Genomic DNA, 113,165 nt, shown 5'->3' on the forward strand with positions numbered 1-113,165 from the left:
ACCTCCAATCGCCCGGCCATGCGCCGCCTGGGCAAGCGCTGGAAGGAGCTGCACCGGCTGGCCTACCTGGTGCTGGGCCTGGGGCTCTTGCACTATCTCTGGATCGTGCGCTCGGATCTCGAAGAGTGGTCGATCTACGCAGCCATCGGCGCCGCCTTGCTGGCCTTCCGCCTGGTGGACGGCTGGCGGCGCAAGAAACGCAGTCATTCGGTAGCCAACCCGGCTCGTTGATTACCACCGCTGAAGCAGAGAGGTGAGTCCCCTCTGCTTCAGCGCTATAGGGGTGGTATTAAAAAAAGGCTACCAGGGAATACCTTGGGGCCGGCAAGATCCGGCACAGGGGTGGTATAAAAAAGGTCCGGCGCCACGGGAGCCAGGCCTTTTGCCTAGAGACGCCGGATCAGCGCTGCGCGGCCTGGCGCAGACCCTTCAGGGTGTTGAGCGGGGCATCCACTACGAAACTGTTGGCCAGCCAGGACGGCACGCTGCCACCGGGCTCGCTCTGGGCCTCGTAGGTCACTTCCGAGCCACCGTTCTTCGGCACCACGCGCCACTGGCCCTGGAAGCTCGCCACCCGCACATAGCCATCGGCGGCAGGACGATAGTCGGGCTGGCCTTCGAGGGTGCGGGTGAAGCCGCCGTCGGGGGTCTTCTGCTCGGTGATATGCAAGACCACGTCGCGCGCGGTCACCGGCCAGGGCATCTCGATGCGCATGTAGGTCCAGGCCTGGTTGTCCTGCCGCTTGAGCACCTGCAGCGACTGGCAACGGAAGATCCATTTGCAGGAGCCCACCGGATCGTCCTGCAGCTTGGCGATGGTGGCTGGATCGGCCTTGATCTGGACCACGCCGCGATAGGCCTTGTACTTGGAGCCAGCGACGGCGCGGGTATAGACCTGGATACCGTCTTCCTGCTTGGCGAGTTGCCAGTCTTCGGCCTGGACCAGACCAGTGGCGACGAGCAGGGTCAGGGCGAGGATGGAGCGAAGCGGCTTGTGCATGGGACGTCCCTTGTTGTTGTGATTGTCGGAGAGCGCAGTTCAGAACCGGATCAGGCGGCGGTTTCACCCTCCAGGCGCAAGAGGATGGCCATGGCCTCGGCGCTGTTGCTGCCGCAGAAGGCCAGCTCGGCCCGGAAGCCGCCGCACACCGCCGGGCGCAGCGGAGAGCCGAACAGATCGCAGCGATTGGTACTGTCCAGGTGGGCGCAGCGCACGCCGGAAGGCTTGCCCTGGGGCATGCGTGGCAGCGGTGAGGAGATCGACGGCGCGATGCAACAGGCGCCACAGCCCGGACGGCATTCCATGGTGAAACTCGCTAGAGAAGAGGCTTGAAGCTTAAAAGCAAGGCTAGAGCCTCACAAGCAAATCGTGACCAGATGTCGCTATCGAGTCATGAATGTAACATTCATTCGCACGATGCTACGCAACCCAGAGATTTTTCGGCCGTCATATCTGCGATGAGCGGGGCGGCTGGCCCGAGGGCGTGACGATGAAGCATTGGCTGGTGCTGGACCTGGAGGCGACCACCGACGAAGGCGGCTGGCCGCTGGAGTTGATGGAAATCATCGAGATCGGCGCGGTGATGGTGAACGCCGAGGGGCAGGAACTGGATCGCTACCAGAGCTTCGTCCAGCCCGAGCGCCTGCCGCTGCTGACGCCCTTCTGCCGCGACCTCACCCACATCAGCCAGGCGGATGTCGATGGCGCCGAGCCGCTGGCGGGCACCTGGCTGGGCTTCGAGCGCTGGCTGGGCGCCTATGAAACCACCCTGGCCGGCTGGTGCAGCTGGGGCGATTTCGACCGCCGCCTGCTGGAGCGCGCCTGGCGCGAGCATGATCTGCACACCCATCTGGCGCGGGTGCCGCACCGCAATCTCAAACAGGCCTTCGCCAAGGCCCGCGGTCTGGCGCGCCCGCTGGGTCTCACCGCCGCGCTGGAGTCGGCGGGGCTGGCCTTTACCGGGGTGCTGCACCGTGCCGAGACCGATGCGCGCAATACCGCCAAGCTGCTGCCGGCCAGCCTGCCCGCCTTCGCCCGCTAGTCGCGGTGTGGACCGGTGACAGCCGGGGACGGCCTTGGGCATACTCGCGGACGCTTCTAACCGCTCTCGCACAAGGAAATCCGATGTTCAAGGTCAACGAATACTTCGACGGCACCGTCAAATCCATCGCCTTCAGCCTCAAGTCCAAGCCGGCCACCCTCGGCGTCATGGCCCCTGGCGAATACGAATTCGGCACCAGCCAGCTGGAGATCATGCATGTGGTGGCCGGCGCCCTGACCGTCAAGCTGCCGGGCAGCGAGAGCTGGGAAACCTTCGCCGCGGGCAGCCAGTTCACCGTGCCGGCCAACGCCAAGTTCCAGCTCAAGGTCGCGGAAGACACCGCCTACCTCTGCGAATACCACTGATTTCGCGCGTCCCGTCTCTCGGCCATCCAGGCCGACTGGCGGGGGCCGCTGTCCTGCGTGAACGCTTCCGCTCCGCCTCGGTCCTAAGCGACACCGCCGCTTTCGGAGTCGTCGCCATGTCGCCAGTCGCAGCCCAGGGCACTCGCCAGCCGAGCCACACCCGCCCCTTCGAGCAGCAGCCCCGGAATCTCCCGACGCATGGGATAGCCCTTGCGCAGGGCGTCGAACGCCTGGGCGCGCGCCAGGGCCGGCAGGCCGAGGGTCGCACGTAGCGCCGCATCGTCGTCGCGCGGATCGTAGACCGCGCGACAGACACGCCTGAAGGCCGTCGCCTCGGGCGCATCTCCGCTGAACACCAGGCGCTTTAGCTGCTGCGGTGGCAACAGCTCGTCCAGACTCAACCGTGGCGTCTCTCCCGCCCAGGCGCAGAACGCCGCATAGATCTGCGCGGTGCCGCGCCACTTGCCTTCCAAGCTGTGCCCGGCGATATGGGGCGTCACCAGCTGACAGAGACGGGCCAGTTCAGGATCGATACCTGGCTCGCCTTCCCAGACATCCAAGGCCACTTTCAGCTCGGCGCCACCGGCCAGATGCGTACGCAGCGCGACGTTGTCGACTACCTCGCCCCGGCAGGCATTGAGCAGCCAGCTGCCCGGACGCAATCTTGCCAGGCGCGTCGCATCGAACAGGTGCAGGGTGCGCTGTTCGCCATCACGGACCAGTGGGGTGTGCAGACAGAGTACGTCGCAGCGCTCGATCAACTCGTCCAGGCTGTGGAAGTCGCCCGGCTCGGTCGCCTGCCGTGGCGGATCGCAGACCAGCACCGTCCAGCCCAGGCCCCGCAACACCTCGGCCAGGCGGCCTCCGACCTGGCCGGCGCCGACGATGCCGTAGGTACGCTTGGCCAGGTCGGCGCCAGCGCCGTCGGCCAGTGCCAACAAGGCGCCCAGCACCCAGTCCACCACGCCGCGGGCGTTGCAGCCGGGCGCATTGCGCCAACGGATACCCGCCTGCTGCAGATAGCTGAGGTCCAGATGATCAGTGCCTATGGTGCAGGTGCCAACGAAGCCGACCCGAGATCCGGCCAGCAGCGTCTCGTCGATGCGGGTGATGGAGCGCACCAGCAGGGCATCGGCGCGGCTCACGGCAGCGCGATCGAAGGCGCGTCCGGGGAGGCGTTCGAGGGTGGCGTGGGGGCCGAAGAAGGCGTCCAGCAGCGGAATGTTTTCGTCGGCGAGAATGTGCATGCCTGGGCACTTGCAAGGGAGGGAACCGGCACTTTAGCAGGCATCCCGCACCAGGCAATGGTCGCCGCGAGGCTTGTCACGCCAGCCATGAAGACTAGACTATCGGCCCCGAAGCTGACCGAACGATCAAGTGACCTCCACCCTGCCCCGTATCAGACGTGAATTCGGCGCCCTGCTCTCCCTGGCCGCGCCCATCGTCATCGCCCAGCTCTCCCATTCGGCCATGGGCTTCGTCGACGCCGTCATGGCCGGTCGCGTCGGCCCGCTGGACCTCGCCGCCGTCGCCCTGGGCAACTCCGTGTGGATTCCGGTGTTCCTGCTGATGACCGGCATCCTGCTGGCGACCACGCCCAAGGTGGCCGAGCGCCACGGCGGCGGCCGCAGCCAGGAGATCGGTCCGCTGGTGCGCCAGGCGCTGTGGCTGGCCCTGGGCTGTGGCCTCATCGCCAGCCTGCTGCTGCTCAACGCCCGCCCCCTGCTGGTGGCCATGCATGTCGACGCCCAGCTGATCGGCCCGACCCTGCTCTATCTCAAGGGCATCGCTATGGGCCTGCCGGCCACCGCCTTCTACTATGTGCTGCGCTGCTTCAGCGACGGCCTCGGGCGCACCCGGCCGGCGATGCTGGTGGGCATCGCCGGTCTGGCGCTGAATGTGCCGCTGAACTGGATCTTCATCCATGGGCACCTGGGGCTGCCGGCCCTGGGCGGTGCTGGGTGCGGCTTCGCCTCGGGCACGGTGATGTGGGCGATGCTGCTGGCCATGCTGGCGATCATCCGCACCGAACGCTATCGCTCCTGCGCCATCTTTGCCCGCTTCGAGCGGCCGCACGGCCCGACGCTGCGCGCCCTGCTGGCCATCGGTGTACCCATCGGCATCGCGGTGTTCGCCGAATCCAGCATCTTTTCCGTGGTGGCCCTGCTGATCGGCGAGCTGGGGCCGACCGTGGTCGCCGGGCACCAGGTGGCGCTGAATTTCTCCGGCCTGGTATTCATGGTGCCCCTGGCGCTGGGGATGGCGGTGACCGTCCGCGTCGGCCAGGCACTGGGCCGCGGCGAGCCGCGCGAGGCCCGCTTCGCCGCCGGCGTCGGCATGGCCGCGGGGCTGCTCTGCGCCTGCGTTTCCTGCACCCTGATGCTGACCGCGCGCACCTTCATCGCCGGCCTCTACTCCCAGGACCTGGCGGTGATCCAGCTGGCGGCCTCGCTGCTGGTATTCGCCGGTATCTTCCAATTCTCCGATGCCATCCAGGTCACCGCCGCTGGCGCCCTGCGCGGCTATCAGGACACCCGGGCGACCATGGTCATCACCCTGCTGGCCTACTGGGGCGTGGGCTTGCCGGTGGGCTGGGCGCTGGGCCTGAGCGACTGGTTCGGGGCACCGCGCGGCCCAGCCGGGCTGTGGCAGGGGCTGGTGCTGGGCCTGACCTGCGCGGCCATCCTGCTGTCGGTACGCCTGGCCCGCAGCGCCCGTCGACGCATCCACAGCGCCTAGCGCGCTGCCCTTGCTACACTGGCCACCTCGTCGCGGACGGCTGCCCTGCCGACCGGGACGAGGGTTTCCCTCTTTCGTGAGCGTGCGGCTTCGATGATCTTTCGCCTGCTTCAACTCCTCTGCCTCTGCTTTCTGCTCATCGGCCCGGTCCAGGCCGCCCTGCCGGGGCTGCCGGGCACCCAGAAGGACCAGGTCGATCCGCAATTCGGTCAGTCCCTGGACCAGGTCATCAAGACCCTGGAAAGCGAGCAGCAGCGCAATCGCCTGCTGGCGGATCTCAAGAAGCTGCAGGCGGCCCAGGCCAAGGCCGAACCCAGCGCCTCCCAGGGCGTGATCGGCCTGATCACCGACACCATGACGGTGGTCGAGCAACAGCTGCAGCGCGACAACCTGCGCCAACGCTGGCAGTACCAGCTGGAGCAGGCCGGTGCCGAACTGGCCGCACTGGTACCGGCGCCCGAGCAGCGCCTCAACCTGCTCTCCGGCTTCGTCATCACCCTGGCCTTCTGGGCCGGCTGCGCCCTGGGCTTGAAAAGCATCAGTCACCGCCTGCGGGTGAGATTCGGACTGGCGGAGGAGTTGCCGCTCCAGCCGCGGACCCTGGATCTGGTGCGTTTCGCCCTGCGCAAGCTGGCGCCCTGGCTGCTGGCCTTCATCCTGACCCTGGTGGTGTCCCTGTGGCTGCCGGATTCACTGGGCAAGACGGTGGCCGTCGCCCTGGCCTATGCCGCCGTCACCGGTCCCCTGTTCGCCGCCACGGTGGTGGTGATCTGCTCCCTCCCCAGCGGCGCCCATCGCAACCGCGCCCTGTTGATCCTGCGCCGACGCGCCTTCCGTCCACTGTGGATCATCGGCAGCCTGGCCGCCCTCGGCGGCGCCGCCAGCGATCCGCACCTGGCCGAGACCCTAGGGCCACACCTGGCCGCCGTCATCGCCATCGGGGCCAATATCTGCGCGGCGCTGCTCACCGCGCAGTTCGCCTTGAGATTCCGCCGCCCCATCGCCCACCTGATCCGCAACCAGCCGCTGGCCAAACGGCAGGCCCTGCGTGGCCTGCAGGGCGTGCGCCACCTGATCGCCCGGCTCTGGCACCTGCCGCTGCTGATCCTGGTGGCGGTATCGGTGGTGGCCACCTTCGTCTCCGCCGGCGACACCAGCGACGCCCTGCGTCGCGCGCTGCTGTTCGCCGTGACCATGGGCGCCGCCCTGGGCCTGAATGCGTTGGTACGGGCGCGGCTGCTGCGCCGCCGGCCCAGTGGACGCATCCAGGAAGCCTATGCCGAACGGCTGCGCGCCTTCTTCGTGCTGGTGCTGGGCATCGTCATCTGGCTGGTAGGCATCGAGCTGGCCCTGCGCGCCTGGAATCTCTCGCTGCTGAGATTCAGCCAGGGCGACGGTCATGCGGTCGCCAGCAAATTCTTTGGCCTGGGCGGCACCCTGCTGCTGGCCTGGCTGGTGTGGATCCTGGCCGACACCGCCATCCACCGCGGCCTCAATCTGCACCGCGTCAGCCCCAACAACGCCCGCGCCCAGACCATGTTGCCGCTGATCCGCAACGTGCTGTTCCTGACCATCTTCGTCATCGCCCTGATCGTCGCCCTGGCCAACATGGGCGTGAACGTCACCCCGCTGCTGGCCGGTGCCGGCGTCATCGGCCTGGCGGTGGGCTTCGGCGCTCAAAGCCTGGTAGCCGACCTCATTACCGGGCTGTTCATCATCATCGAGGACTCCCTGGCCATCGGCGACTATGTCGACGTCGGCAACCACCTGGGCACCGTGGAGGGCCTGACCATCCGCACCGTGCGACTCAGGGATATCGACGGCATCGTCCACACCATCCCCTTCAGCGAGATCAAGAGCATCCAGAACTACTCGCGGCAATTCGGCTACGCCATCTTCCGCCTGCCGATCCCCCAGGCGCTATCGGTGGACAAGGCCATCGAGATGGTCCAGGAAGTGGGTCGTACCCTCCGCCAGGATCCCTTCATCGGCCGGGACATCTGGTCACCGCTGGAGCTGCAGGGGGTGGAGAGCTTCGATTCCGGCATGGCCATCCTGAGATTCCGCTTCAAGACCGCGCCGATCAAGCAGTGGGAGGTCTCGCGGGCCTTCAACCTCAAACTCAAGCGCTACCTGGACGACGCCGGCATCGAGCTGGCCTCGCCGCGCATGAACGTGCGCTACGAGGTGGGCGGCTCGCCGCTGGATCAGGCGACCCGCGGCGGCCAGGCGCCGAGCGAGGGCTGACCCGGCTGCGCTGGCACGACCGCCGGCCCTCGCGACCGGCGGGAATAGCCACTAGGGTGAGGATGACCTGTCCCGACGAGGCTTTCCCATGCCCTTGCGTACCCTGCTCTGCTATGGCGACTCCAACACCCACGGCACCCGCCCCCTGACCCAGCCCGGCCTACTTAAACGCTTCGGCTGGGACGAACGCTGGACCGGCGTCCTGGCCCGCGGCCTGGGCAGCGACTGGCGGGTGATCGAAGAAGGCCTGCCGGCGCGGACCACGGTGCATGACGACCCCATCGACGGCCACCACAAGAACGGCCTCAGCTATCTCCGGCCCTGCCTGGAAAGCCAGCTGCCCGTGGATGTCCTGCTGCTGATGCTGGGTACCAACGACCTCAAGGCGCGGCTGTCGGTGACGCCCGCGGACATCGCCAGTGCCTTGCAGGTGCTGCTGGAAGAGATCAAGCGCTGCAATGCCGGCCCGGACGGCGCTACGCCCAGGCTCATCGTCATGGCCCCGGCGCCCATCGAGGAAGTGGGCTTTCTCGGCGAGATCTTCGCCGGCGGCGCGGCCAAGTCTCGCCAACTGGCCGCACGCTATCGCCAGGTAGCCGAAGCCCAGGGCGCGACCTTCGTCGATGCCGGGGAAATCATCCAGGTAAGCCCAGTGGACGGCGTGCATTTCGAGGCGGACCAGCATCGCCGGCTCGGGGAGCATCTGCTGGGCGTGGTCAAAGGCTTGGATGCTGCCTGAGCGTAGGCTGGACAACGGCATGCCCTTGTCCACGGGTTCGGGGCTCGACGGTGGAAAACGCTGCGCGGTTTTACACGTTACGGGGTGACGGGCATCGTCCTGTTGGGCTTCGACGATGGAGCCGTCTCAACCCAACCTACGAAAGCCAACCCCGTGCGGTGGGGCCTTGGCTACGCGTCGTAGGTAGGCTGAGCGTAAGCGAAGCCCAACGTTACGGGCTCGACATTGAAGTCAGCGATCCAGACCATAGCGCTGCCGAAGCGCACGGTACTGATTGCTGTAGTCCTGATAGCTGAGGTTTTTTGCCTGAAGCGCAGCCAATTCGTCTTCAAAGGTCAGCCCGGCAGGTGCGGAGGTAGGGACAGCACTCGTGGTCGGTCTGGTGACAGGTGCGGGACGCATCTGACCCAAGAGCTCATCTACCACCGGATTGATCTTTGTTGCGGTCCCCTGCCACTTCATAAAGGAGAAACCACCCTTACCCCGCAGGTGATAGTCAGCCTGACCCACCAGGCGCCCACTGGCGTCACGCAGGGTCAGCTCGGCAGCTGATAAGTAAGGCACGCCGTCCCAGGTTTGCCGCGCGGTGTACTCAAGAATGTATGGGCACTCGCGTGGCACCTGCGTATAGCTCTCGGTAGGCACGCTGTGCCGAGCAAAGCCGGCCCGGACCACGGGGAGAAAGTCCTTCACCCAAACCGCAGGATTCTCCTGGATACATACCAAATCCGGGCGTACGGCGACGGGCTGGACCTGTACCGACGTGCACCCCGCGAGAATGAGCGAGACAACACCCAGCATCCTGGCTTTCATAAAAAGGCTTCCTTGCTTGCTAGATCACTTATTGTGAGCCAATTCACAATATCAAAGCGAGCTTTCGCGCAACCCTCACTCCACCTTCTTGCGAATCCAATACAGATAACGCCCGTCCCCTTCGCTCTTTTCCACCAGTTCATGACCGAGGAAGACGCAGAACTTGGGGATGTCGCGCTGGGTGGAGGGGTCGGTGGCGATGACCTTGAGCAGGGCGCCGGGGGCGATGTCGCGCACCTTGTTGTGCAGCATCATCACCGGCTCCGGACAATTCAGCCCGCTGGCGTCGAGGGTGGCATCGGCTTCGAGGGTCATGGGGTCTCCAGGGATAAAACGGTTACAGCGATCTGCATTCAGAGCCTGATGGCGGTCTAGGGTTTCCGATCCAGCCGGCGCAGATGACAGGTCACTTCCTCGCGGTCGTGGTAGAGCTGCTTGCAGCCGATGACCACGCGCTGGCCGCGATCTTCGAAATGGTCGCGCAGGCGTTCGAGGATGCTGGCTACTTCGCGATAGCGCTGCTTCATCGGCAGCTTGAGATTGACCACCGCCTCGCGGCAATGACCTTCGCCGATCCAGCGCTCGATCAGCGCCGCGGTACGCGCGGGCTTCTCGACGATGTCGCAGACCATCCAGTCCACCGGGCGCTTGGGAACATAGGCATAGCCGTCGACCTGCAGGTGCTCCACCAGGCCGCTGTCCATCAGCGTCTCGTTCATCGGACCATTGTCCACCGCCGTCACCAGCATCTCGCGGGCCACCAGCTGCCAGGTCCAGCCACCAGGCGCTGCGCCCAGGTCCACGGCACGCATCTCCGGCGCCAGACGGGTCTCCCATTCGGCGCGGGGAATGAACTGGTGCCAGGCCTCTTCCAGTTTGAGCGTCGAGCGACTGGGGGCCTCGCGAGGAAACTTCAGCCGTGGGATGCCCATGGGCCAGAGCGCGGCGTTGTCCGGCTCGACCACGCCGACGAAAACCTCGCGGCCACTGAGAAAGGTCAGCTGCAGGCGTGGCGCCCGGGCATCGTCCACCAGACGACCTGCCTTGCGCAGCGCCAGAGTCAGGGGGCGCTCGAATTTCTTGCAGAAGGTGGAGAGCGCCTTGCCATCGTTGGTGTCGGGCATTTCCAGCGCCAGGCTGCCGCAGACGGGATAGCCCGCCAGCAGCTCCAGCAGCGGCCCGATGCGGTCCTGCTCGGGCAGGCTGAGAAAGGCGCCACGGGACCACTGACGAGGGAAGATCAGCTCGCCGAAGGTGATGTTCTGCATCAACCGGGCGGCACCCTCGGCGTCGCCACAGACGAATTCCGCATAGGCCGCACCCGGCTTGCCCTTGGCGTAGCCGCCCACGCCGAGCAGCGCCGCCCGCTCGCCGAGCTCGGCGCAGACCTCGCCTTCGAATCCGGTACGGCACAGCAGCAACAGGGTATTCACGACAGGGCTTCCTCAAGGGGTCACGCAGGGCGCGCACTATACCCCAGCGCGCCCGCTGGGGAACGCCAGCGGCGCCTATCGGTCCAGTACTACACCTAGAAAAATCAGTCCGCCCAGCGCTGGTACGGGTCTCCTTCACGTTTCGAGGCTCGTACGGCCAGCGGGCAACCGTCGAAGCGTCGATAAGGAGACCCCTGATGCCAGCCCTGGACAGCCTCAAAAGCCTCAAGACCCTGCAGGTCGGTGAGCGCACCTACCACTATTACAGCCTACCCGACGCGGCCCAGACCCTGGGCAATCTCGACAAGCTGCCCAAGTCCCTCAAGGTGCTGCTGGAGAACCTGCTGCGCTGGGAAGACAACCAGACCGTTACCGGCGAGGACCTTCAGGCCCTGGCCGACTGGACCAAGACCCGCTCCGCCAATCGCGAGATCCAGTACCGGCCGGCGCGGGTGCTGATGCAGGACTTCACCGGCGTACCGGCAGTGGTCGACCTGGCCGCCATGCGCGAAGCCGTGGCCAAGGCCGGTGGCGATCCGCAGCGGATCAATCCGCTTTCCCCCGTCGATCTGGTGATCGACCACTCCGTGATGGTGGATCGCTACGCCAGCGAAAACGCCTACCACGAGAACGTTGAGATCGAGATGGAGCGTAACGGCGAGCGCTATGCCTTCCTGCGCTGGGGCCAGAACGCCTTCGACAACTTCCGCGTGGTCCCGCCGGGCACCGGTATCTGCCACCAAGTTAACCTGGAGTACCTGGGCCGCACCGTCTGGACCAAGGACGAGGACGGTCGCACCTATGCTTTCCCCGACACCCTGGTGGGTACTGACTCCCACACCACCATGATCAATGGCCTGGGCGTGCTGGGCTGGGGCGTCGGCGGTATCGAGGCCGAGGCGGCCATGCTCGGCCAGCCGGTGTCCATGCTGATCCCCGAGGTGGTGGGCTTCAAGCTCACCGGCAAGCTGCGCGAGGGCATCACCGCCACCGACCTGGTGCTGACCGTGACCCAGATGCTGCGCAAGAAGGGCGTGGTGGGCAAGTTCGTCGAATTCTTCGGCGATGGCCTGGCCACCCTGCCCCTGGCCGACCGCGCCACCATCGGCAACATGGCACCGGAGTACGGCGCCACCTGCGGTTTCTTCCCGGTGGACCAGATCACCCTGGATTACCTGCGCCTGTCCGGTCGTCCCGAGGAGACCGTGCAACTGGTAGAAGCCTACACCCAGGCCCAGGGCCTGTGGCGCAATCCCGGCGACGAGCCGGTGTTCACCGACGTGCTGGAGCTGGACATGGGCGAAGTCCAGTCCAGCCTGGCCGGACCCAAGCGACCGCAGGATCGTGTGCTGCTCGGCGAGGTCTCCAAGACCTTTGGCGATTTCACTGCCCTGGCGCCGAAAAAAGCCGAGGCCCCCAAGGCGGGCAGTGGCGTGGAAGTCCAGCTCGACGGCCAGACCTTCCAGCTGGAGGACGGTGCCGTGGTGATCGCCGCCATCACCTCCTGTACCAATACCTCTAACCCCAGCGTGATGATGGCCGCCGGTCTGCTGGCGAAGAAGGCCGCCGAAAAAGGCCTGATGCGCAAGCCCTGGGTCAAGTCGTCTCTCGCCCCCGGCTCCAAGGTGGTGACCGACTACTACAACGCCGCCGGTCTCACCCCCTATCTCAACGACCTCGGTTTCGATCTGGTCGGCTATGGCTGCACCACCTGCATCGGCAACTCCGGCCCGCTGCTCGATCCCATCGAAAAGGCGATCCAGGACGCCGACCTCACCGTGGCCTCGGTGCTCTCCGGCAACCGCAACTTCGAAGGCCGGGTGCATCCGCTGGTCAAGACCAACTGGCTGGCCTCGCCACCGCTGGTGGTGGCCTATGCCCTCGCCGGCAGCGTCAAGGTCGATCTGACCCAGGAGCCACTGGGCACGGGCAACGATGGTCAGCCGGTCTATCTGAAAGATGTCTGGCCCAGCCAGCAGGAAGTGGCCGACGCCGTGCAGAAGCTCGACACCGCCATGTTCCACAAACAATACGGCGCCGTCTTCGACGGTGACGAGAAGTGGCAGGCGATCCAGGTGCCGGACGCCGAGACCTATGTCTGGGATGCCGACTCCACCTACATCCAGAATCCGCCCTTCTTCGAGACCATTGCCGGCGATCCGCCGCGCATCGCCGACATCCACGATGCCCGCATCCTGGCGTTGCTGGGTGATTCGGTCACTACCGACCACATCTCTCCTGCCGGCAACATCAAGAAGGACAGCCCCGCCGGTCGCTACCTCGCCGAGCACGGCGTGGACTATGCCGACTTCAACTCCTACGGCTCCCGTCGTGGCAACCACGAAGTCATGATGCGCGGCACCTTCGCCAACATCCGCATCAAGAACGAGATGCTGGGCGGCGAGGAAGGCGGCAACACCTTCCACGTCCCCAGTGGCGAAAAGCTGTCGATCTACGACGCGGCCATGAAGTACGAGCTGGAAAACACCCCGCTGGTGATCATCGCCGGCAAGGAATACGGCACGGGTTCCTCCCGTGACTGGGCCGCCAAGGGCACCAACCTGCTGGGCGTGAAGGCCGTGGTCGCCGAGAGCTTCGAGCGCATCCACAGATCCAACCTGGTGGGCATGGGCGTGCTGCCGCTGCAGTTCAAGGACGGCGTCGATCGCAAGTCCCTGGGGCTGACCGGCAAGGAAAAGATCGCCGTGCTGGGCATCGACGGTGTCGAGTTGCGCCCGCGCATGCCGCTGACCCTGGAAGTCACCCGTGAGGATGGCAGCCTGGAAAGCGTCGAGGTGCTCTGCCGCATCGACACGCTCAATGAAGTGAGCTACTTCAAGGCCGGCGGCATCCTGCACTACGTGCTGCGGGAGTTCCTGGCCAAGCCCGCGGCCTAAGCAGGCGTTAGCGGACGCCCGGCAGCCTGGCTGCCGGGCGTTCTGCCGTCAGGAGGCTGCCAACAGCTGACTCGCCGCCCGCCCGAACCCTTCGACCACCTCCTGCAACGGCCCGAGAAAGCGTGGGTGGATCAGCCACAGCTGGATCTCCGGCTTGAAGTCCTTCAAGGGAATCACCGCCAGCCGTTCGCGATGGGCGCTCAAGGCCAGCAGCGGTGCCGGGACCAGGCCGAGGCCCTGGCCATCCGCCACCAGACCGAGCTGGAGTTCGGTGCCATAGGTTTCCAGGTTGATGCGCAGCGCCTGGCCCTGCTCGGCCAGGGTGCGCTGCAGACTGGCGCGAAAGCCGCAGCCATCGGGATTGAGCACCCAGCCCTGCGTTTGGAGGTCGGCCAGGCGCTTGGGTTTGGCCGGCGCCTGCGCGCGGGCGCAGACCACCTGCAAGGGCATGGCGCCCAGGGCCTGGGCCTCGATACCGTCGGGAAAGACCTTGTTGGCCGGAAACAGCACCAGGGCGCCGTCCAGTTCGCCGTGCTCGATCCGGCTCACCAGTACGCTGCCCCAGCCGGTCGCCACCTGGGTGCGCAGCTCCGGGTAGCGGGTGCGGATGTCTTTCACGGCCTCCAGCAACAGCGCATCGCCCAGGGTCTGGGGTACGCCCAGGCGCAGCAGTCCAGACGGCGGGGTATCACCCGCCACCCGCTCGCGCAGGGCATCCATCTCGCGCAGAATGGCACGGCAATGACCGTAGACCTCCTGACCCAGGCGCGTTGGCTTGAGCGGCTTGGTGTGGCGGTCGAGCAACTCGACCCCGAGATCCTGCTCCAGGCTCTGCAGGCGCCGGGTGATGGCCGGCTGGGTCAGGCCCAGCGTTTGCGCGGCGGCGTTGAGGGAGCCGCTGCGGAGCACCGCGACGAAGGCTTCGATATCGTCCGTCTTCATGAGGAGGCGTCTGACTTCCTGCTGGTGGATATGCGCCTCAAGCATAACGCAACACCTCCCCCGCTACCCGGTGCTCAGCGTTGCGCCGTCTGCGCGAGCGGGGCCAGGCTCGTGCCGAAGCCATCGTAGAACAGACGGCTGGCGTCATAGCCCTTGACCAGCCCTTCGCCCGCGAAGAAGTCGACGGTGCGCTGCGCCTGGGCAATGGCTGCGGGAGTGACTGGCCCGATGCTGGTGCGGGCACGGGCGAACCAGGCCTGGGCGATGGCCGCGTCAGCGCGGGTGCGCTCGGCCCAGGCGCGGGCATAACGCGCCGTATGCGCCGGATCGGCATTGGCCCAGGTCCGTGCCCGTTGCAGCCGCTGCAGGAAGTCGCCGATGGCACGGTGCTTGGCGGCATCGTCCAGGGCGCGCTGGCTGGCCACCACGAAACTCTGTGCCGGGATCAGATCTTCGGCGGTGGTGAGCACCCGGGCGCCATGGCGCTGGGCCTGGGTGACATAGGGCTCCCAGGTGGCGATGGCGTCCACCGAGCCGCCCTCCAGCGCATGGGAGGCATCCAGGGCGTTGAGGTAGCGGAAGCTCACCCGGTCGCGCGGTACGCCCGCGCGATCCAGGGCGGACAAGGCCAATTGCTGGCTCCAGGAGCCCTTCCAGATGGCCACCGTCTTGCCCTGCAGATCCGCCAGGCTACGGATGCTGGAATCGCCGCGCACCAGCACTGCCACCCCGTCGAGGCTCTGACGACTGATGCCGACCACCTTGATCGGCGCGCCGAGGGCGCCAAGGAACAGCGGCGGCGCATCGCCCAGCAGGCCCAGGTCGAGGCTGCCGACGTTGAGCGCCTCGGCCACCGGCGAACCGGCGGTGAATTGCTTCCAGTCCAGCTGGTACGGCAGGTCGTCGAGGACACCGGCGGCTTCCATCACGGTACGGGTGTTATAGCTCTGATCGCCCACCACCAGCGTGGTAGCCAACGTCTGGGTAGCGGCGAGCAGGCCGAGGGTGAGGCCAACAAGGGTCTTGCGTAGCATGGGAAGCCTCTCGTCAGGTATAGGCACGGATATCGGGGTACTGGCCATTGACCGCATAACGGCCGACCTCCAGCACCTTGTAGGCCAGGGGGTCGTGCAGGCTGTGGGTGCGTACATCGCGCCAGAAGCGATCCAGGCCCAGGCGGTTGTGGGTGGCGCGGGCACCCAGGGCGTCGAACACCCGGGTGGTCACGTCGAGGGCGGTACGGGCGGCCAGCACCTTGGCACCGGCCACGGCAATGGCTGTCTCGCCGCGTAGCTCAGCGGTAAAGGTGTCATCCGCCGCGAGCAGGTCATCCACCCGCCCCGCCGCCACCTCGGCCAGGGCCACGGCGCCCTGCAGGGCGATCCAGAGTTCGCCCATCTGGCTCAGCACCAGTTGATCCTCGCTGGCGCTGGCGGCGAGGGAATGCACCCAAGGCCGCGCCTCTGCATGCAGATAGCGCCGCGCCTCGCGCAGCGCGCCCTGGGCGGCGCCCAGGTAGTACTGGGTGAAGGCCGACTGGTTGACCGGGGTGCGGATCACCGCGGCAAAGTCACCGGCATCTTCCAGGTCGCAGACTTGGGCCTCCTCGGCACTGGCCCAGACGTCGGTCAGGGTAAAGCTGCCACTGTCGCTGCGCGCCACGCCGAAGTGGTCCCAGTCCTCGGCATAGGCCAGCCCCGCGCGATCCCCTGGCAGGGTGACCATCAGCCGCGCCCCGCTCTGCCGGTCGCGGGCACTGATGGTGAGGCGATCGGCGAAGGCGGCGCCGCTGCAGAAGCCCTTGCGCCCGGTCAGGCGATAGCCACCGCCGGCAACGGGCGTGGCGAGGATGTCGTCATCCCGTGGATTGACCACTCCGGCCAGCCACAGCCGGCCCTCGGCGATTTCCGCCAGCAGGCGGTCGCGCCGTGGCTGGGGCTCGCGGCGCAGGTTCACCGTATTGAGCAGGTGATAGCCAAAGAGCAGGCCGACCGAGCCGTCGCCGGCAGCGATCTCGCGCAGCACACGCATGGCCAGCGACCAGGGCTGGCCGGCGCCACCAAGGCGCACGGGTATGACCAGGTTGGTCAGGCCGCTGTCCTTGAGTCTTTGCAGCTGGGCATCGGGACGAATGCGGTCGCGTTCGTCGGCCACCACCCGGGCAGCGAATTCCGCGCCGATCTCGCGGGCCAGCGTCAGCCAAGCCTCGGTATCCTTAATGGTGCTCATCTAGTCCTCCAGGGGGCCGAGGCCCAGGTGGTCTCTCAGGGTCGTGCCCTGGTACTGGCGTCGGAACAGGCCGCGGCGCTGCAGGTGCGGCACCACGCTTTCGCTGAACTCGACGAAGGACCCCGGCAGGTAGCCGGGGGAAATCACGAAGCCGTCGCAGCCGCCGGCTTCGAACAGCTCGGCCAGCTGTTCGGCGATCTGGGCGCCGGTGCCCACCAGTTGCGGCACCCGCACGCTGGCGGCATAGCTGCGACCCAATTCGGCCAGGGTGGTCCGCGACCCCAGCGCCAGGAGTTTTTCGGCAGCGGCCGGTGGCAGGCCACCGACCTCGGCCACCTCACCCAGGGCGGTATCAAGGGTGAAGCGCGACAGGTCGATATTGAGCTGGGAGCAGAGGGTGATCAGCCCCACCTCGGGTTGCGCCAGGGCGTTGTGCCTTTCCTGCTTGGCCCGTGCTTCGGCTTCGCTGCCGCCGATGAAGGGCATGACCGAGGTGAGGATCTTGCAGCCGTCGGGGGAGCGCCCCTGCTCCAGCACCTGGCGGCGGACGTCGTCGCGAAAGGCGCGCATGGCGGCGAGGTCTGGCTGGATGGTGAAGATGGCCTCTGCCCAACGTGCGCCGAAGCGCCGGCCACGACCACTAGAGCCGGCCTGGATCAGTACCGGCCGCCCTTGCGGACTGCGCGGGATGTTGAGCGGGCCCTCCACCCGGAACCAGTCGCCCTGGTGATCGAGGGCACGCACCTGCGCGGGATCGGCCAGCACGCCGGCGTCTCGATCCAGGCGCAGCGCGCCAGGTCCCCAACTACGCCAGAGCTTGACGGCCACCTCGACGAATTCGTCGGCACGGTCGTAGCGCAGGTCGTGCTCCAGGTGGCGCTCCCTGCCGAACAGCCGGCCCTCGCTGTCGTTCATGGAGGTGACGATGTTCCAGGCGGCGCGCCCGCGGGACAGGTGATCGAGGGTGGCGAAGGCCCGGGCGACGTGGGCCGGTTCGTAGTAGGTGGTGGAGCGGGTGCAACCCAGCCCAAGGTGGCGGGTGTGAGCCACCAGATAGGACAACAGCGGCAGCGGATCGAGTCGGGTGGCGTCCTGGGCCCCTAGGCGCAGGGCGGTCTCCCGTGAGCCGCCGAGCTGGTCGCCCACGGCCAGGCGGTCGGCGAAGAACAGGAAGTCGAACAGCCCCTCCTCCAGCGCCTTGGCCGCGCGGACGTAATAGTCCGGGTCGAGGAAGTCGCCCTGGGTTTCAGGGTGGCGCCAGACGGCGTGGCTATGGACGACGGGACCGGCCAGCAGGAAGCCGGCGAGGTGCAATTGGCGACTCATCGGCTGGCCTCCCGGAGCGCTTGCAGGTAGCGGTTGAAGCTCTGGTCATAGAGCGGCTTGACGTCGTACGGCTGTTGCAGCACCCCGGCCTTGACCAGGAAATCGGCGGTCTTCTGGCCGTCGCTCAAGGTCTGGGCGCTGATCGGTTCGACCCAGGTGGCGTCGCGCCGGAACCAGCGTTCGGCGATGGCCGGATCGGAGTTGTTGCGCCTGGCCCAGGCCTGGGCATAGACGTCGACGTGGTCGCGCGCCCAGCTGCGAGCACGTTGCAAGCGGGCGATGAAATCGCCGATGGCGGCGCGGTTCTCGTCCAGGCGCTGGGTGTTGGCCACCACATAGACCGGCGCCGGCATCAGGTCCTTGGCGGTGATCAGCACCCGTCCGCCCTGGCGCTCCACCATGCTCACGTAGGGCTCCCAGGTGGCGGTGGCATCGAGGGTGCCCTGGCTCAAGGCGGCGACCGCCTCGGTGGGCATCAGGTAGCTGTAGCGCGGGGCATCGCTGGGCAGCCCGGCCTGTTCCAGCGCCGAGTAGACCAGTTGCTGGCTCCAGGAGCCCTTCCAGATGGCAACCCGCTTGCCGGCCAAGTCCGCCACCGTCTTGATGGGTGAATCCTTGCCGACCACGATGGCAGTGCCGTCCGGTCTATTGCGGGTCACTGCCACCACCTTGATCGGCCCACCCCGGGCGGCCAGGGCGATCACCGGGGTGTCGCCGACGATGCCCAGGTCGATGGAGCCGACATTGAGCGCCTCCACCACCGGGCCACCGGCGTTGAACCTCTTCCACTGGATCTCGTACGGCAGGTCCTTGAGTTCACCTGCCTGCTCCAGCAGGGTGCTGCTGTAGTAGAACTGGTCACCGATGGTGAGGGTGACCGCCTGGGCCAGGTTGGCGGAGGTGCCAGCCAGCAGGCCGGCGGTGAATAACAATCCCTTGATCACGAAGGCGTCTCCTCGAAGGTATCGGGGGCGCTCCGTGGGTACGGTCGCGCAGGTGTCAGATGTCGGGGTTCAGCCGGTGCGGCGGGCACCGGCCAGGCGCGCGGCGACCTTCTGCCGGGTCAGGGGAATCAGTTCGCGGCCGTACTCGACGGCGTCGTTGAGCGGATCAAAGCCGCGGATCAGGAAACTGTCGACGCCCAGGTCGTAGTAGTCCAGCAGGGCATCGGCCACCTGCTCAGCGGTGCCCACCAGGGCGGTGGAGTTGTGCCCGCCGCCGACCAGGGCGGCGATACCGGTCCAGAGCCGGCGATCCACACGGTCGCCCAGGGCCACGGTATCGCGCAGACGCTGTGCCCCGACCGCTTCGGGTTTGGCGGGATGCACGGCGCCGTCGGCGGCGAGGCGCGCCTTGGCCTGCTGGCGAATGGCCTCGGCCTTGGCCCAGGCATCATCCTCGGTGTCGCCAAGGATCACCCGGAAGGACACGTTGAATTTTGGGGTACGGCCATGGCGCGCCGCCTCGGCGCGGACCGCAGCGATGGTCTCGCGGGTCTGGGCCAGGGATTCGCCCCACAGCGCGAAGACGTCGGCGTGCTTGCCGGCCACCCGCAATGCGGCTGGCGAGGAGCCGCCGAAATAGACCGGCAGGCTCGGCTGCTGCAGCGGCTTGATGGCGGAGAAGCCCTTCGCCACCCGGTAGTGCTCGCCCTCGTGATCGAAGGGCTGGGTGCTGGTCCACTCCTGGCGGACCACGTCGAGGAATTCCTCGGTGCGGGCATAGCGCTGGTCGTGGTCGAGCCAGTCGCCGTCCTTGCGCTGCTCCCCATCGCTGCCACCACTGATGATGTGCACCGCCAGGCGACCGTCGAGCAGATGATCGAGGGTCGCCAGCTTGCGCGCCGCCAGGGTCGGGGCGACGAAACCGGGACGGTGGGCCAGCAGGAACTTGAGCGTCCGGGTGGCCTGCCCTGCCAGGGCAGTGACCAGGAAGCCGTCGGGCTGGTCGGACCAGTAGCCGACCAGGATGCGATCGAAGCCGGCCTGCTCATGGGCCTGGGCGAAGCGGGTGATATAGCCCTTATCGAAGATGGGACCGGAGGGGGCGATGATCTCCGAGGTGAGGCGGTGGCCGATCATGCCGAGGAATTGGACGCTCATGGTGGTGAATCCCGTGCCGAGGTAAGGGGACGCCTTCAGGAAGGCGTTGGCTGGGTTCCACCTTAGGCAACCAGGGCATAAGAAGGAAATTCCTTATGCGCATATCCTAATTATTGTTTTATTTGAAACATGCATTTAAAGATGGTGGCTTGCCTCATGAAGCGACGCTCCTCAAGGGTAGAAGCAGCAATACTTCCTCGTTCCGTAGGAGCGGCCCATGGCCGCGATCGCCCAAACGATCCCAGGGCGCCTCGGCGTGGAAAAAGGCGTTAGCCTTTTCCACCAGGGCCTTCGGTGCGAGGGGCGCCCTCACCCCAGCCCTCTCCCCAAGGGAGAGGGGGTTATCCGAGGGAGGGTTGAAAGTCGTTGTTCCTGGACCAAATCCGTGGCCTGTTGGGCTTCGACGATAAAGCCGTCTCAACCCAACCTACGGGGCTATGTCGTAGGTTGGGTTGAGCGTAGCGAAGCCCAACGACCAAGCGCCGTAGCGTGGAAACGGCGTAGCTTTTTTCCACCAGGTAATTCAGCCACAAGGGCGCCCTCGCCTCCACATTCTCCTGAAGGGTTAAATCGAGCGAATACCGGTCTCAGTCGATCCGAGAAGACCTCGTCGACCGCAGCCACCTGCCCGTAGGAGCGGCCCATGGCCGCGATTGGCCAATCACTCATACTACGCTGACGGTCTTCAAAGCCAGGCCGTAGCCGCCAACCCCAGGGCGCCGAGGATGGAACCCACCAGAGCGCCCCGACCCGGTAACTCCTGGAATAGCAGCCAGATCAGCAACGGCTCGCAGACCAATAACACCAGTACGGAAACGACCGCGACCACCCAGATATCACCGGTAGCCCGATAGCCCAGGCCGTACGCCAGCAACAGGCAGAGACCGGAAAAGCAAGCGAGCCCTGCCAATAGCAGCGCATCATGCCAATCGAGACCGACCGCAGCCGCCAACCGCGCCGCTGCCAATTCGGCGTAGATGATGCAGCCTTCGCCGATGATCATCAGGGCGATGGCGAAGATTCCAAGCACTTCTTTGGACATGAAAGACCTTCCTTTTGGACCGAGCGGACTGACGCTGTGTCGTGATGCACACCGCGCTCAGATGGGGTACTGAGGTCGATGCAGTCAGTGGCGTCAGGGGCTCGATACGGAAGGCGTACATGAGCGAAACCTCTGTGAGGGAGTGCCTCTATTAAGGCTAGATCAGGGTACAGCGGTAGAACAGCGGCGGGTTATCGGTGTTAGAGGATGTTGGTCTTTGAACAGAAATTCTTCATAGGAGCGATAGCCCTGCGGACCGCCAAGACTGCAAGCCGCCATGTACTACTGGCGAACAGCAACCCGCGATCTGTTGGACTTCGACGATAAAGCCGTCTCGACCCAACCTACGGGGCTATGCCGTAGGTTGGGTTGAGCGCAGCGAAGCCCAACAAGAAGATACCCAGCCCTACCGCTGCATCCCCCACTTCTTCACCGTCAGCCGCTCCAAGGTGGCGAACACCAGGCCTTCCACCAGCAGGCCTATGATGATCACCGCGGCGAGGCCAGCGAAGACGCGGTCGGTGTAGAGCTCGTTGCGATTCTGGAAGATGTACCAGCCCAGGCCGCCCTTGCCGCTGGAGGCGCCGAACACCAGCTCGGCGGCGATCAGGGTGCGCCAGGCGAAGGCCCAGCCGATCTTGAGGCCCGAAACGATGGCCGGCAGCGCCGCCGGAATGAGGATCAGCCCGACGTACCTCAGCCCCTTGAGGCCATAGTTGCGCCCGGCCATGCGCAGGGTGTCGGAGACGCCGAGAAAGCCCGAGTAGGTGTTCAGCGCCATGGGCCAGAGCACCGAATGTACCAGCACGAACACCAGGCTGTTTTCGCCCAGGCCGAACCAAAGCAGCGCCAGCGGCAACAAGGCGATGGCCGGCAGCGGATTGAACATCGAGGTCAGGGTGCCGAGCAGGTCGCGACCGAACTGGGTGGAGACGGCCAGGGCGCTCAGCGCCAGGGCCAGCACCACGCCCAGCAGATAGCCCTTGAGCAAGGTACCCAGAGAGATGGCGACCTTGGCTGGTAACTCACCAGTGACCAGCCCATCCCAGAAGGCCGCGGCGGTCTGCAGGAAGCTGGGCAGCAGCAGGTCGTTGCCCTGCCAGCGGGCGGCCACTTCCCAGGCCAGCATGAGGATCGCCAGGATCACCAGCTTGCGCAGCCAGGCTTGGCTCCACAGGCGCGTGGCCAGAGGGAGCTCCACCGCCAGCGGCAAGTCGTTGAGGGGCGCGAGGTCCCGTTGGTATTCGGCCCGCACCGGGGGCTGTCGAGTCATGGGTCCACCTCGAAACTAGTAGGAAATGCGGCCCTGGACGATGGCCTGCTGCAGGCGCAGGCGCTCGTCGGCGACCTCCGGCGGCAGGGTCTGAACGTCGTCGGGGAACAGCAGGTTGTGGATGCGCAGCGCGGTACTCTGGAATTCGGCGCCGCCAAAGTCCTCGAGGCCGAACTGGTGGCAGTTGAGTTCCGCGCGGACCCGGCCCGGATGGGGCGACAGCAGCAGGATGCGATTGCCCACCACCAGCGCCTCCTCGATGGAGTGGGTGACGAACAGCAGGGTGAAGCGCACCTCGTCCCAGAGCGCCAGGAGCTCTTCCTGCATCTTGCGGCGAGTCAGGGCGTCCAGGGCGGCGAAGGGTTCGTCCATCAGCAGGATCTTGGGCTGCATGGCCAGGGCGCGAGCGATGGCCACCCGCTGCTTCATGCCGCCGGAAAGATGATGCGGATAGGCGTCGACGAAGCGCGCCAGACCGACCTTGTCCAGGTAGTGCAGCGCCCGCTCGCGCGCCTCGCCACGACTGGCCTGGCGACTGGCGAGCAGCGGGAACATGGTGTTCTCCAGCACCGTCTTCCACGGCGGCAGCTGGTCGAATTCCTGGAACACCACGATGCGATCCGGCCCCGGTCCCTTGACCGGCTGGCCGTCCAGACGGATCTCACCGTGCAGCGGCGGCAGAAAGCCCGCCACCGACTTGAGCAGACTGGACTTGCCGCAGCCGGACGGCCCGAGCAGCACGAAACGGTCGGCGCCATGCACCTCGAAAGATACCTGGTGGGTAGCCCGCACCCGGCGTTCGCGGGTGCGGTATTCGAGGTCGAGATCCTGCACCTGCAGCAGCGGCTGGGTCTGCGCCAGGGTCAGGTGCGGACGGGAAGCTAGAGGGGCATTCATGGTCGTCTCCTACCTTAAAACGGCGCATCGCCCTGGATGGTGGTGCGATACAGCTTGCGCCGCAGATGATTGGGGCAGCCGGCCGCCAGGTGCAGCAGCGAGCGGTTGTCCCAGAACACCAGGTCGTGGGGCTGCCACTGGTGGCGATAGAGGTGCTCGGGCTTGACGCTGTGGGCATAGAGCTCGGCCAGCAGCTCGCGACTCTCGTCTTCCGGCAGGCCGACGATGTGGGTGGTGAACCCCTCGCTGACGAACAGCGCCTTGCGGCCATTTTCCGGATGAGTACGTACCACCGGATGCACCACCGCCTTGACCTCGGCCAGCTGCGCGGCGGTCAGGGTCGGCCGCCAGTTGCCCTCGAACTTGGGCTTGGCGTAGGTGGCGGTATAGGAATGCTCGGCCTGGAGACCCTCTACCTGGCGCTTGAGCGCCGCTGGCAGGGTGTCGTAGGCCAGGTGCATGTTGGCGAAGAGGGTATCGCCGCCCTCCTCCGGCAATTCCTGGGCATGCAGCATGGAACCCAGGCTCGGCAGCTCCTTGTAGGAGAGATCCGAGTGCCAGAACTTGCCGGCATCGCCCAGGCCGATCGGCCGACCGCCTTCGACGATGTTGGAGACGATGAGGATCTCCGGGTGGCCGGCCAGGTGGAATTGCTTGAGCACATGGATCTGCAACTCGCCGAAGCGGCGACTGAAGGCGATCTGCTCTTCGGGGGTGATGCGCTGGTCGCGGAACACCACCACATGGTGGTCCAGGTGGGCGCGATGAACGCGGGCGAAGTCTTCGGCATTGAGCGGCTGGGCCAGATCGATGCCGAGGATCTCGGCGCCCAGGTTGCCGAAGGGCCGGATCTCGAAAGTCTGGCCGGCGGCCGGACGGGGGGAAGCGAGAGTCATTGGAGTGTTCTCCTTGGTGGTCCAGCTCAGCTGCCGGGACGCTCGTGGGCTTCGGGGAAGAAGTAGTCCTGCCAGGAGGCAGCCTGGTGTTTCAGCACGCCCAGCTCATGCAGCTTCTGGGCGTAGACGAAGGTCCGCTGGGGCTCGACGGTGAACTCGATCTCCGGGTCCTCGACGATGCGCTGCACCAGGGCCAGCGGCAGCTTGGAATGCTCGACGCGGATATAGGCCTCGGCGGCCGCGGCCTTGTTGGCGCGGATGAAGGCGGCGGCTTCCACCAGGGCGTCATAGAAGGCGCGGTAGGTCTTGGGATTCTCGTCGTGGAATTTCTCGGTGGTGTAAAGCACGTTGAAGGTGCCTGGTCCGCCGAGGACGTTGTAGCTGCTGAGGATGCGATGGACCCGGGGATTCTCCAGCGCCTGGTACTGGAACGGTGGGCTGGAGAAATGGGTAGTGATCTCGGAGCCGCCCGCCATCAGGGCAGCGCTGGCATCCGGGTGCGGCAGACTCACGCTGATGGCATCGAATTTCTTGAACTGGGCGTCGCCGAAGACCTTGGCAGTCTCGATCTGCAGGGTGCGCGACTGGAAGCCCACGCCCGCCGCCGGCACGGCGATGCGATCCTGGTCGGTCAAATCCTTTATCGACCTGACCTCGGCGCGATTGCTCAGCAGGTAGTTGGGCATGGCGCCCAGGGCGGCGATGGCCTTGACGTTCTGTCGTCCGCGGGTGCGATCCCAGACCGTCAGCATCGGCGGTACCCCGGCGGAGACCACGTCGAGCGAGCCGGCCAGCAGCGCCTCGTTCATGGCAGTGGCGCCGGAGATGCTGTTCCAGTCCACCTGGATATCCAGGCCGGCGGCCTTGCCGTGCTTCTCGATCAACTGCTGATCGCGCACCACGTCGAGGATCAGATAGCCGATGCCGAATTGCTGGGCGATGCTGATCCTGCCCTCGGCGGCGGCACTGCCCGCGAAGCCCAGGGCACCTACCACGGCGGCGATCACCGCCAAGCCCTTCCCTACCCTGCTCATCCTTACGCTCCGTGCCGACTGGCCATCCGAAAGCGTTATAGGCTAATGAGCTGTTATAACTTTTGGTAAAGACAGAATTTATATAACCATATGCACGCAGATGCGGAACTGGGTGAGTGTTCGACCATTAGACCGGTCCTACCCTTCGAGCAGCTGCCGCAGCCGCCGCACGGCGCTGGTCGGCGTGGTAAGCACCGAGCCGCCCCAGGCGGCTTCGCTGGCCGATTGCGCGGCGGTCATGGAAAACTGCGCGAAGCAGAGCACGTCGTAGTCGCCGCGTAGCCGCTCTGCAGCCGCGGCGATAAGGGCGTCGTGGCGGGCCTGGTCACCCGCATGCAGGACTTCCAGCGCGCCTTCGCAGAGGATCGGTGTGATGTCCGCTGTCTGGCCACGGCGGCTTGCCTCGAGCTCGAAGTCGTTGACGATGGCCGCGCCCGCCGGACCGAAGGTGGTCAGGGCAGCGATGCGCCCGCCTTTGGCCAGGGCCTCCTGCACCATGGCCTCGTTGGGCTTGAGGACCGGCTTTTGATAACGGCGCTGGCAGGCTTCGATGGCATTGGAAAAGGCCGAGCAGGTAAAGAGCACGGCATCGGCCTGGGCGCGAAAGGCATGCTCGGCCAGGTCCTGGATGCGCTGGTCCAGCGCTGTCGTACTGCCGCCAGCGGTGCTGGCGTCTTTCGACAGCGAGTCGTCCCAGAGATCGAAGCGCAGCGCCTCGGGCCACCCCTGGGCGAAGGCTGCGTTGATGGGCTCGATGGCGATGCGGGTGGCGTGAATCAGAAAGATCCGTTTGGCGGCAGTCATGGCGAAAGCACTCGTGTAGGGCCGCCTGAACGGCGGCCGATAGGCGCACCTAGCGGGCGTCGAGAATGATCACGCCGTCGGCATCGGCATAGAGTTGATCACCACTGCGGATCGTCTGCCCAGCGAAGGTCACCGCCTCGCCGATCTGGCCTTCGTTGCGCTTGACCGATTTGCGCGGCGAGACGCCCAGGGCCTTGACCGCCAGCGGCAGCCCCGCCAGCACCGCCTTGTCGCGGACCTGGCCATAGATGAGCGCACCGGCCCAGCCGTTCTTCACCAGGTCCTCGGCGATGATGTCGCCGAGCAGCGCGCAACGGTCGCTGCCACCACCATCAACCACCAGCACGCGTCCCTCGCCCGGCTGCTGGCTCAATTCCTTGATCCGCGAGTTGTCCTCGAAGCACCTGACCGTCAGCGCCGGTCCGGCGAAATCGGTGCGACCGCCCAGGTCCTGGAAGATCGGCTGCAGGACTCGCGCCTGATCGCCATGCTCGTCGCACAGGTCAGTGGTCTTGAAGGTCATGGTGTTGCTCCTTGGTGGTCGAAAGATCGGTCAGGCCGTAACCGTTCGCCGTGCCAGTAGCTGGCCAGTCACGAGCACGATGAGGACGCCGGCGACGCCGGCCGCATAGGGAACCCAGTGCAGGTCTCCGGTACCGAGCCAAGCCTGCAGGAGTTCGTCGCTGGCGATCAGCTTGCCAGCGATCCAGCCGAGCAGGGCCGCCCCGGCCATGACCAGCCAGCGGAAGCGTTCCATCAGGCGCAGGATGAGCTGGCTGCCGAAGATGATGATGGGGATGCTGATGAGCACTCCGGTGACGGCCAGGCCCAAATGGCCCTGGGCTGCGCCGGCCACGGCGATGACGTTGTCCAGACTCATCACCACATCGGCCACCATGATGATCCAGATGGCCTGGCCCAGGGTGGTACCGGCCTTGACGTCGGCCTCGTCGTTCTCGGGCACCAGCAACTTGATGCCGATCCACAGCAGCAGCACGCCGCCCACCACCTTGAGCAGTGGCCAGCCCAGCACGTAGCTGGCGACGAACAGCAGCAGGATGCGCAGGATCACGGCACCCGCCACCCCGCCCAGGATGGCCTTGCGGCGTTGCGCTTCCGGCAGACGCCGACAGGCCAGGGCGATCACCACGGCGTTGTCGCCGCCGAGCAGGATATCGATGATGACGATCTGGAGCAGACTGGTCAGGAAGACCGGATCGGACAGGGCGGTAAGCAAGGTGGACCTCGTCTATTTAGGAGCTGACGTCCCTTGGGCAGCAACAGCCCGTAATGATTTCAGGTCACTATTATTGTCTTTTATATCAATACAGAACAATATTGGCCATGCCTGAATTCCAGCGTTCGCCGACCGAGAACGCTGCGTTAGCCAGATACCAATTTCGAGTGACTGCCAGCTTTCCTAGCATGGCGCTCACCCCCACGATCACGACAACTAGACCGGACAGCCCATGAAGTTTGCCCTGGATTCCACCTACACCGGCCAGCTCACCCTCGGCGACCGGCATTACGCCTATGTCGACCTCAAGCGTCTGTTCGACGCCGACACCCTGGCGCGCCTGCCCTACTCCCTGCGTCTGCTGGTGGAAAACGTCGCCCGCTGCTTTCCCGAGGCGCTACCGCCGGTGCTGGCCCGTGCCCGTGGCGAAGGCCCGCCATGCGAGGCGCCCTTCCTGCCCAACCGCCTGATGTTCCACGACACCACCTGCCTGCCCGCCCTGGCCGACTTCGCCGGCATGCGCGACATGGTGGCCGAACTGGGCGGCGATCCGAGCCGGATGAATCCGCGCATCCCGGCGGTGCTGACCATCGACCACTCGGTGATCGTCGAACGCTTCGCCGAGCCGGACGCGGTGGAAGCCAATCTGGACATCGACTACCGCCGCAACACCGAGCGCTACCAGTTCATCAAGTGGGCGCAGAAGAGCCTGGACAACTTCAAGGTGGTTCCACCGGGCACCGGCATCATCCACCAGGTCAACATGGAGTCCCTGGGCACCGTGGTCTGGGAAAGCGAGACCAGCGACGGCCAGCCGCTGCTGCACCCGGACGACATGGTCGCCACCGACAGCCATACGCCAATGATCAACGCCATCGGCATCCTCGGTTGGGGCGTGGGCGGTCTGGAAGGCCAGGCGGCCATGCTGGGCGAGCCGGTACCGATCAGTTTTCCCGAGGTCATCGGTATCCGTGTGACCAATGCGCTACGTCCGGGAGTGACCGCCACTGACCTTTCCTTGAAAGTCACCCAGTTGCTGCGCCAGCGCGGCGTGGTGGGCAAGTTCGTCGAGTTCTGCGGACCGGGCCTGTCGGGCCTGAGCTGGGCCGCCCGCGGCACCCTTTCCAACATGGCACCGGAATACGGCGCGACCGTGGTGTTCTTCCCCTTCGATACGGTGACCATGGAGTACCTCGAGCTCACTGGCCGCACCCCGGAGCTGCGCGAGCGGGTCGCGGCCTACCTGGAAGCCCAGACCCTGTGGCGCCACGACAGCGATCCCGAGCCGGTCTTCACCGAGGTCATTCCGCTGGACCTCGCCAGCATCGAGCCCAGCGTGGCCGGTCCGCACCAGCCGCACCAATGGCAACCGCTGGCCAAAGCCCGCGACTCCTTTCGAGCCGAGGTGCCGACCAACCCGGACGCCGGTCTGATCGCGCGCTCCACCGAGGCTACGGCGGACTACTTCGAGCCGAGCTTCGGCCAGCCGCTGACCCATGGCGCTATTTCCATCGCCGCCATCACCAGCTGCACCAACACCGCCAACCCCAGCCAGATGATCCAGGCCGGTCTCCTGGCGCGAAGGGCGCGCGAACGTGGCCTCACCCGCAAGCCCTGGGTAAAGACCTCGCTCTCCCCTGGCTCTCGGGTGGTGGCGGACTACCTGCGCGAGGCCGATCTGCTGAGCGACTTCGCCGCCCTCGGTTTCGACCTGGCCGGCTTCGGCTGCATGACCTGCATCGGCAACTCGGGCACCTTCGAAGCCCACATGGAAGCCTTCGCCGACCAGGGCCTGAAGACAGTGGTGGTGCTCTCGGGCAATCGCAATTTCGAAGGCCGGGTCAATCCCAAGGCGCAGTTCGGTTACCTCGCCTCGCCGGCCCTGGTGGTCGCCTATGCCCTGGCGGGCAGCATCGACGTCGATCTCGAACAGGCCGTGCTGGGGCTGGATCAAGCCGGTCAGCCCGTCTACCTACGCGATCTGCTGCCGGGCGATGACGAGGTCCAGGCGCTGGTCCGCGAGACAGTGCGCCCGGAGTTGTTCCGCCAGCGCAACGCCACTCTCTGGGATGGGACCCACCACTGGCAGGCGTTGTCGGCCGAGGGCAGCGTGCGCTTTCCCTGGTCGCCCAGCTCGACCTATCTGCGCCGGCCGATCTATCTGCAGGGGATCACCCCAGAGCCGCCCACGTCGTTGGCCGTGCGCGACGCCCGCACGTTGATGGTGCTGGGCGACAACATCACTACCGACCACATCTCGCCCGCCAGTGCCATCCCCCTGGATAGCCCGGCGGGCCGTTGGTTGGTCGCCCACGGCGAGGCGCCGGAAGACCTCAACCAGTATTCGACCCGGCGCAGCAATCACGAGGTGATGATGCGCGGTGCCTTCGTCAACCGCGCGGTGAAGAATCGCCTGCTGCCGGCGCATCCGGGCCAGGGCGGCTGGGCGCGGGCGGCCGACGGCGAGGTGCTGCCGGTGTACGACGCCGCCCTCAGCTGGGTTCGCCAGGGCAGGCCACTGGTTGTGTTCGCCGGCCTCAACTACGGCGCCGGCTCCAGTCGCGACTGGGCGGCCAAGGCGCAGGCTACCCTGGGGGTTCGGCTGGTGGTGGCGCAGAGCTTCGAGCGCATCCACCGCAGCAACCTGATCGGCATGGGCATCTTCCCGGTGCGCTTCCCCGCCGGGCAGGGCGCCGAAAGCCTGCGCCTGAGCGGTGACGAGCGCTTGGACTTCGCCGGGCTGGATGAACTGCGGGTAGGCATCAACCTCATCAGGCTGCAGATCACCCGCCCGGATGGCCAGAGTGACAGCGTCACCCTGGAACTGCCGCTGGATTCCAACCAGGAGATCCTCTACCTGCGCCAGGGCGGCATCCTGCCCTACGTGATCCGCAAGACCCTGAGCGAAGGACGGATGTGAATCCAGGGCCTCGCTAGCTCGAGGCCGAAACGCCCAAACCCACCGAAAGCTACCGCCCATCCTCATAATTGTATCTTGTGTATTTACAAGACAATTCGATTCATCTTACCGTGCCTTACACGGCTCACGCCCGACAAGAACGACAACAGGAGAGCTACACATGAGCAAGCGCATCGCTTTCGTCACCGCCGGTATGGGCGGATTGGGAACCGCCGTCTGCCAACGCCTGGCTCGGGACGGCTTCACCGTCATCGCCGGCTGCGGTCCGGACTCACCGCTCAAGGCCGACTGGCTGGAACAGCAACGCAAGCTAGGCTTCGACTTCATCGCGGCCGAAGGGAACGTCGCTGACTGGGAATCCACCCGCGCTGCCTTTGCCAAGATTCGCGACGAGGTCGGCCCCGTCGATGTCCTGGTCAACAACGCCGGTACCGCCTGCAACGTGGTGTTCCGCGACATGCAACCGGGTGACTGGCAGACGGTGATCGATACCAACCTCAACTCCCTGTTCAACGTCACCCGCCAGGTGATCGATGGCATGACCTCCCGCGGCTGGGGACGGATCATCAACATCTCCTCGGTCAACGCCCAGCTCGGTCAGGTCGGCCAGGTCAACTATTCCACCGCCAAGTCGGCGATCCGCGGCTTCACCCGCGCCCTGGCCCGCGAGCTGGCGGCCCGCGGGGTCACGGTCAACACCGTCTCGCCCGGCTACATCGCCACGCCACGGCTCAAGGCCCTGACCCGCACCGAACTCATGGATCGCATCGTCCACGAGATCCCCATGCGCCGCCTGGGCACGCCGGAAGAGATCGCCTCCATGTGCTCCTGGCTGGCGTCGGACGAATCGGCCTTCGCCACCGGCGCGGACTTCTCCCTCAATGGCGGTCTCCACATGAGCTGATCGCCACTCCGCCACCGAACACAACGACAACCACAACAAAAGTTGTATTTTGGAACCAGGAGATACAGATGCTCTCTCTGCTCGGCTATGGAATGATCGTGACCTTCATGGTGCTGATCATGACCAAGCGGCTGCCGCCCTTGGTGGCCTTGACCATCATCCCCATCATCTTCGCCATCATCGGCGGCTTTGCACCGGAGATGGGGCCGATGATGATCGATGGCCTGCGCAAGGTCGCACCCACCGCCATCATGGTGATGTTCGCCATCCTCTATTTCGGTCTGATGTTCGATACCGGGCTGTTCGATCCCATGATCCGCACCTTCATCAAGCTGATCAAAGGCGATCCCGCGAAGGCGGTGCTCTTCGCTACCCTGCTGGCCGGCATGGTGTCCCTGGACGGCGACGGTTCCACCACCTACATGATCACCCTGACCGCCATGCTGCCGCTGTTCCGCCGCCTGCGGCTGAATCCACTGATCCTGCCTTGCGTGGTCATCCTCGCTGCGAGCGTCACCAACCTGCTGCCCTGGAGCGGACCCATGGCCCGGGTCGCCGCGGCACTGCAGGTGGAAACCAGCCAACTGTTCATCCCGCTGATCCCGCCGATGATCGTCAGCTTCATCGGGGTCCTGGCGCTGGCCTTCTGGTTGGGGTTGCAGGAGCGGCGCCGTCTGGGCCTGCTGGTGGCACCGGGTGGCAATCCGCTGCGCGCGACGGGCATGGACGAAGACATGGGCGATCTGCTCACGCTGAGCGACGAGAACGCCGAACTGCGCCGGCCCAAGCTGTTCTGGTTCAATGCCCTGCTCACCTTGGCGCTGATGACCTGCCTGGTGATCGAACTGCTGCCACTGCCGATCCTATTCATGGTCGCCTTCTGCATTGCCCTGACCATCAACTACCGGCAGATGGACGACCAGCGTCGGCGCATCTCGGCCCATGCCCCCGCGGCCCTGACGCAGATCTCGATCTTCATCGCCGCTGGCATCTTCGCCGGCATCCTCTCCGGGACCGGCATGGTCAAGGCCATGTCCGGCTCGCTGCTCTGGGCCCTGCCGGAGAGCTGGGGCAACTACCTGGCGCCCATCACCGCGCTGCTGAGCATTCCCGGCACCTTCTTCATGTCCAACGACGCCTTCTACTATGGCGTACTGCCGGTGCTGGCCCATGCGGCCGAAGCCCATGGCATAGGCGCGGCAGAGATCGGCCGGGCTTCGCTGATCGGGCAGCCGGTGCACCTGCTCAGTCCGCTGGTGGCGTCCACCTATCTGCTGGTGGGCCTGGCCGGAGTCGAGTTCAGCGATCACCAGAGATACACCATGAAATGGGCGTTCGCCCTGAGCTTTCTGCTCATGGCGGTCTCCATGGCGCTGGGGCTGTTCCCGCTCTACTCGGCCCGCTGACGGTCTCGGCGACGGTGCATCCGGCGCCGTCGCCCGCTCCGGAGGGCCGTGGTTATGGTAACGTCAGGGCGCTCCGCCAGACCCGGCTGGCCAACCTCTTCCGTACCTGCGCTCCGGTACCCGTCGTCCAGAAGATTCCCGATGAAAAAAGACCTCGCCGAACAACTCGCCCCGCGCATCATCGACCTTGCCCGTGCCCGCTCGATGAAGGCCGGTGATCCGTTGCGCGAGGAGGCCTTCGCCAAGGAACTGGGCGTTTCCCGCTCGCCGGTACGACGGGGCTTCGCCTTGCTGGAACAATTGGGCCTGGCGCGCAAGGAGCCCAATCGCGGCTTCTTCCTCACGCGCAACGCCACCACCATCGAGCAGGCCGCCCTGCCCAGCGAGGACGATCCCTATGAGGAGCTCTACCTGCGGGTGGTGGACGACATGCTGCGTGGCGACATCCGCAGCAGCTTCTTCGAGGCCGAGTTGCTGCGGCGCTACCAGATCCCTCGCGGCCAGTTGCTCAAGGTGCTCAACCGCCTGGCCAGCGAGGCCATGATCGAACGCCGCCCCGGCCAGGGGTGGGAGATCAATACTTTCCTGCATGACAGCGAAGCCCATATCCAGAGCTATCGCTTCCGCATGGCCATCGAGCCCTTCGCCCTGCGCGAGCCGGGCTATCGCATCGACAAGCGCGCCTTCGCCCAGGCCCGCCAGCGGCAGCAACGATTGCTGGACGGGGAGCTGTTCACCCTGTCCCGCGCCCAGCTGTTCGAGATCGGCTCCAGCTTCCACGAATTGCTGGTGCGCTGCTCGGGCAACGTCTTTCTACTCGAAGCCATCCGCCGGCAGAATCAGCTGCGTCGCTTCATGGCCTACCGCTCCAACGTCGAACGCTCGCGGCAGATCGGCCAGAGTCAGGAACACCTGCATATCCTCGACCTGCTCGAAGGCGGCAGTCGCGAAGAAGCGGCGCTCTTCCTGCACCAGCATCTCGACGTGGTCAGCCGGCTCAAGGCCGCCCAGGACCGCCAGCTGGAAGCCGCCGAAGAAGACGCGGCAAAGCAGCCGGCCTGATTCGCCCGCGCGCCTGACCCTCAATGCCCCTGCACGCCCGTCACCCATACGGGCGCTGAGCCCACACGTTCGCCAGGCACGAATCGATGTCGCTTTTTTTGTTCTGCGCCGTTGCGTGAATTGTTTTTAGATGACATAAAGTACAAATCGTCCTGTCCAAGTTGTGACCTCCTCAGGCTCAGCCATCAGGCCGACGTCCCCACAGAATCTACAAGGAGAAAACAATGCGTATTCTGGTCCTGCCCTGCGACGGTATCGGTCCCGAAATCATCCAGGCATCCATGTCCGTGCTGGATGTCGCCAACGAAAAGTTCGGCCTGGGATTGACCTTCGATTACGACGACGTCGGCTTCACCAGCCTGGAGAAGCACGGCATTACCCTGCGTGACGAGACCCTGGAAAAGGCCAAGACCTACGATGGCGTGATCCTTGGCACCCAATCCCACGCCGACTACCCGGCGCCCGAAAAAGGCGGTCGCAATGTCTCTGCCGGCTTTCGCATCGGCCTCGATCTCTATGCCAACGTGCGCCCGGCGCGCACCCGGCCGTTCCTCGCCTCCAACATGAGGGAAGGCAAGAGCATGGACCTGGTGATCATGCGCGAGGCCACCGAAGGCTTCTATCCGGATCGCAACATGAGCCGCGGCTGGGGCGAGGTGATGCCCTCCCCGGACATGGCGCTGTCCACCCGTAAGATCACCCGTCACTGCAGCGAGCGTATCGCGCGCCAGGCCTTCGAGCTGGCGATGAAGCGCCGGCGCAAGGTCACCGCCATTCACAAGGCCAACAGCTTCCACATGACCGACGGCCTGTTCCTGGAATGCGTGCGCAACGTGGCCAAGGAATTCCCCGAGGTGCAGCTCGACGATCTGCTGGTGGACGCCTCCACCGCGCACCTGGTGCGCAACCCCGAGCGCTTCGACGTGCTGGTGGCCACCAACTTCTATGGCGACATCATCAGCGACCTGGCCAGCGAACTCTCCGGCAGCCTGGGCCTCGCCGGCTCCATCATGGCAAGCAACATCCACTGCTGCGCCCAGGCCCAGCATGGCTCGGCGCCGGATATCGCCGGTCAGGACAAGGCCAACCCGGTGTCGATGATCCTGTCCATCGGCATGATGCTGCACTGGATGGGCGAGCACCGTGGCAATGCCAAGCTGCAGGAAGCGGCCGCGGCGATCGACCAGGCGGTGGACAAGGTGCTGGAGGATCCGGCCAAGCGCACCGCCGACCTGGGTGGCAGCCTGGGCTGCGCCGCCTTCGGCCAGGCAGTGGCCCAGGTCCTGCGCGGCTGAGGTCATACCCGCCTCTCCGGAGCGTGCGCGCCCCGGAGACCCCTGACAAGAACAAGGAGAATCTCCATGGCCACGCCGCTCCTGGGCTGCATCGCCGACGACTTCACCGGCGGTACCGACCTCGCCAGCACCCTGGTGGCCCAGGGCATGCGCACCGTTCAGGTACTGGGCGTGCCGGACGGTCCCCTGCCCAGCGACGTCGACGCCGTGGTGGTCGCCCTCAAGACCCGTACCCTTCCTGCCGCCGAAGCGGTCGCCGAGTCCCTGGCGGCCCTGGCCTATCTGCGCGCGCTTGGGTGCCGGCAATTCTTCTTCAAGTATTGCTCTACCTTCGATTCCACCGCGGCCGGCAACATCGGACCGGTCGCCGATGCCCTGGCCGGTGCCCTGGGCGTCACGTTGAGTATCGCCTGCCCCGCTTTTCCCGAAAACGGCCGGACGCTCTACCTCGGCCAGCTGTTCGTCGGCGACCAGCCCCTGGCCGAGTCGGGCATGCGCCACCACCCGCTGACCCCCATGACCGACAGCAACCTGGTGCGGGTACTACAGGCACAAACACCCCATCCCGTCGGCCTGGTACGCCTGCCCCAGGTGCGTCAAGGCAGCGCAGCCCTGGCCACGGCCCTGGCCGACCTCCAGGCGCAGGGCGTTCGCCATGCCATCGTCGACGCCATCGACAACGCCGACCTGCACGCCATAGGTGCAGCCGTGGCGGATCATCCACTGGTCACCGGGGGTTCCGGCGTGGCCCTGGGGCTGCCGGCCAACTTCCGCCGCCGCGGCCTGCTGGCCGCCCATGCCGAAGCATCAGCCCTGCCCGCTGCACCCGGTCTGGCCGCCGTGCTGTCGGGCAGCTGTTCCACCGCGACCCGCGGCCAGGTGGCCGTCTGGCTAGAGCACCGGCCTGGCTTCCGCCTCGATCCGCTGGCCCTGGCCACGGGCGACGATCAGGTCGGTGCCGCGCTCGCCTGGGCCGAAGCGCGCCTGGCTACCGGGCCGGTGCTCATCTATGGCAGTGCCGACCCCGAAGAGGTGCGCAAGGCCCAGGCACAGCTGGGCGTGGAGCGCGCCGGCCAGTTGGTGGAAGACGCCCTGGCCCGCATCGCCCAGGGCCTGCACACGCGTGGCGTGACGCGGCTGGTGGTGGCCGGCGGCGAAACCTCGGGGGCGGTGGTCAAGGCCCTGGCGATCGCCAGCCTGCGCATCGGTGCGCCCATCGCCCCGGGCGTACCCTGGACCCTGGGCAGCGGCGCCCGGGGGGACATCGCCCTGGCGCTCAAATCCGGCAACTTCGGCACGCCGGACTTCTTCGAACGGGCCTTGGCCGTCGCCCCCTGACCCCTAGCGAGGATCGCCCATGAGCGGCTCTGCGCCACGCTACGATCTGGTCAGCCTGAACGTCTTCCGGGTGGTGGCCCAGGAGCGCAACGTCACCCGCGCCGCGCGGCTCTGCCATCTGGCCGTCTCCGCCGTGAGCAAGAGAATCAGCGAACTGGAAGACCAGGTCGGGGTGCCACTGTTCATCCGCCACGCCCGTGGCATGGGACTCACCCCGGCCGGCGAGACCATGCTGCACTATGTGGAGCGGGTGCATGGCGATCTGCGCCTCATGCAATTGGAACTCAACGAGCACGGCAGCGGCGCCACCGGCCATATCCGCCTGCAAGCCATCACCTCGGCGCTGACCAATCACCTGACCCCCGATCTCGCCAGCTTCATGAGCCTCTATCCGCGGGTGGATTTCGACATCGAGGAGCGCGTGGGCAGCAGCATCGTCCAGGCGGTGGCCGAAGGCAGGGCGGATGTGGGCATCGTCGCGGCCGATACCGCCGCCCTGGACCTGGAGACCTTCGCCTATCGCCGCGAGCGCCTGGTGGTGATCGCCGCCGCGGATCACCCCCTGGCCGGGTGTGACCGGGTAAGCTTCGCCGATACCCTGGATCACGAATTCATCGGCCCCCATGTGGAGAGCTCGATGAACGCCCTGCTCTCGCGCCAGGCGGCGCTGCTCCAGCGCAGCATCCGTCAGCGCGTGCGCATCAGCAGCTTCGAAGCCATGTGCCGACTGGCGGCGATTCGCCTGGGCCTGTGCGTACTGCCCGAGTCCATCGTGCGGCCCTATCTCAAGCCGATGAAACTGGTGGCCCTGGAACTGGACGAAGCCTGGGCCAGTCGCGCCATCGTCGTAGTGGTGCGGCGCTATAGCGCGCTGTCACCGGTAGCCAAGGCCTTCGTCGGTCATCTGCGCCCCTGAACCCTGCAACCGGATCCTGTACCACGCCATGTCGACCTCCCGCTTCGCCCCTCGCCCCTGGTGGCCCACCCCCTTCGTCGGCCTGCTCGGCGGCTGGCTCGCCAGCCTGGTGCACTGGCCGTTGCCCTGGATCACCGGCGCCCTGATCGCCGTGACTCTCTGTCGCTGCCTCGGCTGGCGCATCACCGCCATTCCCCACGGTCGCCCCGCCGGGCAATGGCTGATCGCCACGGCCATCGGCCTGCACTTCACCCCGGCGATATTGACCGAGGTCGTCAGGCACCTGCCGCTGATGGCCTTGGCGGCCATCGCCACCCTGGTACTCGCACTTGTCGGCATCACCGTCGTGCAACGCCTGGGCACGGAACCCAAGACCGCCTTCTTCGCCTTCATGCCAGCCAACTTCGCCGAGATGATCAATCTGGCCGAACGCCACGGCGCCGATGCACCCAAGGTCGCCGCCGCCCATACCCTGCGGCTGGTGATCATCGTGCTGGTGGTGCCGCCGGCCATGCTCTGGGGCGTCCCCGGTATCGCCCAGGCCGCCCATGTCCCACCGCCGCCGGACTGGCGCTGGCTGGCCCCGCTGCTGGCGGCCGGCCTGGTGGCGGCCCTGGCCTGGAAGCGTCGCGGCTGGCCCAACCCCTGGATGTTCGGCCCCCTGGCGCTGTGCTGCCTGGTCACCGCCTCCAGCGGCCTGGTCACCAGCCTGCCGCCGACGCTGAGCCACCTGGCCCAGGTGCTTATCGGCGTCACCCTGGGGTGTCACTTCGACCGCGCCTTCTTTCGCCGCTCGCCGCGCTTTCTGCTGCTGGCAACCCTCTACACCCTGCTCTGTCTGGTCGCCACCTTCCTGATCGCCTGGTTGCTGGCCCAGGTGTTCGCCATGCCCTTCACCACCCTGGGCCTGGGCATGACGCCGGGCAGCACCACCGAGATGTACCTGACGGCCGAGGCCCTGGGGCTGGGCGTGGGCACCGTCACCGCCATGCAGATCCTGCGGCTGGTAGTGGTGATGGCGGTGGCCGAGCCGCTGTATCGGCGCTGGTGCGCACGCTCGGTCGAGCCGGTGACCAGGGAATCGCCCTAGCGCCGGCTGCGACGGCGCGGCGACCGCTGGACAAGGGGGCTACGGGTACGTGCCCGCAGCCAGGTCCAGCCGATGTCAGGCGTTCAATGCGGGCCCGACCCGTGCCTCGGACTGACCGCTGGCGGCCAGCTCGCGGGCGACGAAGCCGTTGCGGATCTGCTCATCGAGAAAATCCCGGACGAAGGCCGCGCCGGCGCTGCGCCCCTTGGGCACGGCCATGGCCTGACGGATTTCGGTGAAGCTGTCGGCCAGCACCCGGTAGCCGGCGTGAGCCCGGGCATAGGCCTCCAGCGGTTGGCGCACGCCGGCGGCGGCGTCCAGGCCCTGGTCGACGAACCAGTCCACCGCCGCCGCCGAGGTCGGCGCCCGCACCAGCTCGGCCTGGGTCAGGGTACGGCTCAGGTAGAGATCGTAGGCGGCGCCCTGCCCCACGGCGATACGGCGGCCGGCCCGGTCCAGCTCGGCGACGCCCTGGGCGGGATCGGCGTCCCGCAGCAGATAGGTGCCCTCGATGATGACGTAGGGATGGCTGAAGTCGATCTGCGCCGCCCGCACCGGTTCGATGGCCAGAAAGGCCAGGTCCCAGGCGTCGTCTTCGAGGGCCGCGAAAACCTTGCCGGCGGCGTCGTAGGTGCTGAACTGCACGGGCACGCCCAGGCGCTCGGCCAGGGCGTGGGCCAGGGCCGCGGAGACCCCGGCCGGCTGGCCATCGGCGCCGCGCTGCGCCAGCACCGGATTGCCGTAGTTGATCGCTGTCCGCAATGCGCCCTGGGGGGCGAGGTCCGCGAGTACCGCTGAGCTGGGGGTCATGGGAGAACTCCTTGGAGGTCAGGTGGTGACCGCGGCGGCGCGAGTGTCGTCGCCACGATCGAGACGGATCAGCAGGGTCATGATGAAGGCGATCGCCAGCAACGCACTGAGAAACAGCAGGCCCGCCGAGGCGCTCTGGGTATTGCCCTTCACCATGCCGATCATGAAGGGTCCGACAAAGCCGCCCAGGTTGCCAATGGAATTGATCACGGCGATGGATACCGCGGCCGTGGAACGACTGAGAAACAGTGTCGGCAGCGCCCAGAACGGCGACTTGAAGCTGTACAGGCCAGCCAACGCCAGGCTGATCAAGCCGATCGCCAGGTAAGGATCGCGCACCAGGCCGGCACCCACCAGCGCCACCGCCGCGACCGCCAGCGGAATGGCCGAATGCAGACGCCGTTCGCCGTGGCGATCCGAACGCCGCGACCAGGCGATCATCACCAGGGTGGCGACGATGTAGGGGATGGTGGCGATCAAGCCGATCTGGGTGTGGCTCAGCGCGGAGGAGAAGCCCTTGATGATCTGCGGCATCCAATAACCCACGCCCAGGCTGCCGCACTGGTAGACGAAGTAGATGAAGGCCAGATAGAGCACCTTGGGATTGCTCATGGCCTTGAGCGCGCCGAAATGCTTGACGTCCTTGCGCGCCTGGCGATCACGCTCCAGCTCGGCCAGCAGCCAGGCCTTTTCCTCGGTCGTCAGCCAACGCGCCTGTTCGGGCCGATCAGTGAGATAGAAATAGCACAGCACACCGAGGAACACCGCCGGGATGCCTTCGAGGAACAGCATCCAGCGCCAGCCACTCCAGCCCAACCAGTGGACGTGGTCCATGATCCAGGTCGAGAGCGGCGCGCCGATGATGTAGGACACCGGGATCGCCGCGGTAAAGAGCGCCACGGTGGTGGCCAGTTCGCGGGAGCGGAACCAGTAGGTCAGGTAGACGATGATCCCGGGAAAGAAACCCGCTTCGGCCACCCCCAGCAGAAAGCGCAAGACATAGAGGTGCATGGCGGTCTGGGCGAAGGCCGTGGCCGCGGCGATCACGCCCCAGGTGACCAGGATGCGCGCGATCCATACCCGCGCGCCAAAGCGTTCGAGCAAGAGGTTGCTCGGCACCTCGAACAGGAAGTAGCCGATGAAGAAGATACCCGAGACGAAGCCGAAGACTTCGCTGGACAGCGCCAGCTCGGCGTTCATCTGCAACGCCGCGTAGCCGATGTTGGCCCGATCCAGGTAGGAGACGATGTAGAGCAGGAAGACGAAGGGGATGATGCGCCAGGTCACCTTGCGGATGATGGCCTGCTCCCGGCTCACGGGGGTGGTGTTCATGATAGCCTCACAGGGCCGCGACGAGGCGGCCGATCTTGTTGTTGTAGGATGCGGCGGCGATCTTCAGCGGCTGAAGACCAGGCACACCGGGCTGCCGCAGCGCACCGCCGTGCCGGTGGGTTCGAGGATTCCCCGGGTCTCGTCGACCAGAAAGGTGACGATGCTGTCGCTGTCTTCGTTGAGGGCGAACAACTGGCGGCCATCCGGCGCCAGAGCGAAGGCGCGGGGCGTGCGGCCACCGCTCGCCAGGCTGCCGAGCGGCGTCGGCAGCCCGCTCTGGGGATCCAGCGTGAAGACCATCAGGCTGTCGTGGCCGCGATTGGAGGTGTAGAGCAGACGCCCGCTGCGATCCAGTTCGATGGCCGCCGCCCGGCTGTTGCCGGTGAAGCTGGCTGGCAGCGTCGAGTGGATGGCCAGGGGCTCGAGAACACCGGAGCGGGCATCGAAGGCATAGCTGGTGAGGGTCGAATCCAGCTCGTTGACCACATAGGCCCGCGGCAGGTGCGGATGGCAGACCAGGTGCCGTGGCCCCGCGCCCTCGCGGGTCGCCACCTCGGCCACCGGCACCAGGCGTCCGTCGTGAAAGGCGAAGCTGAAGATCCGGTCCAGTCCCTTGTCCGGCACCAGCACGAAGCGGCCACTGGGGTCGAAGGGATTGCAGTGGGGCTTGGCATGGGGTTGTTCCTGGCGATGCGGCCCGGGTTTGCCTTGCAGCTCCAGCAGCTGGACCAGTGGCTCCAGCCGCCCATCCGCCGACACCGGCAGGACAGCGAGACTGCGACCGAGATGATTGCTCACCACCAGGTGGCGATCGTCCGGCGCCAGCGCCAGGTGCACGGGATTGCGACCGCCACTGGCTTGCTGGTTGAGCAGGGTCAGGCAACCGCTCTGCCGGTCGACCGCGAAGGCGCTGACGGCCTGCTCGTCGCCATGCACCGTATAGAGACGGTCACCCGCCCGATTGAGGGTCAGGTAGGACGGATTGATCAGGTCGCCGACCACCTGGACGAGGTCCAGCGCGCCCTGGGGCGTGACCCGGTAAACGCTGATCCCCTCCCCGCGGGCCTGGCGGGCGCGGGTGGTTCGGCTGCCGACATAGGCGTACATAGGGCTCTCCTGGCACCGACTGGAAGGGTCCGACGTCCGCGCCAAGGCAACCGTCCGACCCGCTTGCGCCACCTTAGGCAACCCGCTGCCCAGCGAAAATTGACCTTTGGCCAACGCAGCGTTCGTGCCTGGCGAACGCTTGCCAGCGCCCGTTTCAGCGTTCGCTGTAGGGCACGCCGCCGCGCGCCTTGTCTTCCGGCTCGGCCTCGACGATCTGCACGATGACACGGTCGGCGGCCACCCCGAAGCTATCCACCACCGCCTCGGTGATGCGCTTCATCAGCAACTTCTTTTGTTCGGCGCTACGACCCTTGACGGCGTGAACGATGATTTCCGGCATGACTATCTCCTAGGACTGGGTACGGTGTTCGGCGGCGATTGGGCGCGTCTCGCCCGTTTCCACCAGGGTGCGGGTGGCGTCAGCCGAGCCGTAGATCCAGAGGATCTTCATGGGCTCGGTGGCCGAGGCATTGCGAAAGCGATGAGGCACGCCAGCCGGAATGTAGGTCACGTCCTGAGGCGCGACGGTGAACTCCTGGCCGTCGATATCGAAGATCGCCCGGCCCTCCACCAGCATCACGCTCTCTTCGCAATTGTGGTAATGGAAGGGAATCTGCGCTCCACCCTGGAATTCGGTGTAGCCGTTGATGAAATTGCGCGCCCCCAGGCCCGCGGTCACCAGCGGCATGGTGGCGGCGCCACCGCCGCGGTCGTGCTTGGCGATGGCCTCGGGTTTGAGCAGCCAGGCAGCGGAATCGGTCTTGATCATTAAAGTCTCCTTGGGTCAGGACTGGGCGCCTTGCCAGACGGTCTTGACGTTGGTGAATTCGCGTATGCCCCACTCGCCCAGCTCCCGGCCATAGCCGGACTGCTTGATGCCGCCGAAGGGCACCCGTGGATCCGAGGCCACCAGGGCGTTGATGAACACCGCGCCGGCCTCGAGGCGCCGGGCGAGACGCTGGGCTTTCGCCAAGTCACGGGTCCAGAGGGCGGCGCCCAGGCCGAATTCGCTGGCGTTGGCGACGCGGATCGCCTCGTCTTCGTCGGCGACCCGGATGATCGCGGCCACCGGCCCGAAGGTCTCCTCGCGGGCCACGGTCATCTCCGGGGTCACCTGGTCGAGCACGGTGGGCGGATAGAAGAAGCCCGGCCCTGGAAGGGGCGTACCGCCCAGTACCAGGCGCGCGCCTTCGGCGAGACTGAGCGTCACCTGGCGCTGCAGATCCTCGCGCAGACCGGCGCGGGCCAGCGGACCGATCTGGGTGGCACGCTCCAGCGGATCGCCCAGCCGCAGGCTGGCGGCAGCGGTGGCGAAGGCCTCTGTGAAGGCATCGGCCACTGCCTCGGCGACGATGAAGCGCTTGGCGGAAATGCAGCTCTGACCAGCGTTGCCGAAGCGCGCCTTGACCGCCGTCTGCGCCGCCAGGGCCACGTCGGCATCGGCCAGTACGATGAAGGGGTCCGAGCCGCCCAGTTCCAGCACCTGCTTCTTCATTAGCGCGCCGGCCTGGCTGGCCACCTGCTGGCCGACCGCGGTGGAGCCGGTCAGGGTGACAGCGGCGATACGCGGATCGGCCAGCACGCCGGCCACGTCACGCGCGCCGATCAGCAGGGTCGCCACCAGGCCGGTGGGCAGGCCAGCCTCGGCGAACGCCTGCTCGAGCGCCAGGGCGCAGCCCGGCACGTTGCTGGCGTGCTTGAGAATGGCGCCATTGCCGGCGGCCAGCGCCGGTGCGGCGAAGCGGACGAACTGCCAGAACGGATAGTTCCAGGGCATCACCGCGAGCACCACACCCAGCGGATCGTAGACCACCCGGCTGTCGGCGGCGGCGCTGACCACCGGGGTATCGGCGAGAAAGCCAGGCGCCCGCTCGGCGTAGAACTCGCAGGTCAGCGCGGATTTCTCGATCTCCGCCTCGGCTTCCACCAGCGGCTTGCCCATCTCGTTGACGATGAGCCGCGCATAGGTATCGCGACCGGCGCGCAAGATGGCGGCCAGGCGTACCAGAGCCGCGCAGCGCTCGGTGAGAGGACGCTCCGCCCATGACCGCTGCGCCGCGGCGGCCTGGGCCAGGCGCGCTTCGACCTGGGCCGGCGTGTGGGTGTAGTAGGTCGCGATGGCGGCCCCGGTGGCGGGGTTGATGACTTCGATCATGAACGAACTCCATGTGTTTTTTATTATAACGAAAGACAATAGTGGCGACGACTTTGAACAGCGCAGCCATGGCCCTCATGAAACCCAACCAGAGAACACACGGCTGTCAAACCATCATTGGTACTTTGTAATTACGTTATACCAACAGGATAAAGCGAGCAAGAGGTACTCGACCTCGTAGGCCCTGACCAAATAGGTACGGCGTCGATGAAGCCCTGCCAGACGCGCGAGCGCTCGCGTCCGGCACCCGGTGGTGGGCGCCAGGAGGCGTGGTTCAAATAGGCGTTTCCGACCGGAGCAGCTTGGCTTAGCGGGGCAAGGCACAAGGCCCGGCGTTGCTGGGCCTTGTCCTGAGTGAAAGCCTGATCAGCTCGGAGGGTTCACGGTGACGTCGGGGTCCAGAGCGCCACGGCGCTGGCGTCCACCGCGGTGGGCAGCAACCTGGCGGCGTGGAAGGCATCGGCGATGCGCTGCTGCTCGCCGAGGGCGGCGTGACTGACCGGCTGGACGTCATAGGTGCGGCGGCTGTTGGCCAGCTGCACGGTGGCCTCGTCCAGGCGGCCCCACTGCGGACCGAGGAGGCGTGCCGCCTCGGCGGGGTGTTGCTTCACCCACTGGCCGGTGCGCTGCAATTGGCCGAACACCAGGGCCAGCACCTCGGGATGGGCCTGGGCATAGGGGCTGGCGGCCAGGTAGTAGCGCTGGTAGCTGGCCAGGCCCTCGCCCGAAGCGAGGATGCGTACCTGCTGCTGACGCTGGGCGCTGGCGACGAAGGGCTCCCAGGCCACCCAGGCATCCACCTTGCCGTTCTCCAGGGCGGCGCGACCGTCGGCGGGGGTGAGATAGGCGGGCTGGATGTCGGCAAAGGTCAGACCGGCCTTCTGCAAGGCGGCGATCAGCAGATAGTGGCTACCGGCGGCCTTGGTCACGGCGACGCGCTTGCCCTTGAGATCAGCCAGCGTCTCCAGCGGCGAATCCTGCGGAACCACGATGGCCTGGGCCTGGGGCGAGGGCGTCTCCCGAGCGAAATAGGTGAGCTTGGCACCCGCCGCCTGGGCGAACACCGGCACGGTGTCGGCGACGTCGGCGGAGAGATCCACATTGCCGACGTTGAGGGCCTCCAGCAGCGGCAGACCGCTGGAGAACTCATGCCAGCTGACGGTGATGCCCCTGGCCGCCAGATCCCGTTCCAGGGTGCCCTGCTCCTTGAGCAGTACCAGCAAGGTGGAGGATTTCTGGTAGCCGATGCGCAGACTGGTATCGGCCTGGGCGGCGTAGGCGAGGCTTAGCAGACCCAGGGCGAGCAGCCCCCGGCGGAAGCCTGAGCGGAACGAAAGGCGGATAGCGGCCATGAATTCCTCAGTGGACGGCGAATGGATGCCGGCCACGATAAGGAATAGGCAAAGGTCAGATTGATACCGATTTGGAATTTGGTTAGAGGGGAGCGACATACCCATGAACGCCTTAACTATATTCCAAAAGGCTATTTAAAGCGTCGGTTAGCTAGCGGCTAACGTATAACCACCGGACCACCGGATCTCTCCTTTCGCCTTTACCCCGAGGATCCCATGGCTGTGCTCCGGACCTTTCTCCCCGCAGGGGCGCCCGCCCCATGACCGCCCCCGCCAAGCAGGTGCTGCTCAACGCCTTCAACATGAACACCGTGGGCCACATCAATCATGGCCTCTGGACCCATCCACGGGACACCTCCAGTCGCTACCACACCCTGGGCTACTGGACCGAGCTAGCTCAGCTGCTGGAGCGCGGGTTGTTCGACGGCCTGTTCATCGCCGACATCCTCGGTGTCTACGACGTCTATGGCGGCAACGTCGACCTGACCCTGCGCGAGTCCATCCAGTTGCCGGTCAATGACCCCTTCCTGCTGGTCTCGGCCATGGCCGCCAGCACTCGGCACCTGGGCTTTGGCCTGACCGCCAACCTCACCTATGAGCCGCCCTACCCCTTCGCCCGCCGTCTTTCGACCCTGGATCACCTGAGCGAAGGCCGCGTCGGCTGGAACATCGTCACCGGCTACCTGGACAGCGCCGCCCGCGCCATGGGCCTGGACCGGCAGATCGCCCACGACCGCCGCTACGACCAGGCCGATGAATACCTGGAAGTGCTCTACAAGCTGCTCGAAGGCAGCTGGGCCGACGATGCGGTGGTCCGTGACCGTGCCCAGCGGATCTATGCGCGCCCGGAGCGGGTGCGCAAGGTCGAACACCATGGCGAATTCTTCGACGTCGAGGGCTATCACCTCTGCGAGCCCTCGCGGCAGCGCACCCCGGTGCTGTTCCAGGCCGGCTCCTCGGATCGCGGCCTGGCCTTTGCCGGGCGCCACGCCGAGTGCGTGTTCATCTCCGGGCAGGACCAGGCCGCCACCCGCGCCCAGGTCGAGCGCGTCCGTGGCGCGGCAGTGGCCGCCGGCCGGCGCGCGGATGACGTCAAGCTGTTCATGGGCCTCACGGTGATCGTCGCCCCCACCGCCGCCGAGGCCCGCGACAAGCACGCCGAATACCTGAGCTATGCCAGCGCCGAGGCCGGCGTGGCCCACCACTCAGCCTCGGTGGGCATCGACCTGGCCACCTATGGCCTCGACGAACCCATCCGCCCGCAACGGACCGAGGCCATCGAATCGGCGCTCCAGCGCCTGGTGGCCAAGGACGCCGGCTGGACCCGCCGCAAGCTCCTGGAGCAGCACGCCCTGGGTGGCCGCTACACCACCCTGGTCGGCGATCCCGGGCAGGTGGCCGATGCCCTGCTCGGCTGGATCGACGAAACCGGGCTGGACGGCTTCAACCTCGCCCGCACCGTTACCCCGGAGTGCTACGGCGACTTCATCGATCTGGTGATCCCGGAGTTGCAGAGCCGGGGACGCTACAAGACCGCCTACGCCGAGGGCAGCTTCAGACACAAGCTGTTCGGCCGCGGTGACCACCTCGACAGCCGCCACTTCGGCAGTCGTTTCCGCCAGGACTGACCCTTCAAGGACGCCCCATGACCCGCCTCAAACCTCTGCTGTTCGCCCTCGGCCTCTTCAGCACCGCAGCCCTGGCTGCCCCCCTCAAGATCGGTACCACCGCCGCCTTCGCCCCGCCCCTGGAAGTGGCGGTGCAGGAGGCCAAGGCTGCCGGCGTGGACGTGGAGATCGTCGAATTCAGCGACTGGATCGCCCCCAACACCAGTCTCGCCAACCACGACATCGACGCCAACTACTACCAGCACATCCCCTTTCTGGAGAACGCCAAGCGCACCGCCGGCTATGACCTGGTGGCGGTGGCGCCGGGGATCATCAACAACGTCGGGCTCTATTCGAAGAAGTACCGGACCCTGGCCGAGGTGCCCAAAGGGGCGCGGGTGGCCATCGCCAACGATGCCATCAATGGCGGCCGTGGCCTGTTGCTGCTGGAGAAGGCCGGCTTCATCACCTTGAAGCCCGGCGTCGGCTACCACGCCACCCTGGCGGACATCACCGGCAATCCCCGCGATATCCAGATCGTCGAGCTGGAAGCCGTGCAGCTGGCCCGCTCCCTGGACGACGTCGACGTGGCCCAGGGCTATCCCCACTATCTGCGCCTGGCCAAGACCATCGATCCCAACCAGGCCCTGCTGTTCGATGGCCTTGACCACCCCGAGTACGTCATCCAGTTCGTCGCTCGCCCGGACAACAAGGACGATCCACGCCTGGCCAAGCTGATCGATGTCTACCAGCACTCGCCCAAGGTCCGCGCTGCCCTGGACCAGGCCCATGGCACCCTCTACCAGCCGGGCTGGAAGGACTGATCGAAGCCTCGTTCTCTTGGAGCGTCAGAGCTTTTCCACGACGAAGGCGCAGCACCCCCGGTTCCGCCCCCCGTCGGGCAGGTCCATGAGTTCGTCGATGAGGATGCGCACGCCCTGCGCCACGAGCAGGGCACGCAGCTCCTCCGGTGGGTGGGAGTCATAGAAGAACGGCTGGTCGAACATGGTATCGACGAAGGCATCCGCCGCCGAGCCGCCCGCCGTCAGCATCAGCCGTCCCCCTTGCGGAAGCCCGGCGATCACCCGCGCCAGGAGGGTCGCGTGCCAGCGGCGCTCCAGATGAAACAGCGAATCCCACAGCAGTGCGCCCTGGTAGGGTTCGGCGCAGGCGTAGGTTTCCAACCGCGCCTCGATCCAGCGTTGCTTGGGAAATTCCCGCCGCGCATGGGCCAGCATGGCGGCCGCCTGATCGACCCCGAGCACGCGATGCCCCTGGGCGAGGATGGCGGCGGCGACCGGGGTGCCGGTGCCACAGCCCAGGTCGAGCAGGGTGGCGCCGGGCTCGAGCTTTTCCAGGAGCACCTCCAGGTAGCGACGCTCGTCGTCCCTGAGGCTGACGCGGGCCTGGCGAAAGGTATCGGCGATGGCGTTGTAGGAGGTCTTGTTCATGGCGCGGGCTCCCTGGTCGTTGCGGAAGCTTAGCCCACCCCCAGGTAGGCCGCCTGCACCGCCTCGCGCGTCAGGCCCGTACCGGGCACGCCGGACTGCACCACCCGCCCGCTTTCCAGCACGAAGGCCTGATGGGCATAGTCCAGGGCGATGGCACTGTTCTGCTCGGCCATCAGCACACTCAGGCCCTCCTCCCGATTGAGCCGGGCGACGCTGGCGAAGATCTCCTCCACCAGTAGCGGCGCCAGGCCCATGGAGGGTTCGTCCAGCAGCAGCAGGCGAGGCCGCGCCATGAGGGCGCGACCCAGGGCGATCATCTGCTGCTCGCCACCGGAGGTCAGGCCCGCCAGCTGTCGGCGCTTGCCAGCCAGGCGCGGAAACCAGGCATAGATACGCTCCAGCTCCTCCCGCTGCGCGGCGCGCCCAAGGCGGCGAACGAAGCCACCGCTGAGCAGATTCTCTTCCACGCTGAGCCGCCCGAAGCAGTGGCGGCCCTCCAGCACCTGGACCAGGCCGGCGCGGACCCGGGCATCGGCCGACTGGCCCGCGAGGTCCTGCCCCGCATAGCGGATGGCACCGCGGACCAGGCTACCGCGGGCGGCGCCGAGCAGCCCCGAGATGGCCTTGAGCGTGGTGCTCTTGCCGGCGCCATTCGCGCCGAGCAAGGCCACGACCTGGCCCTGGCCGACCTGCAGACTGACGCCATCGACGGCCAGGATGGCGCCGTCGTAACGGACTTCGATGGCCTCGACCGCCAGCAAGGGGGTGGTCGTCATGTCTCAGCCCTCCTTGCTGCAGTCACGCGGCGTGATGCCCTTTTCCTTGGCGTACTGCCTGGCCGAGGCCTCGATGATCGGTCGCAGGAAGGCGCGATCGGCCTGCACCCAGTCGCTCACCAGCTGCCATTTCTCGCCATCCCACTGCTGGATGCGGATGGCGCCGCCGCCTTCGTGGTCGGCGCAGGAGAGCTTGAGCGGCTGCACCAAGCCCTTGGCGCCCAGGGCCTGCAGGCGGGCATCGTCCAGGTTCAAGTGCTCGAAACCCCAGCGCACCTGCTCGCCGCTGAGGGGTTTGTCACCGTACTTGGCCTGGGCCAGGCGCAGCGCCTCGACGTTGAGGATGCCGTTGACCACGCCGAGGTTGTAGTAGACGGTGCCGAAGCGCTTGGGATCGGCGAGGTCACTCTGCCCCTTGGCCACCACGTCGCGCGCGATGCCCTGCAGCACCGGGAAGTCGGTGCCCGAGGGGTGGGTGGTGATGGCCAGGAAGCCCTTGGCCGCCGCCCCGGCTGGCCGCACGTCTTCCTCGGAATTGCTCCAGATGTTGCCGATGATGTGGTCGACCGGATAACCAACTTTCTGCGCGGTCTTGATCGCCACCGGATTCATCACCCCCCAGCCGCGCAGGATCACCCAATCGGGCTTGATGCGGCGGATGTTGAGCCACTGGGATTGCTGCTCGTTGCCCGGATGCGGTACCTCCAGCAGGGTCAGCGCGAAGCCGTAGCGATCCGCCAGCTGCTGCAGCACCTCGTTGGTTTCCTTGCCGTAGGGCGAGCCATGGTAGAGGGTGACGATCTTCTTGCCCTTGAGGCTATCGACCCCGCCGCCCTGCAGGGCGATCCAGTTGAGGATGGCCGAGACCTCCGAATAGGGATTGAGCTGCAGCGGGAAGACATAGGGAAAGACGCTGCCGTCCGTGGAATCGGTACGGCCATGGTTGATGGTGATCAGCGGCAGCCGGTCGGCGGTGGACCTTTCCAGGGTGGCGTAGGCGATGCCCACCGACAGCGGATTGGTGGCGGCCGCGGGCGCGCCGTTCCGCCCATTCTTCAGGCGCTCATAGCACTCCACGCCCTTCTCGACGATGTATTCGGTCTCGCATTCGCTCCACACCAGCTTGACGCCATTCACCCCGCCGTTGGCGTTGACGTATTTCATATAGTCGATGAAGCCACCGAAGAAGCCGGTGCCACCGGCGGCATAGGGGCCGACGCGATAGCTCTGCAGCGGGAAGTATTGCTCGCCGGCGGCCTGGACCGGACCGAGGGTGGTGAGGCCCAGGGCCAGGACGAGGCTGCCGAGCAGATGACGTTTGCACATGGGGACTTTCCTTGTTGGGGGTGTGGGCCTTGTGAAGGTGTGAGACCGGCGAGCCTTCTCGCCGGCAAACGGGATGTCAGCGGCGGCACAGGCGTTGCCAGCCGCGGGTGGCCAGGCGGGTCAGGCCCTCGGGTTCCTTGATCAGCACCAGGATGATCAGGGCGCCGAAGGCCATCTTCTGCAGGTTCTCCAGCTGGCCGGCGGCGATGAGGTCAGCGGGTAGCCAGCCGGCCAGGTTGGAGAGCAGCAGCGGAAACAGCACCATGAAGGCGGCCCCATAGAGGCTGCCGGCCAGGCTGCCGAGTCCACCGAGGATGACGATGAAGAGGATCTGGAAAGAGCGACTCAGGTCGAAGCCATGGGGCTCGACGGTGCCCAGGTAGGTGAAGGCCCAGAGCGCACCGGCGATGCCCAGGTAGAAGCCACTCAGGGCGAAGGCCAGCAGCTTGGCCCGGACCACTGACAGGCCCATCACCGCGGCGGCCGTCTCGCGGTCACGGACCGCCATCCAGGTCCGGCCGAGTTCGCCGTGCACCAGTCGCGCCGCGAAGGCGAACAGCGCCAGCACCACCACCAGGGTGGCCAGATAGCGCCCCAGCGGCCCGCTGAAGTCCTGGCCCAGCAACACCAGCGGCGGCGCGCTGATCACCCCCGAGGCACTGCCATGGGAAAACCAGTCGAAGCGGGTCAGGGCCCAGAGGATAGAAAACTGCGCGGCCAGGCTGGAGACGATCAGGTAGAAGCCGCGAATCCTCAGGCTGGGCAGGCCGAACAGCAGCGACACCAGGGCTGCCAGCAAGCCACCGGCGAACAGGCACAGCGGCAGGGGCCAGCCCAGGCGCACCTGCAGGTTGTAGGTGGCGAAGGCGCCCACCGCCATGAAGGCGGCCGAGCCCAGCGACAGCTGGCCGGCATAGCCGGTGAGCAGATTGAGCCCCAGCCCGGCCAAGGCCAGCACCAGAAAGGGAATCAGCAGGGCATTGAACAGGTAGTCGGTGCCGACCCAGGGCACCACACCGCAGGCCAAGGCCAGGAGCGCGACCAGCGCCAGGCGAGCGGGTCGCAGCGCAGGGGCACGGGGGGACAGCGGACGCGCCGTCAGGGCGTCGAGGGAGGTGGTCATGGGAAGTCCTCTAGACGCGCTCGACCGTGGGTTCGCCGAACAGGCCGACCGGTCGAATCAGCAGGAATACCAGGGCGAAGGCATAGGGAAACCAGTTCTCCAGGCCGCCGCCGATGAGGGGGCCGAGATAAACCTCGGCGAGTTTTTCGCTGGCACCGATCAGCAGGCCGCCGACGATGGCCCCGGTGACCGAGGAGAAGCCGCCGATGATCAGCACCGGCAGCGCCTTGAGCACGATCAGCGACAGCGAGAACTGCACTCCCAGCCGCGCGCCCCAGAGCAGGCCCGCCACCAGGCCGACGCAACCGGCCACCGCCCACACCAGCACCCAGATGCGCGGCAGACGAATGCCCACTGCCTGGGCCGCCAAGGGATCGTCGGCCACGGCGCGCAGGGAGATGCCCAAGCGGGTGCGCTCGAACAGCAGCGACAGTCCGATCACCAGCACCGCCGCCACCGCCGCGGCGAACAGGTCGAAGGTCGACAGCAAGAGATCGCCCACCTCCAGCGGGGTATCCTCGATACCCAGGTCCAGACCATGCACCTGGGCGCCCCACAACGCCTGGGCGGCGCCCTCGAGGAAATAGGCCAGGCCCAGGGTGGCCATGAACAGCACCAGCGGCGAGCGATTCACCAGCGGCCGCAGCACCGTGCGCTCCACCGCCACCGCCAGCAGCACCATGACGCCCAGGGTGCTGAGCAGCGCCAGCCAGCCGGGCAGCCCGCGCTCCACCAAGCTGACGTAGGTCAGGGCGGCGAACAGCAGCATGGCGCCCTGGGCGAAGTTGAACACGCCCGAGGCCCGGTAGATGAGCACGAAGCCCAGGGCCACCAGGGCATACATCACCCCGGCGAGCAGGCCGCCGAGCAAGACTTCCAAGAAAAACGCCATGGTTTTCTCCCTGAGGCGTCCAGTGTCCTTAGAAGCTGTTTACGATCTCGCGAGCTAGAGCCAAACAAGGCGGAAAGGCCTGAGGAAGCGGAGTTTACGAGTGGTAAATGAGCATTCCGAAGGTCTTTCCAACGCCGGTTGGCCGACGCGCAGCAGATCGTCAACAACTTCTAGTGAGGGGTCCCGAGATAGGCGGCGATCACCGCCGGATCCCGGCGCACCACGGCGGGTGCGCCGTCGGCGATAAGACGACCGTAGTCCAGCACCACCACGTGATCCGCCAGCTGCATCACCACCTGGATGTCGTGCTCGATCAGCACCACGGTGACCCCGTGCTCGCGGTTGATGGCCTGGATGTAGCCGCTCAGCTCGCGCTTCTCCTTGGCGTTCATCCCGGCCATGGGTTCGTCCAGCAGCAACAGCCGCGGCTCGGCCGCCAGCGCCCGGGCCAGCTCCACGCGCTTCTGCAGGCCATAGGGCAGGCTGCCCACGGCAGCGTCGCGCCAGGCCCCCAGTTGCAGGAAATCCAGTGCCCGCTCGGCCACTGCCCGTTGCGCCCGCTCTTCGGCCGGGGCGCGGCCCAGGCTTAGGGCCTGCTCCAGCCAGGAGGCCCGCCGATGGCGGCCGCGCCCGGTGAGCACGTTGTCAAGCACGCTCATGCTCTTGAACAGCGCCAGATTCTGGAAGGTGCGCGCCACTCCGGCGTGGGCCGCGGCCTGCGGGCGGCGCAGCGCCGCACTGCTACCGGCCAGCCGTACCCTGCCCCGCTGCGGTCGGTAGAGGCCGTTGATCACGTTGAGCAACGAACTCTTGCCGGCGCCATTGGGCCCGATGAGGGCGCAGATCTTGCCTTCGCGAACCTGGAAGCCGACCTCGGCGAAGGCCGTGACCCCGCCGAAGGCCAGCGCCAAGTCGCTGACCTCCAGAAGGACCGGACGCGTGGCCAGGCTCGCGCCCATGGTCTAGGCCGCCGCCTGGGCCGCGGCCCGGGCTTCGAGTTCGCGCACCAGCGGCAGCACCCGCCGGCCGAAGTACTCCACCTCTTCCTGGAAGTGCAGGAAACCCGCCAGCACCAGGTCCACGCCCACCGCCTTGAGGGCGACGATGCGCTCGGCGATCTGCTCGGGGGTGCCGATCAGGTTGGTCTTGAAGCCGTCGTTGTACTGCACCAGGTCTTCGAAGCTGGACTTGGCCCAGTTGCCCTCGCCTTCCGGACTGGCCGCGCCGGCATTGCGCGCCTCATGACCGAAAGCCTGGACCGCCTCCGGGTTGGCCTTGGCGATGATCTCGTCGAGCACCGCGCGGGCCTCGGCCTCGGTGTCCCGGGCGATGACGAAGGCATTGACGCCGACCTTGATCGAATGACCGTTCGCCGCGGCCTTGGCGCGCAGGTCCTCGACCTGGGCGCGGATACCCTCGGGGGTGTTGCCGTTGGTGAAGTACCAGTCGGAGACCCGCGCCGCCATGTCCCGTGCGGCGCGGGAGCTGCCACCCTGGAAGATCTCCGGGTGCGGCTGCTGCAGCGGCTTGGGTTTGAGGGTGTAGTTACGGAAGCGATAGAAGTCGCCGGCGAAGCTGAAGCTGTCCTGGGTCCAGATGCCCTTGAGGGCGCGGATGAATTCCTCGGAGCGCCGGTAGCGCTCGTCGTGGTCGAGCCAGGGCTCGCCGATGCCGTGGAATTCGCCCTTGAACCAGCCGGACACCAGGTTGATGGCGACCCGGCCATTGGTGAGCTGGTCGATGGTCGCCAGCTGCTTGGCCGCCAGCGCCGGATTCCAGGGGCCGGGCAGGATGGCGGCGATCACCTTGAGCCGCTCGGTGGCGGCCAGCAACGCATGGCTGAAGGCCACCGATTCATGCTGGTACTCGGCGCCGTAGCCGGCGGTGAAACGGATCTGCGTCAGGGCATAGTCGAAACCGGCCTGCTCGGCGAGCTGGGCCAGCTTGCGGTTGTAGTCGATGCCCCAGTGGGTGCGCTGCTCGATGGTGCTGACCACCAGGCCGCCGCTGACGTTGGGGACCCAATAGGCGAATTTGACGGGGACGTGGGACACGGTTGTTTCCTCCAGGTGACGCCGCCGTCGAGGGCGGTCGAGATGATGGCTACCCTGGACTAATCAAGAACCGGACCAACAAAAATAATCCTTACAAATCAATAATTTAAAAGAAAATCTTGGCATCGACAGGCTGTTTCGACCCAGGCAGCTGTTGGGTCCCTGTCTCCTCCGCAACAGCAGGCAGAGGCTCTGGCCTGGGCTTTTGCCCGATGACTGTCCAATATCGAAAACGACGACGCCCGGAGGACCAAAGGCCGCTCCGGGCGTCGCAGGGGAAAGAACGAGGAGTTAACGCGCCCGCAGGTGCCGCACGTAGCGATCGCCGATGAACTGGATGCCGCACACCAGCACCACCAGGATGGCGATCACCACGGCCATCACCTGGGTGTCGTAGCGCTGGTAACCGTAGCGGATCGCCAGGTCGCCGAGACCGCCCGCGCCTATGGCGCCGGCCATGGCCGAGGCGCCGATCATGGCCACTAGGGTCACGGTGAAGCCGCCGATGATGCCGGGCAGTGCCTCCGGCAGCAGCACGTTGAAGACGATGTGGCGTCGCTCGCAACCCAGCGCCTGGGCCGCCTCGATCACCCCGCCGCCGACCTCGCGCAGGCTGACCTCGGCGATGCGGGCGAAGAACGGCGTGGCGCTGAGGGTGATGGGCACCACCGCCGCCCAGACGCCGATGGTGGTACCGGTGATCAGCCGCGTCAGCGGGATCAGGGCCACCAGCAGGATGATGAAGGGCGTGGCGCGAAAGGCGTTGATCACCGTGCCCAGTACCCGGTTGAGGGTCGGCGCGGCGAAGATGGCGCCACGTCCGGTGGTGACCAGCACCACCGCCAGGGCGATACCGGCGAACCAGACGATGGCCGCGGACACGCTGACCATGGTCAGGGTATCGAGAAAGGCCTTCCACAGCGCCTTGAGCATGAAGTCAGACATAGCCCAGCACCTCCGCCCGGGCAAACAACCCGGTCTGGGTCAGGAAGCTGGCCGGCCGTCGCTCCGGTGCTGCGGTCGCCACCAGCAGGCGGCCCAGGGCATGCCCCTGGATGCGGTCGATACCGCCATGCAGCAGTTCGACCGGTGCGCCGAGGGCCTGGCCCAGCGCCTGGAAGTCAGGCTCCGCGCCCTGGCCGTCGTAGTGGAGCTCCAACACGGCCCGGGCACCAGACTGCCGGGTGGCAGCGAGCCGCCTGGCCAGATCCGCCGGCAGCTGGGCCGCCAGGGGGGCCAGCAGCGCCCGGGTGGCCTCCGCCTGGGGTGCGCCGAACAGCTGCCACACCGGTCCCTGTTCGACGATACGCCCGTGCTCCAGCACCACCACCCGGTCGCAGATCTGGCGAATCACCGCCATCTCGTGGGTGATGAGCACGATGGTCAGCCCCAGGCGGCGATTGATGTCCTGCAACAGCGCCAGGATCGACTGGGTGGTCTCCGGGTCCAGCGCCGAGGTGGCCTCGTCGCAGAGCAGCAGCTCGGGCTTGAGCATCAGGGCACGGGCGATGCCCACCCGCTGCTTCTGGCCGCCGGACAGACGGGAGGGATAGACCTGCTCCTTGCCCTGCAGGCCCACCAGTTCCAGCAATTCCCGGGCCCGGGCTTCGATCTCGTCACGACGAAAACCGGCGGCCTTGAGCGGCAGCGCCAGGTTCTCCAGCACCGTCTGCGAGGCCAGCAGATTGAAGTGCTGGAAGATCATGCCGATGCGCCGCCGCAGCGCTACCAGCCGGTCGCCCTGCAGGGTGCCGATGTCGACGCCGTCGACCAGCACCTGGCCGGCACTGACGTCTTCCAGGCGATTGAGGGTGCGGATCAGGCTGGACTTGCCGGCGCCACTGCGGCCAATGATGCCGAAGATCTCGCCACGCGCGATGCTGAGGTCGATGTCCGCCAGGGCGGTCACCGGCAGCGCGCCGCCGGTATAGACCTTCTGCACCCCGCTCAGGCGCAGATGCTCGCGCGCGGAGGCGGCTTGGGGTTCGAGGGGCGGCTGCGCCGCCGCGGCGGGTTTACGCAGGGCAGTGTTCATCGGGCAGCCTCCTGTCGATTCAGCCAGGCCAGGCTGTAGAGCTGCGGATTGCCATAGGCCTGGGCGATGGCCTCGCGCACCCGCGGATCGTTCTGGAACACCTGGATGAAGGTACGAATCGCCGGGTCATCCGCCTTTTCCGGCTTGGTCACGAATCTCAGGGCATAGAGGTGGCCGCTGGCCTCGTCATCGCTGAACAGCAGCGCGCTGTTGGGATCCGTCGTGCCGGCCGCGAGGATGTGCGAGGGATAGCTCTGCGCCAGGGTCACGTCGTCCAGCACCCGCGCCAGTTGTGGCCCGGGCAGCTCGATGAATTTCAGTTGCTTGGGATTGGCGACGATGTCCTGCAGGCTGGCCTTGGGTCCGGCGTCGGGCCGGAGCTGGATCAGGCCGGCGCGGGCATAGAGGTGCAGCCCGCGCCCCTGGTTGACCGGATCGTCAGCCACCGCCACGGTGGCGCCGTCCGGCACCTCGGCAAAGCTTTTCACGCGTTTGGAATAGAGGCCGACCTTGTTTTCCACCCCGTAGGCGATGGGCACCAGGCCGTAGCCGTTCTGGGCATTGGCATTTTCCAGGAAGGGTTGATGCTGGAAGTAGTTGACGTCGATGTCGCCATGGGCGAGCGCCAGATTCGGCGTGTTCCAGTCGCTGAAGGCGACGATCTCCACCGCCACGCCCCTTTCCCGCGCCAGCTCGGCGGCGCGCTCCAAGGCAGCGTTCTGCGGACTGTCGTTGATGCCGAGGCGAATCTTCTGCAGCTCGGCCGCCTGGGCGGACAGCGCCAAGGTCGTGCTCGCCAGGAGCAGCCCAAGGCGCTGGAAAATCGGGGGAATAGCCATGGGAGACCTCGAGATGTCGAGGGCTCGTCCGGTGGTCCGGTGGAACCCGTAAGGGAAAAGGGATCAGCTGCCCTTCTGGTTGGGCGCATCGACGAAGAAATAGTCCTGCCAGCTGCTGGGCTGGTTGCGGATGGCCCCGATGCGATACATGAACTCCGCCAGCTTCAGGGTGTTCTGCGGCGCCGTGTCGAAGTTGACCTCGGGGCTTTCGATGATCTGCTGGATCAGTGCCGGATCGAGACGTGAATTCTCGACCTTCACGTAGGTACGGGCGGCGGCGGCCTTGTCCTTCTCGATGATCTGCCCGGCCTCGATCAGCGCCTCGCGGAAGGCCTTGTAGGTCTTGGGATTGTCCCGGCGGAATTTCTCGGTGACGAACACCAGGTTGGGCGAGACGGCCCCGCCGAGCACGTCATAGGAACTGAGCACCTTGTGCACCTTGCCGCTGGCCAGTTCCTGCTCCTGGAACGGTGGATTGGCGAAATGGCTGTTGATCTCGGTACCACCGGAGATCACCGCGGCGGTGGCATCCGGATGGGGCACCGCCACGGTCAGGGGATCCAGGCGATTCCAGTTCTTCTCGCCGAAGGCCTGGGCGGCGGCGTACTGCAGGAAGCGCGATTGCACCGAGACGTTGACCGCCGGTACGGCGATGCGGTCCTTGGCGGTGAAGTCGGCCAGGGTCTTCACCTGCGGGTTGTTAGTGACCAGGTAGTTGGGAAAAGCCCCCAGGCTGGCCACGGCCTTGACGTTCTGCCGACCATGGGTGCGGTCCCAGAGCGTGAACAGCGGTCCGAGCCCGGCGGAGCCTACGTCCACCGCCCCCGACAGAACCGCCTCGTTGACGGCCGCGCCACCGGACAGCTTTATCCAGTCGACCTTGATGTCGACGCCCTCCTGCCTGCCGTGCTTCTCGATCAGCTGCTGGTCACGCAGCACATGGAGGATCACATAGGACACGCCGAATTGTTCGGAGATGCGCAGGGTACCCTCGGCCTGGGCCGCCTGGGGTGCGGCGATCAGCCCGGTGAGCAGGCTGACGGCGAGTCCCAAAGCCAGGGGACGACGGGTGAAGGGAAAACGTAAGGGCATCGTGGCACGCTCATCCATGGAATTGGCTTATAGCCTAATAAAGTTGTTCAGCGTTTTTGAAATAAGGATGGGTTATATGGATAGGCCGAGTGGCGGTGTGGCTTTTCCCTCACCCCAGCCCTCTCCCAAAGGGAGAGGGGGCGCTAGCGTACGTAGGTTGGCGCTGAGCTCTGATGGAACCACTCCCACTACCTGGCGCCTGGTCCGTAGGTTGGCGCTGAGCAAAGCGAAGCCCAACGGGCCAGGGACACCTGAACCACTGCCCTACTCCCGCGCCGCCTGCCGCGGCTGGTCCGGCTTGGCTACCTGAAACCCCTCCGCGAAGGTCCTCTGTGCATCCAACCGCTGCGGAATCAGGCCACTGCGATGGTAGAAATCCGCTGCCGCCTGCTGGTCGGCCACCACCTGGCGGTCGATGGGCTCCCAATGCAGGTGGCGTCTTTCGAATTGCAGACGGGCCACCGCCTCGGGAAAGCCGATGATCTGCGCCAGGGTCTTGGCATAGCTGTCGAGGTGGGCGTAGCCCCAGCGCTGGGCAGCGGCCAGACGATTGAGGTAGTCCTGCAATGCCGCGCGCCGAGCCGGATCGGCCAGAGCCGTGTCGGTGGCAGCCAGGAAGCTGTTGCCCGCCCAGAGCCCACGGCCGTTGACCAGCACCCGGGCGCCGTCGACCTGTTCGGCCTGGGCGGTATAGGGCTCCCAGGTCGCCCAGGCATCCACCGAGCCATTGGCCAGGGCCATCTTGGCGTCCACCGGGCCGAGGAAGCGAAAGCTCACGTCCTTGGCCGTCAGGCCCACCGAGTCCAGCGCCTTGAGGGCGATGTAGTGGCCGATGGAGCCACGCCCGGTGGCGATGCGCTTGCCCTTGAGATCAGCCGCGCTGCGCAGCGGCGAGTCGCGTGGCACGATCACCGCCGTACCATAGGGATCGGACTTGTCCACGGCCATGGCCTTGACCGGCGCGCCGGCAGCCAGGGCGAACAGCAGCGGACCATCGCCGATGATGCCGGCATCCACCGCGCCGGCATTGAGCGCCTCGGCCAGGGGCGCGGCGGCGGGAAATTCCGCCCACTGAATGCGATAACCCGGCAGGTCGCGCAGGCCATCGGCGGCCTCCAGCTGGGCGCGCATGTTGCCCTTCTGGTCGGCGATGCGCAGGGTCAGAGGCTCGGCGGCCAGGGCCGCGCTGGCGGCGAGCAGCAGCGGTAGCGCCAGCAGGGTACGGCGGATGAGAGTCATGGTTTGGCTTCCTGGGTAAAGACACTGGCATCGGCCAGGGCGGCGACGTCGATCGGCTTGGGCAGCACCTGGAGTTCGCTGAAGAGATCGGCCACCTGCTGCACCGCGACAAGGTCCGCCGGCTGCACCGGGCGCAAGCCGTGGGAGGTGCGGGTGGAGATGGCCACCGCGGCGCCTTCCGGCAGGCGCGTCAATTCGGCGTAGACCCGGGCATAGTCCCGCGGATGAGCGACTGCCCAGGCCCGTGCCTGGGCCAGGCGCCCGGCGAAATCGGCGATGGCGGCGCGCTTGGCTGGATCCTCCAGCGACGCTGGCGTGGCAGTGAGAAAGCCCAGGGCAGTGGTCAGCCCCTGGCCGTCGCGCAGCAGCCGGGCGCCGTGCTGCTCGGCGATGCCCAGATAGGGATCGAAGGTCGCCCAGGCCTCGATCTGCCCGGCGTTGAAGGCGGCACTGGCATCGGTGGGTAGCACGAACTTGACCGTCACGTCCTCACGCTTGAGTCCGGCCTCCTCCAGTGCGGCATAGAGCAGGTGCTGGGAGATGCTGCCCTTGGCCGAGGACACCACCACGGTGCGCCCCTTGAGGTCCCTGACCGAACGGATCGGTGAATCAGCCTGCACCAGCAGCCCATTGGCCTGGGGATAGCCGACATTGGTGGCGATGAGCTTGAGCGGCACGCCGCCGGACGCGGCCATCAGCACCGGCAGGTCACCGGCGTAAGAGGTGTCCACCGCGCCAACGCGTTGGGCCTCGAACAGCGGCGCGGCGCCCTGGAAGTTGGCCCAGCGATAGCTATAGGGCGCGCCTTCGAGGGTCCCGGCGGCTTCCATCATGGCGCGCAGTCCCCGGGCCTGGTCGCCCAGTACCAGGGTCACCCCGGAAAGATCCGGAGCCGCCTGGGCCTGTCCCAGCAATAGCGTCAGGCCCAGCGTGGCGAGCAGTCGCTTCATTGCGCGTACTCCCGGCCCTCGTGGCGCTCCAGCTGGCGCACCGCCGCGTCCCAGTGACGAATATGGGCGCCGCGCGCCAGATTGCCGGGGATGAGATCGCTGACCTTCTGGGCGACGGCGTCCGCGGCGATCACCAGTTCGGCACCGCCGCTCTGGGCCGCCAGTTGCGCCGCGCATGAACGCTCCAGGTAATAGAGGTGCCAGAAGGCCTCTTCCAGACTTGCGCCCACGGTGAGCAGCCCATGGTTGCAGAGGATCATCGCCGGGTGCGCCCCGAGGTCGGCCACCAGTCGACTCTGCTCGTCCAGATCCAGGGCCACGCCCTCGTAGCCGTGATAGGCCAGGCGGCCAAAGAATCTCATGGCGTGCTGGGAAATCATCAGCAGTCCGCCGCGCTGGGCGGACACGCCGATGCCTGCCGCGGTATGGGTGTGCAGCACCGCATGGAGGTCCGGCTGGGCGCGATGGATGGCGCTGTGGATCACGTAGCCGGCCGGGTTGATGCCCAGCCCGGTGGGGTCGAGGACGATCTCGCCGTCGATGTCCACCTTCACCAGCGAGGAGGCGGTGATCTCGTCGAAGGTCTGGCCGAAGGGATTGATGAGGAAGTGCGCGTCCGGCCCCGGCACCCGTAGCGAGAAATGGGTGTAGATATGGTCGGTCCAGCGTTCGCGGGCGGCCAGGCGATAGGCGGCGGCGAGTTTGACCCGCGCCTCCCATTCGGCGGCGGACACCTGGGCGCGGACGCTGACGAGGGCATTGTGGAAGGCGGTCATGCAGCGGCTCCAGAAGCAGAAGAGGCGCCAGGGCGACGGGCGTTGCCCTGGTCTGCTTAGAACCTAACGTTGGGAGTCGCCGAGACGGAAATATCGATTGCGCATAACCTAATATGCACACTATGGATAACCTAAACTAAAAAATATGCGAATTATGGTTTTCAGCACAGAACCAATCGATCTAAGGTGCTGGGCGCCAGCCTTGCTTTAATGGCCGTCATCGCCCACCCGTCTCATCCGTGGAGCCCTCCATGACCCTTAGGCTCGACCGCCTGCGCCTGTTCCTGCATGACCTCGCCACCCTGGTCGACGAACACCCTGCCGAACCGCAGCTGCTGCAGCGCGGCGCCGCCCTGCTCGGCGAACTGGTCCGCCATGACGACTGGCTGCCCGAGGACTGCGCCCTGCCCCGCCCCGAGCGCTACAGCCAGTACCTGCTGCATGCCGATGCCCGCCAGCGCTTCTCGGTGGTGAGTTTCGTCTGGGGGCCGGGCCAGGCCACCCCGGTGCATGACCACCGCACCTGGGGCCTGATCGGCATGCTGCGCGGCGCCGAGACCGCCCAGAGCTTCGCCCGCGACCCCGCCGGCCGCCTGCTGCCGGAAGGCGCGCCCGTGCGCCTGGAGCCGGGCCAGGTGGAAGCGGTCTCGCCGCGGGTGGGCGACATCCACCAGGTCAGCAACGCCTATGCCGACCGCACCTCCATCAGCATCCACGTCTATGGCGGCAACATCGGCGCCGTGCGCCGCGCCGTCTATGCCGCGGATGGCCAGGAAAAGCCCTTCATCTCCGGCTACACCAATCGCCAGCTGCCCAACCTGTGGGACCTGTCCCAGGAGACCGCCACACCATGACCGCCATCCGCACCGCCGAGGACATTCGCCAGGCCCTGCTCGCCGGCACCGAAGTCGCCCTGCTCGACGTCCGCGAGGAAGACCCCTTCGCCGCCGGCCATCCGTTGTGGGCCGCCAATCTGCCGTTGTCGCGCCTGGAGCTGGAGGCCTGGTCGCGGCTGCCACGGCGCGACGTGGCCATTACCCTCTACGACAATGGCGAGGGCCTGGCCGAACGCGCGGCCGAACGCCTGCACGCCCTGGGCTACACCGACGTGGCCCTGCTCGACGACGGCCTGGCGGGCTGGCGCGCCAGCGGCGGCGAACTCTTCATCGACGTCAACGTACCAAGCAAGGCCTTTGGCGAGCTGGTGGAAGCCCGGCGCCATACCCCCTCGCTGCCCGCCGAAGAAGTCCAGGCGCTGCTGGAGCAGGACGCCGATCTGGTGATCCTCGACGCCCGCCGTTTCGAGGAATACCAGACCATGAGTATTCCTGGTGGGGTCAGCGTGCCGGGTGCCGAACTGGTGCTGCGGGTGGCCGAGCTGGCACCCGATCCGCGGACCCGGGTCATCGTCAATTGCGCCGGCCGTACCCGCAGCCTGATCGGCGCCCAGTCACTGATCAACGCTGGCATTCCCAATCCGGTGGCCGCCCTGCGCAATGGCACCATCGGCTGGACCCTGGCCGGCCAGACTCTGGAACACGACCAGCAACGCCGCTTCGGTGCGGTGAGTCCGGCGACCCGGGCGACCGCCGCCGCCCGCGCCCGCCAGGTCGCCGATCGCGCCGGCGTCGCCCGCCTGCCCTTCAGCGAACTGGAGACCTGGCGCAGCGACGCCCAGCGGACCAATTACCTGATCGATGTGCGCACTCCCGAAGAATACGCCGCCGGCCACCTGCCCGGCGCCCGCTCGACGCCGGGGGGCCAGTTGGTGCAGGAGACCGATCACAGCGCCCCGGTGCGTGGTGCTCGCCTGGCCCTGGTGGACGACGACGGCGTGCGCGCCAACATGAGCGCCTCCTGGCTGGCGCAGATGGGCTGGGCGGTTGCGGTGGTCGACGACATCCCGACCGGCGCCCTGAGCGCCACTGGCCCCTGGCAGGCACCGGCGCCCACGCCGGGGCCGGTGGAGCGCATCTCGGTGACGCGGTTGCAGGAATTGCTGGCCGAGCCGGGCACCCTGGTAGTGGACGTCACCGCCAGTGCCAATTATGTGCAAAGGCATATCCCGGGCGCCGCCTGGGTGCTGCGCGCCGATCTGCCCGCAGCGCTGCCACCAGCCGAGCGCTATGTCTTCACCTGTGGCAGTGGCCAACTGGCCGCCTTCGCCGCCGTCGATGTCCAGGCCACTACCGACCGGCCGGTCCTGCTGCTGGAGGGTGGCACCTCGGCCTGGCTGGCCGCCGGCCTGCCGGTGGAAGCCGGCGAGACACAGCTCTTGTCGACTCGGCGTGACCGTTACCGGCGCCCCTATGAGGGCACCGACGCCCCACGCGAGGCCATGCAGGCCTACTTGGACTGGGAGTTCGGCCTGGTCGAGCAGTTGCGGCGGGATGGCACCAGCGGCTTCCGGGTCATCTAGCCGCTGGTCCGCACGAAGGCCGCCACCCAGGCCGCCGTCTCCACCAGCGCCTGGGAATGGCTCAGGCCGCTGCTCTTGAGCGGCTTGAGATCGTGGTCGGCAGTGGCGATCCACTGCAGCTCGATGCTTGGCGCCAGGGCATAGCCCGCCACCTCCTCCCGCGTGCCCAGGGCATCGCGCTCGCCCTGGACGATCAGGGTCGGCGTGGCCAGGGTCGCCAGGTGCTCGGTGCGCAGCCGCTCGGGCTTGCCCGCCGGGTGGAAGGGATAGCCGAGGCAGATGAGGCCAGCCGCACCCAGTTCGTCGGCCAGCAGACTGGCCATCCGCCCGCCCATGGACTTGCCCGCCAGCCACAGCGGCCCGCTTTCTGCCGCGCGCCAGGTAGCGACCATGGCCCGCCAGTGCTCCAGCAGGACGGGGGCCGGATTCGGCGGGCGCCGTTTGCCCTCGGCGCGCGCTCGCGCCATGTAGGGAAAGTCGAATCTCAGGGTCCGGATCTCGCGCCGGGCCAGTTCCTCGGCCAGTTGCTGCAGGAAGGGGCTGTCCATTCCCGCGCCGGCGCCATGAGCCAGCAACAGGGTTGCCAAGGGCTCACTCGAGGGTCGGCATTCGCGAAAGCTGTCGAGGTACAACTCGTCTGCCATGGGCTACTCCTCGTCCAAACGCCAAAGCTTAACCGGCTATCCATTGATCTGGATCAATAAAGCGCAGGCCGTGCCCCTCACACTGGACACCTCGAAACCATTGGAGTCCGGCATGACAGCCGCCCTCGCCTGGGACGCCGACCTCATCGCCCGCTACGATCGCGCCGGCCCCCGCTACACCTCCTACCCCACCGCCGTGCAATTCCACGACGGCATCGGCCCCTTCGACCTGCTCGGCGCCCTGCGCCTGAGCCGCCAGGCCGGACGCCCGCTGTCGCTCTACCTGCACGTGCCCTTCTGCGCGAACATCTGCTACTACTGCGCCTGCAACAAGGTCATCACCAAGGACCGCAGCCGCAGCGCCGCCTACCTCGACGCCCTGCGCCAGGAGATGATCCTCACCAGCCGGCACCTGGATGGCGCCCAGCGGGTGGAGCAACTGCACCTCGGTGGCGGCACCCCGACCTTTCTCAATCCCATGCAGCTGCGCGAGCTGATGGCCGATCTGCGCCGGCACTTCACCCTGGCCGACGGCGACCGGGGCGACTACTCCATCGAGATCGATCCGCGCGAAGCCGACTGGAGCACCATGGGGCTGCTCCGCGAGCTGGGTTTCAACCGCGTCAGCTTCGGCGTCCAGGACCTCGACCTGCAGGTGCAGCTGGCAATCAATCGCCTGCAGCCCTTCGACGACACCCGCACCCTGGTGGAGGCCGCTCGCGCCCTCGACTATCGCTCCATCAACCTGGACCTCATCTACGGCCTGCCGCGGCAGACCCCGGCCAGCTTCGCCCACACCGTGGAGCGGGTGCTGGAGTTGCAGCCCCACCGCCTCTCGGTGTTCAACTACGCCCATCTGCCGCAGCGCTTCGCGCCGCAGCGGCGCATCGAAGCCAGCGAACTGCCGGACCCCGCGGCCAAGCTGGAGATGCTGCAGCGCACCGTGGAACAACTGCTGGGTGCCGGCTATCGCTACATCGGCATGGACCACTTCGCCCTACCCGACGACGACCTGGCCATCGCCCAGGAAGAAGGCACCCTGCAGCGCAATTTTCAGGGCTACACCACCCACGGTCACTGCGACCTGCTGGGCCTGGGCGTCTCCGCCATCAGCCAGATCGGCGAGGTGCTCTGCCAGAATACCCCCGACCTCGCCCGCTACCAGGAGCGCCTGGGCCAGGGCGAACTGGCGGTGGCCCGTGGCCTGCGTCGCTCGCGGGATGACCGCATCCGTGGCGCGGTGATCGCCCAGCTGATCTGCCATTTTCAGCTGGATTTCGCCACCATCGAACGCAGCTGCGAGCTGGATTTTCGCCACTACTTCGCCGACGCCTGGCCGCAGCTCGAGGCCATGGCCGCCGATGGCCTGATCCGCCTCGATGCCCGCGGCCTGCAGGTGCTGGCGCCCGGCCGCCTGCTGATTCGCGCCCTGTGCATGCTGTTCGACCGCTATCTACCGGGCGACGACAATCAGCGTTTTTCCCGGGTGATATGACCCATGCCTGCCACGACTGCTAAAGTTAGACTTTTGGAACCAGACGAGAAGCGATCTTCCCCCATGACCGAGCCCCTCAAGCTGCGCACCGCCCAGGCCCATTGCAAGGATTGCAGCCTCGCCTCGCTGTGCCTGCCGCTGTCGCTCGATCTGAAAGACCTGGACGCCCTCGACCAGATCGTCAAGCGCGGCCGGCCGCTGGCCAAGGGCGACCACCTGTTCCGCCAGGGCGATACCTTCGGCTCGGTCTATGCGGTGCGCTCCGGCGCCTTGCGCACCAGCAGCCTGAGCGATGCCGGCGAGGAGCAGATCACTGGTTTCCACCTGCCCAGCGAACTGGTCGGGCTGTCGGGCATGGACACCGAGCGCTATCCGGTCTCGGCCCGGGCGCTGGAAACCACCACCGTCTGCGAGATCCCCTTCGAGCGCCTGGACGAGCTCTCCGAGCAGCTGCCGCAACTGCGCCGGCAATTGCTGCGGGTGATGAGCCGGGAGATCCGCGACGATCAGCAGATGATGGTGCTCCTGTCCAAGAAGAGCGCCGACGAGCGCATCGCCACCTTCCTGGTCAATCTCTCGGCGCGCTTCCATGCCCGTGGCTTTTCCGCCCAGCAATTCCGCCTGAGCATGTCGCGCAACGAGATCGGCAACTTCCTCGGCCTGGCGGTGGAGACCGTATCGCGGGTCTTTACCCGCTTCCAGCAGAGCGGCGTGCTGGCGGCCGAAGGCAAGGAGGTACGCATCCTCGACTCCGCCCGCCTCTGCGCCCTCGCCGGCGGCCAGCTGGAAGGTTGAGGCTGGGGGTCCTGCCTGAGTGGCAGGACCCTGAGCGTCTAGAAGTTGTAGCTGACCGTCGCGGTCACGTTACGCTCCTCCCCGAAATAGCAGTAGTCCAGGCTGTAGCAGGACGCCACATAGTCCTTGCCCATCAGGTTGTTGGCATTGACCCGCGCCGTGAGCCCCGGCAGCCCGAGCCGGGTGAAGTCATAGGCGAGCATGGCATCCACCAGGGTATAGGCCGGTACCTTACGGGTGTTGGCCTTGTCCACCCAGCTGGTGCCCACGTAGCGCGCCCCGGCGCCGATGCTGAACCCCGCCAGGGGCCCCGCCAGCTCGTACTGCCCCCACAGCGAGGCCTGGTGCCGCGGCGCCTGGTTCGGCGTATTGCCCTGGGTGCCGTCCAGCGCCTGGGTGTACTCGATATCGGTGAAGGTGTAGCTGCCCAGCAGCTTGAGGCGCTCGGCCAGCTGCAGATGGCCTTCCAGCTCCAGGCCACGGGAACGGATCTCGCCTACCGAGGAATAGAAGTCTTCCTGCGGCAGCTTGGTCGCCACGTTTTCCTGGGTGATATGGAACAGCGAGGCGGTGTAGAAGCTGGTGCTGCCCGGCGGCTGGTACTTTAGGCCCAGCTCCCACTGCTTGCCCTCGGTGGGCTCCAGCGGATTGCCCGCCGCATCGTTGTAGGCATTGGGATTGAAGGAGGTGGAATAGCTCAGGTAGGGCGCCAGGCCATTGTCGAACAGATAGAGTGCCCCGGCCCGCCCGCTGGCCTGGCCGCGGCGCGCGCTGCTGCGCGAACCCGCCAGACGATCCTCGATGCCGATCTCCACCCAGTCCTGGCGTAGACCCAGGGAAAAGCGCCAGCGATCCAGCTCGATGAGATCCTGCAGGTAGACGCCGGTCTGCGCCAGCTCGCGGCGGTATTCGGTGCCGGGGGAGAGGGTCACCTGACCGCCGTAGTTCGGCGCGAAGGCGTCCAGCGGATCCGCCGTGCCACTGGGCCAATCCACATGGGTCCAGCGACGCTGGTAGTCCAGCCCGGCGAGCAGGGTGTGCCGACTGCCAGCCCAGTCGAAGTCCGCCTGCACCAGGTTGTCCAGCGTATAGGCGTGCAGGTTCTCGCGGCCGCCAGAGTAATAGCGATTGAGCAGGTTGCTGTCGCCAACATAGCCGTAGCCATAGACCTGCTCCAGCTCGACCCGCGACTTGGCGTAGCGGAAGTTCTGCCGCGCACTCCAGACGTCATTGAACCTGTGCTCGAACTGATAGCCGACCATCTGCTGGGTCCGCTCGAACTTGTCGTGGTCCGGCTCGCCCTCGAAGAAATGGTTGCTGATGTAGCGACCGTTGCGCCGATAGAGACTGCCCTCGGCCGGTACCCCGCTGTGGTAGCCACCGTCCGGGTCCTTTTGCAGATAGGCCTGCAGGGTCAGGGTGGTGTCGTCGCTCAGGTCGATGGCCAGGCTGGGCGCCAGGGCATAGCGCTCTTCTTCCACGTGGTTGAACTGGGTATCGCTGTGCTGGGCGAGGCCCACCAGGCGATAGGCGATACGCCCCTCCTCATCCAGCGGCCCGCCGAAATCGAAACCGGCGCCGCGCTGGCCGAGATTGCCCAGGGTGGCCTGGACCTGGTGATAGGGCTGGTACAGCGGCTTCTTGCTGGTGAGCGCCACCAGGCCGCCCGGCAGACTGCGGCCATAGAGCACCGAGGCCGGTCCCTTCACCACGTCGATGCGCTCGAGAAAGTAGGGATCGACCTGCAGCGAGCTGAAGGTGCCGCTGTCGCCCATGGTCTTGAGGCCGTCGAGAAAGACGTTGTCGACGCTGTTGTCGGCGAAGCCGCGCATCACCACATAGTCATAGCGATTGGACGCGCCGATCTGGCCGGTGAAGATGCCCGGGGTGTACCTCATGGCCTGCTGCACGGTCTTGGCGCCTTGCTCATCGATCTGCTCGCGGGTCACCACCGAAACCGACTGGGAGGTTTCCAGCAGCCCCTTGCTGGTCTTGGTGGCCACGTTGCTATGGGTCGCCAGGTAGCCATCGGTCTCGCCCAGGGCATTGCCCAGGGCGAAGCCGGTCACCGTGGTCTCGCTGAGAGACGTCACCCCGGTCGCGGCCGCCGACTCCAGGCGATAGCTGCCATCGGCCTGACGCACCGCCTGCAGGCCACTGCCCTGGAGGATCTGCTGGAAGCCCTCGGCCGGTGTGTAGCGGCCCTGCAGCCCCGGACTGCGGCGACCCTCCAGCCCCTGGGCGGGGGCCGACAGCAGTACCCCGCTCTGAGCGGCGAAGGTGCTCACTACCGTGGCCAGGCTACCGGCCTCGATGCGGTATTCCTGGGCAATGGCGGCAGCCTGGGCCAGGCCCTGGGGCGCGGCCAGGCTGGTGATACCCAGCGGTACGGTCAGGGCGAAGGCGCGCAGGGCGCGGCGCAGCGGATGCAGCGTGAAACGGGTATGGCGGTGCATGGAGGGCCTCGAAGCGGAGATCGTTTCCCCTAAGCCCCGCGAGAACGTCAAAGGGGAACCGTCGGCGGCAGTTTTTTCAGGCGGGCACGATCTGCACCCACCAGGGCAGGCGTCGCTCCACCCGTACCGGCAGGCTGTCGGCCAGGGCCGCCAGCGCGCGGTCGGTATCCGCGAGGGGATAGCTGCCCACTACCCGCAACGGGGCGACCGTGGCGGTGCAGGTCAACAGGCCCGGGCGATAGCGCCCCAGTTCCGCCACCAGGGCCGCCAGCGACCAGTCGTCCACCACCAGCCGCCCCTGGCGCCAGAGCTGCCGCCCCGGATCGACGCGACCCAACGGCTGCACGGCGGTAGGCGTCAGCAGGGCCTGCCTCCCTTCCGCCAGAGTCTCGGGCCTGGCCTGGCGTGGCAACAGCTGCAGAGCACCGCTGTAGGCCGCGACCTCCAGACCGTGGTCACGCGCGCGGACCGCGCAGCAGCCCACACCGAAGCGCACCCGACCCGCCGTCGCCTCCAGCACCGTGGGCGCGCTTCCGCCGCGGCTTTCGAACAGCGCCTCGCCGCGCAACAGCCGCCAATGGTTTGCCGTCGCCTGTGCCAGCTGGCTGTCGGTGTTGAGCCAGACGCGTACCCCGGCCGCCAGATCGAAGGCGCGGATCTCGCCGACCGCCGTGCTCAGCGCAGGGCCCTGCCCCAGCTGCCAGTCGTCCGGCCGCGTCCAGCCAAGGGCCAGCCCGCCCATTGCCAGTCCCAGCACCTTGAGCGCCCGCCGTCGTCCCAGGGATTCGCGCCGCGCCAGGGCCATCCGGCCCGACGGGGGCAGACCGCTGAAGCGGGCGCTGATCTCCTCCACCCGCGCCCAGGCCACGGCGTGGCGACTATCCGCCTGTAACCAGCGCTCCCAGGCCCGCTCGGTGGCTGGATCCACCTCGTCGGCGGCGAGTTCGGCGAACCAGTTGGCCGCCTCTTCCAGAGGTCCGCCCTGGCTGGGTGTGAGAAGACTCAAGACACCAGTTCCAGGCAATGCAGCATGGCCTGGGCCATGTACTTCTTGACCATCCGCTCCGACACGCCCAGACGCCCTGCGATGACGGCATAGGTGAGCCCTTCCAGTTGCGCCAGCAGAAAGGCCTGGCGCACCCGGCCAGGCAGGCGGTCGAGCAGCGCATCGAGTTCAGTGAGGGTTTCCAGGATCAGGGCCTGGGCTTCCGGCGAAGGCTGTACGGCTTGCGGTCGCGCGGCGAGCGCTTCGAGATAGGCGCGCTCCAGGGCCTGGCGCCGCCAGTGGTTGGCCAGCAATCCCTGGGCGATGGTCGCCAGGAAGGCACGGGGTTCACGCAGCCGTTCCAGCTCTCCTTCCCGGGCCAACAGCCGGACGAAGGTGTCCTGGGCCAGGTCGGCCGCCTGCCCCAGGCAACCCAGCCGCCGCTGCAGCCGCTCGCGCAGCCAGCCGTGGTGGTCCAGGTAGAGGGTCCGGATATGTCCGTGCCGGTCGGACTCGAGCGTCTGCATCACCATCCTCGGAAGCAGCTGACTTCCGATAATGATAATGCTTCTCGATCACAAGATACAGGCCTGTTGCCCTTTCAAGGCGGCGGGATAGCGCAACGCTAGAGCGAGATCGGCTTGCGCCCGGCAAAGGCGTGGGTCAGGGTGCCGCCGTCGACCAGATCCAGTTCGCCGCCCAGGGGTACGCCATGGGCGATCCGGGAGATGGTCAGGCCCTTGGGCGCCAGCAGTTGGGCGATATAGTAGGCGGTCGCCTCGCCTTCAACCGTGGGATTGGTGGCGATGATCATCTCCTGGAACCCCCCTTCGCTAACGCGCCGTTCGAGTTCGGGCACGCCGATGGCGTCCGGGCCCAGGCCGTCGATGGGCGACAGGTGCCCCTTGAGCACGAAGTAGCGTCCGCGATAGCCAGTCTGCTCCACGGCGAAGACATCCATGGGGCCTTCCACCACGCAGAGCAGGCTGTCGTCACGCCGAGTATCGGCACAGAAGCCGCAAATCTGGTCTTCGCTCAGGGTGCGGCAGCGCTGACAGTAACCGACCCCTTCCATGGCGGCGCTGAGGGCAGAGGCCAAGCGCTGGCCACCCTGGCGTTCGCGCTCGAGCAGTTGCAGGGCCATGCGCTGGGCGGACTTCTGGCCGACACCGGGCAGGACCCGGAGCGCATCGATCAATTGGCGAATCAGGGGACTGAAGCTCATGGACTACCGTACTGGAAGGCGGGAGAAACGGGTGTCCGACGGACACCCGCTATTGAAGCGTCTTAGAAAGGCATCTTGAAGCCGGGCGGCAGCTGCATCCCGGAGGTCATGCCGGACATCTTGTCCTGGCTGTTCTGCTCGATCTTGCGCACGGCGTCGTTCACCGCGGCGGCGATCAGGTCTTCGAGGATTTCCTTGTCTTCCTGCATCAGGCTGTCATCCAGGCTGACGCGCTTGACGTCGTGTCGGCCGGTCATGACGACGCTGACCAGGCCGGCGCCGGATTGTCCGGTCACTTCGGCGTTCGCCAGCTCTTCCTGCATCTTCTGCATCTTTTCCTGCATCTGCTGGGCCTGCTTCATCAGGCCGGCCATGCCACCTTTCATCATGTCTGCTACCTCGAACTATGAATGGAAAACCGGTCAGGCTTGGGTGTCGACCGGCTCGATGGTACCCGCGCGCACCGTGGCGGCGAACTGTTGCATCATCTGGCGGATGAGCGGGTCGTCCTGGATGGACTGCTCCGCCTGCCGCTGCCGCTCCGCTCGGCGCCGCGCGGCGGCCTGGGCGGGCGTCTCCTGCTCGGGGGTCTGGATGGTGACCTCGAGCGTGATGGGTCGTCCCTGCTGCTGATTCAGTGCATCGTTGAGCCGGCGCTGCTGGTTGGCGTTGAACAAGGCGCTCTGCGCCGGATCCAGGTGCAGGTGCCAACGATCGCCGTCCACCGCCACCAGGGTGCAGTTGGCCGCGATGCTGGCGGTCAACCCGCCCAGCTTGAGGTCGGGGAACAGCGCCTGCCAGTCGGCCGCGAGGCCCGTGGCCGGCTGCACCGCCGGCGTCGGCGCCGCAGCGATTTCGTCGTCAGCCGGATCGCCAAGGCTGTCGAGATAGTCGTCCAGCCCCACCTCGTAGTAATCCTCGGCCGGCGGCGGCTCTTCGTCACCGTCCAGATCGTCACCGGAGGTGTCCGCAGGCAATTCGGCGATCACCGTGGCTTCAGGGGTCGCCTCGACCTGGGGGGTCGGTAGCGCCCTGGATGCGACCGGCGCACCAGCAGCCTCGACCGGAGTCGGAGCCGGAGCCGCCTTGGTCGCCACGGGCGCAGGATCCTCCCAGGGGAGATCCACCGGCTCTTCTATTGGGGTGGTATTACTCACCATCGGCGTTGCCTGGACAGGCGCAGGGGACGCCTCTGGCGCCGGAGGGCGCGCAGGCGCAGCCGCTGCCGGTACCGCCGCGGCCACCGGACGGGGGTTGGAGTCAGCCGTGGCCGGGCTGGCTCCCGTCGTCTTTAGTGCCGGTCGCTCGGCAATCGCCGCACCGGCAGGCCGGAAGGCCAGCATGCGCAGCAGGACCATCTCGAAGCCGTGGCGTGGGTCGGGCGCCAGCGGCAGATCGCGCCGGCCCACCAGGCCCAGCTGGTAGTAGTACTGGACATCTTCCGCCGGCAGCGTCTGCGCCAGGGTCAGCACCTGCTCGCGATCGCCCTGGCCATTGTCCACCGCATCGGGCAGCACCTGGGCGATGGCCACGCGGTGCAGCACATTGAGCAGCTCGGCCAGCACCCCGCCCCAGTCGGGGCCCTGCTCGGCCAGATGACGGACCGCATCCAGCACGGCGCGCCCATCCCCTTCCAGCAGGGCCTGGAGCACGTCGTAGACCTGGCCATGATCGAGGGTGCCGAGCATGGCGCGCACATCGGCAGCCAATACCTTGCCCTCGCCAAAGGCGATCGCCTGGTCGGTCAGGCTCATGGCATCGCGCATGGAGCCATCGGCCGCGCGCCCCAGCAGCCAGAGGGCGTCGTCCTCGAAGGGAATGCTTTCCGCGGCAAGTACGTGCTGAAGATGGGCAACGACCCGCTCCGGCGGCATGTTCTTCAGCGAGAACTGCAGGCAGCGCGAGAGGATGGTGACCGGCAGCTTTTGCGGATCGGTAGTAGCGAGCAGGAACTTGACGTGGGGCGGCGGCTCTTCCAGCGTCTTGAGCAGAGCATTGAAGCTGTGGGTGGAGAGCATGTGCACCTCGTCGATGAGGTACACCTTGTAGCGACCGCGGGATGGCGCGTACTGCACGTTCTCCAGCAGCTCACGGGTGTCTTCCACCTTGGTACGGCTGGCGGCATCCACCTCGATGAGATCGACGAAACGGCCTTCGTCGATTTCGCGGCATACCGAGCAGCTACCACAGGGCGTCGAGCTGATCCCGGTCTCGCAATTCAGGCACTTGGCCAGGATCCGCGCGATGGTGGTCTTGCCCACCCCGCGGGTGCCGGTGAACAGATAGGCGTGGTGCAGCCGCTCGTTGTCCAGCGCATTGATCAGCGCCTTGAGCACATGGGTCTGGCCGACCATTTCGCGGAACGACCGCGGGCGCCATTTGCGCGCAAGAACCTGGTAACTCATCGAGACCTGATCAGGAGAAGACGTGAGGGGAGCACATGCTAACGAAGAGGGGCCGCGAATGCATCCCGCGGCGTGGCCTTGGAGCGATGCCGTGCGGGCTGCGGCTACCTCCCTAGATGAAGGCGGCCAAGCGGCTTTTCAAGCGATCAGGAGGGAAAGCGCCAGCGAAAAAGCCGTTTCAGGCACGCAGGCAGTGGTCTTCACCATCGGCCAAGACCACGCTGGAGACGTAGGCTGCCAGGGCATCCAGCTGGCCACGCAGTCGGGTCACGGTGGCGTTCATCTTGAAGGGATTGCTTGCCTCCTCGTTGGTCAGGTCGATCCTGATCAGCAGCAGGGGCTCACTAGGATGGTAGATGTGGGCGATCAACGTCGCTGCGGTATCGCGTCGGCAATCGATGCGATAGGGATGGAGACCATTGCTCAGGGCGCGTCCTGCGCTTTCGAGTCCGTTCTTCACGATGAATCCTTGGACATTTGTCCAGTAATGATGAGACGGCGCGCATAATGGCATAGAGCCATGAACCAAAACAGTGCATTTCGTCACGAAAGCCCTGTGGAGCGGTTAACCATGCAGTGCGAGCAGAAGGAGGGAAGAAGGCAGGGAAAAAAAGCGGAGATGGGAAAAGCGGAGATGGGAAAAGCGGAGGGCAGAAATGGAGGTGGCCCCGCCAGCCACACCCCGGCACACGACATCACCGCTGCGGCTGCTCCCTTCCGGGCCTGACCGGGTTCACGGTTGATCGTTGCGGGGGGACCGACAGAGCCACCATAACGCCTCACCCTGAGGTGAGGTGCATCATTCTACGCGGTTGGGGCGAAGTTGCAAGCCATACAAGGACTTAGGTTCGCTAGGGTGCTGCCTGCAGGTCCCAGAGCGCGGCGAAACTGCCCTCCCCCTCGCGCAGCCGCTGCGGCGGGCCGTCCTCGACGATGACGCCCTGCTCCAGCACCAGGATGCGGTCGAAGCCGGTCAGGGTGGATAGCCGATGGGCCACCGCCACCACGGTGCGGCCCTCCATCAATTCCAACAGTGCCCGCTGGATGACCGTCTCGGAATGGCTGTCCAGCGCCGAGGTGGCTTCGTCGAGGATGAGAATGGGCGCATCCTTGAGAAAGGCCCGGGCGATGCCCAGACGCTGGCGCTGACCACCGGAAAGCAGCACGCCGCGCTCGCCTACCGGGGTGTCGTAGCCCAGGGGCAACTCGCGGATGAAGTCGTCGCAGTAGGCGTGGCGGGCCGCCGCCTCTACCTCGACGTCGCTGGCTTCCGGACGGCCATAGCGGATGTTCTCGCGAATGCTGCGATTGAACAGCGCGGTCTCCTGGGGCACCACGGCGATGCGCTGGCGCAGGCTGTCCTGACTGACCGTGCGGATGTCCTCGCCATCGATGCAGATCCGTCCCCGCTGGACATCGTCGAGGCGCTGCAACAGCCCGATCAGGGTCGACTTGCCGGCACCCGACGGCCCCACCAGCCCGATCTTCTGGCCGGCCGGCACCTCCAGATCGAAACCCTGGAACACCTGCCGCCCATCGGGATAGCGATAGTTCACGCCCGTAAAGCTCAGGGCGCCGCGCGCCTGGGTCAGGGGCCGCTCGACATCACTCTGGCCGTGGGGCTGGATAAGGATGCGCAGCGTTTCGCCGATGGCGCCCAGTTGCTGAGTGGTGTCCACCAGCGCCAGGGCCAGGTCACGGGAGCCGTGCAGGATGCGAAAGGTCAGGGTACTGACCATGACCACGTCGCCGGCGGTGATGCTGCCGCGGCTCCACAGTGCGATGGCCCAGGCCAGCATACCGCCGGCCATCAGCGACAGGCAGGTGTCATGGAGTACCCGGGCCTGTTCCAGATGCATCCAGCTGCTGCGCTGGGCACGCGCCTCGACGCCGATGGCCTGAGCCAGTCGCTGCACCTCGCGCTCCCGGGCGGAAAAGGCCTTGATGGTCCAGACGTTCTGCACCAGGTCCACCAGCTCGCCGCCGACATGGGCCGACTGGGCGGCGAAGCGCTGGTGCCGCGCCCGCCCGCGAATGCCGAAGGCGGTGATCACTAAGGCCACGATCAGCACGAAGGCCACCAGCGCTCCGGCCATGCGCAGGTCCACGGTGCAGAGCACCACCACCGCGCCGATGAAGTCGACACAGGGCGGCATGATCTTCCAGGCCAGGCCGCCGTAGATGGCCCCCGCGGCCGCTCCGGTGGCGGAGATGCGATTGCCCAGGGCCCCGGCGAAATGCTGGGAGAAGTAGTGCATCGGATGGCCCGTGAGATAGCGGAACAGATCGACGCGGAGATCGGCGCAGCTGGCCACCACCGTACGGCAACCCAGCCAGCCACCGCTGCGCCAGAACAGGTTCTCCAGCACGATCAGCGAGATGAACAGCCAGAAGGGTCCCCACACCGCCGCCCGGCGAGCCGGATCGGCCATGGCATCGACCAGCAGCTTCATGCCGTATTGCACCGCCACCGCGCAGGTCGCCGCGCCGACCACCAGCAACAGCAGGCCGCCGAAGTGCCAGGGTCGCAGGCGGACATAGCGCCAGAGAAAGCCGCCGACCCGCTCCGGCAGGGGCCATTCGGCGCGCCGCTGCTCGCGGCGCCTGGCTGCGCTCATCGCCCCTCTCCGCCTGCCAGTATCTGGCGTTGGCGCTGCAGGACCTCGGCCAGGGGCTCGTGCAGCGCCCGGCGCCCTGCCCCGTCGGCCATGCCGAACAGCCCGGTGGGACAGAGGCGATCATCGTCCCAGCCGGGATAGTCGAGCACCGGATACAGGCAGATGCCCTGCACCGGCACGCCCTGGCGCAGCGCCCGCCCGACCTGATCGGCGACGTGTTCCAGCCAGGCGGCCCGCGCCGGACCTTCGGCCCCCGTCTCGGCGATCAGCAATGGCCGGCCATAGCGCTGGTGGACTTCGGCCAGCATCCCCTGCAGGGGTCGATAGGCCGGATCGTCCGCCGCCAGGGTACCGCCGTCCAGATACCACTGGTTGTCGGAGTAGTAGTTCAGACCCAGGATGTCCAGGTAATCGGGGCGACCGCCCAGGCCGGGCCACTGACGCCCGCAGAGCAGGTCCCAGGCCTCGAACTGGGCCTGGCGATAGGCCTCCGCGGCCTGGCGCTGCTCGGGGCGGCGCGCGGCGACATGGATGAGCGGATCGATGGCAAGGAACCGCGCCTCGGGCAACTCGTCACGAATCGCCTCGATAGCGGCGATGCTGGCGCGCACCAGTTGATGCTTGAGCTCCTGACCGCGGCCTTGGGCGGTGGGATTGAACAGACCCTGATCGCCGCCGGCCCAGGCCCAGTAGGAGATCTCGTTGATCGGCGCCAGGCAGGGATGGGTCTCGCCCTCCTCGCGCAACAGCCGGGCGAAGGCGGCGGCATAGCGGGCGAAGGCATCGACGAAGGCCGGTCGCCAGATATCCAGGTGATCGGGCCAGCCATAGTGACAGAGGTCCCAGATGACCTGGACGTTAGCTGCCCGCGCGGCACGCACCTGCGGCAGGACACTCGACCAGTCATAGCGCTCGGCCTGGGCCTCCACGCGGTGCCAGCGAACGCCGTCGCGCACGGTGCGCAGGCGCTGGGCGGCCACCGCGCGATAGTCTTCCGCGGCCCAGCGATCATGGCCAGTGCTGGCGAGCAGATCCAGGCGTCGGCCATCGGCGCGTCTATGGCTGGAGCATTCGAAGCCGGCCATGAAGAAACTCTGGAAGGGCGAGCGCTCGGCCATCACGTCTTTCATGGTGCCTGCCGTGCCAGGCTTTCGTGATGTTCGGCGCTCTCCCCCGCCGCCGGCCCCAGTTCCGCTTCCTCGATGCGCTTGTAGGCGGCCAGCGCCTGACCCACGACCTGGTCCATGTTGTAGTAGCGATAGGTCCCCAGGCGGCCGATGAAGACGACATTGGGTGTCGCCTCGGCCAGGTGTTGGTAGCGCCGGAAGAGCTCGGCGTTTTCCGGGCGTGGAATCGGATAATAGGGCTCGCCTTCCGCACTGGGATATTCGTAGGTCAGGCTGGTGCGCTCGTGCGTCTGGCCGGTGAGGTGCTTGTACTCGGTGATGCGGGTGTAGGGCACCGCTTCGCTGGGATAGTTGACCACCGCCACCGGCTGGAAGCGCGGCGTATCGCGCGTCTCGTGCTTGAAGGTCAGGGAACGATACGGCAGGCGACCGAAGCGATAATCGAAGAATTCGTCGATCGGTCCGCTGTAGACCAGATGCTCATGAGGGATCAGTTCACGGATCTCACGGTAGTCGGTGTTCACCATCACCTTGATGTTGGGATGATCCAGCATCCGTTCGAACATGCGGGTGAAGCCGTGCAGGGGCATCTGCTGGAAGGTGTCGCCGAAGTAGCGATCGTCGGTGGTGGTTCGGGTCGGTACCCGCGCCGTCACCGAGCGGTCCAGTTGCGACGGATCCAGGCCCCACTGCTTGCGGGTATAGCCGCGAAAGAAGGTCTCGTAGAGTTCGCGCCCGACCTGGTTGATCACCACGTCCTCGGAGGTGCGGATGTCCTCGACCGGCTCGGCGCGGGCGGCGAGAAAGGCTTCGGCGCCCTGCTCGTCCAGCTCCAGGCCATAGAGGCGATTGAGCGTGGTCAGGTTGATCGGGATGGGCACCTGCTGACCCTCGACGTCGGCCAGGACCCGGTGCTCGTAGGGCCGCCACTCGGTGAAGCGCGACAGGTAGTCGACGATGCGCTGGGAATTGGTGTGGAAGATGTGCGGACCATAGCGGTGCACCAGCACCCCGGCATCGTCATAGTGATCGTAGGCATTGCCGCCGATGTGCGGGCGCCGATCCACCACCAGCACGCGCTTGCCCAGTCCTGCGGCCAGCCGCTCCGCCAGCACGCTGCCGGCGAAGCCAGCCCCCACGATCAGGTAATCGAAACGCTCCAGCGCCGTTACCGCCATTGGATCTTCTCCCGCATCAGGTTACAGGTGCTGTCCCAGGACATCCCGGTCAGCAGGGCATCGGCGCGCGCCAGAAAGGCTTCGCGCTGGTCTTGACTGGCCAGGGCCGCCTCGCAGGCGGCGACAAAGGCCTCGGCGCCTTCGGCGATCCAGACCACGCCGCTGTCGCCATAGGTGCGCACCACATCGGTGATGGGCGTCGACACCACCGGGCAGCCGCCGGCCAGGTATTCGGGCGTCTTGGTGGGGCTGATGAAACGTGTCGCCTCGTTGAGGGCAAAGGGCATCAGGGCCACGTCCCAGCCCGCCAGGTAGGCCGGCAACTCGTCATAGGTCTTGCCGCCCAGGTAATGCAGATTGGGCAGCTGCGGCAGGCTGGCCGGATCGATCTTGACCACCGGGCCCAGGATCACCCACTGCCACTGGGGACGCAGCCGCGCCACCGCGGCCAGCAGGTCGAGATCCAGGCGCTCGTCGATCACGCCATAGAAGCCCAGCCGCGGCCGCGCCAGACCGGCCTGGTCTGCAGGCTCCGGCAGGGCCGCGCGAGCCTGACCGAAGTGCGCCACGTCCACGCTGCTGGGAAAGGGAAAGACCCGCGGATGGCGGTCACGCTTGGCCTCGTAGAGGCTGTAGCCCCCGGTAAAAACCAGGTCGGCGCGCTGCAGCAATTCCTGCTCCCGCTGCAGCAGGGCCGGGGGCGCGCCGCGAAAGGCCGAGAGTTCGTCCATGCAGTCGTAGACCAGGGTCTGCGCCGGGATCTCGCCGGCATAGTCCAGCGCCATGGGCGTGAAATACCAGGCCACCGCCACCGGTTGCCGCAACTCCTGCAGATAGGTCTGCAGCAGTTCCTGCTGGGCGCAGGCCCGGGCTTCCGCGGACAGGCAGCGAGGCAGATGAGGCACCAGTACCCGCACGCCGTTCTCCTCCACCCGCACCTCGAGGTGCGACCGGCCATCCGTGGCATCCAGCGGCTCTTCGCAATAGAGCACGTTGTAGTGCTCGGCGAAGCGCACCATCTCGTGCTGCGGACGCTGGTAGACGAAGCTCCAGCGCAGATGGGCCAGGCATAGCAGCAGAGGCCTGGCGGGATCCAGGGGGCGCTCCGCAACGCGCGCGGGCTGTTTGGTCTTGCCGATCGTTTCGGTATGGGGGCCGGCCCAACTCATGGTGTGCTCCTGTGAGATCGAACGCCTGGCCGAAGGCGGCAAAACAGCCGCGCCTCGGCCGGCGCCTTGGCAACTTGCAAAACGTCCAGAGACCGTCCCGAAGGTATCGGCAGTCTGACTGCGCGATATCGAGCAACGTTATCGACTTATCCAATTGGCAAGGGTTCATAACTTTATCGATGAACTTCCGCTTCGCTAGAACCAATATCCTCATTCAACTTCAGAACAACGTCTGCTCGATGAATTGGCATAACTAACGCTTCGCTCGAAAATAATTGAAGCGAAGCGTTAGTTGCACTCGAGTCTGCACGAAACAGTTATTCCGAATTAATGGCTACAGGTTTGGTGAGGACGGTTGCATGTTGATGATCACGGGCGGCGCAGGCTACATAGGTTCTCATACGACGCTGGAGCTGCTCCGTGCGGGTCACGAGGTGGTGATACTGGACAACCTGGTCAACAGCCGGGTGGAGGCCGTGCAGCGCCTTACCACGCTCGCCGGGCGGGCGCCTGTCTTCGTGCGCGGGGACGTCCGGGATCGCGCCCTCCTGGATCGGCTGTTTCAGGAGCTGCCGATCACCGGGGTCCTGCATTTCGCCGGACTCAAGGCGGTCGGCGAGAGCGTGCAGCACCCCCTGCGCTATTTCGACAACAACGTCGGCGGCACCCTGGTGCTCTGCCAGGCCATGGCCACCGCCGGGGTGCACCAGCTGGTCTTCAGCTCTTCCGCCACCGTCTACGGTCACTGCATTCCACCCATCAGCGAAAGCTGCCCGACCACCGAACCGACCAACCCCTATGGCCAGTCGAAACTCATGGCCGAGCAGGTGCTGCGGGGGCTGGCCGGGGCCGATCCGCGCTGGTCCATCGCCGTGCTGCGCTACTTCAATCCCATCGGCGCCCATCCCTCCGGACTGATCGGCGAAGACCCCCAGGGCACGCCCAACAACCTGGTGCCCTATCTGCTGCAGGTGGCCAATGGTCGCCGGCCCTGGCTGGATGTCTACGGCGACAACTACCCGACGCCGGACGGCACCGGCGTGCGCGACTACATCCATGTCCAGGACCTGGCCCGCGGTCATCTGGCGGCGCTCAACGCCCTGGCCGAGCGCCCCGGGGTTTCGACCTGGAATCTGGGCACCGGACGCGGACATTCGGTCAAGGAGGTGGTGGCGACCCTGGAACAGCAACTGGGCCGCGACATCCCCTGTCACTTCGCCCCGCGACGCGCGGGCGACGTGGCCCAGTGCTGGGCCGATCCGGAAAAGGCCTGGCAGGAGCTCGGCTGGCGCGCCGAACGCAGCCTTGCCACCATGCTGGAAGATGCCTGGCGCTGGCAGTCGCTCAATCCCCATGGCTATCGCCAGACGACCAAGGCGGCTATCGCCGTAGAAGAAGTTCTCGAAAAAGAACAACGTGCGAGCGAACCCGCCACGCGTTCCGCTTGAACCTGGAAATTATTCTGGCCGATATATAAGGCTTCGCTTAAACCAAACGAAGCCTTATTTTTTCAGTTATTGCCTTGGCACTGCCTTAAAGCAGTTTTTAAACGAAGCGACAAATATGGGTACGCCTTTATTACCGCTTCGTTATAACCAACAACGCCTGCAGTTATTGGCAGAAACAGTGAAGATCAGACCCTTGCGGGCCTGATCCCTGGCGCTAGCGGACGCCTTGCGCCTCGAGGATCTGCAGGAAGGCATCCTCGTCCAGCACCTTGACCCCTAGTTCGTTCGCCTTGGTCAGCTTGGAACCCGCCCCTGGCCCTGCGACCACCACGGCGGTCTTGGCCGACACCGACCCCGACACCTTGGCGCCCAGGGCTTCCAGGCGCTCCTTGGCCTCGTCGCGACTCATGGCCTCCAAGGTTCCGGTAAGCACCCAGGTCTGGCCGGCGAACGGCAAACCCTGCACCGCCTGCCGGGTACTTTCCCAATGCATGCCGAAGGCCTTGAGCTGCGCCTCGATGGCCAGCGCCTGGGCGACGTGGTCCGCCTCGGCGAAGTACTCGCGCAGCCCCTGCTTGGCTCGCTCGTTGAGGCCGGACAGGGTCTTGAAGGTCAGCCAGTCCTGCGAGCCTTCGATCAGGGCCGCCAGGCTGGGAAAGGCCGCGGCCAGGGTCTTGGCCCCGGTCTTGCCCAGATAGGGAATGTGCAACTGGTCGAGGAAATCGGCGAAGGCGGCGTAGCCGGAGAATTCGGCGTGCACCTCGCCCTCGTCGGCCAGCTCGATGCCGTTGGCCAGCAGCGCCTCCAGCACGTCACGGTTGTGCGCGGACTGGAAGAAGTTATGGATCTCGAAGGCCACCTCCGGCCCGATGTCCGGCAGGTAGACCAGCACCTCGGGCAGGGCCTCGCGGATACGCTGCAGGCTGCCCAGGGCGCGCGCCAGGCGCTTGGCGGTCTCCTCGCCCACCTCGGGAATTCCCAGGGCGAAGATGAAGCGGGCCAGCGCCGGTTTGCGACTAGCTTCGATGGCCGCCAGCAGGTTGCGACTGGACACCTCGGCGAAGCCTTCCAGCTCGACGACCTGCTCGTAGGTCAGGGTGTAGAGATCGGCCGGCGACTTCGCCAGCTCCCGGTCTACCAGTTGCTCGACGATGCGATCGCCCAGGCCGTCGATGTCCATGGCCCGCCGCGAGGCGAAATGAATGATCGCCTGTTTGAGCTGGGCCTGGCAGGCCAGCCGGCCAACGCAGCGATAGACCGCACCTTCGCTGACCGACTCCTTGCCCTTGCCGCGCTTGATCAGTTGGGTGCGCTCCACCGCCGAACCACACACGGGGCAATGGGTGGGGATCTCCACCGGCCGGGCATCCGCTGGCCGCCGCTCCGGTACCACCTGCATGATCTGCGGGATGACGTCCCCGGCGCGGCGCACGATCACGCTGTCACCGATCATCACGCCCAGCCGCGCGATCTCGTCCATGTTGTGCAAGGTAGCGTTGGTCACGGTGACGCCGGCCACCTGCACCGGCTTGAGCCGGGCGACCGGGGTAATGGCCCCGGTGCGCCCCACCTGGAATTCGACATTGAGCAGTTCGGTCAGCTCTTCGCGAGCGGGAAACTTATGCGCCAGCGCCCAGCGCGGCTCGCGCGCGCGAAAACCCAGCTCGCCCTGCCAGTCGAGCCGGTTGACCTTGTAGACCACGCCGTCGATCTCGTAGGCCAGCGCATCGCGCCGCTGGCCGATGTCCTCGTAGTAGGCGCGGCAGCCTGACGCGCCCTGCACCTTGCGCAACTCGCGGCTGATGGGGATTCCCCATTCACGCAGCCGCTGCAGGATGTCGTACTGGGTGTCCGGCAGAGCCCCACCCTCGACCCGCCCGAAACCGTAGCAGCAGAACTCCAGCGGACGTTGGGCGGTGATGCGCGAATCCAGCTGGCGCAGGCTGCCAGCGGCAGCGTTGCGCGGATTGGCGAAGGTCTTGCCGCCGCTTTCCATGGCCCGGGCATTGAGCGCCTCGAAGCCGGCGCGGGACATGAACACCTCGCCGCGCACCTCCAGTACCGCCGGCCAGCCCTCGCCTTGCAGGCGTAGCGGAACGTTGCGGATGGTGCGCACATTGGCGGTGATGTCTTCCCCGGTGGTGCCGTCGCCGCGGGTGGCGCCGCGGGTCAAGATTCCCGCCTCGTACAGCAGGCTGACCGCCAGGCCATCGAGCTTGGGCTCGCAGGTGTACTCGACGCCCGAGTCCGGCCCGGCGAAGTCGGTCTCGCCGAATTCCTCGCGCAGGCGCTTGCCGACGCTGCGGTCGAAGTCCTGCAGATTCTCATCGGCGAAGGCGTTGCCCAGGCTGAGCATGGGCACCTCGTGGCGGATGGTGCCAAAGGCGGCCAGGGCCGCGCCGCTGACCCTCTGGGTGGGCGAATCGGGCGTCACCAGCTCGGGATGCTCGGCCTCCAGCGTCTTGAGTTCGCCGAACAGCCGATCGTATTCGGCATCGGGCACGCTCGGTTCGTCCAGTACGTAGTAGCGGTAGTTGTGGGCGTCGATCTCGCTACGCAGGGCGGCGATGCGGGTGACGGCATCTTGGGCGTCGGTCATGGTGGTCTCTCACTGTCGCCACCCTAGGGGTGGCCCTGGCGCCACCAGCGGCGCCGCTACAAAGATTACAAACAAAAAGAGCAGCCGAGGCTGCTCTTGGTTCGCTCCGGCGCGATCAACGCTTGAGCATCAGGCTCTTGCGTTCGAAGTCGACGATACGCTGGCGGTAGTGTTCGATGGTCTGGGCGGTCATGACGCTGCGCTGCTCGTCCTTCAACTCGCCATTGAGTTCGGACGACAGCTTGCGCGCCGCAGCGACCATCAGATCGAAGGCCTGCTTGGGATGGCGCGGACCGGGCAGACCCAGGAAGAAGCTCACCGCCGGAGTGTGGAAGTCGTCGATGGCATCCAGATCGAAGGTGCCCGGACGCACGGCGTTGGCCATGGAAAACAGTACCTCGCCATTGCCCGACATGCTCTCGTGGCGATGGAAGATGTCCATGTCGCCAAATCTCAGCCCGCTTTCGAGGATGTTCTGCAGCAGTGCCGGACCGGAGAAGCCCTTCTCGTCACGGGAGATGACATTGATCACTAGCACCTCGTCCACCGGCGCCATGGCTGCCTGACTGTTGCCACTGCTGCTGACGGGTTCGCTGACCGACTCACGCTCGGGCGCCTTGCTGCTCAGCGGCTTTTCCTTGCGCGGCTTGTCGCGACCACGGGTCACGACTTCATCGGAATCGGCGGCCAGGCCTGCAAGGCTTTCATCGCTGGACAGATCGAAGCTGTCGGCACTGGGTTCTTCACGGCGTTCTTCACGACGCTTGCGCTGCGTGGAGCGCGGTGGCGTCGGCTCGCCCGGATCGTCCAGGGAAGGCTCCTTGGGTTCTACCACCCGCGTCGGACCGACGATTTCCGGATCCTCGTCCTCGTTTTCCGGATGGTTGTTCAGCGACTGGTCAAGTTTGAACTTGAGCTTGCCCTTGCCGCTCATGCGACGCCAACCATCGAACAGAATACCGGCGATGACGATGACGCCGATGATGATCAGCCACTCGCGCAGACCCATATCCATGAAAAAGACATACCCCTGTGAAAATAATGGACCGACACCCGTCGGGAAACTTTGGAAAGTCGACGCTTGCGAGGTCTTTCCAAAACCTCCGAAACCTACGCCAAGTCAGTGTTCTTCTTAGCTTTTTCCACTTACCGCTAGCGCGGCCATAAGCTAGCACGACTGTTGCCAACTTTACACCGCCAAGCCGCGAGGCTGTGGGGCATTAGGCATCGACCATGGCCACGGCCTCTTCCACATCCACCGCCACCAGCCGCGAACAGCCCGGTTCATGCATGGTCACACCCAGCAACTGATCGGCCATCTCCATGGCGATCTTGTTGTGCGTGATGTAAATGAACTGCACCTTCTCCGACATGCTCTTGACCAAGCGGGCATAACGGCCGACGTTGGCGTCATCCAGGGGTGCGTCCACTTCATCGAGCATGCAGAACGGCGCCGGATTCAACTGGAAGATGGCAAATACCAGAGCCAGAGCCGTCAGCGCCTTTTCACCGCCCGACAACAAATGGATGGTGCTGTTCTTCTTGCCCGGCGGACGCGCCATGATCGCAACCCCGGTATCGAGTAAATCTTCCCCGGTAAGTTCCAGGTAGGCACTGCCGCCACCGAAAACTTTTGGGAACAAGGCCTGCAGGCCGTGATTGATCTGGTCGAAGGTGTCCTTGAAGCGATTGCGGGTTTCCCGATCGATCTTGCGGATGACGCTTTCCAGCGTCTCCAGCGCCTCCACCAGATCGGCGTTCTGGGCATCCAGATAGGTCTTGCGCTCGGCCTGCTGCTGATATTCGTCGATGGCCGCCAGGTTGATCGGTCCGAGGCGCGCGATCCGCGCCGCGACCGCTTCCAGCTGCTCTTCCCAGGCGGCCTCGCTGGCCTCGGCGGGCAGGGTCGCGATCACCGTCGGTAGGTCGTAGCCATCGGCCGTCAGCTGCTCGGCGAAGCCACTGCGCCGCGTCGCCAACCCCTGCCATTCCAGGCGATGCTGCTCCAACTGGCCGCGCAGCAGCGTCGCCTGCTGTTCCGCCTGCAGCCGCCGCCGCTCGAAATCGCGCAACTCCCGATCGGCATCTTCCAGCGCCAGCCGCGCCGTGCGCATTTCCTCGTCCACTTGCAGGCGCCGCTCCAGCAACTCCTCCAGGCGCAGCCGCAATTCGTCGAGGGGCTCGCCGCCCTCCTCCAGGTTGAGATGGAGCTGCTCGCAGCGCTCGCCGAGGCGTGTGGTCTGCAATTCCAGCCGCTCCAGCGCCTGGAGCGTCGACTGGCGCTGGGCTCTTAGGGTGGTCAGGCGCACCGTGAGCTGATGCAGTTGTTCCTGAGCCTGGCGCTGGCGCTGGCGCGCCGCCTCCACTGCCTGCCGATGACGATCGCGCTGTTCCTGCAATAGCGCGCGCTGCTCGGTATCCACGGCCATGGCGTCGAGGGCGTCCTGCAGGCGCAACCGGCATTCGCCCAACTCCTCCTGCTCACGCGCCAATTGTTGCTCGACGTCCTGGAGATCTGCCTCCAGTTGCTGCCGACGGATGCTCAGCTGCTCGGCCCGTGCCTGCTGGGCAGAGAGCTGGGCACGGGATTCGGCCAGCCGCTGCTGCTCCTGCTGCTGGCGCCGCCGCGCCTCTTCACGCTCGCCTTCCAGCCGCTGCTGGGCCGCGCGACGATCCTCCAGCCGTTCTTCCTGGAGGGCGAGCGCCTCGCTCAACTCCAGGCGTCGCGCCTGCAGCTCCTCCAGTTCGCGGCCGCGCGCCAGGACACTGCCCTCGGCGGCCTGGGCCCGCCGCACACGCAGGAAATGCCGGGAGACCCAGTAGCCTTCCGGCGTGATCAGACTCTGCCCTGGGGCCAGGGCCGGCCGCCGCGCCAGGGCTTCGTCGTAACTGTTCGCGATCAGCACCTGACCCAGCCAGGGCGACAGGTCGCGCGGTGCCTGCACCTGCTCCAGCAGGCTGCCGGCGGCGACCGGCAGCGAGCCGGGCAGCGCCAGATTCAAGGCACCGCTGGCGAAGGTAGCGAGACGCAGAGGCGCCAGGTCATCCAGGCAGACCGCCTGCAGATCGCTGCCGAGGACGGTCTCCACTGCCAGCTCCCAACCGGGGGTGACCTGGACATCGTCCGCCAGCTGTGGCGCCTGAGTGAGACCCTCGGCCTCGAGCCACTGGGCCGCGCCGGTATCGGGGGCCAGGGCCGCCTGCTGCAGGGCCTCCAGCGAGGCGATGCGGCCTTCGAGCCGCTGCAATTCGCCCTGGCGCTGACTCTGTTCCCCCGCCAGCGCCAGCAATTCTTCGCGCAACCGTTGCAGCCCATCCGCGACCTGCAACTCCTGCTCGGCCAGGCCCTCCAGCAGCAACTCGTCCTCGGCGATCTGCTCTTCCAGCATGACCAGACGCTCGGAAGGCCCGTCCTCGCCCAGCAGAGTGCGTTCATCACGCAGCCGGCGCTGCCGGTCCATGCCGCGCTCCAGGCTCTGCTCCAGCGAGCGGATGCGCGCCTGCTGCACATCGGCCTCCCGTTGCGGCTCGACACTCGCGGCACTGAGCGCTTCCCAGCGTTGCTGCCAGTCCGCCAGGGCCAACTCCGCCTCTTCCAGCGCGGCACCGCCCTCCTCGCCCAACTCACGTGCCGCCTCTTCCTCGGGCTCGAGCATCGCCAGCTCTTCCTCAAAGGTGGCGAGCAGCACCCGGTCGTGCTCCAGGTGGGACTCGGCTTCGCTGCGGGCCTGTTCGGCTTCGCGCAGATCGTCCTGCAACTGACGCTGGCGCTGCTGGCCATGCTGGATGGTCTGCTCCAGGCGGGCGATGTCACCCCCCAGGGAATAGAAGCGCCCCTGCACCAGGTTGAAGGCTTCGCTCAATTCATGATGGCCATCGCGCAGTCTTTCGATGCCGGCGTCCGCCTGGCGCTGTTCGGCGGTCAGGGCTTCGAGGGCCGTCTCCTGGTCGCGGATCACCTTTTCGCGCTGCTCGACGCGGCCATCCAGCTCGCGCCAGCGCACCGCCTGCAACTGCGCTTTGAGTTGCCGCTCCTCCTGCTTGAAGGCCTGGAAGCGCTCGGCCGACTGCGCCTGGCGATGCAGCCGCTCCAGCTGCCGCTCCAGCTCCTCGCGCAGGTCGGTGAGGCGGGCGAGATTCTCCTGGGTGCGGCGAATGCGATTCTCGGTCTCGCGCCGCCGCTCCTTGTACTTGGAGATGCCCGCGGCCTCCTCGATGTAGTGCCGCAGATCCTCCGGGCGCGCCTCGATCAACTTGGAGATCATCCCCTGCTCGATGATCGAATAGCTGCGCGGCCCCAGGCCGGTGCCGAGGAAGATATCGGTGATGTCGCGCCGGCGGCACTTGGTGCCGTTGAGGAAATAGGTGTTCTGGCCTTCGCGGGTCACCCGGCGGCGGATGGAGATCTCCGCGTAGCTCGCGTATTCGCCCACCAGGGTGTGGTCGGAGTTGTCGAAGATCAGCTCGATGGAGGCCTGGGATACCGGCTTGCGACTGTTGGAGCCATTGAAGATGACGTCCGTCATCGACTCGCCACGCAGATTCTTGGCCGAGCTCTCGCCCATCACCCAGCGTACGGCGTCGATGATATTCGACTTGCCGCAACCATTGGGACCGACCACCGCTGCCATGTTGCTCGGGAAATTCACCGTCGTCGGATCGACGAAGGATTTGAATCCCGCCAGCTTGATCGACCTCAACCGCATATCAGGAGCCCTTGTTCACCGCGCCGTGCCCAACCGCAGGCGAAAGGGCGAAAGTCTACCATTGGCGGCCACGACTGCCGTCGCTGAGCATGAGCTTATTTCCAGCCGTTCTGCACGCCGCCGGGACGACAGGCTATAGTCCTGCACCCCCCACTCGCAGGATGCCCCCATGAAGATCCTTCGCTTCACCCTGCTCGCCGCCGCCCTGGCGGCCAGCGCCCAGGCCCTCGCCGCCCCGCCGCTGCTCAACGTCTCCTACGACGTCATGCGTGACTTCTACAAGGACTACAACCCGGCCTTCCAGGCACACTGGAAAGCCGAGCACGGCGACACCCCGGTGATCCAGATGTCCCATGGCGGCTCCAGCAAGCAGGCGCGCGCGGTCATCGACGGCCTGCAGGCCGATGTCATCACCATGAACCAGGCCACCGACATCCAGGCCCTGGCCGATCGCGGCCTGGTGCCCAAGGACTGGGAAACCCGCCTGCCCGATCGCAGCGCGCCCTTCACCTCGGCCACAGTGCTCATCGTGCGCCAGGGCAATCCCAAGGGCATCCATGACTGGTCCGATCTGCTCAAGGACGGCGTCCAGGTGATAGTGCCCAATCCCAAGACCTCCGGGAACGGTCGCTACACCTACCTCTCCGCCTGGACCTACGCCCTGCGCCAACCGGGTGGTGACGAGCAGAAGGCCCGCGGCTTCGTCGCCGAGCTGTTCAAGCACGTGCCCATCCTGGATACCGGCGGTCGCGCCGCCACCACCACCTTCATGAAGAATCAGCAGGGCGATGTCCTGGTGACCTTCGAGAACGAAGCCGAGATGATCGCCCGGGAATTCGGCCGGGGCGGCTTCGAGGTGGTCTACCCGAGCATCTCGGTGCAGGCCGAGCCGCCGGTGAGCGTGGTCGACAGTGTCGTCGACAAGAAAGGTACTCGCGCCGAGGCCGAGGACTACCTCAGGTATCTCTGGTCCGAAGAAGGCCAGAAGATCGCCGCGGACAACTTCCTGCGCCCGCGCAACGCCCAGGTCCTGGCGCAGTACGCCGACCGCTTTCCCAAGCTCGAACTGATCGATGCGCAAAAGGAATTCGGTCCCTGGAGTGGCATCCAGAAGACCCACTTCGCCGATGGCGGCGTCTTCGACCAGATCTATACGCCTCAATAGGACGCTCGCGCCCGGCTTGGTGCCGGGCCTCTGACCGACATAAAAGCCGCGCACACAAAAACACCGCCCTTAGGCGGTGTCTTTGTTTATTTGGAGCGGGAAACGAGACTCGAACTCGCGACCCCGACCTTGGCAAGGTCGTGCTCTACCAACTGAGCTATTCCCGCAATGTGGCGTCCCCTAGGGGACTCGAACCCCTGTTACCGCCGTGAAAGGGCGGTGTCCTAGGCCACTAGACGAAGGGGACGAAACCTTTTTCCGCAAGGTCTTTCACCTCGCATCCAACTGTAATGAAACGGCTGGATTATGTTTGGAGCGGGAAACGAGACTCGAACTCGCGACCCCGACCTTGGCAAGGTCGTGCTCTACCAACTGAGCTATTCCCGCAATATGGCGTCCCCTAGGGGACTCGAACCCCTGTTACCGCCGTGAAAGGGCGGTGTCCTAGGCCACTAGACGAAGGGGACGAAACCTCTTTCCGCAAGGCCTTTCACCCTGCATCCGCCCGCCCAAAGGCAACCGGACTGTATTTGGAGCGGGAAACGAGACTCGAACTCGCGACCCCGACCTTGGCAAGGTCGTGCTCTACCAACTGAGCTATTCCCGCAATTTTTGGCGTCCCCTAGGGGACTCGAACCCCTGTTACCGCCGTGAAAGGGCGGTGTCCTAGGCCACTAGACGAAGGGGACCAGGTAGAATCCCTGAGGACTCTGGCCTACCACTCGGCTGACGCTTGCCGCCGTTGGGAGTGCGCGCATTCTAGGGAGCCTTACCCTGGGCGTCAATAGCTGATTAAATACTTTTCAAATCAACGACTTCGCTCGTACGACAAACGGCGGGCAAGCACCATGGAGAAGGTCATGTCCTCAACGATGATTGCAGCGGTAGTGGGACTTGGCATCCTCTTGTTGATCATGATCGCCTTCGTCAACCAGAAGCTCGAAGCGGGCCGCCTGGAAAAGCAGCGCCTGGTCGCCGACCTCACCGACCGCATCAAGCGCTGCGCCCAGCTGGGCAGCAGTCTGCCCGGCCAGCTGATGACCCCGGCGCTCAAGCAGCTGTTCCACCGTATCGAACTCGGCCTGATCGCCCGCCTTGCCGCCCTGCAAGCCCCTTCCGCTGGCCTTACCGCACGCAAGACCGAACTGGAAGAAGCCCTGGCCAAGGGCGATAACATCGAACTCACCAATGCCGCCAGGCCAGTGCATACCGAGGCGCGGGTCAAGGAAGTTCGTGGCTATATGGAGATGCTGCACGCACTCGTCGCCCATGCCAATCAGATCGGCATTTTGGACGGCCAGGAAGCCCAGCGCTGGGTGGGCGAGATGCGCTACCTGCTCACGGTCACCTATGTGGAGTTCTTTCGCTACCAGGCCGAACAGCAGATCAAGAGCGAACACTATATCCAGGCACGCCAATCGTACGAACGGGCGATCATGCAGATCCGCAAGCAACAGCAACCCGAGCGCTATACCGAGTTGCTGGCCTATCTGGAAGAGCAGATTGCCCAGGTGAAACGCCAGCAGAGCGAACTGGTCGAGCAGGCCAGCAGCAGCGCCAACGAGCTGTCGGACAGCGTGGATACGCTCAAGGACGACAGCTGGCGTAAGAAGAACGACTACGAGTGAGGGCTTCCCTGCCCTCCCCGCCGATCAGCAATCGGTCGCGGCCAGAAAGGCCTCTACCATGGCTTCGATACCCGCCTGATCCGCCGCGCTGAAGCGCGCCGGATGAGGGCTGTCCAGATCCAGCACGCCGATCAGCCGACCGTCCTGCACCAGCGGCACCACCAGTTCGCTGCGCGAGGCCGCGTCACAGGCGATATGCCCGGGAAAGGCGTGGACATCCTCGACACGCTGGGTGCGGCGCTCCCGGGCGGCCGCGCCGCACACGCCCTTGCTGAAGGGAATGCGCATGCAGGCCACCTTGCCCTGGAAGGGGCCGAGCAGCAGCTGGTCTTCACCCTCGACGAAATAGAAGCCGGCCCAGTTCAGGTCCGGCACTTCCTGATAGATGAAGGCCGACAACTGGGCGGCATTGGCCACCAGGTTGCGCTCACCGGCCAGCAGGGCTTCCACCTGGGCGGCCAGCATGGCGTAGCCCTCGAGTCCTGCCCCTACGCCCGTCAGTTCTACGGTCATGCGTTCTCCAACAGTTTGAGCCCGACCCATTGGCGGGCGAATTGATAGGCACAGCGGCCATTGCGGTTGCCGCGACCAGACGCCCAGCGGATGGCCTCGCGATCCGCTTCTTCGGACCACTCCAGCTGCAGGCCGGACTTGCCGGCCAGGGTCGTGCACCAATGGCGCACCACGGCGAGATAGTGATCCTGGGTGAAGGGGTAGAAGGAAAGCCACAGTCCGAAACGATCCGACAGGGCGATCTTGTCCTCGGCCGCTTCGCTGGGGTGCAGCTCACCGTCGACGTGCTCCCAGTTGGCGTTGTCGCTCTGCCGCTCCGCCACCAGATGACGGCGGTTGGAGGTGGCGTAGAGGACCACGTTATCCGGCGCCTGCTCCAGGGAGCCATCCAGCACGCTCTTGAGCACCCGGTAATCGTCGCTGCCGGAATCGAAGGACAGGTCATCGCAGAACACCACGAAACGCTGGGGCTGGCCGGCGAGCTGTTCCACGGCGCGGGGCAGATCGGCCAGGTCGTCGCGCTCGATTTCGATCAGGCGCAGGCCCTGCCCGGCATATTCCGCCAGCAGCGCCCGGATCAGCGACGACTTGCCGGTGCCACGCGCGCCCCACAGCAGACTGTGGTTGGCCGGCAGCCCGGCCACGAACTGGCGGGTGTTACGGGCGAGCTGGTCACGCTGCCGATCGATACCCAGCAGGTCGGCCAGGCGCAATTCCAGATTGACGTCGAGCGGCTGCAGATAGCCGCCATGGCCTTCCCGGCGCCAGCGCGCCGCATAGCAGTGCTGCCAGTCCAGCGGCTCGCGACGATGGGGCAACAGGGGTTCGAGGCGCTCCAGCACCTGCCGTGCGTGGAGCAGAAAGTCTTCTAGGGAGGCATTCACAGGGATGATCCTTGACGACGAAAAAAAGAACAGCGGACCAGCCGCCTTACAAGCCGCGCATTATCGTATGACTTTTGCCCTCCAGACAAAGTCCAGAGGGCTACCACGCTAGGACGCCAGCGCCTGGCGGACATGCTTTTCCAGCTGGGAAGGACGGGTGATGGGCGCGAAGCGCTGGACGCGCCCCTGGGCCGGCGTGACGAGGAACTTGGTGAAGTTCCAGCGGATGGCGCCTCCCAACAAGCCCGGCGCCGCCTGCTTGAGCGCCACGAACAGCGGATGGGCGCCGTCGCCATTGACGTCGAGCTTGGCCATCACCGGAAAGCTGACATTGAAGCGGGTCAGGCAAAAGGTCTGGATCTCGGCATTGCTACCTGGCTCCTGACCACCGAACTGATTGCAGGGAAAGACGATCACCCGCAGTCCCTCGGCCAGATAACGCTGCTGCAGCGCTTCGAGGCCGTCGTACTGACGGGTGAAGCCGCAACGACTGGCGGTATTGACCACCAAGTAGGCCCGCGCCGGCCAATCGGCCAGACAGGCCCGCAGGCCATCGGCGGTCTCGAACGGCACGCTGAAGAGGTCCCTGATCACGCGGAGGCCCTGGGTTGCAACTGTAGCGCCACCGAGTTGATGCAATAGCGCAGACCGGTCGGCGGTGGACCGTCGGGGAAGACATGCCCCAGGTGGGCATCGCAGCGGGCGCAGAGCACCTCTACGCGCTGCATGCCGTGGCTGAAATCTTCCTTTTCCCGCACCGCCTCGGCATTGATGGGCGCGTAATAGCTGGGCCAGCCGCAGCCGGAGTCGAACTTGGTGCTGGAGTCGAACAGTGCCATCTCGCAGCAGGCGCAATGATAGACGCCAAGCGTCTTGGTGTTGCAGTAGGCACCGGTATAGGGTCTTTCGGTGGCGGCCAGGCGACAGACGCGAAACTGATCGTCGGTCAGGCGCTCACGCCAGTCTTCCGGGCTACGCTGTACTTTTTCCATGATGACCTCTCTGGATGCCGGCGCATCTTTTGTAACAGGCGATGCAGCCGTATGATTCCCGCTCAGTCTGGCATCCACCCGCGGATGCTGCCAAGCGCCGGTCGGCGTCCGTCCCCGCCGAGTCTTACTCGCCCCTTTTCCAGGATTCATTTCCCCATGCAGGTCTCCAAGTCGAACAAGCTCGCCAATGTCTGCTACGACATCCGCGGCCCGGTCCTCAAGCATGCCAAGCGCCTCGAAGAGGAAGGACATCGCATCCTGAAGCTCAACATCGGCAATCCGGCGCCCTTCGGCTTCGAGGCGCCCGAGGAGATCCTGCAGGACGTCATCCGCAATCTGCCGACCGCCCAGGGCTACAGCGACTCCAAGGGCCTGTTCAGCGCGCGCAAGGCGGTGATGCAGTACTGCCAGCAGAAGCGCATCGAGGGTGTCGGCATCGAGGACATCTACCTGGGCAACGGCGTCTCCGAGCTGATCGTCATGGCCATGCAGGCCTTGCTCAACAACAACGACGAGGTGCTGATCCCGGCTCCCGACTATCCACTGTGGACCGCCGCGGTCAGCCTGGCCGGCGGCAAGCCGGTGCACTATCTGTGCGACGAGCAGGCCGGCTGGTTCCCCGACCTGGCCGACATGGAAGCCAAGATCACCAGCAATACCAAGGCGCTGGTGCTGATCAACCCGAACAATCCCACCGGCGCGGTCTATTCCAAGGAGGTGCTGGAAGGCATCGTCGAACTGGCGCGGCGGCACAACCTGGTGCTGTTCTCCGACGAGATCTACGACAAGATCCTCTACGACGAAGCCCAGCACATCTCCACCGCCTCCCTGGCGCCGGACGTCCTGTGCCTGACCTTCAACGGCCTGTCCAAGTCCTATCGCGTCGCCGGTTTCCGTTCGGGCTGGCTGATCGTCTCGGGCCCCAAGCACCGCGCCCACAGCTATATCGAAGGCCTCGACATCCTGGCCAACATGCGCCTGTGCGCCAACGTGCCGGCCCAGCACGCGATCCAGACCGCTCTCGGCGGCTACCAGAGCATCAATGACCTGGTGCTGCCGCACGGACGCCTGCTGGAGCAGCGTAATCGCACCTGGGAACTGCTCAATGACATTCCCGGCGTCAGCTGCGTGAAGCCGATGGGCGCGCTCTATGCCTTCCCGCGGATCGATCCCAAGGTCTGCCCCATCCACAACGACGAGAAATTCGTTCTCGACCTGCTGCTCTCGGAAAAGCTGCTGGTGGTCCAGGGCACCGCCTTCAACTGGCCCTGGCCCGACCACTTCCGGGTCGTCACCCTGCCCCGCGTCGATGATCTGGAACAGGCCATCGGCCGCATCGGCAACTTCCTTGGTAGCTACGCCCAGTAGCGGCAAAGCATTTCCGGGTCTTTCATCGGTTGACGCGCCTCGCGGCGTCAACCGGCGCAGGCACTCGCGCGACAGCCGCCAGCAGTTTCGCCAGCCCCCAGACGACACAGTTTGCAATAGTGGAAACATTGAATGGATCGGGGCCGAACCTTATATAGCCGGCAGATAAACCTGTGAGGAGCTATACCCCACCATGATGCGCATTCTGTTGTTTCTGGCTACCAACCTGGCGGTGCTGATCGTTGCCAGCATCACCTTGAAGGTGCTTGGCGTGGATCGCTACACCGGTCAGAACTATGGCAGTCTGCTGGTGTTCTGTGCCGTGTTCGGCTTTGCCGGCTCGCTGATCTCGCTGTTCATCTCCAAGTGGATGGCGAAGATGAGCACCCGTACCGAGGTCATCAGCCAACCGCGTACCCGCCATGAGCAGTGGCTGCTGCAGACCGTCGAGGAATTGGCCCGCGAAGCCGGCATCAAGACCCCCGAGGTCGGTATCTTCCCGGCCTACGAAGCCAACGCCTTCGCCACCGGCTGGAACCGTAACGACGCCCTCGTCGCGGTGAGCCAGGGCTTGCTGGAGCGCTTCTCGCCCGACGAGGTGCGCGCGGTGCTGGCCCACGAGATCGGTCACGTCGCCAACGGCGACATGGTGACCCTGGCGCTGATCCAGGGCGTGGTGAACACCTTCGTGATGTTCTTCGCGCGGATCTTCGGCAACTTCGTCGACAAGGCCATCTTCAAGAATGAGGAAGGCCACGGCATCGCCTATTTCGTGACCACCATCATTGCCGAACTGGTCCTGGGTATCCTGGCCAGCATCATCGTCATGTGGTTCTCGCGCAAACGCGAATTCCGCGCCGACGAAGCCGGTGCCCGCCTGGCTGGCCCCAACGCCATGATCGGCGCCCTGCAGCGCCTGCGTGCCGAGCAAGGTATCCCGGTGCAGATGCCCGACACCCTGAACGCCTTCGGCATCAACGGCTCGCTGAAGAACGGTCTGGCCGGTCTGCTGATGAGCCACCCGCCGCTGGAAGACCGCATCGAGGCCCTGCGCCGCTACGGTCAGCGCTAAGCGCGAGCGATGAAAAAACCCGGCTTCGGCTGGGTTTTTTCATGGGCGGGTCAAGGATCGGATGGCATCGCCCAGCCCCTCGCCGGTCAAGGGAAACATCCGCTGGGCCATGAGTTCGCGCAGCAACTGGATCGAGGTGCTGCTGGCCCAGCCGTCCTGCGGATAGGGATTGAGCCAGACCGCCCGGGGGAAATGCTGGCACAGCCGCTGGATCCAGAGCGCGCCGGGCTCTTCGTTCCAGTGCTCGACGCTGCCGCCGGGATGGGTGATCTCATAGGGCCCCATGCTGGCGTCGCCGACGATCACCAGGCGGTAATCCGCTCCATAGCGGCGCAGCAGTTCGGCGGTATTCAGCCCTTCCTCATGGCGCCGGGCATTGTCACGCCAGACGCGTTCATAGACGCAATTGTGGAAGTAGTAGTACTCCAGGTGGCGAAACTCCAGGCGACAGGCGCTGAACAACTCGCTGCACAGGCGCACATGCAGATCCATGGAACCGCCGACATCGAGCAGCAGGAGCACCTTGGTGGCGTTGTGTCGTTCAGGGCGATAGCGCACGTCCAGCAACCCGCCCTCCCGCGCCGTGGCGGCAACGGTCTCATCCAGATCGAACTCCGCCGCCGCACCCTGGCGAGCGAAGCGCCGCAGCCGCCGCAGGGCCAATTGCAGATTGCGCCGATCCAGGGGCGCGCGATCGTCCAGATTGCGGTAGTCACGCTGCTCCCAGACCTTGGCCGCCCGCCCCTGGCGGGTACCGGCCTCGCCGACGCGCACACCGAAGGGATTGTAGCCACCGCTGCCGAAGGGACTAGTGCCACCCGTGCCGACCCATTTGTTGCCACCGGCGTGCCGCTCGCGCTGCTCGGCGAGGCGCTGCCGCAGGGTTTCGAGCAGTTCGTCGAGGCCGCCCAGGGCCTGGAGTCGCTGGCGGTCCTCGTCCGACAGCAAGCGCTGGAACTCCAGCCGCAACCAGTCCGCGGGAATCGCCTTGGTCTCCGCCAGACGTTCGGACCTGGCCAGCTCGCCGGCATAGACCTGATCGAAGCGGTCGAAGAAGCGCTCGTCCTTGACCAGCACGGCCCGGGCCAGCAGATAGAAGGCGTCTGGATCGGCCACTACCAGGCCCGCATCCAGGGCGGCGTGCAGATCCAGCAGTTCGCCCAGGGACACCGGAATGCCGGCGGCCCTGAGTCGGGTGAAGAAGTCGAGGAACATGCCCGCCCTCAGCTCCGCCGGCGGCGCATGAAGGCCTGGCGTTCGAGCAACTGCAGATCCTGCTCGTTCTTCACCAGGGCGCCCGCCAGCGGCGGCAGGCCACCCTCGCCGTGCAGGGCCCGCTGCGCCGCCTCATCGCCCAGCAACAGGGCCAGCCAGTCCACCAGTTCCGAGGTGGACGGCTTCTTCTTCAACCCCGGCACGCTGCGCAGGTCGAGAAAGAGATCCAGGGCCTCCTTGATCAGGCGCGCCTGAAGGTCGGGGTAATGCACCTGGACGATACGCTCAAGGGTCTCCCGCTCCGGGAAGCGGATGAAGTGAAAGAAGCAGCGGCGCAGGAAGGCGTCCGGCAACTCCTTTTCGTTGTTGGAGGTGATGATGATGATCGGGCGCCGCTGGGCGCGGATGGTCTCGCCGGTCTCGTAGACGTGGAATTCCATGCGATCGAGTTCCAGCAGCAGATCGTTGGGAAATTCGATGTCGGCCTTGTCGATCTCGTCGATCAGCAGCACCACCGGATCCTCGGCGGTAAAGGCGTCCCACAGCTTGCCCGGCTTGATGTAGTTCGCCACCTCCTGCACCCGGGGATCGCCGAGCTGGGAATCGCGCAGGCGGCTCACGGCGTCGTATTCATAGAGGCCCTGCTGCGCCTTGGTGGTGGACTTCACATGCCAGGTGATCAGCCGCGCGCCCTGGCTCTGGGCCACCTGCTCGGCCAGCAGCGTCTTGCCGGTGCCCGGCTCGCCCTTCACCAGCAGCGGACGTCCCAGCTGAATGGCGGCATTGACCGCCAGACTTAGCTCGGCCGTGGCCACATAACGCTCGGTACCCTGAAAGGCCATCATCTATCCTCTGGCAGCTGTTTCGCCTGACGATAACACGCCGTGCCTGGGCTGGACGCCATCGGACGCAAGGCCTAGGCTGCGAGTTTTCCGCGCCGTACAGGATCCGCCATGAGCCGCATCTTCGCTGACAACGCCCAGTCCATCGGCAACACGCCACTGGTCTACATCAACCGCCTCGGCCCCAAGGGCGTCACCCTGCTCGCCAAGATCGAGGGGCGCAATCCGGGCTATTCGGTCAAATGCCGCATCGGTGCCAACCTGATCTGGGACGCCGAAGCCAAGGGCCTGCTCAAGCCTGGCATGAGTCTGGTGGAGCCGACCTCGGGCAACACCGGTATCGGCCTGGCCTATGTCGCCGCCGCCCGTGGTTATCGCCTGGTGCTGACCATGCCGGCCTCCATGAGCATGGAGCGGCGCAAGGTGCTCAAGGCGCTGGGGGCGGAGCTGGTGCTGACCGAGCCGGCCAAGGGCATGAAGGGCGCCATCGAGAAGGCTCGGGAAATCGCCGAGAGCGAGCCCGATCGCTACTTCATGCCACAGCAATTCGACAACCCGGCCAACCCGGCCATCCACGAGAAGACCACCGGCCCGGAAATCTGGAACGACACCGATGGTGCCATCGACGTGCTGGTGGCCGGCGTCGGTACCGGCGGCACCCTGACCGGCATCTCGCGCTTCATCAAGAACACCAAGGGCAAGCCGATCCTTTCGGTCGCGGTGGAGCCGGAAACCTCGCCGGTCATCAGCCAGACCCTCGCCGGTGCCGAGGTGAAACCCAGCCCGCACAAGATCCAGGGCATCGGCGCCGGCTTCGTACCCGGCAACCTGGACCTCGCCATGGTCGATCGCGTCGAGCAGGTCAGCGATGAACAGGCCAAGCTGATGGCCCAGCGCCTGATGCGTGAGGAAGGCATTCTCTGTGGCATTTCCTGCGGCGCCGCCATGGCGGCCGCGGTCCGGCTGGCCGAGACGCCGGAGATGCAGGGCAAGACCATCGTGGTCATCCTGCCGGATTCCGGTGAGCGCTATCTGTCGACGATGCTCTTCGACGGTCTGTTCGACGAGCAGGAACTGGTTCAGTAACGCCCGCAGCCCCGCCCTCCCTTGAGGGCGCCACCGGAGAGGCCTGGACCGCGTTACCACCGCCCAAGAAAAAGCCCGGTTTCCCGGGCTTTTTTCGTATCAGAGATGCTTGATCTCGGCCTTGGCATCCAGGGCCCGACGGTAGGCCGCGAAATCGACCTGGCCGGCGCGCGAGGCGAGGTAGCGACGATACAACGCCTTGTCCTCGGCGCTCAGGGCTTCCTTGGGTACGCCTACCCCCTGCAGACGGATCAGGACGAAGTCCCCGTTCTGCAGGCTGATGCCGGCATAGGACGGCTTGTCGGCTTCCGGCTTGGCCATGCGGAATGCAGCCTGCAGCACCTGGGGATCGACGCCCTCCTGGTTGCGCGTGGCGGCTTCGACGGTACGCCAGTCACCCGCGGCGGCCTTGCCGCCGGCACGCAACGCCTTGAGCTGCTCTTCGCCGGCCTGCTTGGCCACGGCTGCGGCCTTTTCCTGGGTCAGGCGGGTCACGATCTCTTTCTTGACCGCATCCAGGGGTTGCAGCTGCGGCGTACGGTGCTCCTTGTCACGGATCACCACCAGGGTCTCCGGGTCGAGCTGCAGGGCGGTGCTGTTGGCACCGTTACGCAGGACGTCTTCGCTGAAGGCCGCCTCGATCACCTGGCGGTTGGCGGTCAACCCCTCGCCACCTTCGCGACCGAAGGGTGCGCTGGTCTTGACCTGCAGACCCAGCTCCTGGGCCGGCTGGCTCAGGTCGGAGGATTCGTAGGCGGAGCTTTCCAGCTTGCGGCCCGCTTCCACGAACAGGCGGTCGGCGTCTTCCGCCTTGAGCTGCTGTTCCAGACGCGGCCGGACACTGGCCAGGGTGGGCACTTCCGGCGCCTGGACGCCCTGCAGCTTGATCAGGTGCCAGCCAAAGCTGGTACGCACCGGTGCCGAGACCTGTTGCGGTGCCAGGGCGTACAGTGCCTCTTCGAAGGCCGGATCATAGACGCCACGACCGGCGAAGCCGAGGTCACCGCCATTGGCCGCCGAACCCGGATCCTGGGAGAACTCCTTGGCCAGCTTGGCGAAATCTTCACCCTTGTTCAGGCGCTCTTGGATCTGCTGGATCTTGGCCTTGGCCTGCTCATCGTTCTGCTTGTCGTTGACCTCGATGAGGATGTGAGCGGCGTCGCGCTGCTCCGACAGATTGGCGATTTCGGACTTGTAGGCGGCCTGCAGGCGGCTTTCGTCGACCTTGGCCTTGGCCAGGAAGGCGGCCTTTTTCAGCTCGACGTACTCGATGACTACCTGCTCAGGCGTCATGAAGACGTTCTTGTGGCTGTCGTAGTAGGCCTGGATCTCGTCCTGGGTCGGCGTGATGCCAGCCGGCGAAGCCCTGACGGTACGCATGGCGAAGTCGCGTGTCTGCCGCTCGAGCGCGGCGAAGGCCTCGATATCGGCATCGGTGACGAAATTGCTGCCGACGATACCGGCACGCAGCTGACCGATCAGCATTTCGTCACGCAGCAGATCGCGAAATTGCAGGCGGTTGTAGTTCATCTGGCGAACGGCCTGATCGAAGCGCTGGGGATCGAAACGCCCTTCGGTCTGGAATTCGGGGGTATTGAGGATCAACTGATCCAGTGCCTGCTCGGAGAAGGCGAAGCGATCGGTCTTGGCGCTCTGCAGCAGCAGTTGCTTGTCGATGAGTGCCTTGAGTGCGGACTCGCGCAGCAACCGGTCATCCAGGGTGGAAGGATCGAAGCCCTGCCCCAGTTGTTGCTGCAGCTGGCGACGCTGCATTTCCACGGCCTGGGCCAGCTCTGTCTGCTTGATCTCGTCGCCATTGACCAGGGCGACGGCACCCTGGTGACCCGTGGCGCGGATGATCGCTTCGAAGCCGGTCAGCGCCATCAGCAGGATAATGAATCCGATGATGACTTTGGCAATCCATCCCTGCGAACGGTCCCTGATGTTTTGTAGCATGTTCCCCCCACGAGCTGTGGCCAGACCGGCCATGGCGAAATCGTCGAATAGCAAATAGCGAAAAGGCGCATCTCGAGATGCGCCTTTTCGTCGATCAAGGACCTTGCATCCAGCAGGACGGCGGAACACCAGCAACCTTGGCTGGCGCCCCGCCCATCAAGCCCAAGGGCGCCGTCAGTGCGTACTGACGCGCTCCTTGCCTTCCTGATCCCGCTTCTCGTCCTTGCTGACGAGCTCCGGACCATCGTCCGGAAGCGGCTCCGGCGTGTATTGCAGCGCAACCTCCAAGACCTCGTCAATCCATTTGACTGGCTTGATCTGCAAGTCGGCCTTGATGTTGTCCGGAATGTCCCGCAGATCCCGGACGTTTTCCTCTGGAATAATCACGGTACGGATGCCGCCGCGGTGGGCCGCAAGCAGCTTTTCCTTGAGCCCACCGATGGCCAGCACCTGACCACGCAGGGTGATCTCGCCGGTCATGGCGACGTCGGCACGCACCGGGATACGGGTGGCGGCCGAGACCAGCGCCGTGCACATACCGATACCGGCGCTCGGGCCGTCCTTGGGCGTGGCGCCTTCGGGCACGTGGATATGGATGTCGTGCTTCTCGTGGAAGTCCTTGGGAATGCCCAGGCTGCGACCACGACTGCGGACCACGGTCAGGGCCGCGGTGATGGACTCGGCCATCACATCGCCCAAGGAACCGGTCTTGATCATCTGGCCCTTGCCGGGGACGACCGCGGACTCGATGGTCAGCAGTTCGCCGCCAACCTGGGTCCAGGCGAGGCCGGTGACCTGACCAACCTGATCCTGCTGCTCGGCCAGGCCATAGCGGAATTTGCGAACGCCCAGCCAGTGCTCCAGGGTATCCACGGTGACGCTGGCCGTGCGCTCCTTGCTCAGGGCATGCTGTTTGACCACCTTGCGGCAGACCTTGGCCACCTGACGCTCCAGACTCCGTACGCCCGCTTCGCGGGTGTAGTAGCGGATGATGTCGCGCAGGGCGTCTTCGTCGAATTCCACCTCGCCCTTCTTCAGGCCATTGGCCTTGACCTGCTTGGGAATCAGGTAGCGGGTGGCGATGTTGACCTTTTCCGCCTCGGTGTAGCCGGGCAGGCGAATGACTTCCATACGGTCCAGCAAGGGCGCCGGAATGTTCATGGAGTTGGCGGTGCAGACGAACATCACGTCGGAGAGATCGTAGTCCACCTCCAGGTAATGGTCGTTGAAGGTGTGGTTCTGCTCCGGATCCAGGACCTCGAGCAAGGCGGAGGCGGGATCGCCACGCATGTCGTTGCCCATCTTGTCGATTTCGTCGAGCAGGAACAGCGGATTGCGCACCCCGACCTTGGTCATCTTCTGGATCAGACGACCCGGCATGGAACCGATGTAGGTGCGGCGGTGACCACGGATCTCGGCTTCGTCACGCACGCCGCCCAGGGCCATGCGCACGAACTTGCGACCGGTGGAACGGGCGATGGACTCGGCCAGGGAGGTCTTGCCCACGCCGGGCGGACCGACCAGGCACAGCACCGGCCCGCGCACCTTTTTCACACGCTTCTGCACGGCGAGGTATTCAAGAATGCGTTCCTTGACCTCTTCCAGACCGTAGTGGTCCTTGTCCAGGACTTCCTCGGCACGGCCCAGGTCCAGGCGGACCTTGCTTTCCGCCTGCCACGGTACGTTCACCAACCAGTCGATGTAGGAGCGCACCACGGTGGCTTCGGCCGACATCGGCGACATCTGCTTGAGCTTGTTCAGCTCGGCCGTAGCCTTGGCCAGGGCATCCTTGGGCAGACCGGCGGCTTCGATGCGACGTTTGAGGTCGTCGACCTCGTTGTGGCCTTCGTCGATGTCACCCAGTTCTTTCTGGATGGCCTTCATCTGTTCGTTGAGGTAGTACTCGCGCTGGCTGCGCTCCATCTGCTTCTTGACGCGACCACGGATGCGCTTTTCCACCTGCAGGAGGTCGATTTCCGCATCCAGCAGGGCCAACACGTGCTCGACGCGTGCGCCCAGCTCGGTGATCTCGAGAATTTCCTGCTTCTGTTCGATCTTCAGCGCCATATGGGCGGCCATGGTGTCGACCAGACGGCTGGGATCCTCGATGCTGTTGAGCGAGGACAGGACTTCGGCAGGGACCTTCTTGCCGAGCTGTACGTATTGCTCGAACTGACTCATCAGGCTGCGCGAGAACACCTCGGATTCACGATCCGGGGCTTCGCTGTCTTCGATCAGGGTGACCAGCGCACGGGCATAGGCCTGGTTCTCGACGAAGGATTCGATACGGCCGCGCTGCTCGCCTTCGACCAGGACCTTGACGGTGCCGTCGGGCAGCTTGAGCAGCTGGAGAACGGTCGCGACCGTACCCATGTGATACATGTCATCCGCGGCGGGATCGTCATCGCCGGGATTCTTCTGTGCGACCAGCAGGATCTGCTTGTCGCCAGACATGGCGGCCTCGAGGGCCTCGACGGACTTTTCCCTTCCGACGAACAATGGGATGACCATGTGGGGATAGACCACTACGTCACGTAGGGGCAGCAGGGGAAGTTCTATCGTCGTAGTCATGGGGTACGGGTCTCGGCAAATAATCGGCCGCAGATGCGGTTAAGGCCTCGGTTTCCCCTAACATGAGGTTGACCGCCGCAAAATACAACCGTCGCTGAAATGAAAAAGGGGCCGAAGCCCCTTCTGTCACGCGTCTGGCGCCGCCTTGGCGGGCTCGCTGTTCTCGTAGATGAGCAGCGGCTGGGAACTCCCCTCGATAACACTCTCGTCGATGACCACCTTGCTGACCTCCTTCTGCGAAGGAATCTCGTACATGGTCTCGAGCAGGATGCCTTCGAGGATAGATCTCAGACCCCGAGCACCGGTCTTGCGCTCCAGTGCCTTGCGGGCGACCGCCTTGAGGGCATCGGGACGGAATTCCAGATCCACGTCTTCCATCTCGAACAGCTTGGCGTACTGCTTGGTCAGGGCGTTCTTCGGCTCGGTCAGGATCTGCATGAGTGCCGGCTCATCCAGCTCGTCCAGGGTCGCGATGACCGGCAAACGACCGACGAACTCGGGAATCAGGCCGAACTTGACCAGATCCTCGGGCTCGGCGTCACGTAGGGATTCGCCGATTTTCTTGCCCAGTTCCACGCTGCGTACCTCGGCGTTGAAGCCGATGCCGCCACCCTTAGTGGAACGATTCTGGATGACCTTTTCCAGACCCGCGAAGGCACCGCCGCAGATGAACAGGATGTTGCGGGTATCTACCTGTAGGAATTCCTGCTGGGGATGCTTGCGGCCGCCCTGAGGCGGAACCGACGCCACGGTACCCTCGATCAGCTTCAGCAGTGCCTGCTGCACGCCCTCGCCCGAGACGTCGCGGGTGATGGAGGGGTTGTCGGACTTGCGCGAGATCTTGTCGATCTCGTCGATGTAGACGATGCCCATCTGGGCCTTTTCAACATCGTAGTCGCACTTCTGCAAGAGCTTTTGAATGATGTTCTCGACGTCTTCACCCACATAACCGGCTTCGGTCAGAGTGGTGGCATCGGCGATGGTGAAAGGTACGTTGAGCAGGCGCGCCAGCGTTTCCGCCAGCAGGGTCTTGCCCGAACCGGTCGGACCGATGAGCAGGATATTGCTCTTGCCCAGCTCGACGTCGTCTTTCTTCTCGCGCTGATTCAGACGCTTGTAATGGTTGTAGACAGCAACGGCGAGGACCCGCTTGGCACGCTGCTGACCAATGACATACTGGTCGAGGATGGCGCTGATTTCCTTCGGCGCTGGCAGCTTGTGCGCATTGCTTTCGGCCTGAGCTTCCTGGACCTCCTCGCGGATGATGTCATTGCACAGGTCGACGCATTCGTCGCAGATGAAGACGGAGGGTCCAGCGATCAATTTACGTACTTCGTGCTGACTCTTGCCGCAGAAGGAGCAGTAAAGCAGCTTGCCGTTATCGTCGCTATTGCGCGTATCTGTCATTCGATCGATCCAATGGAATGTGCTTACATCAACAAGATGGAGCCTATTGCACGGTTTTTCAAGCCTACCCGCCCAAACGACCGGCGCTTGGGCAGGTGGTCGAGGCGGGGTCAGGCGGGGATGTTGCGCTTCTCGAGGACCTTGTCGATCAAGCCGTAGGCAACGGCTTCGGGGCCACTCATGAAGTTGTCACGGTCGGTATCGCGGGCGATCACGTCCATCGGCTGACCGGTGTGATGCGCCAGCACCTTGTTCAGACGCTCACGGATGGTCAAAATTTCACGGGCGTGAATTTCGATGTCCGATGCCTGACCCTGGAAGCCGCCCAGCGGCTGGTGAATCATCATCCGCGAGTGCGGCAGGCAGAAACGCTTCTCGGCGGCACCGCCTGCCAGCAACAGGGCGCCCATGCTGCAGGCCTGGCCGATGCAGATGGTGGAGACGTCCGGCTTAATGAACTGCATGGTGTCGTAGATCGACATGCCCGCGGTCACCGAGCCACCCGGGCTGTTGATATAGAGGTGGATGTCCTTGTCAGGATTCTCCGCTTCCAGGAACAGCAGCTGGGCGACGACGAGATTGGCCATGTAGTCCTCGACCTGGCCAACCAGGAAGATGACCCGCTCCTTGAGCAGCCGGGAGTAGATGTCATAGGCGCGCTCGCCCCGGGCGGATTGCTCCACCACCATGGGTACCAGACCGCCAGCGGCTTGAATATCGGGCATGGATTGCATGTATGAATTGCGGGACATGTCCTGCACTAGCTCCCTATCTGGATGACCTGTCAAAAACACATAAGCCAGCACGAGGCTGGCTTAGGTGAACTAGCAACTGGAGGCAGATCAGGCTGCTTGGGGAGCCTCGGCCGGTTTGACCGCGTCCTCGTAGGAGACCTGCTTGTCGGTGACTTTTGCCTGCTTGAGGACAGTATCCACGACTTGTTCTTCCAGTACAACCGAACGCACTTCGTTCAGCTGCTGCTCGTTCTGGTAGTACCACTTCACTACCTGCTCGGGCTCCTGATAGGCCGCAGCCATCTCTTCGATCAGCTCGCGAACGCGGGCGTCATCGGGCTTGAGCTCGAACTGCTTGACCATCTCGGCGATGATCAGGCCCAGCAGCACGCGGCGCTTGGCCTGCTCGCTGAACAGCTCGGCCGGCAGTTGCTCGGGCTGGATGTTGCCGCCGAACTGCTGGACGGCCTGAACGCGCAGGCGATCCACTTCGTTGCTGATCAGGGCAGCCGGTACGTCGATCTGGTTGGCAGCCAGCAGACCGTCCATGACCTGGTTCTTGACCTTGGTCTTGAGCGCCTGGCGCAGCTCGCGGTCCATGTTCTTGCGCACTTCGGCGCGGAACCCTTCGACAGTGGTCTCTTCCACGCCGAACTGCTTGAAGAAGGCTTCGTTCAGCTCGGGCAGCTCGGGTGCGGCCACTTCCTTGACGGTGACCTTGAACTGGGCGGCCTTGCCGGCCAGATCCAGGTTCTGGTAGTCCTCGGGGAAGGTCAGGTCGAGCACACGCTCGTCACCGGCCTTGGCACCGACCAGACCGTCTTCGAAACCGGGGATCATGCGACCCGAACCCAGCACCAGCTTGGTGTTCTCGGCGGAGCCACCGGAGAAGGCTTCGCCATCCTGGGTGCCGACGAAGTCGATGGTGACCTGGTCGTCGTTGGCGGCAGCGCGGTCAACGGCTTCGTAACGGGTACCCTGCTTGCGCAGCACGTCGAGCATCTTGTCGATGTCGGCGTCTTCGACGCTTGCGTCCTGGCGCTCGATCTCGATGCCGTCCAGGCCCTTGACTTCGAACTCGGGGAAGACTTCGAAGGTGGCGACGTATTCCAGGTCCTTGCCCTTTTCGAACACCTTGGGTTCGACGGCGGGTGCGCCGGCCGGGTTGAGCTTCTGCTCGACGACGGCTTCGTAGAAGGTTTCCTGAATGAGATCACCCAAGGCTTCCTGACGAGCCGAGGCTTCGTAGCGCTGGCGGATGACGCTCATGGGTACCTTGCCCGGGCGGAAACCGGGAACCTTGGCACGCCGTGCAGTCTGCTGCAGACGCTTGTTCACTTCGGTTTCAATACGCTCGGCCGGCACGCCAATGGTCATGCGACGCTCGAGAGCAGAGGTGTTTTCAACGGAAACTTGCATGGATATTCCTCGTGGCACAAGAACAGGCCGGCTTTCCGACCCCCCAGAATCAAGGGCGACCATTCTAGAGACAGTCTCAAGCGAAGTCACCTGGCTTGATCCAGCGGTACGTACGGCAATCAACGAAGGGCGTCTGGCCTGACCTGACGAAAGCAACATTTTGTTGCCCACCTTTAGTTGTACGACGTCGTATGTAGTGCTAAACCCTGAAAGGGCAAGCTAACGAAAAGGCCACTTCCGGCCCCTTCACAACAACAACAATCGTTAGGAGAACCGCCCTAATGGAGCGATCCGGTTCCGTCGAAAAATCCGTACCTCTGGCCAAGGAGCAAGGCTCCGGCCTGCGCCGCCTGGCGAAGCTGCTGGGCCCCGGCATCATCGCGGTGCTGTCCTGGCTGGGCGCTGGCGACCTCATCACCTCCTCGGTGGCTGGCGCCAACTATGGCTACGCCATGATGTGGGTGCTGGCGGTGTCCCTGCTACTGCGCTTTCTCATCGTCAACATCATCGCCCGCTTCCAGCTGTGCAATAACAAGGGCATGTCGATCCTCGAAGGCTATGCCCAGCTGCACCCGGTGTTCGCCTGGTTCATGCTTGGGTACGCGCTCGTCATGGGGCACCTGACCAACGCCTACATGCTCAAGGGCGCTGGCGAGGCCCTGGCCACCCTTCTCCATGTCGACTATCCGCTGCTTTGTTCGGTGGCGGTGGTGATCGCCGTCTGGCTGCTGGTGGGGCGCAACTTCTATGCCTTGATCGAAGGCGTGATGAAGGTGCTGCTGGCGGTCATGACCCTGGCCTTCATCACTCTGGCGGTGATGTCGGGCCCGGACCTGGGCGGTATCCTGCGCGGCACCATCGGCTTCAGCATTCCGCCGGACGAAGGCGTGCATGGGGCTCTGCTGGTGGCCGTGTCGGTCATTGGCGCCGTGGCCGGTTCCATCGCCAACTTCGTGCATCCCTATGTGATGAAGGAAAAGGGCTGGACCGGCCCGGAGCACAAGCGCATCCAGCGCAACGATCTGCTGTTCGCCGTGGTGGTTGGCATCATCATCAACCTGGCCATCTGGGTCGTCGGCGTGGAAATCCTCAGACCCAACGGCCTGCAGGTGAACACCCTGAACGACCTGGGCTCGGCGCTGGAACTGTTCTTCGGCTCGGGCGGCTGGTTGATTTTCTTCACCGGCGTTTTCGCCACCCTGTTCGCCAGCGTGGTGGGCAAGACCACCGCCTTCCCCATGCTGATCACCGATGCCCTGCAACACATCCGTCCGGAACGGCGCGAGCGCTATGGCAAGACCTTTCACAAGGACCCGGCGCACAAGTGGTTCCTGCTCTTCATCCTGGTGACGCCGCTGGTGTGGTCGCTGCCGGGCATGCCCGACTTCGTGACCCTGACCATCGGCGTGAATGCCTTGAACATCGTCGGCCTGCCGGTGATCTCCCTGGGCCTGCTGATCATGTCCAACCAGAAGTCGCTGCTGGGCGACGAGTACCGCAACAACTGGTTCGAGAACCTGGCCCTGGGTTTCGCCACCCTGTTGGCGATCTGGGTCGCGATCCAGCTGGGCCTGCAATTGCTGGGCTGAGCCCACCGCTTCAAGGGGCGGTTCGCCGCCCCTTCTCTTCCAAGGAGTCTAGAAATGGCTGAACAGAACCAACGTCCGCTGTTGCTGCAGGTGGGTCCGCTGCTGCCTGCGCTGCAGGACGCGCTGAAGACCCGTTATGAGGTGCTACGACTCTGGGAAGCACCCGATCAGTCCGAACTGCTCGCGGCACGCGGCCAGGACGTGGTGGCCGTGGTGACCTCAGGCGTGCACGGCGCGACCCGCGAACTGATGAGCGCCCTGCCCGCCCTAGCGGCGGTGTTCAGTTTCGGCGTGGGCTACGACAGCATCGACATCGCCGCGGCGCGCGACAGAGGCGTGCTCGTGAGCAACACTCCGGGTGTACTGGACGACTGCGTCGCCGACACCGCCTTCGCCCTGCTGATCGATGTAGCGCGGGGCATCAGTGCGGCGGATCGTTTCGTGCGCCGCGGCGACTGGCGCCTGGGCAAGTTTCCCCTGACCTCGCGCCTGGCGGGCAAGACCTGCGGCATTGTCGGTCTGGGCAACATCGGCAAAGGCATCGCCCGACGGGTGGAGGCTTTTGGCATGGAAGTGGCCTACCACGGTCGCCATCGGCAACCGGACGTACCCTATCGCTATCATGCCGATCTCGAAGCCCTGGCGGAGGCAGCGGACTTCCTGGTGCTGTCGCTGCCCGGTGGTCCCGCCACCGATGGGCTGATCGACGCGCGGATCCTCGCGGCCCTGGGACCGCGTGGCTATCTCATCAACATCGCTCGCGGCAGTGTGGTCGATGAGCCGGCCCTGGTGGCGGCCCTGCAGAGCGGCGCCCTGGGCGGCGCCGGGCTGGATGTCTTCGCCGAGGAACCCGAGGTGCCCACGGCGTTGCTGACGCTGGACAACGTGGTCCTCACCCCGCATCTCGGCAGCGGCACCCACGAGACGCGCCAGGCCATGGCTGACCTGGTGCTGGCCAATGTGGAGCGCTATTTCACCGACGGGACCCTGGTCACTCCCGTCTGAAAAGCGGCGGCCCGCGCGGCCGCCCTTTCCTACTCGATGGCGGGCAGGGTCTTGCTGCGGATCCGCCGTGCCAGCGAATCGTAGATCTCGCGGCAGCCTTCGTCCCAGAATCGGTCGGGATCGTCCTGGGGTTCGAGGGCAACGGAGAATTCGCCGTCGCGCTCCTTCAGCACGAAGTGGTCGTTGGTATAGAAGAAGGACAGCCCGATGGCGAAGGTCTGGGGCGTGCCGGCCAGGTCATCGACGATCACCGTGAGGTCGTAGCGCGCATAGACTTCCAGTTCGCGGACGATGTTGCCATCGACGCGCTTTTCCAGGCCCAACCCGGCATCGACCTGATCCGCGGGAGTGAGCCCCAGGTAGCGGGTGAAGCACTCCGGCAATTCATGCAGGCGGCGCTCCAGCTCCTGCCAGTAGGCTTCTTCCCGCTCGGCTGACTTGCTCAGCGCCTGACTCAATGCCTGATATCGTTCCATTGCCGTTCCCATCTGTTCACTGGAGGCCGTCGAAGGACGACCGACAGCTCTGAGACCCCGGCCGGGTCCCGGGGTGCCGCAGCGATCGGCGCCGGGCCTCAGGTCGCCGGCCAGCCCAGCACCGGCGCGCGGGTTTCGCCGAGCAGGAAGTCGCGATTGGCGTCGGTGCAGGCGCGCAGGTAGTCGGTCACCAGGGTGATGCGGCGCAGGCGGCGCAAGTCTTCGCGGTAGTAGAGCCAGAATTGCCGGGTGATCTGGATCTGTTCCGGCAGGAGCGCCGCCAGGCGCGGATCCGGCTCGGCGACAAAGCACGGCAGGATGGCCAGGGCGTGTCCGCACAGGGCGGCCTGATACTGGGCAATCACGCTGGTACTGCGCAAGCCGCTGCTGGCCTCCGGCAGGATGCGCTCCAGATAGAGCAGCTCGGGGCTGAAGGCGAGATCGTCGACGTAGGTGATGAACCTATGACGGTGCAGATCCGTGAGCTGCGCGATGGGCGGGTGGCGGGCCAGGTAGTCGGCGGTGGCATAGAGTCGCAGGCGATAGTCGCACAGCTTGCGGCAGACATAGGGCCCGCGTTCGGGGCGTTCCAGGGTGATGGCGATGTCGGCTTCGCGGCGCGACAGGTTGACGAAGTGCGGGACCGGTAGCACCTCGAGGGTGATCCCCGGATAGCGATCCTGGAAGAAGCTCAGCTGAGGCGCGACGAAGTAGCTGCCGAAGCCTTCGGTAGCACCGATGCGCACCTGGCCGGAAGGCGCCAGACGGGTATCGGAGATCTGCTCGCAGGCGGTCTGCAGGGTGCTTTCCAGGGTTTCGGCGTGCACCAGCAGCCGCTGCCCTTCCATGGTGAGGCTGAAGCCAGTGCTGCGCGACTTCTCGAACAGCAGGGCACCGAGCGCCTTTTCCAGGGCCGAGATACGCCTCGAGACGGTGGTGTAATCGACCCCCAACCGCCGCGCCGCGGCGCTGGCCTTCTGGGTGCGGGCGACTTCGAGGAAGAATCTGAGATCGTCCCAGTCGAGACGCGCTGCCGGGTTATTGGATTTTTGCATGTCGGTCGGGCGTTTTTGTCGGAAGCCAAGAGACTTTTGCCGGAACTATACTGCTTACCAGGGCGCGTCACGAGTGGTGACGGCGCGACCCGCTGCTACCCAACAACAATAAAGAGCAGGCAACCATGACCCACCCTCAGGCCCCATCCCGGCGCCAGGCCGGACGCTGCCCTTCCCTCCCGATCCTGCAGTCCGCGGGGTATCGCCCATGATGGCCAGCGACGCCTTCCGCGCAGCGCGCGACTTCCTGCTGCGCCATCGCACCGACTACGCCACTGCCGTCCGCGATTTTCGCTGGCCGGAACTGGAACACTTCAACTGGGCGCTGGATCATTTCGATCGCTTGGCCGAGGAGCATGCCGGTCCGGCACTGTGGCGACTCGACGCCGAAGGTCGCGAAGAGCGCTACAGCTTCGCCGAGCTGCGCCAGGCCTCGAATCGCACCGCCAACTTCCTGCGGGCCCAGGGCGTGCGGCGTGGCGAACGCATCCTGGTGATGCTGGGCAACGAGGTGGCGCTGTGGGAGACGCTGCTCGGTGCTTTCAAGCTGGGCGCCGTGGTGGTGCCCGCCACCACCTTGCTCAGTGATGCCGATCTGCAGGATCGGGTGCAGCGCGGGCGCATCGCCCATCTGGTGGTGGGCAGCGCCCATACGGAGCGTTGCGCCAGTCTGGATCCGGGCCTTACCCGGATCTGCGTCGGGTCGCCGGTGGCCGGTTGGCAGCCCTATGCACCGGGCGCCTGCGCCAGCGACTTCCTGCCGGACGGCCCTACCCTCGCCACGGATCCGCTGCTGCTCTATTTCACCTCGGGGACCACCTCGCGACCCAAGCTGGTCCTGCACAGCCACAGTAGCTATCCAGTCGGGCACCTGTCGACCCTCTACTGGATCGGCCTGCAGCCAGGCGACGTACACCTCAACATCTCCTCCCCCGGCTGGGCCAAGCATGCCTGGAGTTGCGTCTTCGCCCCCTGGAACGCTGGTGCCTGCGTGTTCATCCATGATGTGCCGCGGTTCAAGCCCCAGGCGCTGCTGGAGGTGCTGGCGCGCTATCCGGTCACCAGTCTCTGCGCGCCGCCCACGGTGTGGCGCATGCTGATCCAGGAGGACCTCGCCGCCTATCGCGAGCGGCTGCAGCTGCGGGAGCTGGTCGGTGCCGGCGAGCCGCTCAATCCGGAGATCATCGACAGCCTGCAGGCGGCCTGGGGGCTGACCCTGAGAGATGGTTTCGGCCAGTCGGAGACCACCGCCCTGGTAGGCAATACCCCGGGCCAGCCGCTCAAGCCGGGCTCCATGGGTCGTCCGCTGCCAGGGTGCCACGTCGAGTTGCTGGATGCCGATGGCCAGCCGGGCAACGACGGCGAGGTGGCCCTGTCGCTGCAGCCGCGCCCCGCCGGGTTGATGCTGGGCTACGAGGACAGTCCGGAGAAAACCGCCGAGGTGATGCGGGACGGCCACTACCGCACCGGCGATACCGCGGTGCGTGATGCCGAGGGCTACATCACCTTCGTCGGGCGCGCCGATGACGTCTTCAAGTCGGCGGACTACCGCATCAGCCCCTTCGAACTGGAAAGCGCCCTGATCGAGCACCCGGCCGTGATGGAAGTGGCCGTGGTGCCGAGCCCCGACCCCTTGCGCCTCAATGTACCCAAGGCCTTCGTCATCCTGGCCGCCGGCCACGCGCCTTCGCCTGAACTCGCGCAGGAGCTGCTCGGCTTCGCCCGTGGCTGCCTGTCCCCCTACAAGCGAGTACGCCGCCTGCAATTCGTCGGCGAACTGCCCAAGACGCTGTCCGGCAAGATCCGCCGCATCGAGCTGCGCCTGGGCGAGGCACAGCGCCGCGCGGCTGGCACAGCCTACCTCCACGACTATGCCGAAGAAGACTTCGCCAACCACCCTGCCCCGGCCTCCGTTGCCACCGCCCAGGAATCCCTGTCATGACCCAGACCGCCATCAAAGACGTGCCGCTGCTGATCGACGGCCAATTCGTCACCTCCACCAGCCGCGAAGGCCG

Annotated in this window: 100 protein-coding genes, 6 tRNA genes and 1 other RNA gene (2 of these 107 only partly in view); 31 read left to right on the forward strand and 76 right to left on the reverse strand. The window is 65.7% G+C overall.

The window, feature by feature from the left end:
• Positions 1-231: the 3' end of a protein-methionine-sulfoxide reductase heme-binding subunit MsrQ gene (msrQ, locus tag FEZ61_RS07965; protein WP_173148155.1), read on the forward strand. It extends 381 nt beyond the left edge of the window; the window shows 231 of its 612 coding nt (coding positions 382-612); its start codon lies beyond the left edge, outside the window; it ends in the stop codon at positions 229-231.
• Positions 232-400: 169 nt separating this feature from the next.
• On the opposite strand, the gene FEZ61_RS07970 is transcribed toward msrQ, so the two are convergent.
• Both FEZ61_RS07970 and FEZ61_RS07975 read right to left on the reverse strand, forming a co-directional pair.
• Entirely contained in the window at positions 401-1,000 is a 600-nt protein-coding gene (locus tag FEZ61_RS07970) for an START domain-containing protein (protein ID WP_173148157.1), read from the reverse strand.
• A 50-nt stretch (positions 1,001-1,050) separates the two neighbouring features.
• A complete protein-coding gene (locus FEZ61_RS07975; RefSeq protein WP_026083919.1) occupies positions 1,051-1,305 on the reverse strand; it encodes a YkgJ family cysteine cluster protein in 255 nt (84 codons plus the stop codon).
• A 185-nt stretch (positions 1,306-1,490) separates the two neighbouring features.
• On the opposite strand from FEZ61_RS07975, the gene FEZ61_RS07980 reads away from it, so the two are divergent.
• A complete protein-coding gene (locus tag FEZ61_RS07980; RefSeq protein ID WP_068383975.1) occupies positions 1,491-2,042 on the forward strand; it encodes an exonuclease domain-containing protein in 552 nt (183 codons plus the stop codon).
• 83 nt (positions 2,043-2,125) lie between these two features.
• The gene (locus FEZ61_RS07985; protein WP_017641737.1) at positions 2,126-2,407 is read left to right on the forward strand and encodes a pyrimidine/purine nucleoside phosphorylase; all 282 of its coding nucleotides are present in this window, start codon (positions 2,126-2,128) and stop codon (positions 2,405-2,407) included.
• Between the two features lie 83 nt (positions 2,408-2,490).
• Here FEZ61_RS07985 and pdxB read toward each other — a convergent pair whose 3' ends face one another.
• On the reverse strand, positions 2,491-3,654 hold the full coding sequence (gene pdxB / locus FEZ61_RS07990) for a 4-phosphoerythronate dehydrogenase PdxB (protein WP_068383973.1): 1,164 nt from the start codon (positions 3,652-3,654) through the stop codon (positions 2,491-2,493).
• 130 nt (positions 3,655-3,784) lie between these two features.
• On the opposite strand from pdxB, the gene FEZ61_RS07995 reads away from it, so the two are divergent.
• The 3 genes from FEZ61_RS07995 to FEZ61_RS08005 all read left to right on the forward strand — a co-directional run bounded on the left by FEZ61_RS07995 (position 3,785) and on the right by FEZ61_RS08005 (position 8,132).
• Positions 3,785-5,146: an MATE family efflux transporter gene (locus tag FEZ61_RS07995; protein WP_068383971.1), complete on the forward strand. Its 1,362-nt coding sequence runs from the start codon at positions 3,785-3,787 to the stop codon at positions 5,144-5,146.
• Positions 5,147-5,239: 93 nt separating this feature from the next.
• Entirely contained in the window at positions 5,240-7,393 is a 2,154-nt protein-coding gene (locus FEZ61_RS08000) for a mechanosensitive ion channel family protein (RefSeq protein ID WP_068383969.1), read from the forward strand.
• Between the two features lie 88 nt (positions 7,394-7,481).
• On the forward strand, positions 7,482-8,132 hold the full coding sequence (locus tag FEZ61_RS08005; RefSeq protein WP_082731515.1) for an SGNH/GDSL hydrolase family protein: 651 nt from the start codon (positions 7,482-7,484) through the stop codon (positions 8,130-8,132).
• Between the two features lie 231 nt (positions 8,133-8,363).
• Here the strand turns inward: FEZ61_RS08005 and FEZ61_RS08010 are convergent, their stop codons facing one another.
• The 3 genes from FEZ61_RS08010 to rlmM all read right to left on the reverse strand — a co-directional run bounded on the left by FEZ61_RS08010 (position 8,364) and on the right by rlmM (position 10,378).
• Positions 8,364-8,945, reverse strand: a complete 582-nt coding sequence (locus tag FEZ61_RS08010; RefSeq protein ID WP_173148159.1) for an Sbal_3080 family lipoprotein — start codon at positions 8,943-8,945, stop codon at positions 8,364-8,366.
• Positions 8,946-9,020: 75 nt separating this feature from the next.
• Entirely contained in the window at positions 9,021-9,260 is a 240-nt protein-coding gene (gene tusA / locus FEZ61_RS08015) for a sulfurtransferase TusA (RefSeq protein WP_064308061.1), read from the reverse strand.
• Between the two features lie 56 nt (positions 9,261-9,316).
• Positions 9,317-10,378 (reverse strand): 23S rRNA (cytidine(2498)-2'-O)-methyltransferase RlmM, encoded by a 1,062-nt coding sequence (gene rlmM, locus FEZ61_RS08020; RefSeq protein WP_173148160.1) that lies wholly within the window; start codon positions 10,376-10,378, stop codon positions 9,317-9,319.
• A gap of 197 nt (positions 10,379-10,575) precedes the next feature.
• Here rlmM and acnA (FEZ61_RS08025) point away from each other — a divergent pair, with 197 nt between their 5' ends.
• Complete coding sequence (acnA, locus tag FEZ61_RS08025; RefSeq protein ID WP_173148162.1) at positions 10,576-13,275, forward strand: aconitate hydratase AcnA; 2,700 nt, start codon at positions 10,576-10,578, stop codon at positions 13,273-13,275.
• A 48-nt stretch (positions 13,276-13,323) separates the two neighbouring features.
• Here the strand turns inward: acnA (FEZ61_RS08025) and FEZ61_RS08030 are convergent, their stop codons facing one another.
• The 14 genes from FEZ61_RS08030 to FEZ61_RS08095 form a co-directional block, all read right to left on the reverse strand.
• Positions 13,324-14,217, reverse strand: a complete 894-nt coding sequence (locus FEZ61_RS08030) for a LysR family transcriptional regulator (protein ID WP_173148164.1) — start codon at positions 14,215-14,217, stop codon at positions 13,324-13,326.
• A gap of 74 nt (positions 14,218-14,291) precedes the next feature.
• Positions 14,292-15,251, reverse strand: coding sequence for an ABC transporter substrate-binding protein (locus FEZ61_RS08035; RefSeq protein WP_173148166.1), 960 nt, complete (start codon positions 15,249-15,251; stop codon positions 14,292-14,294).
• A 13-nt stretch (positions 15,252-15,264) separates the two neighbouring features.
• The gene (locus FEZ61_RS08040; protein WP_173148167.1) at positions 15,265-16,446 is read right to left on the reverse strand and encodes an acyl-CoA dehydrogenase family protein; all 1,182 of its coding nucleotides are present in this window, start codon (positions 16,444-16,446) and stop codon (positions 15,265-15,267) included.
• Positions 16,447-17,772, reverse strand: coding sequence for an LLM class flavin-dependent oxidoreductase (locus FEZ61_RS08045; RefSeq protein WP_173148169.1), 1,326 nt, complete (start codon positions 17,770-17,772; stop codon positions 16,447-16,449).
• Positions 17,769-18,716, reverse strand: coding sequence for an aliphatic sulfonate ABC transporter substrate-binding protein (locus tag FEZ61_RS08050; protein ID WP_173148171.1), 948 nt, complete (start codon positions 18,714-18,716; stop codon positions 17,769-17,771). Before FEZ61_RS08050 ends, FEZ61_RS08045 begins: the two co-directional genes overlap by 4 nt.
• Positions 18,717-18,785: 69 nt before the next feature.
• Positions 18,786-19,874 carry an LLM class flavin-dependent oxidoreductase gene (locus FEZ61_RS08055; RefSeq protein ID WP_173148173.1) on the reverse strand — a complete coding sequence of 363 codons (1,089 nt, stop codon included), beginning with the start codon at positions 19,872-19,874 and terminating at the stop codon, positions 18,786-18,788.
• Positions 19,875-20,559: 685 nt separating this feature from the next.
• Positions 20,560-20,916: a hypothetical protein gene (locus tag FEZ61_RS08060; RefSeq protein WP_173148175.1), complete on the reverse strand. Its 357-nt coding sequence runs from the start codon at positions 20,914-20,916 to the stop codon at positions 20,560-20,562.
• Positions 20,917-21,322: 406 nt separating this feature from the next.
• On the reverse strand, positions 21,323-22,189 hold the full coding sequence (locus FEZ61_RS08065) for an ABC transporter permease (protein ID WP_017639671.1): 867 nt from the start codon (positions 22,187-22,189) through the stop codon (positions 21,323-21,325).
• A gap of 15 nt (positions 22,190-22,204) precedes the next feature.
• On the reverse strand, positions 22,205-23,086 hold the full coding sequence (locus FEZ61_RS08070; RefSeq protein WP_017639670.1) for an ABC transporter ATP-binding protein: 882 nt from the start codon (positions 23,084-23,086) through the stop codon (positions 22,205-22,207).
• Between the two features lie 14 nt (positions 23,087-23,100).
• Positions 23,101-23,982 (reverse strand): TauD/TfdA family dioxygenase, encoded by an 882-nt coding sequence (locus FEZ61_RS08075; protein WP_017639669.1) that lies wholly within the window; start codon positions 23,980-23,982, stop codon positions 23,101-23,103.
• 26 nt (positions 23,983-24,008) lie between these two features.
• Positions 24,009-25,016: an ABC transporter substrate-binding protein gene (locus tag FEZ61_RS08080; protein ID WP_026083683.1), complete on the reverse strand. Its 1,008-nt coding sequence runs from the start codon at positions 25,014-25,016 to the stop codon at positions 24,009-24,011.
• Between the two features lie 138 nt (positions 25,017-25,154).
• Entirely contained in the window at positions 25,155-25,820 is a 666-nt protein-coding gene (locus FEZ61_RS08085) for an aspartate/glutamate racemase family protein (protein ID WP_017639667.1), read from the reverse strand.
• 49 nt (positions 25,821-25,869) lie between these two features.
• Positions 25,870-26,343: a ribonuclease E activity regulator RraA gene (gene rraA / locus FEZ61_RS08090; RefSeq protein WP_017639666.1), complete on the reverse strand. Its 474-nt coding sequence runs from the start codon at positions 26,341-26,343 to the stop codon at positions 25,870-25,872.
• Positions 26,344-26,373: 30 nt separating this feature from the next.
• The gene (locus FEZ61_RS08095; RefSeq protein WP_017639665.1) at positions 26,374-27,057 is read right to left on the reverse strand and encodes a TerC family protein; all 684 of its coding nucleotides are present in this window, start codon (positions 27,055-27,057) and stop codon (positions 26,374-26,376) included.
• 232 nt (positions 27,058-27,289) lie between these two features.
• Here FEZ61_RS08095 and acnA (FEZ61_RS08100) point away from each other — a divergent pair, with 232 nt between their 5' ends.
• From acnA (FEZ61_RS08100) to FEZ61_RS08135, 8 genes are all read left to right on the forward strand, one after another.
• Positions 27,290-29,977 carry an aconitate hydratase AcnA gene (gene acnA, locus FEZ61_RS08100; RefSeq protein ID WP_173148177.1) on the forward strand — a complete coding sequence of 896 codons (2,688 nt, stop codon included), beginning with the start codon at positions 27,290-27,292 and terminating at the stop codon, positions 29,975-29,977.
• Between the two features lie 160 nt (positions 29,978-30,137).
• Positions 30,138-30,881, forward strand: coding sequence for an acetoacetyl-CoA reductase (phbB, locus tag FEZ61_RS08105; RefSeq protein WP_017639663.1), 744 nt, complete (start codon positions 30,138-30,140; stop codon positions 30,879-30,881).
• Between the two features lie 68 nt (positions 30,882-30,949).
• Entirely contained in the window at positions 30,950-32,287 is a 1,338-nt protein-coding gene (locus tag FEZ61_RS08110; protein WP_173148179.1) for a citrate:proton symporter, read from the forward strand.
• A 141-nt stretch (positions 32,288-32,428) separates the two neighbouring features.
• Positions 32,429-33,349 (forward strand): GntR family transcriptional regulator, encoded by a 921-nt coding sequence (locus FEZ61_RS08115; protein ID WP_017639661.1) that lies wholly within the window; start codon positions 32,429-32,431, stop codon positions 33,347-33,349.
• A 224-nt stretch (positions 33,350-33,573) separates the two neighbouring features.
• Positions 33,574-34,644, forward strand: coding sequence for an isocitrate/isopropylmalate dehydrogenase family protein (locus FEZ61_RS08120; RefSeq protein ID WP_017639660.1), 1,071 nt, complete (start codon positions 33,574-33,576; stop codon positions 34,642-34,644).
• A 66-nt stretch (positions 34,645-34,710) separates the two neighbouring features.
• The gene (gene otnK / locus FEZ61_RS08125) at positions 34,711-35,982 is read left to right on the forward strand and encodes a 3-oxo-tetronate kinase (RefSeq protein ID WP_173148181.1); all 1,272 of its coding nucleotides are present in this window, start codon (positions 34,711-34,713) and stop codon (positions 35,980-35,982) included.
• A 19-nt stretch (positions 35,983-36,001) separates the two neighbouring features.
• Positions 36,002-36,898, forward strand: coding sequence for a LysR family transcriptional regulator (locus FEZ61_RS08130; protein WP_064308070.1), 897 nt, complete (start codon positions 36,002-36,004; stop codon positions 36,896-36,898).
• 28 nt (positions 36,899-36,926) lie between these two features.
• Positions 36,927-37,988 (forward strand): AbrB family transcriptional regulator, encoded by a 1,062-nt coding sequence (locus FEZ61_RS08135; protein WP_173148183.1) that lies wholly within the window; start codon positions 36,927-36,929, stop codon positions 37,986-37,988.
• Positions 37,989-38,063: 75 nt separating this feature from the next.
• Here the strand turns inward: FEZ61_RS08135 and FEZ61_RS08140 are convergent, their stop codons facing one another.
• The 7 genes from FEZ61_RS08140 to FEZ61_RS08170 form a co-directional block, all read right to left on the reverse strand.
• On the reverse strand, positions 38,064-38,798 hold the full coding sequence (locus FEZ61_RS08140) for an ABC transporter substrate-binding protein (RefSeq protein WP_173148185.1): 735 nt from the start codon (positions 38,796-38,798) through the stop codon (positions 38,064-38,066).
• A gap of 18 nt (positions 38,799-38,816) precedes the next feature.
• Complete coding sequence (locus tag FEZ61_RS08145; protein ID WP_173148187.1) at positions 38,817-40,130, reverse strand: MFS transporter; 1,314 nt, start codon at positions 40,128-40,130, stop codon at positions 38,817-38,819.
• Positions 40,131-40,193: 63 nt separating this feature from the next.
• Complete coding sequence (locus FEZ61_RS08150) at positions 40,194-41,237, reverse strand: lactonase family protein (protein ID WP_173148189.1); 1,044 nt, start codon at positions 41,235-41,237, stop codon at positions 40,194-40,196.
• A gap of 154 nt (positions 41,238-41,391) precedes the next feature.
• A complete protein-coding gene (locus tag FEZ61_RS08155) occupies positions 41,392-41,577 on the reverse strand; it encodes a tautomerase family protein (protein WP_064309049.1) in 186 nt (61 codons plus the stop codon).
• 9 nt (positions 41,578-41,586) lie between these two features.
• On the reverse strand, positions 41,587-42,006 hold the full coding sequence (locus tag FEZ61_RS08160) for a cupin domain-containing protein (RefSeq protein WP_173148191.1): 420 nt from the start codon (positions 42,004-42,006) through the stop codon (positions 41,587-41,589).
• 15 nt (positions 42,007-42,021) lie between these two features.
• Entirely contained in the window at positions 42,022-43,392 is a 1,371-nt protein-coding gene (locus FEZ61_RS08165) for an NAD-dependent succinate-semialdehyde dehydrogenase (RefSeq protein ID WP_173148193.1), read from the reverse strand.
• Between the two features lie 380 nt (positions 43,393-43,772).
• On the reverse strand, positions 43,773-44,744 hold the full coding sequence (locus tag FEZ61_RS08170) for an aliphatic sulfonate ABC transporter substrate-binding protein (RefSeq protein ID WP_242455119.1): 972 nt from the start codon (positions 44,742-44,744) through the stop codon (positions 43,773-43,775).
• A gap of 260 nt (positions 44,745-45,004) precedes the next feature.
• Between FEZ61_RS08170 and FEZ61_RS08175 the strand changes: the two genes are divergently transcribed.
• Positions 45,005-46,372: an LLM class flavin-dependent oxidoreductase gene (locus tag FEZ61_RS08175; RefSeq protein ID WP_064309052.1), complete on the forward strand. Its 1,368-nt coding sequence runs from the start codon at positions 45,005-45,007 to the stop codon at positions 46,370-46,372.
• A 17-nt stretch (positions 46,373-46,389) separates the two neighbouring features.
• The gene (locus tag FEZ61_RS08180; protein ID WP_064309053.1) at positions 46,390-47,175 is read left to right on the forward strand and encodes a MetQ/NlpA family ABC transporter substrate-binding protein; all 786 of its coding nucleotides are present in this window, start codon (positions 46,390-46,392) and stop codon (positions 47,173-47,175) included.
• A 24-nt stretch (positions 47,176-47,199) separates the two neighbouring features.
• Here the strand turns inward: FEZ61_RS08180 and FEZ61_RS08185 are convergent, their stop codons facing one another.
• The 14 genes from FEZ61_RS08185 to FEZ61_RS08250 form a co-directional block, all read right to left on the reverse strand.
• Positions 47,200-47,802 carry a class I SAM-dependent methyltransferase gene (locus FEZ61_RS08185; protein WP_173148195.1) on the reverse strand — a complete coding sequence of 201 codons (603 nt, stop codon included), beginning with the start codon at positions 47,800-47,802 and terminating at the stop codon, positions 47,200-47,202.
• A 29-nt stretch (positions 47,803-47,831) separates the two neighbouring features.
• Positions 47,832-48,578, reverse strand: a complete 747-nt coding sequence (locus tag FEZ61_RS08190) for an ABC transporter ATP-binding protein (RefSeq protein WP_068383928.1) — start codon at positions 48,576-48,578, stop codon at positions 47,832-47,834.
• Between the two features lie 3 nt (positions 48,579-48,581).
• A complete protein-coding gene (locus FEZ61_RS08195) occupies positions 48,582-49,904 on the reverse strand; it encodes an ABC transporter substrate-binding protein (RefSeq protein ID WP_017639645.1) in 1,323 nt (440 codons plus the stop codon).
• Positions 49,905-49,980: 76 nt separating this feature from the next.
• The gene (locus tag FEZ61_RS08200) at positions 49,981-51,027 is read right to left on the reverse strand and encodes a branched-chain amino acid ABC transporter permease (protein WP_017639644.1); all 1,047 of its coding nucleotides are present in this window, start codon (positions 51,025-51,027) and stop codon (positions 49,981-49,983) included.
• Positions 51,028-51,037: 10 nt separating this feature from the next.
• A complete protein-coding gene (locus FEZ61_RS08205) occupies positions 51,038-51,919 on the reverse strand; it encodes a branched-chain amino acid ABC transporter permease (protein ID WP_017639643.1) in 882 nt (293 codons plus the stop codon).
• 170 nt (positions 51,920-52,089) lie between these two features.
• Positions 52,090-52,878, reverse strand: a complete 789-nt coding sequence (locus FEZ61_RS08210; protein WP_173148197.1) for an ABC transporter ATP-binding protein — start codon at positions 52,876-52,878, stop codon at positions 52,090-52,092.
• A 3-nt stretch (positions 52,879-52,881) separates the two neighbouring features.
• Entirely contained in the window at positions 52,882-53,973 is a 1,092-nt protein-coding gene (sfnG, locus tag FEZ61_RS08215) for a dimethylsulfone monooxygenase SfnG (RefSeq protein WP_017639641.1), read from the reverse strand.
• 291 nt (positions 53,974-54,264) lie between these two features.
• Positions 54,265-54,918, reverse strand: a complete 654-nt coding sequence (locus FEZ61_RS08220) for a methionine ABC transporter permease (RefSeq protein ID WP_017639640.1) — start codon at positions 54,916-54,918, stop codon at positions 54,265-54,267.
• Positions 54,911-56,008: an ATP-binding cassette domain-containing protein gene (locus FEZ61_RS08225; protein ID WP_173148199.1), complete on the reverse strand. Its 1,098-nt coding sequence runs from the start codon at positions 56,006-56,008 to the stop codon at positions 54,911-54,913. The genes FEZ61_RS08220 and FEZ61_RS08225 overlap by 8 nt, the downstream gene beginning before the upstream one ends.
• Positions 56,005-56,847, reverse strand: a complete 843-nt coding sequence (locus FEZ61_RS08230) for a MetQ/NlpA family ABC transporter substrate-binding protein (RefSeq protein WP_064308466.1) — start codon at positions 56,845-56,847, stop codon at positions 56,005-56,007. The genes FEZ61_RS08225 and FEZ61_RS08230 overlap by 4 nt, the downstream gene beginning before the upstream one ends.
• A gap of 63 nt (positions 56,848-56,910) precedes the next feature.
• Positions 56,911-57,939 (reverse strand): ABC transporter substrate-binding protein, encoded by a 1,029-nt coding sequence (locus tag FEZ61_RS08235; RefSeq protein WP_173148201.1) that lies wholly within the window; start codon positions 57,937-57,939, stop codon positions 56,911-56,913.
• Positions 57,940-58,203: 264 nt separating this feature from the next.
• Positions 58,204-59,169, reverse strand: coding sequence for an aliphatic sulfonate ABC transporter substrate-binding protein (locus FEZ61_RS08240; RefSeq protein ID WP_173148290.1), 966 nt, complete (start codon positions 59,167-59,169; stop codon positions 58,204-58,206).
• 5 nt (positions 59,170-59,174) lie between these two features.
• A complete protein-coding gene (locus FEZ61_RS08245; protein WP_173148203.1) occupies positions 59,175-60,128 on the reverse strand; it encodes an ABC transporter substrate-binding protein in 954 nt (317 codons plus the stop codon).
• Positions 60,125-60,904 (reverse strand): class II aldolase/adducin family protein, encoded by a 780-nt coding sequence (locus FEZ61_RS08250; protein WP_173148205.1) that lies wholly within the window; start codon positions 60,902-60,904, stop codon positions 60,125-60,127. The genes FEZ61_RS08245 and FEZ61_RS08250 overlap by 4 nt, the downstream gene beginning before the upstream one ends.
• 251 nt (positions 60,905-61,155) lie before the next feature.
• Here FEZ61_RS08250 and FEZ61_RS08255 point away from each other — a divergent pair, with 251 nt between their 5' ends.
• Together FEZ61_RS08255 and FEZ61_RS08260 are read left to right on the forward strand one after the other, a co-directional pair.
• A complete protein-coding gene (locus FEZ61_RS08255; protein ID WP_093249057.1) occupies positions 61,156-61,758 on the forward strand; it encodes a cysteine dioxygenase in 603 nt (200 codons plus the stop codon).
• Entirely contained in the window at positions 61,755-63,323 is a 1,569-nt protein-coding gene (locus tag FEZ61_RS08260; protein WP_173148207.1) for a rhodanese-related sulfurtransferase, read from the forward strand. The genes FEZ61_RS08255 and FEZ61_RS08260 overlap by 4 nt, the downstream gene beginning before the upstream one ends.
• On the opposite strand, the gene FEZ61_RS08265 is transcribed toward FEZ61_RS08260, so the two are convergent.
• Positions 63,320-63,967 carry an alpha/beta family hydrolase gene (locus FEZ61_RS08265; protein WP_173148209.1) on the reverse strand — a complete coding sequence of 216 codons (648 nt, stop codon included), beginning with the start codon at positions 63,965-63,967 and terminating at the stop codon, positions 63,320-63,322. The genes FEZ61_RS08260 and FEZ61_RS08265 overlap by 4 nt on opposite strands.
• 112 nt (positions 63,968-64,079) lie before the next feature.
• Here FEZ61_RS08265 and hemN point away from each other — a divergent pair, with 112 nt between their 5' ends.
• Both hemN and fnr read left to right on the forward strand, forming a co-directional pair.
• Positions 64,080-65,462 carry an oxygen-independent coproporphyrinogen III oxidase gene (gene hemN, locus FEZ61_RS08270; protein WP_173148211.1) on the forward strand — a complete coding sequence of 461 codons (1,383 nt, stop codon included), beginning with the start codon at positions 64,080-64,082 and terminating at the stop codon, positions 65,460-65,462.
• A 63-nt stretch (positions 65,463-65,525) separates the two neighbouring features.
• Positions 65,526-66,257, forward strand: coding sequence for a fumarate/nitrate reduction transcriptional regulator Fnr (gene fnr, locus FEZ61_RS08275; RefSeq protein WP_017639628.1), 732 nt, complete (start codon positions 65,526-65,528; stop codon positions 66,255-66,257).
• 38 nt (positions 66,258-66,295) lie between these two features.
• Here the strand turns inward: fnr and FEZ61_RS08280 are convergent, their stop codons facing one another.
• From FEZ61_RS08280 to FEZ61_RS08335, 12 genes are all read right to left on the reverse strand, one after another.
• Positions 66,296-68,713, reverse strand: coding sequence for a TonB-dependent siderophore receptor (locus FEZ61_RS08280; protein ID WP_064308475.1), 2,418 nt, complete (start codon positions 68,711-68,713; stop codon positions 66,296-66,298).
• Positions 68,714-68,789: 76 nt separating this feature from the next.
• Positions 68,790-69,719 carry a DUF4880 domain-containing protein gene (locus FEZ61_RS08285; protein WP_064308476.1) on the reverse strand — a complete coding sequence of 310 codons (930 nt, stop codon included), beginning with the start codon at positions 69,717-69,719 and terminating at the stop codon, positions 68,790-68,792.
• Positions 69,716-70,231 (reverse strand): sigma-70 family RNA polymerase sigma factor, encoded by a 516-nt coding sequence (locus FEZ61_RS08290; RefSeq protein WP_143075220.1) that lies wholly within the window; start codon positions 70,229-70,231, stop codon positions 69,716-69,718. Before FEZ61_RS08290 ends, FEZ61_RS08285 begins: the two co-directional genes overlap by 4 nt.
• A gap of 92 nt (positions 70,232-70,323) precedes the next feature.
• On the reverse strand, positions 70,324-70,923 hold the full coding sequence (gene recR / locus FEZ61_RS08295) for a recombination mediator RecR (protein WP_064308477.1): 600 nt from the start codon (positions 70,921-70,923) through the stop codon (positions 70,324-70,326).
• A 62-nt stretch (positions 70,924-70,985) separates the two neighbouring features.
• Positions 70,986-71,312, reverse strand: coding sequence for a YbaB/EbfC family nucleoid-associated protein (locus tag FEZ61_RS08300; protein ID WP_007162246.1), 327 nt, complete (start codon positions 71,310-71,312; stop codon positions 70,986-70,988).
• A 33-nt stretch (positions 71,313-71,345) separates the two neighbouring features.
• Positions 71,346-73,328 carry a DNA polymerase III subunit gamma/tau gene (dnaX, locus tag FEZ61_RS08305; protein WP_173148213.1) on the reverse strand — a complete coding sequence of 661 codons (1,983 nt, stop codon included), beginning with the start codon at positions 73,326-73,328 and terminating at the stop codon, positions 71,346-71,348.
• A gap of 178 nt (positions 73,329-73,506) precedes the next feature.
• Positions 73,507-73,788, reverse strand: a complete 282-nt coding sequence (locus tag FEZ61_RS08310; RefSeq protein ID WP_173148215.1) for a hypothetical protein — start codon at positions 73,786-73,788, stop codon at positions 73,507-73,509.
• A 206-nt stretch (positions 73,789-73,994) separates the two neighbouring features.
• Positions 73,995-74,091, reverse strand: an RNA gene (gene ffs / locus FEZ61_RS08315) — signal recognition particle sRNA small type.
• A gap of 88 nt (positions 74,092-74,179) precedes the next feature.
• Positions 74,180-75,946, reverse strand: coding sequence for an ABC transporter ATP-binding protein (locus FEZ61_RS08320; RefSeq protein WP_173148217.1), 1,767 nt, complete (start codon positions 75,944-75,946; stop codon positions 74,180-74,182).
• Positions 75,943-77,064 carry a beta-glucosidase gene (locus FEZ61_RS08325; RefSeq protein ID WP_173148291.1) on the reverse strand — a complete coding sequence of 374 codons (1,122 nt, stop codon included), beginning with the start codon at positions 77,062-77,064 and terminating at the stop codon, positions 75,943-75,945. The genes FEZ61_RS08320 and FEZ61_RS08325 overlap by 4 nt, the downstream gene beginning before the upstream one ends.
• Positions 77,065-77,072: 8 nt before the next feature.
• Positions 77,073-78,251 carry a UDP-galactopyranose mutase gene (gene glf, locus FEZ61_RS08330; RefSeq protein ID WP_173148219.1) on the reverse strand — a complete coding sequence of 393 codons (1,179 nt, stop codon included), beginning with the start codon at positions 78,249-78,251 and terminating at the stop codon, positions 77,073-77,075.
• Positions 78,242-79,420, reverse strand: coding sequence for a glycosyltransferase family 1 protein (locus tag FEZ61_RS08335; RefSeq protein WP_173148221.1), 1,179 nt, complete (start codon positions 79,418-79,420; stop codon positions 78,242-78,244). The genes glf and FEZ61_RS08335 overlap by 10 nt, the downstream gene beginning before the upstream one ends.
• Positions 79,421-79,779: 359 nt before the next feature.
• Between FEZ61_RS08335 and galE the strand changes: the two genes are divergently transcribed.
• Positions 79,780-80,868, forward strand: a complete 1,089-nt coding sequence (gene galE / locus FEZ61_RS08340; protein WP_173148222.1) for a UDP-glucose 4-epimerase GalE — start codon at positions 79,780-79,782, stop codon at positions 80,866-80,868.
• A gap of 214 nt (positions 80,869-81,082) precedes the next feature.
• Here galE and ligA read toward each other — a convergent pair whose 3' ends face one another.
• From ligA to smc, 3 genes are all read right to left on the reverse strand, one after another.
• Complete coding sequence (ligA, locus tag FEZ61_RS08345; RefSeq protein ID WP_173148224.1) at positions 81,083-83,467, reverse strand: NAD-dependent DNA ligase LigA; 2,385 nt, start codon at positions 83,465-83,467, stop codon at positions 81,083-81,085.
• A gap of 115 nt (positions 83,468-83,582) precedes the next feature.
• Positions 83,583-84,482: a cell division protein ZipA gene (zipA, locus tag FEZ61_RS08350; protein WP_173148226.1), complete on the reverse strand. Its 900-nt coding sequence runs from the start codon at positions 84,480-84,482 to the stop codon at positions 83,583-83,585.
• A 205-nt stretch (positions 84,483-84,687) separates the two neighbouring features.
• Positions 84,688-88,173: a chromosome segregation protein SMC gene (smc, locus tag FEZ61_RS08355; protein ID WP_173148228.1), complete on the reverse strand. Its 3,486-nt coding sequence runs from the start codon at positions 88,171-88,173 to the stop codon at positions 84,688-84,690.
• A gap of 169 nt (positions 88,174-88,342) precedes the next feature.
• Here smc and FEZ61_RS08360 point away from each other — a divergent pair, with 169 nt between their 5' ends.
• Complete coding sequence (locus FEZ61_RS08360; RefSeq protein ID WP_017639604.1) at positions 88,343-89,338, forward strand: sulfate ABC transporter substrate-binding protein; 996 nt, start codon at positions 88,343-88,345, stop codon at positions 89,336-89,338.
• A gap of 91 nt (positions 89,339-89,429) precedes the next feature.
• On the opposite strand, the gene FEZ61_RS08365 is transcribed toward FEZ61_RS08360, so the two are convergent.
• The 6 genes from FEZ61_RS08365 to FEZ61_RS08390 form a co-directional block, all read right to left on the reverse strand.
• Positions 89,430-89,505 (reverse strand) — tRNA-Gly (locus FEZ61_RS08365).
• A 4-nt stretch (positions 89,506-89,509) separates the two neighbouring features.
• Positions 89,510-89,585: transfer RNA gene (locus tag FEZ61_RS08370), tRNA-Glu, on the reverse strand.
• 64 nt (positions 89,586-89,649) lie between these two features.
• A tRNA-Gly gene (locus tag FEZ61_RS08375) sits at positions 89,650-89,725 on the reverse strand.
• A gap of 4 nt (positions 89,726-89,729) precedes the next feature.
• Positions 89,730-89,805: transfer RNA gene (locus FEZ61_RS08380), tRNA-Glu, on the reverse strand.
• A 64-nt stretch (positions 89,806-89,869) separates the two neighbouring features.
• Positions 89,870-89,945 (reverse strand) — tRNA-Gly (locus FEZ61_RS08385).
• A gap of 6 nt (positions 89,946-89,951) precedes the next feature.
• Positions 89,952-90,027: transfer RNA gene (locus FEZ61_RS08390), tRNA-Glu, on the reverse strand.
• Positions 90,028-90,198: 171 nt separating this feature from the next.
• On the opposite strand from FEZ61_RS08390, the gene FEZ61_RS08395 reads away from it, so the two are divergent.
• Positions 90,199-90,966 carry a hypothetical protein gene (locus FEZ61_RS08395; RefSeq protein ID WP_242455120.1) on the forward strand — a complete coding sequence of 256 codons (768 nt, stop codon included), beginning with the start codon at positions 90,199-90,201 and terminating at the stop codon, positions 90,964-90,966.
• 24 nt (positions 90,967-90,990) lie between these two features.
• Here FEZ61_RS08395 and FEZ61_RS08400 read toward each other — a convergent pair whose 3' ends face one another.
• The 4 genes from FEZ61_RS08400 to msrB form a co-directional block, all read right to left on the reverse strand.
• The gene (locus tag FEZ61_RS08400; protein ID WP_017642577.1) at positions 90,991-91,479 is read right to left on the reverse strand and encodes a GAF domain-containing protein; all 489 of its coding nucleotides are present in this window, start codon (positions 91,477-91,479) and stop codon (positions 90,991-90,993) included.
• Positions 91,476-92,363, reverse strand: a complete 888-nt coding sequence (locus tag FEZ61_RS08405; RefSeq protein ID WP_017642578.1) for an ATP-binding protein — start codon at positions 92,361-92,363, stop codon at positions 91,476-91,478. Before FEZ61_RS08405 ends, FEZ61_RS08400 begins: the two co-directional genes overlap by 4 nt.
• Positions 92,364-92,471: 108 nt before the next feature.
• Complete coding sequence (locus tag FEZ61_RS08410) at positions 92,472-92,957, reverse strand: glutathione peroxidase (RefSeq protein ID WP_017642579.1); 486 nt, start codon at positions 92,955-92,957, stop codon at positions 92,472-92,474.
• Positions 92,954-93,355, reverse strand: coding sequence for a peptide-methionine (R)-S-oxide reductase MsrB (msrB, locus tag FEZ61_RS08415; protein ID WP_173148230.1), 402 nt, complete (start codon positions 93,353-93,355; stop codon positions 92,954-92,956). Before msrB ends, FEZ61_RS08410 begins: the two co-directional genes overlap by 4 nt.
• A 156-nt stretch (positions 93,356-93,511) precedes the next feature.
• On the opposite strand from msrB, the gene FEZ61_RS08420 reads away from it, so the two are divergent.
• A complete protein-coding gene (locus tag FEZ61_RS08420) occupies positions 93,512-94,723 on the forward strand; it encodes a pyridoxal phosphate-dependent aminotransferase (RefSeq protein ID WP_173148232.1) in 1,212 nt (403 codons plus the stop codon).
• Positions 94,724-94,916: 193 nt separating this feature from the next.
• The gene (htpX, locus tag FEZ61_RS08425; RefSeq protein ID WP_017642582.1) at positions 94,917-95,795 is read left to right on the forward strand and encodes a protease HtpX; all 879 of its coding nucleotides are present in this window, start codon (positions 94,917-94,919) and stop codon (positions 95,793-95,795) included.
• A gap of 39 nt (positions 95,796-95,834) precedes the next feature.
• On the opposite strand, the gene FEZ61_RS08430 is transcribed toward htpX, so the two are convergent.
• Both FEZ61_RS08430 and FEZ61_RS08435 read right to left on the reverse strand, forming a co-directional pair.
• Positions 95,835-97,010 (reverse strand): VWA domain-containing protein, encoded by a 1,176-nt coding sequence (locus FEZ61_RS08430; protein ID WP_173148234.1) that lies wholly within the window; start codon positions 97,008-97,010, stop codon positions 95,835-95,837.
• Positions 97,011-97,018: 8 nt separating this feature from the next.
• Complete coding sequence (locus FEZ61_RS08435) at positions 97,019-97,852, reverse strand: MoxR family ATPase (RefSeq protein WP_173148293.1); 834 nt, start codon at positions 97,850-97,852, stop codon at positions 97,019-97,021.
• A 111-nt stretch (positions 97,853-97,963) separates the two neighbouring features.
• Between FEZ61_RS08435 and cysK the strand changes: the two genes are divergently transcribed.
• Positions 97,964-98,938, forward strand: coding sequence for a cysteine synthase A (cysK, locus tag FEZ61_RS08440; RefSeq protein WP_173148236.1), 975 nt, complete (start codon positions 97,964-97,966; stop codon positions 98,936-98,938).
• 99 nt (positions 98,939-99,037) lie between these two features.
• Here the strand turns inward: cysK and FEZ61_RS08445 are convergent, their stop codons facing one another.
• From FEZ61_RS08445 to tig, 5 genes are all read right to left on the reverse strand, one after another.
• Positions 99,038-100,894 carry a SurA N-terminal domain-containing protein gene (locus FEZ61_RS08445; protein ID WP_173148238.1) on the reverse strand — a complete coding sequence of 619 codons (1,857 nt, stop codon included), beginning with the start codon at positions 100,892-100,894 and terminating at the stop codon, positions 99,038-99,040.
• A gap of 174 nt (positions 100,895-101,068) precedes the next feature.
• Positions 101,069-103,465 (reverse strand): endopeptidase La, encoded by a 2,397-nt coding sequence (lon, locus tag FEZ61_RS08450; protein ID WP_026084026.1) that lies wholly within the window; start codon positions 103,463-103,465, stop codon positions 101,069-101,071.
• Between the two features lie 126 nt (positions 103,466-103,591).
• Positions 103,592-104,872 (reverse strand): ATP-dependent Clp protease ATP-binding subunit ClpX, encoded by a 1,281-nt coding sequence (gene clpX, locus FEZ61_RS08455; RefSeq protein WP_017642587.1) that lies wholly within the window; start codon positions 104,870-104,872, stop codon positions 103,592-103,594.
• Between the two features lie 110 nt (positions 104,873-104,982).
• Positions 104,983-105,624 (reverse strand): ATP-dependent Clp endopeptidase proteolytic subunit ClpP, encoded by a 642-nt coding sequence (gene clpP / locus FEZ61_RS08460; RefSeq protein WP_007162222.1) that lies wholly within the window; start codon positions 105,622-105,624, stop codon positions 104,983-104,985.
• A 90-nt stretch (positions 105,625-105,714) separates the two neighbouring features.
• Positions 105,715-107,025 (reverse strand): trigger factor, encoded by a 1,311-nt coding sequence (tig, locus tag FEZ61_RS08465; RefSeq protein ID WP_026084027.1) that lies wholly within the window; start codon positions 107,023-107,025, stop codon positions 105,715-105,717.
• 281 nt (positions 107,026-107,306) lie between these two features.
• Here tig and FEZ61_RS08470 point away from each other — a divergent pair, with 281 nt between their 5' ends.
• Positions 107,307-108,614, forward strand: a complete 1,308-nt coding sequence (locus tag FEZ61_RS08470) for an Nramp family divalent metal transporter (protein WP_017642590.1) — start codon at positions 107,307-107,309, stop codon at positions 108,612-108,614.
• A 54-nt stretch (positions 108,615-108,668) separates the two neighbouring features.
• The gene (locus FEZ61_RS08475; protein ID WP_093249113.1) at positions 108,669-109,619 is read left to right on the forward strand and encodes a 2-hydroxyacid dehydrogenase; all 951 of its coding nucleotides are present in this window, start codon (positions 108,669-108,671) and stop codon (positions 109,617-109,619) included.
• Between the two features lie 29 nt (positions 109,620-109,648).
• Here the strand turns inward: FEZ61_RS08475 and FEZ61_RS08480 are convergent, their stop codons facing one another.
• Together FEZ61_RS08480 and FEZ61_RS08485 are read right to left on the reverse strand one after the other, a co-directional pair.
• Positions 109,649-110,095 carry a hypothetical protein gene (locus tag FEZ61_RS08480; RefSeq protein ID WP_173148240.1) on the reverse strand — a complete coding sequence of 149 codons (447 nt, stop codon included), beginning with the start codon at positions 110,093-110,095 and terminating at the stop codon, positions 109,649-109,651.
• A 98-nt stretch (positions 110,096-110,193) separates the two neighbouring features.
• The gene (locus tag FEZ61_RS08485; protein ID WP_093249117.1) at positions 110,194-111,150 is read right to left on the reverse strand and encodes a LysR family transcriptional regulator; all 957 of its coding nucleotides are present in this window, start codon (positions 111,148-111,150) and stop codon (positions 110,194-110,196) included.
• Positions 111,151-111,361: 211 nt separating this feature from the next.
• Here FEZ61_RS08485 and FEZ61_RS08490 point away from each other — a divergent pair, with 211 nt between their 5' ends.
• Both FEZ61_RS08490 and FEZ61_RS08495 read left to right on the forward strand, forming a co-directional pair.
• Positions 111,362-113,092, forward strand: coding sequence for an AMP-binding protein (locus tag FEZ61_RS08490; RefSeq protein ID WP_173148295.1), 1,731 nt, complete (start codon positions 111,362-111,364; stop codon positions 113,090-113,092).
• Positions 113,089-113,165, forward strand: partial view of a CoA-acylating methylmalonate-semialdehyde dehydrogenase gene (locus FEZ61_RS08495; RefSeq protein ID WP_017642595.1) — the start only. 1,438 nt of this gene lie beyond the right edge of the window; only the first 77 of its 1,515 coding nucleotides appear in the window; it begins with the start codon at positions 113,089-113,091; its stop codon lies off the right edge, out of view. Before FEZ61_RS08490 ends, FEZ61_RS08495 begins: the two co-directional genes overlap by 4 nt.

It is taken from the genome of Pseudomonas sp. MS15a(2019) (genome assembly GCF_013277805.1).
GTDB lineage: Bacteria > Pseudomonadota > Gammaproteobacteria > Pseudomonadales > Pseudomonadaceae > Chryseomonas > Chryseomonas benzopyrenica.

What these genes read in the sequence shown, in the direction of transcription:
- FEZ61_RS08235 (WP_173148201.1), bottom strand. Translation starts at nt 57,939, where the DNA reads ATGCCCTTACGTTTTCCCTTCACCCGTCGTCCCCTGGCTTTGGGACTC.
- FEZ61_RS08140 (WP_173148185.1), bottom strand. Translation starts at nt 38,798, where the DNA reads ATGACCCCCAGCTCAGCGGTACTCGCGGACCTCGCCCCCCAGGGCGCA.
- FEZ61_RS08280 (WP_064308475.1), bottom strand. Translation starts at nt 68,713, where the DNA reads ATGCACCGCCATACCCGTTTCACGCTGCATCCGCTGCGCCGCGCCCTG.
- FEZ61_RS08165 (WP_173148193.1), bottom strand. Translation starts at nt 43,392, where the DNA reads ATGATCGAAGTCATCAACCCCGCCACCGGGGCCGCCATCGCGACCTAC.
- FEZ61_RS08010 (WP_173148159.1), bottom strand. Translation starts at nt 8,945, where the DNA reads ATGAAAGCCAGGATGCTGGGTGTTGTCTCGCTCATTCTCGCGGGGTGC.
- glf (WP_173148219.1), bottom strand. Translation starts at nt 78,251, where the DNA reads ATGGCGGTAACGGCGCTGGAGCGTTTCGATTACCTGATCGTGGGGGCT.
- FEZ61_RS07975 (WP_026083919.1), bottom strand. Translation starts at nt 1,305, where the DNA reads ATGGAATGCCGTCCGGGCTGTGGCGCCTGTTGCATCGCGCCGTCGATC.
- FEZ61_RS07970 (WP_173148157.1), bottom strand. Translation starts at nt 1,000, where the DNA reads ATGCACAAGCCGCTTCGCTCCATCCTCGCCCTGACCCTGCTCGTCGCC.
- FEZ61_RS08150 (WP_173148189.1), bottom strand. Translation starts at nt 41,237, where the DNA reads ATGTACGCCTATGTCGGCAGCCGAACCACCCGCGCCCGCCAGGCCCGC.
- FEZ61_RS08480 (WP_173148240.1), bottom strand. Translation starts at nt 110,095, where the DNA reads ATGGAACGATATCAGGCATTGAGTCAGGCGCTGAGCAAGTCAGCCGAG.
- FEZ61_RS08470 (WP_017642590.1), top strand. Translation starts at nt 107,307, where the DNA reads ATGGAGCGATCCGGTTCCGTCGAAAAATCCGTACCTCTGGCCAAGGAG.
- galE (WP_173148222.1), top strand. Translation starts at nt 79,780, where the DNA reads ATGTTGATGATCACGGGCGGCGCAGGCTACATAGGTTCTCATACGACG.
- FEZ61_RS08300 (WP_007162246.1), bottom strand. Translation starts at nt 71,312, where the DNA reads ATGATGAAAGGTGGCATGGCCGGCCTGATGAAGCAGGCCCAGCAGATG.
- FEZ61_RS08420 (WP_173148232.1), top strand. Translation starts at nt 93,512, where the DNA reads ATGCAGGTCTCCAAGTCGAACAAGCTCGCCAATGTCTGCTACGACATC.
- FEZ61_RS08200 (WP_017639644.1), bottom strand. Translation starts at nt 51,027, where the DNA reads ATGACCACCTCCCTCGACGCCCTGACGGCGCGTCCGCTGTCCCCCCGT.
- FEZ61_RS08485 (WP_093249117.1), bottom strand. Translation starts at nt 111,150, where the DNA reads ATGCAAAAATCCAATAACCCGGCAGCGCGTCTCGACTGGGACGATCTC.
- FEZ61_RS08225 (WP_173148199.1), bottom strand. Translation starts at nt 56,008, where the DNA reads ATGAACACTGCCCTGCGTAAACCCGCCGCGGCGGCGCAGCCGCCCCTC.
- tusA (WP_064308061.1), bottom strand. Translation starts at nt 9,260, where the DNA reads ATGACCCTCGAAGCCGATGCCACCCTCGACGCCAGCGGGCTGAATTGT.
- FEZ61_RS08230 (WP_064308466.1), bottom strand. Translation starts at nt 56,847, where the DNA reads ATGGCTATTCCCCCGATTTTCCAGCGCCTTGGGCTGCTCCTGGCGAGC.
- FEZ61_RS08335 (WP_173148221.1), bottom strand. Translation starts at nt 79,420, where the DNA reads ATGAGTTGGGCCGGCCCCCATACCGAAACGATCGGCAAGACCAAACAG.
- FEZ61_RS07985 (WP_017641737.1), top strand. Translation starts at nt 2,126, where the DNA reads ATGTTCAAGGTCAACGAATACTTCGACGGCACCGTCAAATCCATCGCC.
- FEZ61_RS08255 (WP_093249057.1), top strand. Translation starts at nt 61,156, where the DNA reads ATGACCCTTAGGCTCGACCGCCTGCGCCTGTTCCTGCATGACCTCGCC.
- dnaX (WP_173148213.1), bottom strand. Translation starts at nt 73,328, where the DNA reads ATGAGTTACCAGGTTCTTGCGCGCAAATGGCGCCCGCGGTCGTTCCGC.
- FEZ61_RS08030 (WP_173148164.1), bottom strand. Translation starts at nt 14,217, where the DNA reads ATGAAGACGGACGATATCGAAGCCTTCGTCGCGGTGCTCCGCAGCGGC.
- cysK (WP_173148236.1), top strand. Translation starts at nt 97,964, where the DNA reads ATGAGCCGCATCTTCGCTGACAACGCCCAGTCCATCGGCAACACGCCA.
- FEZ61_RS08080 (WP_026083683.1), bottom strand. Translation starts at nt 25,016, where the DNA reads ATGAGCAGGGTAGGGAAGGGCTTGGCGGTGATCGCCGCCGTGGTAGGT.
- FEZ61_RS08430 (WP_173148234.1), bottom strand. Translation starts at nt 97,010, where the DNA reads ATGTTCCTCGACTTCTTCACCCGACTCAGGGCCGCCGGCATTCCGGTG.
- acnA (WP_173148177.1), top strand. Translation starts at nt 27,290, where the DNA reads ATGAAGTTTGCCCTGGATTCCACCTACACCGGCCAGCTCACCCTCGGC.
- FEZ61_RS08055 (WP_173148173.1), bottom strand. Translation starts at nt 19,874, where the DNA reads ATGAGCGTCCAATTCCTCGGCATGATCGGCCACCGCCTCACCTCGGAG.
- FEZ61_RS08325 (WP_173148291.1), bottom strand. Translation starts at nt 77,064, where the DNA reads ATGGCCGAGCGCTCGCCCTTCCAGAGTTTCTTCATGGCCGGCTTCGAA.
- FEZ61_RS08360 (WP_017639604.1), top strand. Translation starts at nt 88,343, where the DNA reads ATGAAGATCCTTCGCTTCACCCTGCTCGCCGCCGCCCTGGCGGCCAGC.
- pdxB (WP_068383973.1), bottom strand. Translation starts at nt 3,654, where the DNA reads ATGCACATTCTCGCCGACGAAAACATTCCGCTGCTGGACGCCTTCTTC.
- FEZ61_RS08250 (WP_173148205.1), bottom strand. Translation starts at nt 60,904, where the DNA reads ATGACCGCCTTCCACAATGCCCTCGTCAGCGTCCGCGCCCAGGTGTCC.
- FEZ61_RS08245 (WP_173148203.1), bottom strand. Translation starts at nt 60,128, where the DNA reads ATGAAGCGACTGCTCGCCACGCTGGGCCTGACGCTATTGCTGGGACAG.
- FEZ61_RS08130 (WP_064308070.1), top strand. Translation starts at nt 36,002, where the DNA reads ATGAGCGGCTCTGCGCCACGCTACGATCTGGTCAGCCTGAACGTCTTC.
- FEZ61_RS08260 (WP_173148207.1), top strand. Translation starts at nt 61,755, where the DNA reads ATGACCGCCATCCGCACCGCCGAGGACATTCGCCAGGCCCTGCTCGCC.
- FEZ61_RS08135 (WP_173148183.1), top strand. Translation starts at nt 36,927, where the DNA reads ATGTCGACCTCCCGCTTCGCCCCTCGCCCCTGGTGGCCCACCCCCTTC.
- FEZ61_RS08065 (WP_017639671.1), bottom strand. Translation starts at nt 22,189, where the DNA reads ATGACTCGACAGCCCCCGGTGCGGGCCGAATACCAACGGGACCTCGCG.
- FEZ61_RS08155 (WP_064309049.1), bottom strand. Translation starts at nt 41,577, where the DNA reads ATGCCGGAAATCATCGTTCACGCCGTCAAGGGTCGTAGCGCCGAACAA.
- fnr (WP_017639628.1), top strand. Translation starts at nt 65,526, where the DNA reads ATGACCGAGCCCCTCAAGCTGCGCACCGCCCAGGCCCATTGCAAGGAT.
- zipA (WP_173148226.1), bottom strand. Translation starts at nt 84,482, where the DNA reads ATGGATATGGGTCTGCGCGAGTGGCTGATCATCATCGGCGTCATCGTC.
- otnK (WP_173148181.1), top strand. Translation starts at nt 34,711, where the DNA reads ATGGCCACGCCGCTCCTGGGCTGCATCGCCGACGACTTCACCGGCGGT.
- tig (WP_026084027.1), bottom strand. Translation starts at nt 107,025, where the DNA reads ATGCAAGTTTCCGTTGAAAACACCTCTGCTCTCGAGCGTCGCATGACC.
- FEZ61_RS08005 (WP_082731515.1), top strand. Translation starts at nt 7,482, where the DNA reads ATGCCCTTGCGTACCCTGCTCTGCTATGGCGACTCCAACACCCACGGC.
- acnA (WP_173148162.1), top strand. Translation starts at nt 10,576, where the DNA reads ATGCCAGCCCTGGACAGCCTCAAAAGCCTCAAGACCCTGCAGGTCGGT.
- FEZ61_RS08220 (WP_017639640.1), bottom strand. Translation starts at nt 54,918, where the DNA reads ATGTCTGACTTCATGCTCAAGGCGCTGTGGAAGGCCTTTCTCGATACC.
- FEZ61_RS08075 (WP_017639669.1), bottom strand. Translation starts at nt 23,982, where the DNA reads ATGACTCTCGCTTCCCCCCGTCCGGCCGCCGGCCAGACTTTCGAGATC.
- FEZ61_RS08110 (WP_173148179.1), top strand. Translation starts at nt 30,950, where the DNA reads ATGCTCTCTCTGCTCGGCTATGGAATGATCGTGACCTTCATGGTGCTG.
- FEZ61_RS08045 (WP_173148169.1), bottom strand. Translation starts at nt 17,772, where the DNA reads ATGAGTCGCCAATTGCACCTCGCCGGCTTCCTGCTGGCCGGTCCCGTC.
- FEZ61_RS08400 (WP_017642577.1), bottom strand. Translation starts at nt 91,479, where the DNA reads ATGACCGTAGAACTGACGGGCGTAGGGGCAGGACTCGAGGGCTACGCC.
- lon (WP_026084026.1), bottom strand. Translation starts at nt 103,465, where the DNA reads ATGACTACGACGATAGAACTTCCCCTGCTGCCCCTACGTGACGTAGTG.
- FEZ61_RS08175 (WP_064309052.1), top strand. Translation starts at nt 45,005, where the DNA reads ATGACCGCCCCCGCCAAGCAGGTGCTGCTCAACGCCTTCAACATGAAC.
- FEZ61_RS08145 (WP_173148187.1), bottom strand. Translation starts at nt 40,130, where the DNA reads ATGAACACCACCCCCGTGAGCCGGGAGCAGGCCATCATCCGCAAGGTG.
- FEZ61_RS08060 (WP_173148175.1), bottom strand. Translation starts at nt 20,916, where the DNA reads ATGTCCAAAGAAGTGCTTGGAATCTTCGCCATCGCCCTGATGATCATC.
- FEZ61_RS08185 (WP_173148195.1), bottom strand. Translation starts at nt 47,802, where the DNA reads ATGAACAAGACCTCCTACAACGCCATCGCCGATACCTTTCGCCAGGCC.
- FEZ61_RS07980 (WP_068383975.1), top strand. Translation starts at nt 1,491, where the DNA reads ATGAAGCATTGGCTGGTGCTGGACCTGGAGGCGACCACCGACGAAGGC.
- FEZ61_RS08000 (WP_068383969.1), top strand. Translation starts at nt 5,240, where the DNA reads ATGATCTTTCGCCTGCTTCAACTCCTCTGCCTCTGCTTTCTGCTCATC.
- FEZ61_RS08170 (WP_242455119.1), bottom strand. Translation starts at nt 44,744, where the DNA reads ATGGCCGCTATCCGCCTTTCGTTCCGCTCAGGCTTCCGCCGGGGGCTG.
- smc (WP_173148228.1), bottom strand. Translation starts at nt 88,173, where the DNA reads ATGCGGTTGAGGTCGATCAAGCTGGCGGGATTCAAATCCTTCGTCGAT.
- FEZ61_RS08475 (WP_093249113.1), top strand. Translation starts at nt 108,669, where the DNA reads ATGGCTGAACAGAACCAACGTCCGCTGTTGCTGCAGGTGGGTCCGCTG.
- FEZ61_RS08210 (WP_173148197.1), bottom strand. Translation starts at nt 52,878, where the DNA reads ATGGGCGCGAGCCTGGCCACGCGTCCGGTCCTTCTGGAGGTCAGCGAC.
- recR (WP_064308477.1), bottom strand. Translation starts at nt 70,923, where the DNA reads ATGAGCTTCAGTCCCCTGATTCGCCAATTGATCGATGCGCTCCGGGTC.
- FEZ61_RS08160 (WP_173148191.1), bottom strand. Translation starts at nt 42,006, where the DNA reads ATGATCAAGACCGATTCCGCTGCCTGGCTGCTCAAACCCGAGGCCATC.
- FEZ61_RS08085 (WP_017639667.1), bottom strand. Translation starts at nt 25,820, where the DNA reads ATGACTGCCGCCAAACGGATCTTTCTGATTCACGCCACCCGCATCGCC.
- FEZ61_RS08035 (WP_173148166.1), bottom strand. Translation starts at nt 15,251, where the DNA reads ATGCTACGCAAGACCCTTGTTGGCCTCACCCTCGGCCTGCTCGCCGCT.
- FEZ61_RS08070 (WP_017639670.1), bottom strand. Translation starts at nt 23,086, where the DNA reads ATGAATGCCCCTCTAGCTTCCCGTCCGCACCTGACCCTGGCGCAGACC.
- clpP (WP_007162222.1), bottom strand. Translation starts at nt 105,624, where the DNA reads ATGTCCCGCAATTCATACATGCAATCCATGCCCGATATTCAAGCCGCT.
- FEZ61_RS08195 (WP_017639645.1), bottom strand. Translation starts at nt 49,904, where the DNA reads ATGTGCAAACGTCATCTGCTCGGCAGCCTCGTCCTGGCCCTGGGCCTC.
- phbB (WP_017639663.1), top strand. Translation starts at nt 30,138, where the DNA reads ATGAGCAAGCGCATCGCTTTCGTCACCGCCGGTATGGGCGGATTGGGA.
- htpX (WP_017642582.1), top strand. Translation starts at nt 94,917, where the DNA reads ATGATGCGCATTCTGTTGTTTCTGGCTACCAACCTGGCGGTGCTGATC.
- FEZ61_RS08395 (WP_242455120.1), top strand. Translation starts at nt 90,199, where the DNA reads ATGTCCTCAACGATGATTGCAGCGGTAGTGGGACTTGGCATCCTCTTG.
- FEZ61_RS08435 (WP_173148293.1), bottom strand. Translation starts at nt 97,852, where the DNA reads ATGGCCTTTCAGGGTACCGAGCGTTATGTGGCCACGGCCGAGCTAAGT.
- FEZ61_RS08115 (WP_017639661.1), top strand. Translation starts at nt 32,429, where the DNA reads ATGAAAAAAGACCTCGCCGAACAACTCGCCCCGCGCATCATCGACCTT.
- rraA (WP_017639666.1), bottom strand. Translation starts at nt 26,343, where the DNA reads ATGACCTTCAAGACCACTGACCTGTGCGACGAGCATGGCGATCAGGCG.
- FEZ61_RS08290 (WP_143075220.1), bottom strand. Translation starts at nt 70,231, where the DNA reads ATGGTGATGCAGACGCTCGAGTCCGACCGGCACGGACATATCCGGACC.
- FEZ61_RS08180 (WP_064309053.1), top strand. Translation starts at nt 46,390, where the DNA reads ATGACCCGCCTCAAACCTCTGCTGTTCGCCCTCGGCCTCTTCAGCACC.
- clpX (WP_017642587.1), bottom strand. Translation starts at nt 104,872, where the DNA reads ATGACAGATACGCGCAATAGCGACGATAACGGCAAGCTGCTTTACTGC.
- FEZ61_RS08205 (WP_017639643.1), bottom strand. Translation starts at nt 51,919, where the DNA reads ATGGCGTTTTTCTTGGAAGTCTTGCTCGGCGGCCTGCTCGCCGGGGTG.
- FEZ61_RS08040 (WP_173148167.1), bottom strand. Translation starts at nt 16,446, where the DNA reads ATGAGCACCATTAAGGATACCGAGGCTTGGCTGACGCTGGCCCGCGAG.
- FEZ61_RS08265 (WP_173148209.1), bottom strand. Translation starts at nt 63,967, where the DNA reads ATGGCAGACGAGTTGTACCTCGACAGCTTTCGCGAATGCCGACCCTCG.
- FEZ61_RS08445 (WP_173148238.1), bottom strand. Translation starts at nt 100,894, where the DNA reads ATGCTACAAAACATCAGGGACCGTTCGCAGGGATGGATTGCCAAAGTC.
- hemN (WP_173148211.1), top strand. Translation starts at nt 64,080, where the DNA reads ATGACAGCCGCCCTCGCCTGGGACGCCGACCTCATCGCCCGCTACGAT.
- FEZ61_RS08120 (WP_017639660.1), top strand. Translation starts at nt 33,574, where the DNA reads ATGCGTATTCTGGTCCTGCCCTGCGACGGTATCGGTCCCGAAATCATC.
- FEZ61_RS08320 (WP_173148217.1), bottom strand. Translation starts at nt 75,946, where the DNA reads ATGAGCGCAGCCAGGCGCCGCGAGCAGCGGCGCGCCGAATGGCCCCTG.
- FEZ61_RS08490 (WP_173148295.1), top strand. Translation starts at nt 111,362, where the DNA reads ATGGCCAGCGACGCCTTCCGCGCAGCGCGCGACTTCCTGCTGCGCCAT.
- ligA (WP_173148224.1), bottom strand. Translation starts at nt 83,467, where the DNA reads ATGACCGACGCCCAAGATGCCGTCACCCGCATCGCCGCCCTGCGTAGC.
- msrB (WP_173148230.1), bottom strand. Translation starts at nt 93,355, where the DNA reads ATGGAAAAAGTACAGCGTAGCCCGGAAGACTGGCGTGAGCGCCTGACC.
- FEZ61_RS08190 (WP_068383928.1), bottom strand. Translation starts at nt 48,578, where the DNA reads ATGACGACCACCCCCTTGCTGGCGGTCGAGGCCATCGAAGTCCGTTAC.